This is a genomic window from Micromonospora sp. NPDC049366 (assembly GCF_044466625.1).
Taxonomy (GTDB): Bacteria; Actinomycetota; Actinomycetes; order Mycobacteriales; family Micromonosporaceae; genus Micromonospora.
Genome location: NZ_JBITMV010000009.1, coordinates 56,754 through 167,929 on the forward strand (window position 1 = coordinate 56,754; position 111,176 = coordinate 167,929).

Annotated in this window: 109 protein-coding genes, 1 tRNA gene, 2 pseudogenes and 1 riboswitch (1 of these 113 only partly in view); of the genes and pseudogenes, 48 read left to right on the plus strand and 64 right to left on the minus strand. The window is 73.3% G+C overall.

All coding sequences use genetic code 11. From position 1 onward, the window contains the following. A protein-coding gene (locus ACIBTV_RS14745) for a recombinase family protein (protein ID WP_396705003.1) crosses the window boundary here: on the minus strand, positions 1-491 show its 5' portion. The gene continues 178 nt to the left of window position 1, outside the view; only the first 491 of its 669 coding nucleotides appear in the window; the start codon lies at positions 489-491; the stop codon falls past the left edge of the window. A gap of 271 nt (positions 492-762) precedes the next feature. Between ACIBTV_RS14745 and ACIBTV_RS14750 the strand changes: the two genes are divergently transcribed. Both ACIBTV_RS14750 and ACIBTV_RS14755 read left to right on the plus strand, forming a co-directional pair. Further along, entirely contained in the window at positions 763-1,311 is a 549-nt protein-coding gene (locus ACIBTV_RS14750; RefSeq protein ID WP_396705005.1) for an RNA polymerase sigma factor, read from the plus strand. 1 nt (position 1,312) lies between these two features. Then, the gene (locus ACIBTV_RS14755) at positions 1,313-2,347 is read left to right on the plus strand and encodes a CU044_5270 family protein (protein WP_396705007.1); all 1,035 of its coding nucleotides are present in this window, start codon (positions 1,313-1,315) and stop codon (positions 2,345-2,347) included. A gap of 72 nt (positions 2,348-2,419) precedes the next feature. Here ACIBTV_RS14755 and ACIBTV_RS14760 read toward each other — a convergent pair whose 3' ends face one another. The 3 genes from ACIBTV_RS14760 to ACIBTV_RS14770 form a co-directional block, all read right to left on the minus strand. Continuing rightward, entirely contained in the window at positions 2,420-3,007 is a 588-nt protein-coding gene (locus ACIBTV_RS14760) for a hypothetical protein (protein WP_396705008.1), read from the minus strand. 316 nt (positions 3,008-3,323) lie between these two features. Next, on the minus strand, positions 3,324-6,287 hold the full coding sequence (locus ACIBTV_RS14765) for a Tn3 family transposase (protein ID WP_396705010.1): 2,964 nt from the start codon (positions 6,285-6,287) through the stop codon (positions 3,324-3,326). A 230-nt stretch (positions 6,288-6,517) separates the two neighbouring features. After that, a complete protein-coding gene (locus ACIBTV_RS14770) occupies positions 6,518-6,979 on the minus strand; it encodes an HNH endonuclease (RefSeq protein ID WP_396705012.1) in 462 nt (153 codons plus the stop codon). 101 nt (positions 6,980-7,080) lie between these two features. On the opposite strand from ACIBTV_RS14770, the gene ACIBTV_RS14775 reads away from it, so the two are divergent. Beyond that, on the plus strand, positions 7,081-8,112 hold the full coding sequence (locus ACIBTV_RS14775; RefSeq protein WP_396705014.1) for an aldo/keto reductase: 1,032 nt from the start codon (positions 7,081-7,083) through the stop codon (positions 8,110-8,112). 91 nt (positions 8,113-8,203) lie between these two features. Here the strand turns inward: ACIBTV_RS14775 and ACIBTV_RS14780 are convergent, their stop codons facing one another. Beyond that, on the minus strand, positions 8,204-8,836 hold the full coding sequence (locus ACIBTV_RS14780; RefSeq protein ID WP_396705016.1) for a TetR family transcriptional regulator C-terminal domain-containing protein: 633 nt from the start codon (positions 8,834-8,836) through the stop codon (positions 8,204-8,206). A 103-nt stretch (positions 8,837-8,939) separates the two neighbouring features. Between ACIBTV_RS14780 and ACIBTV_RS14785 the strand changes: the two genes are divergently transcribed. From ACIBTV_RS14785 to ACIBTV_RS14805, 5 genes are all read left to right on the plus strand, one after another. Next, positions 8,940-9,656: an SDR family NAD(P)-dependent oxidoreductase gene (locus ACIBTV_RS14785; RefSeq protein ID WP_396705017.1), complete on the plus strand. Its 717-nt coding sequence runs from the start codon at positions 8,940-8,942 to the stop codon at positions 9,654-9,656. Positions 9,657-9,686: 30 nt separating this feature from the next. Then, complete coding sequence (locus tag ACIBTV_RS14790; protein ID WP_396705019.1) at positions 9,687-9,923, plus strand: 4-oxalocrotonate tautomerase family protein; 237 nt, start codon at positions 9,687-9,689, stop codon at positions 9,921-9,923. A 210-nt stretch (positions 9,924-10,133) separates the two neighbouring features. Continuing rightward, positions 10,134-10,532 (plus strand): NUDIX domain-containing protein, encoded by a 399-nt coding sequence (locus ACIBTV_RS14795; RefSeq protein ID WP_396705021.1) that lies wholly within the window; start codon positions 10,134-10,136, stop codon positions 10,530-10,532. A 53-nt stretch (positions 10,533-10,585) separates the two neighbouring features. Continuing rightward, positions 10,586-11,227, plus strand: a complete 642-nt coding sequence (locus tag ACIBTV_RS14800) for a GNAT family N-acetyltransferase (protein ID WP_396705023.1) — start codon at positions 10,586-10,588, stop codon at positions 11,225-11,227. 37 nt (positions 11,228-11,264) lie between these two features. Next, positions 11,265-11,708, plus strand: a complete 444-nt coding sequence (locus ACIBTV_RS14805; RefSeq protein WP_396705025.1) for an OsmC family protein — start codon at positions 11,265-11,267, stop codon at positions 11,706-11,708. A 57-nt stretch (positions 11,709-11,765) separates the two neighbouring features. Here ACIBTV_RS14805 and ACIBTV_RS14810 read toward each other — a convergent pair whose 3' ends face one another. Then, entirely contained in the window at positions 11,766-13,202 is a 1,437-nt protein-coding gene (locus ACIBTV_RS14810) for a hypothetical protein (protein ID WP_396705027.1), read from the minus strand. Between the two features lie 200 nt (positions 13,203-13,402). Here ACIBTV_RS14810 and ACIBTV_RS14815 point away from each other — a divergent pair, with 200 nt between their 5' ends. The 3 genes from ACIBTV_RS14815 (at position 13,403) to ACIBTV_RS14825 (ending at position 18,019) form a co-directional block, all read left to right on the plus strand. Then, positions 13,403-14,050, plus strand: coding sequence for an ABC transporter ATP-binding protein (locus ACIBTV_RS14815; protein ID WP_396705029.1), 648 nt, complete (start codon positions 13,403-13,405; stop codon positions 14,048-14,050). 82 nt (positions 14,051-14,132) lie between these two features. Further along, positions 14,133-17,156, plus strand: a complete 3,024-nt coding sequence (locus ACIBTV_RS14820; protein ID WP_396705031.1) for an FtsX-like permease family protein — start codon at positions 14,133-14,135, stop codon at positions 17,154-17,156. Beyond that, on the plus strand, positions 17,153-18,019 hold the full coding sequence (locus tag ACIBTV_RS14825; RefSeq protein WP_396705033.1) for an ABC transporter ATP-binding protein: 867 nt from the start codon (positions 17,153-17,155) through the stop codon (positions 18,017-18,019). Before ACIBTV_RS14820 ends, ACIBTV_RS14825 begins: the two co-directional genes overlap by 4 nt. A 71-nt stretch (positions 18,020-18,090) precedes the next feature. On the opposite strand, the gene ACIBTV_RS14830 is transcribed toward ACIBTV_RS14825, so the two are convergent. Continuing rightward, entirely contained in the window at positions 18,091-19,554 is a 1,464-nt protein-coding gene (locus tag ACIBTV_RS14830) for a hypothetical protein (RefSeq protein WP_396705035.1), read from the minus strand. Positions 19,555-19,793: 239 nt separating this feature from the next. Here ACIBTV_RS14830 and ACIBTV_RS14835 point away from each other — a divergent pair, with 239 nt between their 5' ends. Continuing rightward, on the plus strand, positions 19,794-21,257 hold the full coding sequence (locus ACIBTV_RS14835; protein WP_396705037.1) for a von Willebrand factor type A domain-containing protein: 1,464 nt from the start codon (positions 19,794-19,796) through the stop codon (positions 21,255-21,257). A gap of 47 nt (positions 21,258-21,304) precedes the next feature. Beyond that, a complete protein-coding gene (locus tag ACIBTV_RS14840; RefSeq protein WP_396705039.1) occupies positions 21,305-21,814 on the plus strand; it encodes a DUF664 domain-containing protein in 510 nt (169 codons plus the stop codon). Positions 21,815-21,824: 10 nt separating this feature from the next. Here ACIBTV_RS14840 and ACIBTV_RS14845 read toward each other — a convergent pair whose 3' ends face one another. Continuing rightward, complete coding sequence (locus tag ACIBTV_RS14845; RefSeq protein WP_396705042.1) at positions 21,825-23,003, minus strand: low temperature requirement protein A; 1,179 nt, start codon at positions 23,001-23,003, stop codon at positions 21,825-21,827. 260 nt (positions 23,004-23,263) lie between these two features. Here ACIBTV_RS14845 and ACIBTV_RS14850 point away from each other — a divergent pair, with 260 nt between their 5' ends. After that, positions 23,264-23,641 (plus strand): nuclear transport factor 2 family protein, encoded by a 378-nt coding sequence (locus tag ACIBTV_RS14850; protein ID WP_396705044.1) that lies wholly within the window; start codon positions 23,264-23,266, stop codon positions 23,639-23,641. A 33-nt stretch (positions 23,642-23,674) separates the two neighbouring features. Here ACIBTV_RS14850 and ACIBTV_RS14855 read toward each other — a convergent pair whose 3' ends face one another. Both ACIBTV_RS14855 and ACIBTV_RS14860 read right to left on the minus strand, forming a co-directional pair. Beyond that, positions 23,675-25,225 carry an ArnT family glycosyltransferase gene (locus tag ACIBTV_RS14855; protein ID WP_396705045.1) on the minus strand — a complete coding sequence of 517 codons (1,551 nt, stop codon included), beginning with the start codon at positions 25,223-25,225 and terminating at the stop codon, positions 23,675-23,677. A 74-nt stretch (positions 25,226-25,299) separates the two neighbouring features. Continuing rightward, positions 25,300-26,538, minus strand: coding sequence for an MFS transporter (locus tag ACIBTV_RS14860; protein ID WP_396705047.1), 1,239 nt, complete (start codon positions 26,536-26,538; stop codon positions 25,300-25,302). A gap of 68 nt (positions 26,539-26,606) precedes the next feature. Between ACIBTV_RS14860 and ACIBTV_RS14865 the strand changes: the two genes are divergently transcribed. The 4 genes from ACIBTV_RS14865 to ACIBTV_RS14880 all read left to right on the plus strand — a co-directional run bounded on the left by ACIBTV_RS14865 (position 26,607) and on the right by ACIBTV_RS14880 (position 28,745). Next, positions 26,607-27,104, plus strand: a complete 498-nt coding sequence (locus ACIBTV_RS14865; RefSeq protein WP_396705049.1) for a MarR family winged helix-turn-helix transcriptional regulator — start codon at positions 26,607-26,609, stop codon at positions 27,102-27,104. 69 nt (positions 27,105-27,173) lie between these two features. Then, positions 27,174-27,689, plus strand: a complete 516-nt coding sequence (locus ACIBTV_RS14870) for a DUF2087 domain-containing protein (protein ID WP_396705051.1) — start codon at positions 27,174-27,176, stop codon at positions 27,687-27,689. A 62-nt stretch (positions 27,690-27,751) separates the two neighbouring features. Then, positions 27,752-28,246 carry a GNAT family N-acetyltransferase gene (locus ACIBTV_RS14875; protein WP_396705053.1) on the plus strand — a complete coding sequence of 165 codons (495 nt, stop codon included), beginning with the start codon at positions 27,752-27,754 and terminating at the stop codon, positions 28,244-28,246. A 73-nt stretch (positions 28,247-28,319) separates the two neighbouring features. Next, complete coding sequence (locus ACIBTV_RS14880; RefSeq protein ID WP_396705054.1) at positions 28,320-28,745, plus strand: Hsp20/alpha crystallin family protein; 426 nt, start codon at positions 28,320-28,322, stop codon at positions 28,743-28,745. A 92-nt stretch (positions 28,746-28,837) separates the two neighbouring features. Here the strand turns inward: ACIBTV_RS14880 and ACIBTV_RS14885 are convergent, their stop codons facing one another. Continuing rightward, a complete protein-coding gene (locus ACIBTV_RS14885; protein WP_396705056.1) occupies positions 28,838-29,809 on the minus strand; it encodes a LysR family transcriptional regulator in 972 nt (323 codons plus the stop codon). A gap of 71 nt (positions 29,810-29,880) precedes the next feature. On the opposite strand from ACIBTV_RS14885, the gene ACIBTV_RS14890 reads away from it, so the two are divergent. Further along, the gene (locus tag ACIBTV_RS14890; protein WP_396705058.1) at positions 29,881-30,762 is read left to right on the plus strand and encodes a dihydrodipicolinate synthase family protein; all 882 of its coding nucleotides are present in this window, start codon (positions 29,881-29,883) and stop codon (positions 30,760-30,762) included. Positions 30,763-30,774: 12 nt separating this feature from the next. Here ACIBTV_RS14890 and ACIBTV_RS14895 read toward each other — a convergent pair whose 3' ends face one another. After that, positions 30,775-31,758: a helix-turn-helix transcriptional regulator gene (locus tag ACIBTV_RS14895; RefSeq protein WP_396705060.1), complete on the minus strand. Its 984-nt coding sequence runs from the start codon at positions 31,756-31,758 to the stop codon at positions 30,775-30,777. An 87-nt stretch (positions 31,759-31,845) separates the two neighbouring features. On the opposite strand from ACIBTV_RS14895, the gene ACIBTV_RS14900 reads away from it, so the two are divergent. Beyond that, the gene (locus tag ACIBTV_RS14900) at positions 31,846-32,844 is read left to right on the plus strand and encodes a tyrosine-type recombinase/integrase (RefSeq protein ID WP_396705061.1); all 999 of its coding nucleotides are present in this window, start codon (positions 31,846-31,848) and stop codon (positions 32,842-32,844) included. A 21-nt stretch (positions 32,845-32,865) separates the two neighbouring features. Here ACIBTV_RS14900 and ACIBTV_RS14905 read toward each other — a convergent pair whose 3' ends face one another. From ACIBTV_RS14905 to ACIBTV_RS14925, 5 genes are all read right to left on the minus strand, one after another. Continuing rightward, the gene (locus ACIBTV_RS14905) at positions 32,866-34,542 is read right to left on the minus strand and encodes a hypothetical protein (protein ID WP_396705063.1); all 1,677 of its coding nucleotides are present in this window, start codon (positions 34,540-34,542) and stop codon (positions 32,866-32,868) included. Then, complete coding sequence (locus tag ACIBTV_RS14910; RefSeq protein WP_396705065.1) at positions 34,535-35,365, minus strand: hypothetical protein; 831 nt, start codon at positions 35,363-35,365, stop codon at positions 34,535-34,537. Before ACIBTV_RS14910 ends, ACIBTV_RS14905 begins: the two co-directional genes overlap by 8 nt. After that, positions 35,365-37,662, minus strand: a complete 2,298-nt coding sequence (locus ACIBTV_RS14915; protein ID WP_396705067.1) for a glycosyltransferase family 2 protein — start codon at positions 37,660-37,662, stop codon at positions 35,365-35,367. The genes ACIBTV_RS14910 and ACIBTV_RS14915 overlap by 1 nt, the downstream gene beginning before the upstream one ends. Positions 37,663-37,905: 243 nt before the next feature. Then, positions 37,906-38,271, minus strand: a complete 366-nt coding sequence (locus ACIBTV_RS14920) for a VOC family protein (RefSeq protein ID WP_396705069.1) — start codon at positions 38,269-38,271, stop codon at positions 37,906-37,908. Positions 38,272-38,334: 63 nt separating this feature from the next. Continuing rightward, positions 38,335-40,038, minus strand: a complete 1,704-nt coding sequence (locus tag ACIBTV_RS14925) for an acyl-CoA dehydrogenase family protein (RefSeq protein WP_396705071.1) — start codon at positions 40,036-40,038, stop codon at positions 38,335-38,337. 163 nt (positions 40,039-40,201) lie between these two features. Here ACIBTV_RS14925 and ACIBTV_RS14930 point away from each other — a divergent pair, with 163 nt between their 5' ends. Both ACIBTV_RS14930 and ACIBTV_RS14935 read left to right on the plus strand, forming a co-directional pair. Further along, positions 40,202-40,612 (plus strand): hypothetical protein, encoded by a 411-nt coding sequence (locus ACIBTV_RS14930; RefSeq protein WP_396705355.1) that lies wholly within the window; start codon positions 40,202-40,204, stop codon positions 40,610-40,612. Further along, a complete protein-coding gene (locus tag ACIBTV_RS14935) occupies positions 40,599-41,792 on the plus strand; it encodes a low temperature requirement protein A (RefSeq protein ID WP_396705072.1) in 1,194 nt (397 codons plus the stop codon). The genes ACIBTV_RS14930 and ACIBTV_RS14935 overlap by 14 nt, the downstream gene beginning before the upstream one ends. Before the next feature lie 45 nt (positions 41,793-41,837). On the opposite strand, the gene ACIBTV_RS14940 is transcribed toward ACIBTV_RS14935, so the two are convergent. The 3 genes from ACIBTV_RS14940 to ACIBTV_RS14950 all read right to left on the minus strand — a co-directional run bounded on the left by ACIBTV_RS14940 (position 41,838) and on the right by ACIBTV_RS14950 (position 44,811). Then, positions 41,838-42,554, minus strand: a complete 717-nt coding sequence (locus ACIBTV_RS14940) for a thymidine kinase (RefSeq protein ID WP_396705074.1) — start codon at positions 42,552-42,554, stop codon at positions 41,838-41,840. A 74-nt stretch (positions 42,555-42,628) separates the two neighbouring features. Further along, a complete protein-coding gene (locus ACIBTV_RS14945) occupies positions 42,629-44,026 on the minus strand; it encodes an MFS transporter (RefSeq protein ID WP_396705076.1) in 1,398 nt (465 codons plus the stop codon). A 17-nt stretch (positions 44,027-44,043) separates the two neighbouring features. Further along, on the minus strand, positions 44,044-44,811 hold the full coding sequence (locus ACIBTV_RS14950; protein WP_396705078.1) for a glycerophosphodiester phosphodiesterase: 768 nt from the start codon (positions 44,809-44,811) through the stop codon (positions 44,044-44,046). 99 nt (positions 44,812-44,910) lie between these two features. Between ACIBTV_RS14950 and ACIBTV_RS14955 the strand changes: the two genes are divergently transcribed. Then, positions 44,911-45,366, plus strand: a complete 456-nt coding sequence (locus ACIBTV_RS14955; RefSeq protein ID WP_396705080.1) for a helix-turn-helix domain-containing protein — start codon at positions 44,911-44,913, stop codon at positions 45,364-45,366. Then, complete coding sequence (locus ACIBTV_RS14960; RefSeq protein ID WP_396705082.1) at positions 45,359-45,724, plus strand: DUF4180 domain-containing protein; 366 nt, start codon at positions 45,359-45,361, stop codon at positions 45,722-45,724. Before ACIBTV_RS14955 ends, ACIBTV_RS14960 begins: the two co-directional genes overlap by 8 nt. Positions 45,725-45,736: 12 nt before the next feature. Here ACIBTV_RS14960 and ACIBTV_RS14965 read toward each other — a convergent pair whose 3' ends face one another. Next, positions 45,737-46,510, minus strand: a complete 774-nt coding sequence (locus ACIBTV_RS14965) for a lysophospholipid acyltransferase family protein (RefSeq protein WP_396705084.1) — start codon at positions 46,508-46,510, stop codon at positions 45,737-45,739. A 162-nt stretch (positions 46,511-46,672) separates the two neighbouring features. Between ACIBTV_RS14965 and ACIBTV_RS14970 the strand changes: the two genes are divergently transcribed. The 3 genes from ACIBTV_RS14970 (at position 46,673) to ACIBTV_RS14980 (ending at position 50,312) form a co-directional block, all read left to right on the plus strand. Continuing rightward, positions 46,673-48,088, plus strand: coding sequence for a cytochrome ubiquinol oxidase subunit I (locus tag ACIBTV_RS14970; protein ID WP_396705356.1), 1,416 nt, complete (start codon positions 46,673-46,675; stop codon positions 48,086-48,088). Positions 48,089-48,104: 16 nt separating this feature from the next. After that, positions 48,105-49,103, plus strand: a complete 999-nt coding sequence (cydB, locus tag ACIBTV_RS14975) for a cytochrome d ubiquinol oxidase subunit II (protein WP_396705086.1) — start codon at positions 48,105-48,107, stop codon at positions 49,101-49,103. 186 nt (positions 49,104-49,289) lie between these two features. Next, positions 49,290-50,312, plus strand: a complete 1,023-nt coding sequence (locus tag ACIBTV_RS14980; RefSeq protein ID WP_396705088.1) for an NAD(P)H-dependent flavin oxidoreductase — start codon at positions 49,290-49,292, stop codon at positions 50,310-50,312. Between the two features lie 44 nt (positions 50,313-50,356). Here the strand turns inward: ACIBTV_RS14980 and ACIBTV_RS14985 are convergent, their stop codons facing one another. The 3 genes from ACIBTV_RS14985 to ACIBTV_RS14995 form a co-directional block, all read right to left on the minus strand. Beyond that, entirely contained in the window at positions 50,357-51,049 is a 693-nt protein-coding gene (locus tag ACIBTV_RS14985; RefSeq protein WP_396705090.1) for a hypothetical protein, read from the minus strand. A gap of 67 nt (positions 51,050-51,116) precedes the next feature. Continuing rightward, a complete protein-coding gene (locus tag ACIBTV_RS14990) occupies positions 51,117-51,575 on the minus strand; it encodes a peroxiredoxin (protein WP_396705358.1) in 459 nt (152 codons plus the stop codon). A gap of 55 nt (positions 51,576-51,630) precedes the next feature. Further along, complete coding sequence (locus ACIBTV_RS14995) at positions 51,631-52,461, minus strand: patatin-like phospholipase family protein (RefSeq protein ID WP_396705092.1); 831 nt, start codon at positions 52,459-52,461, stop codon at positions 51,631-51,633. Between the two features lie 77 nt (positions 52,462-52,538). Between ACIBTV_RS14995 and ACIBTV_RS15000 the strand changes: the two genes are divergently transcribed. Next, positions 52,539-53,267 carry an SDR family oxidoreductase gene (locus ACIBTV_RS15000; protein ID WP_091588818.1) on the plus strand — a complete coding sequence of 243 codons (729 nt, stop codon included), beginning with the start codon at positions 52,539-52,541 and terminating at the stop codon, positions 53,265-53,267. Positions 53,268-53,304: 37 nt separating this feature from the next. Here ACIBTV_RS15000 and ACIBTV_RS15005 read toward each other — a convergent pair whose 3' ends face one another. From ACIBTV_RS15005 to ACIBTV_RS15015, 3 genes are all read right to left on the minus strand, one after another. Next, complete coding sequence (locus tag ACIBTV_RS15005) at positions 53,305-53,430, minus strand: hypothetical protein (protein WP_396705094.1); 126 nt, start codon at positions 53,428-53,430, stop codon at positions 53,305-53,307. Further along, entirely contained in the window at positions 53,427-54,845 is a 1,419-nt protein-coding gene (locus tag ACIBTV_RS15010; RefSeq protein WP_396705096.1) for an OFA family MFS transporter, read from the minus strand. Before ACIBTV_RS15010 ends, ACIBTV_RS15005 begins: the two co-directional genes overlap by 4 nt. 208 nt (positions 54,846-55,053) lie before the next feature. After that, positions 55,054-56,190 (minus strand): hypothetical protein, encoded by a 1,137-nt coding sequence (locus ACIBTV_RS15015; RefSeq protein WP_396705098.1) that lies wholly within the window; start codon positions 56,188-56,190, stop codon positions 55,054-55,056. Positions 56,191-56,373: 183 nt separating this feature from the next. On the opposite strand from ACIBTV_RS15015, the gene ACIBTV_RS15020 reads away from it, so the two are divergent. Together ACIBTV_RS15020 and ACIBTV_RS15025 are read left to right on the plus strand one after the other, a co-directional pair. After that, positions 56,374-57,009 carry a GNAT family N-acetyltransferase gene (locus ACIBTV_RS15020; protein WP_396705100.1) on the plus strand — a complete coding sequence of 212 codons (636 nt, stop codon included), beginning with the start codon at positions 56,374-56,376 and terminating at the stop codon, positions 57,007-57,009. A gap of 85 nt (positions 57,010-57,094) precedes the next feature. After that, positions 57,095-58,690: a beta-N-acetylhexosaminidase gene (locus ACIBTV_RS15025; RefSeq protein WP_396705102.1), complete on the plus strand. Its 1,596-nt coding sequence runs from the start codon at positions 57,095-57,097 to the stop codon at positions 58,688-58,690. Between the two features lie 62 nt (positions 58,691-58,752). On the opposite strand, the gene ACIBTV_RS15030 is transcribed toward ACIBTV_RS15025, so the two are convergent. Next, positions 58,753-59,622, minus strand: coding sequence for an SDR family NAD(P)-dependent oxidoreductase (locus tag ACIBTV_RS15030; RefSeq protein ID WP_396705104.1), 870 nt, complete (start codon positions 59,620-59,622; stop codon positions 58,753-58,755). Between the two features lie 59 nt (positions 59,623-59,681). Here ACIBTV_RS15030 and ACIBTV_RS15035 point away from each other — a divergent pair, with 59 nt between their 5' ends. The 6 genes from ACIBTV_RS15035 to ACIBTV_RS15060 all read left to right on the plus strand — a co-directional run bounded on the left by ACIBTV_RS15035 (position 59,682) and on the right by ACIBTV_RS15060 (position 66,258). Continuing rightward, positions 59,682-60,347 (plus strand): TetR family transcriptional regulator, encoded by a 666-nt coding sequence (locus tag ACIBTV_RS15035; RefSeq protein WP_396705106.1) that lies wholly within the window; start codon positions 59,682-59,684, stop codon positions 60,345-60,347. A gap of 64 nt (positions 60,348-60,411) precedes the next feature. Further along, the gene (locus tag ACIBTV_RS15040; protein WP_396705107.1) at positions 60,412-60,861 is read left to right on the plus strand and encodes a helix-turn-helix transcriptional regulator; all 450 of its coding nucleotides are present in this window, start codon (positions 60,412-60,414) and stop codon (positions 60,859-60,861) included. 5 nt (positions 60,862-60,866) lie between these two features. After that, on the plus strand, positions 60,867-61,277 hold the full coding sequence (locus tag ACIBTV_RS15045; protein WP_396705109.1) for a VOC family protein: 411 nt from the start codon (positions 60,867-60,869) through the stop codon (positions 61,275-61,277). Positions 61,278-61,318: 41 nt separating this feature from the next. Further along, positions 61,319-63,706, plus strand: a complete 2,388-nt coding sequence (locus tag ACIBTV_RS15050; RefSeq protein ID WP_396705111.1) for an ATP-binding cassette domain-containing protein — start codon at positions 61,319-61,321, stop codon at positions 63,704-63,706. Between the two features lie 61 nt (positions 63,707-63,767). After that, positions 63,768-64,688, plus strand: a complete 921-nt coding sequence (locus ACIBTV_RS15055; RefSeq protein ID WP_396705113.1) for a sensor histidine kinase — start codon at positions 63,768-63,770, stop codon at positions 64,686-64,688. A 568-nt stretch (positions 64,689-65,256) separates the two neighbouring features. Continuing rightward, the gene (locus ACIBTV_RS15060) at positions 65,257-66,258 is read left to right on the plus strand and encodes a tyrosine-type recombinase/integrase (protein WP_396705114.1); all 1,002 of its coding nucleotides are present in this window, start codon (positions 65,257-65,259) and stop codon (positions 66,256-66,258) included. A gap of 15 nt (positions 66,259-66,273) precedes the next feature. On the opposite strand, the gene ACIBTV_RS15065 is transcribed toward ACIBTV_RS15060, so the two are convergent. From ACIBTV_RS15065 to ACIBTV_RS15075, 3 genes are all read right to left on the minus strand, one after another. Beyond that, entirely contained in the window at positions 66,274-67,011 is a 738-nt protein-coding gene (locus ACIBTV_RS15065) for a fasciclin domain-containing protein (protein ID WP_396705116.1), read from the minus strand. A 10-nt stretch (positions 67,012-67,021) separates the two neighbouring features. After that, on the minus strand, positions 67,022-69,124 hold the full coding sequence (locus tag ACIBTV_RS15070; protein ID WP_396705118.1) for a M14 family zinc carboxypeptidase: 2,103 nt from the start codon (positions 69,122-69,124) through the stop codon (positions 67,022-67,024). Positions 69,125-69,272: 148 nt separating this feature from the next. Beyond that, positions 69,273-70,052, minus strand: a complete 780-nt coding sequence (locus ACIBTV_RS15075) for an endonuclease/exonuclease/phosphatase family protein (RefSeq protein WP_396705120.1) — start codon at positions 70,050-70,052, stop codon at positions 69,273-69,275. Between the two features lie 173 nt (positions 70,053-70,225). Here ACIBTV_RS15075 and ACIBTV_RS15080 point away from each other — a divergent pair, with 173 nt between their 5' ends. Together ACIBTV_RS15080 and ACIBTV_RS15085 are read left to right on the plus strand one after the other, a co-directional pair. After that, positions 70,226-70,999 carry a sulfite exporter TauE/SafE family protein gene (locus ACIBTV_RS15080; RefSeq protein ID WP_396705122.1) on the plus strand — a complete coding sequence of 258 codons (774 nt, stop codon included), beginning with the start codon at positions 70,226-70,228 and terminating at the stop codon, positions 70,997-70,999. Between the two features lies 1 nt (position 71,000). Next, complete coding sequence (locus ACIBTV_RS15085) at positions 71,001-71,771, plus strand: GNAT family N-acetyltransferase (protein WP_396705125.1); 771 nt, start codon at positions 71,001-71,003, stop codon at positions 71,769-71,771. Between the two features lie 37 nt (positions 71,772-71,808). Here the strand turns inward: ACIBTV_RS15085 and def are convergent, their stop codons facing one another. Together def and ACIBTV_RS15095 are read right to left on the minus strand one after the other, a co-directional pair. After that, a complete protein-coding gene (gene def, locus ACIBTV_RS15090; protein WP_396705127.1) occupies positions 71,809-72,318 on the minus strand; it encodes a peptide deformylase in 510 nt (169 codons plus the stop codon). Positions 72,319-72,328: 10 nt separating this feature from the next. Further along, positions 72,329-73,117, minus strand: coding sequence for a TetR/AcrR family transcriptional regulator (locus tag ACIBTV_RS15095; protein ID WP_396705129.1), 789 nt, complete (start codon positions 73,115-73,117; stop codon positions 72,329-72,331). Between the two features lie 87 nt (positions 73,118-73,204). Here ACIBTV_RS15095 and ACIBTV_RS15100 point away from each other — a divergent pair. Together ACIBTV_RS15100 and ACIBTV_RS15105 are read left to right on the plus strand one after the other, a co-directional pair. Next, positions 73,205-73,722 (plus strand): annotated as a pseudogene (locus tag ACIBTV_RS15100) (ATP-binding cassette domain-containing protein). Positions 73,723-73,793: 71 nt separating this feature from the next. Continuing rightward, complete coding sequence (locus ACIBTV_RS15105; protein WP_396705360.1) at positions 73,794-74,549, plus strand: ABC transporter permease; 756 nt, start codon at positions 73,794-73,796, stop codon at positions 74,547-74,549. A gap of 50 nt (positions 74,550-74,599) precedes the next feature. Here ACIBTV_RS15105 and ACIBTV_RS15110 read toward each other — a convergent pair whose 3' ends face one another. Continuing rightward, on the minus strand, positions 74,600-75,088 hold the full coding sequence (locus tag ACIBTV_RS15110) for a MarR family winged helix-turn-helix transcriptional regulator (protein WP_396705131.1): 489 nt from the start codon (positions 75,086-75,088) through the stop codon (positions 74,600-74,602). 43 nt (positions 75,089-75,131) lie between these two features. Between ACIBTV_RS15110 and pip the strand changes: the two genes are divergently transcribed. After that, positions 75,132-76,079, plus strand: a complete 948-nt coding sequence (pip, locus tag ACIBTV_RS15115; RefSeq protein ID WP_396705133.1) for a prolyl aminopeptidase — start codon at positions 75,132-75,134, stop codon at positions 76,077-76,079. 78 nt (positions 76,080-76,157) lie between these two features. On the opposite strand, the gene ACIBTV_RS15120 is transcribed toward pip, so the two are convergent. After that, on the minus strand, positions 76,158-76,940 hold the full coding sequence (locus ACIBTV_RS15120) for an SDR family NAD(P)-dependent oxidoreductase (protein WP_396705135.1): 783 nt from the start codon (positions 76,938-76,940) through the stop codon (positions 76,158-76,160). An 86-nt stretch (positions 76,941-77,026) separates the two neighbouring features. On the opposite strand from ACIBTV_RS15120, the gene ACIBTV_RS15125 reads away from it, so the two are divergent. Further along, complete coding sequence (locus ACIBTV_RS15125) at positions 77,027-77,854, plus strand: helix-turn-helix transcriptional regulator (protein WP_396705137.1); 828 nt, start codon at positions 77,027-77,029, stop codon at positions 77,852-77,854. Between the two features lie 37 nt (positions 77,855-77,891). Here the strand turns inward: ACIBTV_RS15125 and ACIBTV_RS15130 are convergent, their stop codons facing one another. Then, the gene (locus ACIBTV_RS15130) at positions 77,892-79,091 is read right to left on the minus strand and encodes a chorismate-binding protein (protein WP_396705139.1); all 1,200 of its coding nucleotides are present in this window, start codon (positions 79,089-79,091) and stop codon (positions 77,892-77,894) included. Positions 79,092-79,214: 123 nt separating this feature from the next. Between ACIBTV_RS15130 and ACIBTV_RS15135 the strand changes: the two genes are divergently transcribed. Continuing rightward, positions 79,215-79,415: a DUF5999 family protein gene (locus ACIBTV_RS15135; RefSeq protein ID WP_091588789.1), complete on the plus strand. Its 201-nt coding sequence runs from the start codon at positions 79,215-79,217 to the stop codon at positions 79,413-79,415. Positions 79,416-79,531: 116 nt separating this feature from the next. Here ACIBTV_RS15135 and gcvP read toward each other — a convergent pair whose 3' ends face one another. After that, on the minus strand, positions 79,532-82,354 hold the full coding sequence (gene gcvP / locus ACIBTV_RS15140) for an aminomethyl-transferring glycine dehydrogenase (protein ID WP_396705142.1): 2,823 nt from the start codon (positions 82,352-82,354) through the stop codon (positions 79,532-79,534). Positions 82,355-82,429: 75 nt separating this feature from the next. Beyond that, a riboswitch (glycine riboswitch) is annotated at positions 82,430-82,528 on the minus strand. A gap of 90 nt (positions 82,529-82,618) precedes the next feature. Beyond that, positions 82,619-83,515, minus strand: a complete 897-nt coding sequence (locus ACIBTV_RS15145; RefSeq protein ID WP_396705144.1) for an NAD-dependent protein deacetylase — start codon at positions 83,513-83,515, stop codon at positions 82,619-82,621. A gap of 53 nt (positions 83,516-83,568) precedes the next feature. Here ACIBTV_RS15145 and ACIBTV_RS15150 point away from each other — a divergent pair, with 53 nt between their 5' ends. Further along, positions 83,569-84,225 (plus strand): NAD(P)H-binding protein, encoded by a 657-nt coding sequence (locus ACIBTV_RS15150; RefSeq protein WP_396705146.1) that lies wholly within the window; start codon positions 83,569-83,571, stop codon positions 84,223-84,225. Positions 84,226-84,276: 51 nt separating this feature from the next. Here ACIBTV_RS15150 and ACIBTV_RS15155 read toward each other — a convergent pair whose 3' ends face one another. The 15 genes from ACIBTV_RS15155 to ACIBTV_RS15225 form a co-directional block, all read right to left on the minus strand. Continuing rightward, on the minus strand, positions 84,277-84,972 hold the full coding sequence (locus ACIBTV_RS15155; RefSeq protein WP_396705148.1) for a DivIVA domain-containing protein: 696 nt from the start codon (positions 84,970-84,972) through the stop codon (positions 84,277-84,279). 103 nt (positions 84,973-85,075) lie between these two features. Then, positions 85,076-86,254, minus strand: a complete 1,179-nt coding sequence (locus ACIBTV_RS15160; protein WP_396705150.1) for a globin domain-containing protein — start codon at positions 86,252-86,254, stop codon at positions 85,076-85,078. Between the two features lie 2 nt (positions 86,255-86,256). Beyond that, positions 86,257-86,655: a group 1 truncated hemoglobin gene (locus ACIBTV_RS15165; protein ID WP_091588784.1), complete on the minus strand. Its 399-nt coding sequence runs from the start codon at positions 86,653-86,655 to the stop codon at positions 86,257-86,259. Positions 86,656-87,356: 701 nt separating this feature from the next. Next, positions 87,357-87,950, minus strand: a complete 594-nt coding sequence (locus ACIBTV_RS15170; RefSeq protein WP_396705361.1) for a MerR family transcriptional regulator — start codon at positions 87,948-87,950, stop codon at positions 87,357-87,359. Between the two features lie 219 nt (positions 87,951-88,169). Beyond that, positions 88,170-88,634: a bifunctional nuclease family protein gene (locus tag ACIBTV_RS15175; RefSeq protein WP_120331353.1), complete on the minus strand. Its 465-nt coding sequence runs from the start codon at positions 88,632-88,634 to the stop codon at positions 88,170-88,172. Between the two features lie 196 nt (positions 88,635-88,830). Further along, entirely contained in the window at positions 88,831-89,532 is a 702-nt protein-coding gene (locus tag ACIBTV_RS15180) for a MerR family transcriptional regulator (protein WP_396705362.1), read from the minus strand. Positions 89,533-89,582: 50 nt separating this feature from the next. After that, positions 89,583-90,035: an FHA domain-containing protein gene (locus tag ACIBTV_RS15185; protein WP_007071101.1), complete on the minus strand. Its 453-nt coding sequence runs from the start codon at positions 90,033-90,035 to the stop codon at positions 89,583-89,585. 214 nt (positions 90,036-90,249) lie between these two features. Continuing rightward, positions 90,250-90,630 carry a glycine cleavage system protein GcvH gene (gcvH, locus tag ACIBTV_RS15190; RefSeq protein WP_396705153.1) on the minus strand — a complete coding sequence of 127 codons (381 nt, stop codon included), beginning with the start codon at positions 90,628-90,630 and terminating at the stop codon, positions 90,250-90,252. A 55-nt stretch (positions 90,631-90,685) separates the two neighbouring features. Continuing rightward, positions 90,686-91,651: a DUF881 domain-containing protein gene (locus tag ACIBTV_RS15195; protein ID WP_396705155.1), complete on the minus strand. Its 966-nt coding sequence runs from the start codon at positions 91,649-91,651 to the stop codon at positions 90,686-90,688. 10 nt (positions 91,652-91,661) lie between these two features. Next, positions 91,662-91,994, minus strand: coding sequence for a small basic family protein (locus ACIBTV_RS15200; RefSeq protein ID WP_091588778.1), 333 nt, complete (start codon positions 91,992-91,994; stop codon positions 91,662-91,664). Then, complete coding sequence (locus tag ACIBTV_RS15205; protein ID WP_396705157.1) at positions 91,991-92,920, minus strand: DUF881 domain-containing protein; 930 nt, start codon at positions 92,918-92,920, stop codon at positions 91,991-91,993. Before ACIBTV_RS15205 ends, ACIBTV_RS15200 begins: the two co-directional genes overlap by 4 nt. Beyond that, positions 92,917-93,549: a CDP-alcohol phosphatidyltransferase family protein gene (locus tag ACIBTV_RS15210; RefSeq protein ID WP_396705159.1), complete on the minus strand. Its 633-nt coding sequence runs from the start codon at positions 93,547-93,549 to the stop codon at positions 92,917-92,919. The genes ACIBTV_RS15205 and ACIBTV_RS15210 overlap by 4 nt, the downstream gene beginning before the upstream one ends. Before the next feature lie 302 nt (positions 93,550-93,851). Further along, positions 93,852-94,322 carry a MarR family transcriptional regulator gene (locus ACIBTV_RS15215; RefSeq protein WP_396705363.1) on the minus strand — a complete coding sequence of 157 codons (471 nt, stop codon included), beginning with the start codon at positions 94,320-94,322 and terminating at the stop codon, positions 93,852-93,854. Between the two features lie 56 nt (positions 94,323-94,378). Then, complete coding sequence (locus ACIBTV_RS15220) at positions 94,379-95,557, minus strand: PP2C family protein-serine/threonine phosphatase (protein ID WP_396705161.1); 1,179 nt, start codon at positions 95,555-95,557, stop codon at positions 94,379-94,381. A 96-nt stretch (positions 95,558-95,653) separates the two neighbouring features. Next, complete coding sequence (locus tag ACIBTV_RS15225; protein WP_396705163.1) at positions 95,654-96,400, minus strand: SAM-dependent methyltransferase; 747 nt, start codon at positions 96,398-96,400, stop codon at positions 95,654-95,656. Positions 96,401-96,518: 118 nt separating this feature from the next. Here ACIBTV_RS15225 and ACIBTV_RS15230 point away from each other — a divergent pair, with 118 nt between their 5' ends. The 3 genes from ACIBTV_RS15230 (at position 96,519) to ACIBTV_RS15240 (ending at position 98,160) form a co-directional block, all read left to right on the plus strand. Then, positions 96,519-97,400: a universal stress protein gene (locus ACIBTV_RS15230; protein ID WP_396705165.1), complete on the plus strand. Its 882-nt coding sequence runs from the start codon at positions 96,519-96,521 to the stop codon at positions 97,398-97,400. 74 nt (positions 97,401-97,474) lie between these two features. Then, a complete protein-coding gene (locus ACIBTV_RS15235; protein WP_396705167.1) occupies positions 97,475-97,687 on the plus strand; it encodes a phosphatidylethanolamine-binding protein in 213 nt (70 codons plus the stop codon). After that, the gene (locus tag ACIBTV_RS15240) at positions 97,684-98,160 is read left to right on the plus strand and encodes a hypothetical protein (RefSeq protein WP_396705169.1); all 477 of its coding nucleotides are present in this window, start codon (positions 97,684-97,686) and stop codon (positions 98,158-98,160) included. Before ACIBTV_RS15235 ends, ACIBTV_RS15240 begins: the two co-directional genes overlap by 4 nt. Here the strand turns inward: ACIBTV_RS15240 and ACIBTV_RS15245 are convergent. Continuing rightward, positions 98,157-98,363: a hypothetical protein gene (locus tag ACIBTV_RS15245; protein ID WP_091588770.1), complete on the minus strand. Its 207-nt coding sequence runs from the start codon at positions 98,361-98,363 to the stop codon at positions 98,157-98,159. The genes ACIBTV_RS15240 and ACIBTV_RS15245 overlap by 4 nt on opposite strands. Before the next feature lie 132 nt (positions 98,364-98,495). On the opposite strand from ACIBTV_RS15245, the pseudogene ACIBTV_RS15250 reads away from it, so the two are divergent. After that, positions 98,496-99,137 (plus strand): annotated as a pseudogene (locus ACIBTV_RS15250) (hypothetical protein); the annotation flags it as partial. A 22-nt stretch (positions 99,138-99,159) separates the two neighbouring features. Here ACIBTV_RS15250 and ACIBTV_RS15255 read toward each other — a convergent pair. The 10 genes from ACIBTV_RS15255 to ACIBTV_RS15300 all read right to left on the minus strand — a co-directional run bounded on the left by ACIBTV_RS15255 (position 99,160) and on the right by ACIBTV_RS15300 (position 110,598). Then, positions 99,160-99,342: a hypothetical protein gene (locus tag ACIBTV_RS15255; RefSeq protein ID WP_157741537.1), complete on the minus strand. Its 183-nt coding sequence runs from the start codon at positions 99,340-99,342 to the stop codon at positions 99,160-99,162. A gap of 75 nt (positions 99,343-99,417) precedes the next feature. Continuing rightward, positions 99,418-99,615: a hypothetical protein gene (locus ACIBTV_RS15260; RefSeq protein ID WP_396705171.1), complete on the minus strand. Its 198-nt coding sequence runs from the start codon at positions 99,613-99,615 to the stop codon at positions 99,418-99,420. 63 nt (positions 99,616-99,678) lie between these two features. After that, positions 99,679-100,392, minus strand: coding sequence for a hypothetical protein (locus ACIBTV_RS15265; RefSeq protein WP_396705173.1), 714 nt, complete (start codon positions 100,390-100,392; stop codon positions 99,679-99,681). Between the two features lie 50 nt (positions 100,393-100,442). Beyond that, positions 100,443-102,206, minus strand: coding sequence for a selenocysteine-specific translation elongation factor (selB, locus tag ACIBTV_RS15270; RefSeq protein WP_396705175.1), 1,764 nt, complete (start codon positions 102,204-102,206; stop codon positions 100,443-100,445). A 1-nt stretch (position 102,207) separates the two neighbouring features. Further along, a complete protein-coding gene (selA, locus tag ACIBTV_RS15275) occupies positions 102,208-103,512 on the minus strand; it encodes an L-seryl-tRNA(Sec) selenium transferase (protein ID WP_396705177.1) in 1,305 nt (434 codons plus the stop codon). A gap of 19 nt (positions 103,513-103,531) precedes the next feature. Continuing rightward, positions 103,532-103,627: transfer RNA gene (locus ACIBTV_RS15280), tRNA-Sec, on the minus strand. A gap of 68 nt (positions 103,628-103,695) precedes the next feature. Beyond that, complete coding sequence (gene nrfD / locus ACIBTV_RS15285) at positions 103,696-104,883, minus strand: NrfD/PsrC family molybdoenzyme membrane anchor subunit (protein WP_396705179.1); 1,188 nt, start codon at positions 104,881-104,883, stop codon at positions 103,696-103,698. Next, complete coding sequence (locus ACIBTV_RS15290; RefSeq protein ID WP_396705364.1) at positions 104,880-105,926, minus strand: 4Fe-4S dicluster domain-containing protein; 1,047 nt, start codon at positions 105,924-105,926, stop codon at positions 104,880-104,882. The genes nrfD and ACIBTV_RS15290 overlap by 4 nt, the downstream gene beginning before the upstream one ends. Further along, positions 105,919-109,188, minus strand: a complete 3,270-nt coding sequence (fdh, locus tag ACIBTV_RS15295) for a formate dehydrogenase (RefSeq protein ID WP_396705181.1) — start codon at positions 109,186-109,188, stop codon at positions 105,919-105,921. Before fdh ends, ACIBTV_RS15290 begins: the two co-directional genes overlap by 8 nt. A gap of 822 nt (positions 109,189-110,010) precedes the next feature. Continuing rightward, positions 110,011-110,598 (minus strand): hypothetical protein, encoded by a 588-nt coding sequence (locus ACIBTV_RS15300; protein ID WP_396705183.1) that lies wholly within the window; start codon positions 110,596-110,598, stop codon positions 110,011-110,013. Positions 110,599-111,176 lie beyond the last annotated feature (578 nt).

Sequence of the window (111,176 nt, forward strand, 5' to 3'; positions counted from 1 at the left end):
GTGATGACGCTGGGGCGGCCGCCGACGCGGCCGCGGGCGCGGGCGGCGGCCAGGCCCTCGCGGGTACCGGCGACGATCAGCTCGCGGATGAACTCGGCGAGGGCAGCGAAGACGTGGAACACGAGCCGGCCGCCCGGCGTGGTGGTGTCCAAGTTTTCGTGCAGCGAGGTAAATCCGACGCCGCGCCCGCGCAGATCCCCGACGGTGGCGATGAGGTCTTGAAGCGAGCGGGAGAGCCGGTCCAGGGACGGCACGACCAGGGTGTCACCGGGGTGCATGAAGTCCAGGCATGCGACGAGCTCGGGTCGGTCGGTGTCGCGGCCGGACTGCTTCTCGGCGAAGATGCGCCGGCAGCCGGCGGCGGTGAGCGCGTCGAGCTGGCGTTCGAGCTTCTGTCCGCCGGTGGAGACGCGGGCGTAGCCGATGCGGATGTTGGTGAGTACCGCCGGTTCGGCGGCGAGGAGTTCGGTGGGTTTCAGCGCACCCGTCATGACCGTGATCTTCTCAGAAAACGGTCCTTGGGCTGTTGTTGAACGCGCTGGTTTTTGAAGGAGTTTTTGAAGGCAGATCAGGGCGGTTTCGACGCCGATCGGATGATCTTCAAGAAACGATGGTTTGTTGACGATGCGAGGCGGCAGCCGCAGGTGGCGGCCGGGCGGTCAGTGGTCAATGACCGAGGCGTCTGACGCTCTGGGGGTGAGTCTCTCGTTGCTGGTTGTGATGTCGCGGGTAGTGCCGGACATAAGCACAGTAGGAGGTGCCATGGACGCCAGCGAAGATCGGTTCACCGAGTTGTACGCACGTCATCACGGTGACGTGTGGCGGTATGTGGCTCGGCGGGTCGTCGGGTCTGACGTCGGCGACGTGGTTGCCGAGGTCTTCCTCGTCGCGTGGCGCCGCCTGCGTGATGTTCCTGCGGAGTCCACCCTGCCGTGGTTGTACGGGGTGGCTCGGCTGGTGCTGGCCAACGAGGCCAGAGGCCGTCGACGGTGGCGGGAGTTGACGCTGCGCGTTGCGGCGGAGCCGGATCAGTCGGTGGTGGCGGATCACGCGGACGAGGTGATCAGCCAGCGTGATGTCGCGATGGCATTTGATCAGGTCCCGGAGGCCGATCGGGAAGTTCTTCGGCTGGTTGCCTGGGAGCGCCTGACCGCTGCCGAGGCGGCGGTCGTTCTCGGGTGCTCGCGGGCGACGTTCGCGATGCGGCTGATGCGCGCCAGGCGGCGGCTTCGGTCGAGGCTGGGTGTGGTCGGTGTCGAGGCGGGGCGGACGCCGCGGACGGCGCCGTCGATGTCGAATTGGGGTGGATGAGATGAACGCCGTCAATGAGGTGCGTCAACTGTTGAGCGGCTTGGATCCCGCACGGGATAGCCGGCCCGAGGACGAGGAGCGTCGCGCGCGCGACCTGACGCGCATTCTCGCCTCCGAGCGCGCCGAGGGCCCTACCAGACGGACGGTGCCGCGACGTCGTCTCGTGCTGGCGGCCGGCGGAGTGGTCCTGGCGGTGGCTGCTGGTGGGGTGGCGCTGGAGACGGCTCGGGAGCCGCAACCGGCGTACGCGGCCACCCCCGCGATCCTCACCTACGGTCCGCCAGCGAGCGCGGAACCGGCCCGTACTCGGCTGCGGCGCTTGGCGGAGGTGGCGGCGGGGCAGCCAGCGCCGCAGCGGCCGGCCGGCACGGTGGAGCACCTGGAGTCGGCAAACTGGTTCCTGAACTCATCGATTACCGGCGGACGGACGACGTCTGCTGTCGTACCAGAGCAGTGGCGGTCCTGGCGGACCGACGACGACGCCGGCCGGATGGTCAAGAAGGCACTACCCCCGACGTTCCGCTCCGAGGCTGACCGCCGGGAGTGGAAGAGGCGCGGCGGCCGGATCGACTCGTCGGAGAATACGCGCGACTACGCGGCTGGCGAGTTCTACAGCCGCTGGCAGGGCGCAGTACCTACGGACGCTGCCGCGCTACGCGAGTGGCTCACCGCGGGCGCGTCCGCCCACGAAGCCCCAGTGCAGTATCTGGAGGCCGTCGCCGAGCTCGCGGGCGTGCGGCTGCTGAACCCGGCGCAGCGCGCGGCGGCGCTCAGACTTCTCGCTGATCTTCCGGGTATTACGGTGACAGGCACTGTCACCGACCGTGCCGGGCGGTCCGGGGAGGCGTTCTCGATCACGTCCGACGCCCACGGCCTGCCGGCCCAGTACACAATGATCGTCGATCCTGGGTCCGGTGCGTTGCTCGGGTACGAGGCGGTGTTGACCGAGAGGGCGGGCATGTTGAACGTCACGATCCCCGCGGTGATCACCTATCGGTCATACCTGGTCGCCGAGTACGCCGCCATGCCCCGCTGAGACGAGTTCGGGTGGGTGGCGTCCCAGCCGCCACCCATCCGACGTGGAGGTATTGCTGATTCGGTCAGGGCATCAGCCGTGGATGTCCTCGGCCCGATCGTTGTAGCTGCCCAGGTTCGCTGACGCCGTGCAGTCGGTCATCGTGTAGTTGTTGCCGGCGCCGTCGCCGAGGGTGCCGCTGTCGCTGCCCGAGCACCCGAAGATTCCGCCGCCCTGGTTGTCCGTGAACGACGACGTAATGTCCACGAACCCCCAGTTGTCCAGGTCGTGCCAGTACTCGTCGTTGAAACTGAGCTTGCGCCCCCCGAAGCTTGCGTGCTCGTAGATGCACAGCCAGTCCTCGTCACACCCGTTCCAATCGAGGGTGCCAATGGGACCGCCGGCACCCCGCGACGCGCTGGTCGACGTGGCGAGAGAAGCCAGGTCGGCCTTCTCCTCTTCACGGGAGGCGTAGCAGCGCACCTCGGTGCGCGACAGGACGGCGCATGCCTGCGCGCCTTCCCAGCTCTTGGACAGGTCGATGGTGCGGCCCTGGAACGAGGCGAGCGATGTTTCGCTGGGCGCCTGACTGGATGGGCTGGCGATCGCCGGGCTCGCGAGGCCGGTCACGCCGAGAGCGACGACTACCGCGCTGGCGAGTAGCCTGGTACGTGTCCTCATGGAACCTCCTCTGAACAGGAAATGAGGGCGACAGCGGCCGCGGTGTGGCTGCACCACGGCTGCGAACTGTTCGTCTCTCCAGCGGCTGACCGCTGGAGAGACGAACAACCTTGGCCCCGAAGCTAAACCTCGACCGTTATCGACGCGACCCCGTAAGGCGGGTAGGCGAGGTTTGCCTCGAAGGTCGCAAATTGCACTTACGGTAGTCACATCGTCACCATGAAGTGATGCCGCCGGCCGACGATCTCCTTGCCGACCCAGGCTCTGGCCAGCGTTGCCGGGGCACAGCCTGCAACCTCGCCCGTTCGGTTGTTCCTCAAACCCGGAGCGCAGCCGTGCCGAGCGCGAGGCGATGGCTCATGTCGAGCTTGACCTCGCCGTATGGGGCAACGTGGGTCCAGAACAGCGGGGTGAGGCCGCGCTGGTCGGCGTCGGTTAACAGCGTCGCCCACTCGTCGTCGGCGAGCACGTCCTGGACCATCAACGTGTTGACGTAGACCAGGGCGGCTTGCAGCACGCGCAGGCACAGCACCGAAAGTTCCTGCTCGTCGCGGCGGTTGGTGGCGATGTCGCCACCCTTGCCGAAGAAGATCACGCTGTTGGCGCGGTTCCACGACTCGACGACGTTGAGCCCTTCGTTGATCTCACGTTGCAGGTCCCGGTCGCGCAGGTAGCGGGCGACGAAGATGGTGCGCTGGGCGCGGCCGACCTCGATCATCGCCTGGTAGGTGGGGTGGATGGCATTGGCGCGGGTGAACCGGCGCAGGATCGCCTCGGTGGAGGCGGTGCCGGCGCGGATCGCCGTCGCGTATTTGATCATCTGGTCGTACTGTTCGGCGATGATCTCCCACCGGATCGGCCTCGTAAGCGCCGGCGCCAACCGCGGGTAGGCGTCGGGTTCACCGGCGGCCGGCCGGTACAGGCGGACCTTGTTGATCCGTTTGATCCGCGGGAGTAGGTCGAAGCCGAGCAGCCGGGTGATGCCGAAGCCGACCTCGGACTGGCCGTGGGAGTCGACGTAGTTGCCCTCGACCTCCATCGTGGTGCCGTGCCGCATCGCCCCCTCGATCATGGCGGCGACCTCGGAGGCGGAGCAGTTGATCAGTTGGGAGTGGATGGCCATGCTCTTGCGTTCGATGTGCCAGTAGATCAGGACGCCGCGGCCGCCGTAGCGGGAGTGCCACTCGGTGAAGATGTTCTGGTCGAACGCCCCGAAGTGCGTCGAGTCCGACGCGACGGCGGTGGAGCTGGCTCCCCAGACGGTCTGCGCCCGGGCGGCGAAGGTGGCGTTGGCGATCTCAACCGCGATCGTTCGGGCCACCTCGGCGGTCAGGTACCGGCGACGCACGTAGCGGATGTCGTCCTCGCTGTGGCCGTGCTGGGCGCTACCGGCGATCGCCCGGATACCGGTGTTGGTGCCGTAGGCGTAGATGGCCAGCAGCAGCCGCTCCGCGAGGACGTCCGCCGCCAGGTCGCCGCGACCGGCGGCGGCGGTCACGCCGGCGAGGCAGCCGGTGCGCAGCACCGCCTCCTTCAGCATGTCGACCAGCGGCACGATGCCCCACCGGGCCCGGACCTCGGCCTTGAGTCGCCGCAGGTTGCGCGGCTCCGGGGCGGCATCTAGGTCGGTCAACTTGATCGGGCCCTGCTTGCCCCGCTCCGCGACCTCCAGCCAGGCCAACTTCGGCACCGCAGCGTCCAGCGCGGCCAGCTCGGTACGCATCTCTTCGCGCATCTGGCCGATGAACGCGGTCGGATCCAGCGGCTTTCGCAGCGCGGCGTAATGCGCGGCGCGGTGGGCCTCGAAGTCGGCGGGGAGGTCCTCGTCGGGGTTGCGCCACCGGTCGGCGCCGACGACCCAGATCTCCTTGCACCGCAGCCGTTCCCGCAGCGCCTGGAAGGTGCAGATCTCGTACACGTTGCGGACCACCCGACGGCCGCTCCTACCCGTGTCGGTGAACACCAGCGATGTCCAGTCCCCGAGCAGCCCCTTGTGGGTGGGTACCGTCTCGCCGGCCGGGTAGTAGGTCAGCCGCGCGTCGGCGTGCCGTTTGATCAGGTCCAGCGCGTCCAGCACCGGCCGGTGGGTGGCATTGTTGGACCGGAACTCGAGCACGTCCAGCAGCTCGATCAGGCCCCGCCGGTAGTGGTTCGAGTACGAGGCTTTCAGGGTGGTCTGCACGGTGCGCCGATACACCGGGCCCTTCGTCTTGAACTCGTGCACCAGCTCGCGCAACGTCTGCTCCCCACCCGCGACCGCCGGGTACACCACGCTCCGCACCGGGTCATCCGGGCGGTCCAGCGAGGCTTCGGCGATGGCGAACAGGATGTTCTCCTTGCCGGTGACCCGCTTGAACGCGTTGACCAGCTCCTCGGTGACCTTCTTGTCCGCCCGGGCGCCGATGCGATGCACGGTGGCGATCAGCAGCTCCACGAGAGCGTCGGTGATCTCCCGTAGCCGGGCGTGCAGCAACGCCGCGAGCAGGGTCAGCATCAGCGGCTCCGGATGATCCCGCAGGTGCGACGGCGACTCCACCGCCGCCCGCGCCCGCCAGGACGCGACCACGCGCGGGGCGACATCGGCGAACAGCCCACGGGGCAGGCCAATCGCGCGGACCGCCCGCAGCTTGCGGATCTCGGTGAGCATCGAATCGAGGCTGACGTTGCCCGGCACCGATTTGATCAGCGCCAACACCGAGTCCCCGCCGGTGTCGTCGTCGGGCACGTCGACCGCGACCAGGGCGCGCAACCGGTCGGCGACGTCGATGGGCAGCCGGGCCACTATCCGGCCCGTCAGCCTCTGCTCGGCCTGGTGCAACGCCGAGCGCACGATCCGGTCGACCCGGCCGGCCGCCGGCGGCTCGATCCGCTCCGCCCGGCAGCGCACCAGCAACTCGTCGCGCACCAACTCCGGGCGCCGCTCGGCCTCGCATACGTTCGCCGCGAGCCACTCGATCAGCTTGTCCGCATCGGCCACCGAGCACTCCCGGAAGCCCAGGTGCGCGCGGATCTGCGCCCGGTGGTAGGCGATCGTGGAGCCCGACCACTCGTAGAAGCGCAGCTCGGCCGGATCCACACCGACCTGGCGGGCTACGAACTCCACTGCCTCGTCGGGCAGTTCGCCGCGGCCGCGCGGGAACCGCCCAGCCCGCGTGTAGAACTTCAACAACAGCGCGAACCCCAGCCTCGTCGGCCCGCGCTTGCCGGCAGTTAGCTCCCGCTCGTCATCCAGCAGCGTCCAGTGCTCGACAAGCTCATCCAGATCCAGCGATCGGGCCACGGCCGAACATCATCTCGTAGCGCGGTACGCACACGCAGCCCCCGAACCGGCTTTGCGAGGGCTAATGCCCAAGATCAGCGCCGTTTGGACCTGGTGACACGTTTCTTACCGGCACCCGAACGCCCGCCGGGTCCGATCCGACGAAGACGCGTTGCCGCCGCGACTGACCCGGGAGTGACACCCCACCGTCTGACCCCGGTCGCGCTGTCCGAGCGCGGTGCAGGGCTGGGCTACGAGCGCCCGTACGCGGCGCGTGCCTGAGCCACCGCGGCGGCCTCGCGTTCACGCCACCGGCGCTGGGCTTCCCGGTTGCACGCTCGGCAGACCCGGCGGAACCGGCCGGTCTCCGGGTCGAGTTCGCGCTGGTGGCCGTTGCGGCACAGGGCCGACTGGGTGCGGTTGCGGCTGGCCTCGGCGCGGCTGACCTGGCGCAGGTGGGTCGGCTCGATGCAGTCGGCGGCACCACAGGTCTGGTCGACGTCGAGGGTGGGGTCGTAGTCGCCGACGAGGACGACGTACGCGGCGATGTGCGCCCACGCCCGGCCGGCGACCTTCTGGTGGACCCCGCGTCGCGGCCCGTAGCCGTGGATGACGAGGCAGCCGTTCTCGCCGCGGTGGGAGCGTTCGAGCAGGTGGGCGCGCAGGGACTCCGCGGTGAAATGCCGGGACAGACCCTTCACGGCCGAGAGCACGAGCTCACCGTACCCGCGGGTCGTGGCCCCGAAAACCTCGCTGTGCACGCGGCCCGTCGCGGTGCGAAGATCAGCTTGTCTACTCGGACCGGAAGGACGACATGCGTTATCGCACTCTGGGCGCCACCGGAACGGTGGTGTCGACCCTGTGTCTGGGCACGATGACCTTCGGAGCGGAGACCGACGAGGCGGGCAGCTTCGCCCAGCTGGACCGGTTCGTCGAGGCCGGTGGCACCTTCATCGACACCGCGGACGTCTACTCCGCGGGCGTGTCGGAGGAGATCGTCGGCCGCTGGCTGCGGGCGCGGCCGGGCCTGCGTGACCGCCTCGTCATCGCGACCAAGGGGCGCTTCCCGATGGGCCCCGGCGGGAACGACGCCGGCCTGTCCCGAGTGCACCTCACCCGCGCCCTGGACGCCAGCCTGCGTCGGCTCGGCGTCGAGGCCGTCGACCTCTACCAGGCGCACGCATGGGACCCGCTGACCCCGCTGCCGGAGACGCTGCGGTTCTTCGACGACGCGGTGCGCGCCGGCAAGATCCGCTACGCGGGGGTCAGCAACTTCACCGGTTGGCAGTTGCAGAAGGCGGCCCTGCTCACCCAGCACCTCAACCTCACCCCGATCGTGACGCTGCAGCCGCAGTACAACCTGCTGGCTCGGGAGATCGAGTTCGAGCTGGTCCCGGTCTGCGAGAACGAGGGCATCGGCATCCTGCCGTGGTCGCCGCTGGGCGGTGGCTGGCTGACCGGCAAGTACCAGCGGGACAGCACACCCACCGGCGCCACCCGCCTCGGCGAGAACCCGCAGCGCGGCGTCGAGGCGTACGCGGGTCGTAACGCCGACGAGCGCACCTGGCGGGTGCTCGACGCGGTCCGGCGGGTCGCCGGGGAACGCGACGCGTCCATGTCGGCGGTGGCGCTGGCGTGGCTGGCGGCCCGTCCGGCGGTCACCTCGGTGATCCTCGGCGCGCGCACCACCGAGCAGCTCGACGACAACCTGACCGCCGCCGACCTGGTGCTCGACGCCGAGCAGATGCGGTTGTTGGACGAGGCGAGCGCCCCGCCCGTGGGCGACTACCCGTACGGCGCGGCGGGCGTGGCCCAGCGTGGCCGGGACCTGCCGGACCCGTCCTGACGGTGCCTCCCGGCCCCGACGCCGTGGACCACCGGCTCTCCGCCGTCGAGCTGGCGAGGTGGACGCTCTGCTCGCCGCCGGGCGGAGCCGGTCAGTCACCGTCCTGGTCGATCGCGGCGCGCTGCTGCGGCGGCACCTGGAGCAGGTCGAGGCTGTTGTGCCACAGCAGTTCGAGCTGGCCCGGATCGTTGAGCAGCTTCGCGAGCAGCGCGCGGCCCTCGATCTGGGCGACCAGCGACCGCGCGGCCTCGCGGGCGTCGACCGACGGACCGGCCTGGCCCTGCTCCTTCGCCTCGACGACCGCCTGTTCGATGAGGTCGATCTGGGCCTCGAAGATCTCCTCGAGGCGGCTGCGGATCTCCTCCGTCTGGTTGCTGAGTTCCAGCGTGAGGTTGCCGAAGAGGCATCCGACCACCCGGCCGGCCTCCCGCTGCCCGATGCGCTGCACCTCCTCGGTGGCCTCGAACAGGTCGCGAAGGCGCCGTAGCGGGTCGTGGTCGCTGCTGAGCAACTCGACCCACTGGCGCCGCTGGTTCGCCCAGTGCTCGTCGATGACGGCGAGCGCAAGAGCCTGCTTGGACTCGAAGAAGTAGTAGAAGCTGCCCTTGGGCACTCCCGCCGTGGCGCAGATCTCCGCCACGCCCAGCGCGGAGTACCCGCGCTGCTCCAGCAGCCCGGCCGCCGCCACGAGGATCTTGTTCCGCGCGTCACTGGTCCGTCCCATGGCTTTGAGAATACACGACCGGTCGGCTAGCTTTTTGTCGACCAGTCGTCTACCAGACGCCGGAGCCTCGTCAGCGCGGGACTCCGGCCAGGGAAGGATCACCATGAGCACCAGTCAGGGACAGAAGGTCGCGCTGATCACCGGCGCGTCGCAGGGCATCGGCGCCGGCCTGGTGGCGGCGTACCGCAAGCTCGGGTACGGGGTCGTCGCCACCTCGCGCTCGATCGGTGACGCCGACGATCCGGGGATCGTCACCGTCCGCGGCGACGTCGCCGACGCCGGCACCGCGGAGCGGGTGGTCGGTGCGGCCCTGGACCGCTTCGGCCGCATCGACACCCTGGTCAACAACGCGGGGGCCTTCGTCGCCAAGCCGTTCACCGACTACACCGACGAGGACTACGACCTGGTCACCGGGATCAACCTCGCCGGGTTCTTCCACCTCACGCGGCGCGTCCTGCCGCACCTGACGGCCGCCGGCGGAGGACACATCGTCACCATCACCACCAGCTTCGTGGACCAGCCCAACTCCAACGTCCCGTCCGTGCTCGCGTCGCTGACCAAGGGCGGCCTCAGCTCCGCGACCAAGTCGCTGGCGATCGAGTACGCGAGCCGCGGCATCCGGGTCAACGCGGTCGCGCCCGGCATCATCAAGACCCCGATGCACCCGGTGGAGACCCACGAGGCACTGGCCGGGCTGCACCCGGTCGGTCGGATGGGCGAGACCAGCGACGTGGTCGACGCCGTCGTCTACCTCGAGTCGGCGCCGTTCGTCACCGGCGAGATCCTGCACGTGGACGGCGGCCAGAACGCCGGGCACTGACCCACCGACCGTTCGGAGAGGACCACTGCGATGCCGATCGTCACGATCCAGATAACCCGCGAAGGCAGCACGCCGGACGCGTCCGCGGCGACCGCGCAGGAGAAGGCCGCCCTCATCAAGGGCGTGAGCCAACTGCTGCTCGACGTCCTGAACAAGCCGTTGGACTCGACCTTCGTGGTGATCGACGAGGTCGACGTCGAGAACTGGGGACGGGGTGGGCTCCCGGTCGACGAGTTCCGACGGCGGGAGAGCCCGCGCCCGGAGTGACCGCCGTGCCGGTATGGCGGGGAGCGTGCCGGGCGCGGCTCAGGCGGTCAGGGCCGGACCGCGATCTGAGCCGCGCCCGGCACGCCGTCTCCGCGTCCGGTCCCCGGCGTCCGGACCCGCCGGCGCTGGGGACCGACGACGCCGACGGTGCCGGCCGCGAATCACCGAGGCGGGTAGTCTGCTGCGGGCTCGGCGACGAGGGAGGCCACCGTGACCGTCATCGACAAGATCGCCTGGATTCGGCTGGAGAACGGCGCGATCCTCAGTTCCCGCTCCCGCGGCAAGGACGTCTACTACCTCCCCGGCGGCAAGCGGGAACCGGGTGAGAGCGACCTCGACACCCTCGTCCGCGAGATCCGGGAGGAGCTGAGCGTCACCATCGCCACCGACAGCGCCGCGCACGTCGGCACCTTCGAGGCGCAGGCCCACGGACACCCCGACGGCACCGTGGTCCGGATGACCTGTTACACCGCCGACTACCGTGGCGCCCTGCGGCCCGCCAGCGAGATCGAGGAGATTCGCTGGCTCAGCCACGCCGACCGGGACCGGGTCTCCCCGGTCGACCAGATCATCTTCGACCATCTGCACCGGACCTCCGGCCTGCGCTGAGGTCGGCGAAAAATCGGCTCCCGTGCCGGGATCGACCATGAGATCGTCGCCCCATGCCGCAACCGATCTTGCGTACGGACCGTCTGCTGCTCGTTCCGCTCGCCGACCGGCACCTCGACCTGGAGGTCCAGCTCGACTCCGACCCGGAGGTGCTCCGCTACCTCTTCGGCCGGGCGCGATCCAGGGACGAGGTTGTCGCGTCCCACGCGAATCGGTTGGCGATGGCGCGCACGGTGGACGGCTTGGGCTACTGGATGGCCTTCGGCTCCGCCGGCGGTGCGCGCGGTTCCACGCCGCCGGCGCGGGAGGACGACGGGGAGTTCGTCGGGCTCATGATGCTCCCGCCGGCGCACGGGCCCGACCAACCGGACGACCCCACCGTGGCGGAGCTGGGCTACCGTCTCGTCCGCCGACACTGGCGCAAGGGCCTGGCCAGCGAGGCCTCCCGCACCCTGCTGCGGCACGCCTTCGACACCGTCGGACAGCGCCGGGTGATCGCCCAGACCATGGCCGTGAACGCCGGGTCCCGGGGCGTGATGGAGGCCGTCGGCATGCGCTACGTGCGTACGTTCTTCCCGCGCTGGGACGACCCGCTGCCGGGCTCCGAGTCCGGCGAGGTCGAGTACGAGATGACCCGCGACATGTGGGCGGCCCGCCGTGAAGGCCGCGAAGACGCCGGGCCGGGGGACCGGTGACGGCGGGAGCCGGATCACCACGAGGTAGCGTCCGGGCATGAGTGAGGACAGCTTCCGGTCCGTCGAGATCGAGCGCAGCAGCGTCGGGCAGTACGTCGTGCGCAACGTTCGCGGCGGATCGTTGTCGATGGGCACCGGCGGAGACGACAGCTTCACCCCGGTGGAGCTGCTGCTGGCGGCGCTCGGCGGCTGCACGGCGGCCGACGTCGACTACGTCACCAGTCGCCGCGCCGAGCCGACCGGCTTCACGGTCGAGGTCACCGGCGACAAGATCAAGGATGAGACCGGCGGCAACCGGATGCGGAACCTGCGGCTCGCCTTCACGGTGACGTTCCCCGAGGGCGAGGACGGCGACCGGGCGCGGGAGGCGCTGCCCCGGTCGCTGCGGCAGTCGCACGACCGGCTCTGCACCGTCTCCCGCACCGTTGAGCTGGGTACGCCCGTCACCGTCGTCGACACGACGGCGGCGGCGGCCGACTGAGGCGCGTCGCGACGCCGAGGGCCCGGATACGGACCGGGCCCTCGGCGTGCGCGGACGTCAGGGGGCGATTCCGACGACGCCGATCCGACTCCACGACCGTTCCTGGACGCTGGTCATCGCCGGCCACCGCAGCCCGCCCGGGCGGGGGTTGACCCGCGAGGCGTACGCGGCCGGGTGGAAGTCCGGGTCGTAGCGGCAGCCGGTGTCGTAACGGGCGTCGAACCGGGCGCAGGACGCCGCGATCGCACCCGCCGTGGGCTTACGGCCGGTCCGCACCCAGGCGTCGAGGGCGGCGATGGAGGTGGCGTACTCGGCGGTGCTCAACTCGCTGTGCTCGCTCTCGCGGGTGAAGGTCTGCACCAGATGGCGGTCGCGGTGCGCGCCGCGGAGGGTCTCCCGGTAGGCGGCCTCGTGCTCGACGAACGCCGTCGGGTCGTCGATCGCGTGCAGGGTGAGCACGGGGATGGCGACATCGCCGGTGAGGTCGCTGTCGTACGACAGGTCGCGCCGCGCGGTCGGGTCGGCGGCGAACCGCTGCACGCCGGCGTTCAACGCGACGTCGTCGTGCGACCCCGAGTACCAGACGCCTCGGTTGTCGAACGGGTTGCGGCCGCCGAGTCGGGTGTGAACGATGTCGCGGAACGTGAACGTCGCGAAGCGCAGGTGGGACTCCAGCGTGCGCTCGGGGATGCGCGTCACGGCCAGGATGTCGTCCAGGTTGCGCTGCTGCTGCGCGGTCCGCTCGGCCGGGGCCAGGTCGTAGCCGGTGCACTCCCGCAGCCGGGCGCGCAGCCCGGTGGTGGTCATCGTCGAGTCGGCGCGCAGACCCTGCCACAGCGGATACTCGGGTTCGGTCGGCCGCGGGTGGTTGCGGCAATAGAACTGGTAGACCACGCGCAGGTCGACGCGGTAGTCGTAGCCGCGGGACCCGCCGCCGAGGACACCATTGGTGAGCAGGGCACCGTCGTACGGGCCGTGCGCGCCGCCGTACGTCTCGACGACCTTCGCGGCGACGTTGCCGCCCCACGACTGGCCGTGCAGGTACGTCCGCTTCGGCGCACCGAACGTGCGGACGAACAGCCGGCGGACGTTCTCGGTGTCGACGGCGGCCATCCGGGTGCCGTAGCCGCCCCGCCGGTAGGACGATCCGGCCCAGGCGTAGCCCTCGTCCACCATCACGGCCCACCGTCCGAGGTCCTCGGTGCTGCGGCCGGGATCGGAGGCGTCGCCCAGATCGGGCCCGCCGTGGGCGTGCACGACGAGCGCCCCGTTCCACCGGTGCGGAACGGCGATCGCGTAGTACGCCCCGTTGGCGTCCTGGCCGGTGTAGCAGGTGGCCTTGCCGGCCAGACCGTCCGGGCAGTCGCTGGGCGCCGGGTGCCCGCCCGAGGCCTGCGCGGCTGGTGCGGCGCCGAGCGTCGCGGCGGCCAGTGTCGCGAGGCAGGCGGCCAGTGCCGCCGTGCGGCGGCGTCGGTGCGTGCTGGGTGGGGTCATGGTGTGGCTCCTCGTCGCGTCCCGACGGCGGGTCGCCGCCGGTGGTGGTGAGGACAGCTAAGGAGTCGGCGCGTCGAAGATGATCGTTGCGTTCATATTGGTCGGCTGGTGCCCGTGATCGGAGCGGGAGCCGGCCGGGGCGTTGTGCGATGCGCCCGCCGCGTGACACCCTGCGGACGCCGAGGCGAAGGAGGGTGTCGATGTTGGCCGTCCAGGACGTGACGCTCGGGTACGCGGACGGGCCGGCGGTCCTCGGTGCCGTCTCGGTGGCCGTACGCCCCGGGCAGGTGCTGGTCGTGACCGGCCCGTCCGGAGCGGGGAAGACCACCCTGCTCAGCGCGATGGCCGGTCTGCTACCGCCGCGGGCGGGCGCGGTGGCGGTGGACGGGCAGCGGCTGCGCGACCGCGACCACGCGGTGGAGCGCAAGGTCGTGCTCATCCCGCAGGACAACGGGCTGGCGCCGATCCTCACCGCGGCGGAGAACGTGCACGTGGCCCTCGTCGCGTCCGGTGTGGCGCCGGCGCAGGCGCGTCGGCTCACCGCCGCGACGCTGGACCGGTTGGGCCTCACGCCCCAGGCGGACCAACTCGTCGACGAGTTGTCCGGCGGCCAGCAGCAGCGCACGGCCGTCGCCCGCGGCCTGGCCCTGCGCGGCGCGGTCGTGCTCGCCGACGAGGTGACCAGCGAGCTGGACGCGGGCAACCGGCAGCGGGTGCTGGACCTGCTGCACGAGGAGGCGCGGCGGGGCGCGGCCGTCGTGTTCGCCACCCACGACCCGGAGGTGGCAGCCGCTTGCGAGGCGGAGCTTCACCTCGCCGACGGCGCGGCGGTCCTGCGCCGGGGCTGACCGCGGCCGCCGGTAACCGGACGGTATCGATTCGCAGGCGGGGGACGGTGGGTGTCGCCCCGGCTACCTAGCATCACTGTCCATGCTGGCCGTCATCGCGGGAGCACTCGTCGCACGCCGGGCGCAGGCCCTCGCGGTGCTCCTCCTCGCGGTGCTGGCCGGCACCGCCGCCGCGGCCGCGCCGCTCTACGTGAGCGCCGCCGGTCAGGCGCTGGCCCGTCAGGAGCTGGCCGCCGCCCCCTCGGACCAGCAGCGGCTGCGGATCAGCTCGATCGCCGAGCATGTCGGGCTGCCCGACGACCCGGGCGCCGCCGCGTTCCAGGGGCTGCTCACGCCATTCGCGGCGGCCGGCTTCGACGTCGTCCTGGGCGCGCAGGCCGGGGGTGTCACCACCGGCCCGGCCGGCCGGACGGTGAACAGCAGCCTCGTCTTCCGGCAGGGTGTCTGCGAGCGGGTGACGGTGGTCGGCGCCTGTCCGCGCGACACCGACGCGGGTGAGCGGCCCGAGGTCATGGTGAGCGCCAACACGGCGGCGCACCTGGGCGTGAGCGCCGGCAGTGAGGTGACCTTCGCCGGCGTGCCGCTGCGGGTCAGCGGCGTCTACCGGCCGCTCGACCCGAGCGAGCCGTACTGGTTGGGCGACGAGCTTCTCCGGCCACCCGCGCCGGGGCCCGCGCCGACGGCGGCGGTGGGCAGCGCCGAGGACGCCATCTTCACCGCCGCCGCGTCGCGGCTGGCCGACGAGGACGCCGTCCTGCAGCGACCGTTGGCCGACGTGTTCGTGACCGACGAGCTGGTGGGCACCGGGTCGGCCGAGGAGATCGAAGCCGCCATCGCGATCGCGACGAGCAGCGCCGCCCAGGTGCGGTTCGGCACCGGCAGCGGCCTGCCGCAGCTGCTCGACCGGGTCGCCGCGCAGCGTGACCAGTTGGAATCCGGTGTGGCCCTGGGCGCCGGGCTGCTGGTCCTGCTCTGTTGGCTGGTGCTCTTCGTGGCGGTCGGCTCGGCCGCCGACGAGCGCCGGCCCGAGCAGGGCCTGTTGCTGTTGCGCGGGGTGCAGCGCCGGCGGCTGTGGGCCCTCGCGCTGGGCGAGTCCGCGGTGCCGGCGCTGGTCGCGATCCCCCTGGGCGCGCTGGCCGGTCTGGCCGCCGCCGAGCTGCTCGCCGCGCGCACGTTGACCGGTGACACCCGGTTGGCGCTGGGCGGCGCCGCGTTCGCGTACGCGACGATCGCCGCCGCCGGCGCGCTCGCCGCGGTGCTGCTGGCCCAGACCCGGACGCTGTCGGCGCCGGTGGTCGACCTGCTGCGCAGGGTGCCGGCGCGGGTCCGGGGTTGGCGCACGAGCCTCGGCGACGTCGCCGCGGTCTCCGCCGCGGTGGCGGCGATGACGCAACTGCGCGCCGGCGGCTCACCCAGCGGCCTGGCCCTGCTGGCCCCGGTCGTCGCGGCGCTCGCGGTCGGCGTGCTGCTGGCACGGTTCGCCCTGCTGTGCTCGGCGGCGGTGGGCGCGGCGCTGCTGGCACGGGGACGGATCCGGGCTGGTCTGGCGCTGCTGCAGGTGGGCCGGCAACCGCGGTTCCGACCGCTGATCGCGCTGCTCACGGTGGCGGTGGCGATGCTCGCCTTCACCGCCGGCGTTCGGGAGCGAGCCACGGCGGCGTACGCGGACCGGGCCGTCGTGGACGTCGGCGCCCCACGGGTGATCGGCGTGGACGCGTTGTCCCGCGGCCATCTGCTGGCGGCTGTTCGGGCCGTCGATCCGGAGGGGCGGTACGCGATGGCGGCCGTGACGACCAGCGGCGGTGAGGCGAAGACGTCGGTGCTCGCGGTGGACTCGCCCCGGCTGGCGACCGTGGCCGCGTCGCACCCGGCGTACGGGGTGGCGCCGGCTGAGATGGCGCGCCCGCTGCGCCCCGCCCCACCGGCCGAGTCGATTCTCCTCCGGGGAAGCGAGTTCGCCGTGACCGTCGACGCCGACTTCGACGAGTCCGCGTTCGCCGGCCACGCGCCCCGGCTCCACCTGCTGGTCGCCGGCCCGACCGGCACCCGCCAGGTCGGCGTCGACCGCCCGTTGGCCTCAGGTCGGGGCGATTACCGCGTGCCGCTGCCCGAGTGCGTCCCGCAGTGCCGGTTGGTGCGGTTCGAGGTCAGCGCCCAGGTGACGCCCGGGCCGCTGAGGATCCGGTTGGAGCAGGTGCGCTCCGCCGACGGCACGGTCCAGCTGTCCGGTGCGGACCTGGCCGACATGAGCCGATGGCGGCAACCGGGCCGGACCGTCGACTACTGGTTCGACAGCGCGGTCGGCGGCGGACCGGCGCTGCTCCTCGACGTCCCGGACGGCCGTCGGACAGCACCGATCCCCATCGCGGTGGCCGACGCCCCCGACCCGCTTCCCGCGTGGCTGACCCGGTCGTGGGGGACGCAGCACGGGTCGTTCCACTACGACGGCATCGACGGTGCGCCGACCAACGCGCTGGTCGCCGGGTTCGTCGACCGGCTGCCGCGGCTCGGCGGGTCCGGTCTGCTGGTCGATCTGGAGTACGCCGACCGGCTCGCCGTCGCGGGGCAGGCCGGCGTCAAGGAGGTGTGGCTGGGCGCGGCCGCGCCGGACGACGTCCTGGACCGGCTGCGCGCCCAGGGCGTGGCCGTCCGGTACGACCGCACGATCAGCGCCGAGCGTGAGGAGCTGCTCAGCCAGGCGCCGGCGTTGGCGCTGGCGTTCAACCTCGTCGCCGCGCTGGCCGGCGTCCTGATCGGGGCGGCCGGTCTCGTCACGACGGCCGCGGCCGAGCAGCGCAGCCGCGTCGCCACGCTGGTCGCGCTGCGCTGGCAGGGGCTGCCGGTGCGCGCCGTGCGCGGCGGCTACGGGTGGCCGGTGGCGTTCGCCACCGTGGCGGGTGCCCTCGCCACGGTGGCGATCTGGCTGCTCGCCCGGGACGGTCAGCGCCTGTTCGCTGACGGCCGGTCGCCGGTGCCGGTGCCGGCCTGGCCGGAGGTGGGGCCGTTGCTGGCGGTCACGGTGCCCGCGGTGGCGGTGTTCGCGGTGACCGCGGTGCTGCTCGGCTGGGCGCTCACCGCCGCCGTCCGCAGCCGGAGCACCCGATGAGCGCCCGACTGTCCACCGTGGGCGCCCAGGTCACCTGCCACCGGCTGATCCACATCTACTCCACGGGGGCCGGTGACGTGGTCGCGCTCTCCGGCGTGGACCTGCGCATCTCCGCCGGTGAGAGGCTGGCGCTGGTCGGGCCGTCCGGCTCGGGCAAGTCGACCCTCGTCGCCATCCTCGGTGGGCTGCTGCGGCCCAGCGCCGGCCGCGTGTACGTCGGCGGGCACGAGCTGTCCAAGCTCACCCCGGGACGGCTCGCCGGCCTGCGGGGCACGACCGTCGGCACGGTGTTGCAGGGCGCGGAGCGCAACCTGCTGCCGTACGTGTCGCTGCGGCGCAACATCTGGTTGGCGCAGCGTCCCGCCGCGCGTCTGCCGGGGCGGCGGCTGGACCCGCCGGAGGCGATCCTGGAGCTGGTCGGCCTGGCCGGTGAGGGCCGGCGACGCAGCGGTGAGCTGACCCCGGGCCAGCGGCAGCGGGCCGCCCTCGCGCAGGGTTTGGCGGCCGGGCCAGGGCTGCTCCTGGTCGACGAGCCGACCAGCCAGCTCGACGCGACCGGACGCGACGAGGTGCTCGCCGCGCTGGAGGCGATCAACACCGAGCGGGGGACCACGGTGGTCGTGGTGACCCATGACGGGGAGGTCGGCGCGCGGCTGGGCCGGGCGGTGACCATCCGGGACGGTCGGGTCGGCGCCGAGGGCCGCGACGGCCGGGAGTTCGCGGTCGTGGCCGGTGACGGCACCATCCAGTTGCCACCGGAGACGCTGGCGGATTTCCCGCCGGGCACCCTCTTCGCGGTCGAGCACACCGACCGGACCGTCACGCTGCGCGTCGAGGACCGGGGCCCCACGGGCGAGGCGTGATCACGAGAGCCCGGCCGGGGTGAGCACGTGGTCACCGCCGGCCTCGCTCTCGGTGAGCCCCTGGGCGCCGGTCAGGCGCGGGCACCACCGAGACCGAGCAGGACGGCGAGACCGAGGGCACTGCGCGGGGCGTACGGCACGCGCCACAGTCCGCCGTGCGCGGCGGCGTACGCCTCGTCCTGCCACGGGTGCGCGGACGCCGGGCGGCCGGTGCGCAGGTGATGCACCAGCAGCGCGGCCATCAGCGTGTTGCTGGTGGCCGGGTCGAACACCTCGATGCCGAAGCGGTGCGCCCCGGCGTACGCGGCGGCGAGCGCGCGGTTGCGCAGCACCGACCGGGTGCGGGTGGGCGGCGCCACGGTGAATGAGACCGTCGCGCCGCACTCGCGGGCGACCGTGGCCCGCCACCGCTGCAGCCGCTTGGCCAGCGCGTAGTTCGGACCCTGCTGCGGCACGAGACTGTCGTTGACGCCCGGGTCGACGCCCGGCGGGTAGTTGCGGTGCAGCAGCCGCCCGGCGGAGAGCACCCGCAGTGCCCGGCGGCCCACGCCGCGGCACGCGTACCCCCGCTCGGCGTGGCGGACGGCCTCGCCGGGAACGGCGAAGACGTCGGTGGGGGTGGCGAGGAAGGCGAGCGCGACGTCGTCGCGGCGCTCCTGCAGGTGTCGGGTGAGCGCGTCGACCGCGACGGCGACGCGGACGTTCGTGGCGCCGTCGGCGTAGACGTAGTTGCCCAGCACCAGCCGCCCGTCGACGCCGTCCAGCCACCGCGCGACCTGCGGCAACCGGTGCAGCAGGTCGGCGCCCGCGTGCGCGGCCACCGTCTGGTCGTCGTCGGTCGCCGCGCCGGGTGCCAACGGCAGGTGCAGCCGACCACCGTGGCGGCGGGCGGTGCGCAGCAGCCGCCGCCAGATCTCCGGACGGGGCAGGTCCACCGCGACCACGTCCCCGCCCCACCGCAGCACCGACGTCAGGGGCCCCATCTCGGCACCCGCCCCGAGCACCACGATCCGCTGATCGCGCAGGTCCAGCCAGTCCGGATTGTCGAGGACCGTGCCCACGGCCTCGGCGCAGGAGGGCTCCACGACGCCGTCGGTGACCCAGGCGTCGAGTCGGCGCCGCAGGTCGTCGCCGCGCAGGCGGTCACCGCGGTAGGGGAGGGTGAACTCCCGCTCGACCGGGCCGTCGCCGCGTACGGTGGCGGTGCCCAGCGGCGGGTGCGTCTCCGGCGCGGAGAAGGCTTCCTCCAGCCCGTGCTCGTGGCCGCCGTCGTCGACGACCCGCATCCGGGTGTGCAGCGAGGCCAGGCCGTCGCGGGCGATGGTGACCGCGGCGTCGCCGGAGAGCAGGCCCGCTTCGACGAGCCGGCGGAAGTGGCCGAGGTACGCGTGCCGCCAGTCCGTCTCGTGCTCGGCGGACCGCGCGCCGACCGGATCCACGGCGCGCAGCGCGTCGGCGACGACCGCCCGGCCGAGCGCCGTCGTGCTGCGTCTGCCCTCGATCGCGGGGAACACCACCCCGGTCGGACCCTCCACGGCCACTCCTCCCGTCCCGGCTTCGCGTGCCACTCTGCCGCATCGCGCTCGCCTCGCGCAGGTCCGGATTCACCGCCCCGGCGGCGGCGCAGGTCACGGCCCGCCTACGAACCGGTCACGACGTTCACGCTTGCGCATCGGCTCGGTCACGGAGCGCCGGGATCGCCGCACGTCGCCGTCCAATGACCGTACGGATCCGGTGTGCCGCACCGGATCGCCGCCCGTCCCGAAGGAGTCCGATGGCCCACCTGCGACGGTCACCGCTGCTGCCGGCGGTCTTGGCGATCACGATGACGATGTCCGCCTGCGGTGTCGCGACGGACGGGAGCGACCAGACGGGTCCGGTCCACCGTCCGGACCGGGTGACCTTCTGGGGCGATGATGAGACGTCCGTGGCGGAGGACCCGCGCTCCACCTTCGGCATCGACGTCGACACCGCCTCCTACGGTTACGCCCGGCGGCAGATCGCCGACGGGCGGCTGCCCGATGAGGCCGGCGTACGGCCGGAGGAGTTCGTCAACGCGTTCCGGCAGGACTACGCCGAGCCCGACGGCGACGGATTCGCCGTCCACGTCGACGGCGCCCACCTGCCGAGCGCACACGACGCTCCCGACGACACCCGGCTGCTGCGGGTCGGTCTGCAGACCCGCTCCGAGGACGAGAAGAGCCGCCCGGACGCCGCGCTGACCTTCGTCGTCGACGTCTCCGGGTCGATGGCCGAGCCCGGCCGGCTCGACCTCGTCCAGGACGCCCTGCACACCCTCGTGGACCAGCTCCGACCGACCGACTCGATCGCGGTGGTCGAGTTCAGCGACGAGGCCCGGGTGGCGCGGGAGATGACCCGGGTCGCCGACGGCGAGCGGCTGCATGAGGCCATCGGATCCCTGCGCACCCGCGCGAGCACCAACCTGGAAGCCGGGCTGGTGCTCGGCTACCAGGTGGCGCGCGACGGTTTCCGGGCCGGCGCGACGAACCGGGTCATCGTCCTCTCCGACGGGCTGGCCAATGTGGGCGCGACTGACGCGGAGCCGATCCTGCGGCGGGTGCGCGACGAGGCGGAGAAGCAGATCGGGCTGCTCGGCGTGGGGGTCGGCAGCGAGTACGGCGACGAGTTGATGGAGCAGCTGGCCGACCGGGGTGACGGTTTCGTCGTGTATGTCAGCGAGCCCGGCCAGGCCCGGAAGGTGTTCGTCCGTCAGCTACCGGCGACGTTGAGCGTCCGCGCGCTCGACGCCAAGGTGCAGGTGACGTTCGAGCCCGACGCCGTGCGGTCGTACCGCCTGATCGGCTACGACAACCGGGCCATCGCCGACGAGGACTTCCGCGACGACCGCGTGGACGGCGGCGAGGTGGGGCCGGGGCACAGCGTCACCGCGCTGTACGAGGTCCGCCTCGCCGCGGGCTTCGCCCGCTCGGCGCGGCTGGCCGAGGTGCGGGTGCGCTGGGCGGACCCGTCGAACCGCGCGCCGGCCGAGACGTCCGAGTCGGTGACCGCCGCCGACGTCGAGGCCGAGTTCGTAGAGGTGTCGCCGCGACTGCAGACCTGCTACGCGGCCGCGTACTTCGCGCTGGCCCTCAAGGGCGGCAGTGGGACGCGCCTGGCGGACCTGGCGGCCGTCGCGCGGCGGGCGGCGAGCGCCACCGACGACGGGGAGGTGCGGGACCTCGCGAAGGTCATCGAGGAGGCCGAGGCGTTGCGCTGACCGCGTTCGGTTGCGCCGGGCCGGGCGGTGGGCAGCAGAATGGCGCGATGACCACGCCGTTCCCCTCGCCCACCGTCCCGGCCGCCGACCGCACCGAGGTCTTCCTCCGCTACCTCGACTACTTCCGTGAGACCACCCTGGCGAAGGTCTCCGCCCTGCCCGAGGCGGAGCTGCGCGTCACCCGTCTGCCGTCCGGGTGGACGCCACTGGAGCTGCTCAAGCACCTGCGCCACGTCGAGCTGCGGTGGATCGAGTGGGGCTTCCAGGGCCGGGAGGTCGCCGCGCCCTGGGGCGACCGCCGGGGCGAGCGCTGGTACGTCGCGCCCGACGAGACCCGGGAGGAGCTGGTGGCAGCGCTGCGGTCGCAGGGGGCGCACACCAGCGCGGTGGTGTCGGCGCACGACCTCGCCGAGGTGGGCGCGCCGGGGCCGCGGTGGGAGGGCGCCGAGCCGGCGTCGCTGGAGCGGGTCCTGTTCCACCTGCTCCAGGAGTACGCCCGCCACGTCGGACACCTCGACGTGGTGACCGAGCTCGCCGGCGGCCCGACCGGGGAGTGACGCGGGACGGTCAGCCGGGCCGCCCCCGCTGGAAGCGCCGCCCGCGGTTGCGGCCCACCATGTCACCGGCCACGATGCCGACCAGCAGCCCGACGGTCACGAGGGCCACCATGGCCGGTGGCCACCGGTGCGCCCACGGTGTCAGGGCCGCGAGCGGCACCAGCCAGGCCAGCCGGTGCCACGGCAGAGCCCCGGTGATCAGGTACGCGAACAGCGAGCGCCCGAGCAGGAACAGAACCGGCCCGCCGAGGATCAGGACGACCAAGCGTACCGGCGTCTCGCCGGTGGGTCGCTCGACGACCAGGTCGAACGCCGCGGCGGTGCAGACCACACCGACGAGCATCACCAGGTGGGTGTACGGGCTGATCCGGGCCGCCCGGCCACGGATGCGGGTGGGGGCCTGGAGGATGGCGCCGGCCCGGTACACGTAGACCTGCCAGAGCAGCAGCATGGTGAGGAAGGCGGCGACGAACGCCCCCAGCCGGGCGGCGCTGAAGTCCGCGGTGCTGATCTCCAGCGTCGGCACCAGGATGATGTCGCCCAGCGCCAGGATCATGAACTGCTGGTACCGCTCACCCAGGTGCTCGGTGGACCTCTCGTACTGGCCGACGGGCACCCGGCCGAGCCAGGGGGTGGGGTAGCGGGCGGCGCTCGATCCGTAGTCGATGGCGAGGGCGATGATCCACAGCGGCCAGTGGGGTTGGCCGGGCGGCAGGGCGCCGAGGACCCAGAAGACGGCGGACACCAGGAACCAGAAGAAGAACCGGGCGGCGCGCTGCTGCGCGTGGTGCCGGTGCAGTCGCAGGATGCCGACCAGCACCAGACCCCGTACGACGTGGGGGATGACGTAGGCCGCCGCGAAGATCATGGCGTGGCCGTCGGAGGCGAGGGGCAGCGCCGCCGCGGTGCCGACGGCGCCGAGCATGGTCACCATGAGGATGCTCTGGATCGGGCGCTGCTCCGGGTCGTAGAAGTCGGTGGTGGTGGAGGTGACCGCCCAGGTCCACCAGATCGCCGCCAGCAGGACGAGGGTCTGCCCGACGCCGGTCCAGGAGTGCCGGTCGGCGATCAGCATCGAGACGAGCGCCAGGGCGGCCACGAAGATCACGTCGAACAGCAGCTCCAGCAGCGTGGCCCGGGTCGACCCGTTCGGGCGGCGCACCAGCTCGGCGCTGCCTCCGGTGGTCATGCCCGGCCTCCCGTCGCCCGTCGCGCCCGGGTGCCGGCGCGGCGCCGCGTCGACCAGCGCCCCGCGTGGCTGTGACGCCCGCTACCTACCAGGGATTATCGGGTGCGACCGGGCGGGCCGGTCCGGCCTTCGGGGGGATTGGGTGCCGTTCGCGCGGGGCACCGCCACCAGGCCGGCGGCCCTGCCAGAATGCGGAGGGCGGGTCGCGGGTGACCGGTCGGCGAGGGCACCAGCGGACGGGTGACCGGGAGGACGGCGTCATGCCGGACAGCGAACGTGAGGCGGAGCTGCTGGACGCGGAGCGGCGGCTCCAGGCCGCGCAGCGGGCCGGGGACGTCGCCGCGCTGGACGATCTGCTCGACGAGAACCTGATCGCGGTCGGGCCGGACGGCGGCCGCTACACCAAGCAGGACGATCTGGCCGCGCACCGCAGCGGGGCGTCGGTCATCGAGGAACTCGTCGAGGACGGGTTGGAGCTGATCGTCGAGGGTTCGACCGGGGTGACGTTCTTCGTGGGGCGGGTGAGCGGCCGGTTCGACGGGTCACCCTTCGCCGCCCGGCTGCGCTACACCCGCACCTGGGTGTACGACGACGCGCGGGGTTGGCGGATCCTCGCCGCGCACATCGCCCCGGCCTGACCCGACGGGCGACGCGCCGACCCGGCCCGCCCGTCAGCCGGCGTGGCGCACCTCGGTGCGCCAGATCGCGGACCACGGCTCGCGCAGCCCGGTGCACAGCCAGATGGGGCCGCCGTTCTCCTCGTTGTCGACGTCGACCCGCTGGTCGACGCGCCCGGCGAGGGTGACGTCGGTGAACCACTCGCGCAGCTGGTCGGGGCGCTCCCAACCGACGGCGATCACCACGTCGGCGTCGTCGGGCGGTCGCCCGAAGTCGACCATGCTGTTGTGCCCCGAGTAGGCGGCCGGCAGGCCCCGCTCGGGTCCGTAGCGCGCCACCGCGCCGGCCTCGCCGTAGTTGCTGGTGAGGATGACGGCCCGCCGCCGCTGCTCGACGGGGAGCGCGCGGTGCACCGTGGCGAGCGAGTCGGCGAACGCGGGCCACCCGATCGTCTCGCCGGCGTCGTAGTTGACGTCCACCACGAAGCCGGGCAGCCGGTCGGCGGGCAGGGTGGGCAGGAGCAGCACCGCGTTCGGGGCGAGGAACGGCAGCACGGCGAGCGCCAGCAGCACCCGCCGGGCGGTGGTGGCGCGGCGGTTCACCCAGGCCAGCGTGACGATCGCGCCGGCGGCGGTGAGCACCAGCAGCAGCGGGGCGTCGTAGTAGCCCTTCCCGCCGGCGGCGAGCACGACACCGACCACGACCAGCCAGGCCCAGGCCAACGCGCGGTATGCCCGCCAGCCGGGCCGGCGCAGCAGGGCGACCAGCCCGGCGATCCAGATCGGCACCGCGTACGGGCTGACGATGACGAACTGCAGGATGAACGCGTCGAGGCGTCCGCTGTAGGAGCTGTCGCCGTCGGCGATCGACGCGGCGACGGACAGTTGCGGGAAACCGTGCGCGGCCTGCCAGACCAGGTTGGGCGCGGCGAGCAGCAGGGCGAGGCCGGCGCCGGCGAGCACCCACCGGTCGCGCAGCAGCCGGCGCGGCCCGGCGATCACGATCCCCGCGAGCAGGCCGGCGGCGAGCAGCGCCGGCAGCAGCTTGTTGAGCAGGCCGACGCCGAGCACCAGCCCGAGCAGCAGCGCCCAGCGGGTGTCGCCGGTGCGCAGCACGCGCACCGCGCACAGCGCGGCGGCGAGCCAGACCATCATGTCGACGGTGGTGGTGCTGAGCAGGTGGCCGCTGGCCAGCACGAGACCGGAGGAGCCGGCGAGCAGCGCCGCGAAGGTCTGCGCGCCCCGCCCGGCGCCGAACTGCCGGGCGATGGCGGCGACGAGCAGGGCGCAGCCGCCGGCGATCAGCGCGGACGGTGTGCGCAGCACCAGCAGGTTGCCCGGTGCGACGGTGTCGGCCAGCCGGGCCAGGGCGGGGACCAGGGGCCCCTGGTCGACGTAGCCCCAGTCGAGGTGCCGGCCGCACAGCAGGAAGTAGAGCTCGTCGCGGTGGTAGCCGTAGCGGGTGCTCAGGGCCAGCAGCACGGCGGTCACCGCGGCGGCGACCAGCCAGGGCCCGCGGGTGCGGGGGCCGGGCTCGGGTGGACCGTCGGCCGGGGTGGCCTCGGGCCGGTGCGGACGGTCGAGGTCGGTGACGGATTCGGCCACGTGCATATCATGACCGGCCGGTGCCCGTTCGCGTGGCCCCGGCGGCCCTCCGGCGGGTCACGGGTCGGCCACGGTCACCGCGCGGGGAGCGGATCGCCGGTGGGCTCGGGCGCCGTGGGCACCGGCCAGGTCAGCCGCCGTACGCCGGGCACCAGCGCGGTGCCGGCGCAGGCCGCCAGAACCAGCGCGCCCGCGGCCGCCAGCGGCGCGGTCGCACCCCAGAGCTCCGCGGTGAGGGGCGCGAGGGCGTAGCCGACCGGCATGGCGGCCAGTGACACCAGCCAGTCGTACGAGGTGACCCGGGCCAGCACGTGCGGCGGGAACTGGCTCTGCACCACGGTCTCCCAGATCGGGTTGAGGTAGCCGAGGGCGGCGAGCGCCACCCCGTACGCGGCGGTGACGATCGGGGCGGGTGCGGCCACGGCGAGCAGGACCAGCGGCGCGGCGTAGCCGGCCAGTCCGAGGTTGGCCAGCAGCACCGGGCGGCGGGGCCGGGTGCGGCCGGCGAGCAGCGATCCGACGAGCATGCCGACCGCGCCGGCCTGTAGGAACAGCAGCCAGACTCCTTCGCCGCCGAGGCGGTCGACGGCGACGGCGGGGCCGAGGGTGGTGAGCACCGCGGCGGCTCCGTTCCACACCCCGTGGGCCAGCAGGCTGCTCCAGAACCAGTCCCGGGAGGTCACCTCGCGCCAGCCGTGGCGGAGGTCCGCGCCGACGGACCGGCGCTCGGGCCGGGCCACGGGCCGCACCCGGATGACGGCGAGCAGGGCGGCGCTGACCGCGAAGGAGCCGGCGTCGAGGACGAACGCCCAACCCGGACCGGCGGCCCAGATGAGCGCGCCGGCCAGGGCGGGACCGGCCAGCCGGCTCGCGTTGGCGGTCGTCCCGAGCAGGGCGTTGGCCCGCTGTCGGCGCTCGGGCGCGACGGTGCCGGTGACCAGCGGGGAGCCGGTGGGCAGCGCGAACGCCGCCGCGGTGCCGCCGACCGCGGAGGCCACGGCGAGGGAGGCCAGCGACGGAGCGCCGCCGAGCAGTTCGAGGCCGACCACGAGTTGCGTGAGGCAGCGGGTCACGTCGGCCAGGATCGCGACCCGGCGGGCGTCGAAGCGGTCGGCGGCCACACCGCCCAAAGGCAGCAGGAGGAGCCGGGGGACCATGGCCGCGCCGAGCACCACGGCCAGGGCGGTGGTCGAGCCGGTCGCGCGCAGCACGGCGAGGGCGAGCGCGGCGGGCACCACCGCGTCACCCACGGCGGAGACCGTGCGGCCGAGGAAGAGGAGCCGGAAGGCGGGATCCCGCAGCGGGTGGGTCATCCCCGGAAAGTACTTTGACGTCGAATGTTTCGTCAACGAATATTTCGATGTTGTAGTACCGTGGTCTGATGACTCCCCGCGATCGCGTCGACCGGCACGTCGAACGGTGGCTGCCGGTCCTGCCCGACCTCGATGCCGACATCGAGGGCGCGGTCACCCGGATGGGCGCGCTGACCCGCCACCTGCGGGCCGTCAAGGAACGCGCGCTGGCCGACGTGGACCTGCCCGCCCACGAGTTCGACACGCTGCACGCCCTGGCGGGACGGCAGGGTCGGGCCGCGCCCTCGGAGATCGCCGCCGACCTCGACATGGCGCCAGCCTCGGTCACCGCCCGGGTCGACGCGCTGGCCCGACGGCAGTTCGTGGAGCGCATCCCGTCCACCGTGGACCGTCGCCGGGTGGACGTGGCGCTCACCGACGCGGGCTGGGCGGCCTGGCGGGGCGCGCTGGACGTTCTCGGCGCCGAGGAGCACCGACTGCTCGGGGCACTCGACCCGGCCGAGCGGCGGCTCCTGTCCGACCTGCTGCGCCGCGTCCTGCTCGTCGCCGAGCAGCCCGCCGACTGACCCGCCCCGCCTCGCGACGGCGGCGAAATCGCGTGGCGTGCCGCGGACCGTCGCTGGCAGGGTGCCGGTATGACGAGACAGGCACTGGCCGGCGCGCTGGCCGACGAGGGACGCCGGCGGGTCTTCGCCGCCGTGGTGCTGGGAGCCGCCGACCCGGCCGAGGTCGCCGAGCGCGCCGGACTGCCGCCGCGCGAGGTGGTCACCGCGCTGCGCCGGCTCACCGACGTGGGGCTGCTCACCGATGCCGACGGCGCGTACGCCGTGGACGAGGCCCGGCTGCGGGACCTGGCCCGCACACCCCGCCCGGCGCGACCCGCCGAGGCGCCGGCGGAGACGGTGCTGCGCACGTTCGTCCGCGACGACGTGCTCGTCGGCCTGCCCGCGCAGCGGGGCCGGCGGCGGATCGTCCTGGAGCACATCGCGCGGCGCTCGTTCGCGCCTGACACGGCGTACCCGGAGCGGGCCGTGAACGACGCCCTGCGCCCCTGGTGCGCGAGCGGCGGGTCAGACCACGTGACGCTGCGTCGCTACCTGGTGGACGAGTTGCTGCTCACCCGGGACCGGGGCGTCTACCGTCGGCCGTAGCCGGTCCGGCCGACGCAGGGCGGCGGGCGGAAATGCGTTGACCGGGTGGAGACGATCCTCGGGTGACCATCACGCACGCGCCCTGGACGACGGCTCCGGTCCCACCCGAACACCCCGACGCGGCTCGACTGCTGTACGACTACTTCGAGGAGATGGTGGTCCGCTACCACCGCCGCCCGACACACCCGGATGAGGTGGCGGCCGCGATGGCCGAGTCGCCGAGCGACGACCTGGTGGCGCCGAGCGGGATGCTGCTGCTCGCGACGTACGGCGGCCGGCCCGCCGGCTGGGCCGAGCTGACCCGCGTCTACGTCCGCCCGGCGCTGCGCGGGCACGGTGGCGGCGCCGCCCTGCTGGCCGCGGCGGAGGAGCGCGCCCGGGCTGCCGGGGCCGACCGGATCCGCCTGGACACCCGCAGTGACCTGGTCGAGGCCCGCGCCCTCTACGCCCGCCACGGCTACCGCGAGATCCCCGCGTACTCGCACGACAAGTACGCCGAGCACTGGTTCGAGCGGCTGCTGGGGTCCGGAGTTGACGAGGACGCGCGAGCGCGCTAAATACAGAGGAGGAAGTTGAGTCACCCCGACTCAACCTGACAGCTTCGGCCAGGAGAACCGAGGAGGCACGACCATGCTGATGCGCACCGACCCGTTCCGTGAGATCGACCGGATCGCCGAGCAGTTCTTCGGCACCGCCGCCCGTCCCGCGGTGATGCACCTGGACGCCTACCGCGACGGCGACTACTTCTACGCCGCGTTCGACCTGCCCGGCGTCGACCCGGACAGCATCGACTGCACCGTCGAGCGCAACGTGCTGACCGTCCGCGCCGAACGGCGTCGGCCCGCCGGCGACACGGTGGAGCTGGTCGCCGCGGAGCGTCCGATGGGGACCTTCACCCGACAGCTGTTCCTCGGCGACACCCTCGACACCGACAAGCTTGAGGCGGGCTACGAGAACGGCGTGCTCACGCTGCGGATCCCGGTCGCCGAGCGGGCGAAGCCCCGCCGCGTGACGATCACCGCCAACGGCAACGGCCGCAAGCAGATCAACGCCTGACAGGCGGTGACGGGCGGGGCGGCCGGCGGGGTCGTCCCGCCCGTCACCGTGTCGCCGGCAGGACGCCCTTCCTCGTCGCGCGGTCCGACGCGTCAGCGCGTCAGGACATCGTCGGTCGCCGCACGGACGGCGGCGACGAAGGCGGCCACGGCCGGGTGGGGCGCGGCACCCCTGCGGTACGCCACCCGGGTGCGTCGGCGACTGCCCAACGCCACGAGCCGGACCCCGGCCGGCGGGTCCACGGCGGCTAGCTGCGGCACCAGCGACACGCCCTGGTCCGCCGCGACCAGAGCGAGCACCGTCGCGAAGTCGTCGGCCTGGTGCCGCACCCGAGGCGTGAAACCGGCGCTACGGCAGAGTTGCAGTGTGACGGTGTGGCAGAGGGTGCCGGGGCTTGCCATGATCCAGGCCGCGTCCCGCGCCGCCCGCAGCGGATCGACGTCCCGGCCCGACGGCGTGCCGACACCATGACCGATCGGCGCGCCGACGTCCCGGCTGACCGGTGCGCGGGCCGGCACGGCCGGCGGCGAGCCGGTCGGCACGGCCAGGAAGACGGTCTCGTCCAGCAGCGGCACGGTGTCCAGCGCCGGGTCCGGGTCGACCGGCACCACGTCGTAGTCGTGCAGCAGCCCCACGTCGAGCCGTCGCTCACGCAGCGCGGCCGGGACCTCGACCGGGTCCAGTTCGGTGACGGTCAACTCCAGGCCCGGGTGCTGACGGCCCAGCGCGACCAGGGTCGCCGGCAGCAGCGTGCGGACCGCGGTCGGGAAGGCGCCGATGCGCAGCGGGCCGGTCAACCCGGTGGCGACGGCGGCGAGCGCGGCCGTGGTCTGCTCCAGTGCGGCGAGGACCGTCTCGGCGTGCGCGACGAGCACCCGGCCCGCCGGGGTGAAGGTCACCCGTCGGCCGCTGCGTTCCAGCAACGGCACCCCGGCCTCCCGCTCCAGCGCGGACAGCTGTTGGGACACCGCCGACGGTGTGTAGGTGTGCGCCTGCGCCACCGCGGCGATGGTGCCCAGGCGCGACAGGTCGCAGAGCAGCCGCAGCCGGCGTACGTCGAGCATCAGTTGAGCTTACGGTCCAGCGTAGAAATGTGAACTGGACCTTACCGGTCCGGCTGGCGGACGCTGAGGTCATGACGCTCTCCGGTGTGTACGTACCGCTGGTCACCCCGTTCGACGCCACCGGCGCGGTGGCTCACGCCGCGTTGACGGACCTCGCCCATCAGGTGCTGGACGACGGCGCGGTGGGCCTGGTCGCGCTCGGCACCACCGCCGAGCCGACCGCGCTGGACCCGGCCGAGCGGCGAGACGTCCTCGACACGCTCACCCGGGTCTGCCGCCAGCGCGGTGCGGCGCTGCTGGTCGGCGCGAGCACGCCGGCCGCGCTGGCGGCGCTGCGGGCACGTCCCGAGGTGAGCGCCGCGCTCAGCCTGGTGCCGCCGTTCGTCCGACCCGGCGAGGCCGGGGTGGTGGCGCACTTCGCCGCGCTCGCCGCGGCCAGCCCGGTACCGCTGGTCGTCTACCACGTGCCGTACCGCACCGGGCAGCCGCTCGGCGTCGACGCCCTGCGGCGGATCGCCGAACTGCCCGGCGTGATCGGCGTGAAGCTCACCGTCGGCGCGGTCGACCCCGACACCGTCGCGCTGCTGGCCGACCCGCCGGCCGGGTTCGCGGTGCTGGGCGGCGACGACGCGGTGATCTCGCCGCTGCTGGCGCTCGGCGCGCACGGCGGCATCCTCGCCTCCGCGCACCTCGCCACCGCCGACTTCGTCGACCTCGTCGAGGCCTGGCGGGTCGGCGACACCACCCGGGGCCGGGCTGTCGGCCACCGGCTCGCCGGGCTGTCGACCGCCCTCTTCGCCGCGCCCAACCCCACCGTGGTCAAGGCCGTGCTGCACGCCCAGGGCCGGATCCCGACCGCCACCGTACGGCTGCCCCTGCTGCCGCCGGACGAGGACGTGCTGCGCGGGGCGCTGCGGTGGCTCGCCGCCGACCGGCCGGTCGGCGCACGCTGACCCTGGCCCCTGTCACCCACCAGGGGCGGGGTAGAGCGCGGCCAGCCGGTGCGCGGTGCCCGTGAACCGCTCCCGCAGCTCGGCGGGGGCCAGCACCTCCACCTCGGCACCCAGCTTCAGCAGTTCGATGTGGCCGTGCTTGACCGACTCGATCGGCACCGTGGTCAGCAGCCAGCCGTCCGCGTCCGGCTCGCCGGCGGCCGCGCGGGCGGCGCGGGTCATCGCGGGCGGGAAGACGTGCGTCATCGACTCCAGCGCCGACACCGTCATCCGCACCCGCGCCTCGGCGCGATAGACGCCCTGCTCGTAGCGGTCGGCGTGCTCCCGCCAGCAGTGGGCCAGGTCGAACCCGTCCGGCCGGTCGACGGGTGCGTCGAGCACGGTCAACTCCAGGATCGCGCCGACCCGATAGGTGCGGGCCTGCCCGTCGACCGTGGCGACCAGATACCAGCGGCCGGCCTTGAGCACCAGGCCCAGCGGCGCCACGGTGCGTTCCACCTCGCGCGGCGTACGCCAGCGTCGGTAGCGCATCCGCACCTGGCGGCCCGACCAGACCGCGTCGGCCAGGGCGGCCAGGTGCGGGGTGGGCTCCGGCTCGCGGAACCAGGTCGGCGCGTCCAGGTGGAAGCGCTGCCGGATCCGGCCGCCCCGGTCGGCCAGCTCGGCGGGCAGCGCGGCCCGCAGCTTCAGCTCGGCGGCGGCCAGCACCGACCCGAGCCCCAGCTCACCGGCGGGGCCGGGCACGCCGGCGAGGAAGAGCGCCTCGGCCTCCTCGGCGGTCATCCCGGTCAGCCGGGTGCGGTAGCCGTCGAGCAGCCGGTAGCCGCCGGTCGGCCCGCGCTCGGCGTAGACCGGCACACCGGACGCGCTCAGCGCCTCCACGTCCCGGTAGACCGTCCGGATGGACACCTCCAGCGCCGCGGCCAGCTCCGGCGCGGTCATCCGGCCTCGGCTCTGCAGAAGCAGCAGCAGGGAGACCAGCCGACTCGCGCGCATCATCCGACGCTATCCGTCGGGTCCGACGTGATCACCCTCGGGCGCGCCTCACCGCGATGGCCATCCAGAGCTGAGAACCTTTTTCACATGGTCTCCACGGACGTCCCGGCGCTGACCCGCCCGTCGCCGCACCCCGCCCTGCCCACCGCCCCCATGGACGTCACCGAGGCCTGGCTGCGCAACCGGCGACTCTCGGCGCACACCCGCGACGCGTACCGGCGGGACGTCGCCGCGTGGCTCACCTGGTGCGCGGCCCGGGACCTGGACCCGCTGCGGGCCACGTTCCTGCACGTCAACGACTATGCCCGGGCGCTCGAATCCACCGTCGGCCCGCGCACCGGCCGTCCCCTCACCCCGGCCACCGTCGCCCGGCGCCTCTCCGCCCTGTCGAGCTGGTACGACTTCCTGGTCAAGCTCGACGCGGTGGGCGCCAATCCGGTCGCCGGCGCCGACCGCCCCCGCATCGACCGTGATCACTCGGCGACGATCGGGCTCACTCCCGACGAGGTGGACGCGCTGCTGGCCGCCGCCGAGGCCGAGACCGGGCCGACCGCGGCCCGCAACCGTGCCGCGATCGGATTGCTGGCCGACCTGGGGCTACGGGTGGGGGAGCTGGTCTCGCTCGATGTCGACGACCTCGGTAACGAGCGGGGGCACCGCAGCGTCCGCTTCGTCGGCAAGGGCGGCCGGCCCCGCCGGCGGGCGTTGACCCCCGGCACCGCGCACGTGGTGGACACCTACCTCGCGCAGCGGGCCGCCGCGCAGGGCGTGCCGGTGACCGAGTTGACCGGGCCGCTGCTGGTCACCGCCAGCGGCGCCCGCCTGGACCGGCACTCGGTGTTCCGCCTGGTCCGCCGGCTGGCCCGCGACGCCGGCATCCCGGCCTGGGCGCGGCTGTCCCCGCACTCGCTGCGGCACGCGTTCGCCACCACGGCCCGCGCGGAGGGCGTGCCCCTGGAGGACGTCCAGGACGCGATGGGGCACGCGGACCCGCGCACGACCCGCCGCTACGACCGGGACCGGCACAACCTCGACCGGGACCCGGCGTACGTGATCTGGGCGGCCCGGGCACGCCGGCGCGGCTGAGTACGCCCGGCCCGCGGCCGCTCAGCGTAGGCGTCGCTTGACCGCCCGGGCCACCCGCTTCGGGTCGCGGATCACCGCGGCCTTGCGGATCACCTCGGCGAACTGCCCGGCCTTCGAGCCCTTGAAGGCGCGCAGTTCGGCGCGCAGCGCCCGCAACCGGTTCTCCCGTACCTTCAGCTGCTGGTCACGGAAGCGGAGGGTGCGTTCGAGCCCGGCGACGTGACCGGCCAGCTCGACCGCCCGGACGCGGGCGTCCTCGGCCTCGGCGAGCGCCGTACGCACGTCGGTCCCGCCGTCCGCCGGTGCGTCCACCGCGGCGGCGAGCGCGTCGGCGAGACGGCGTCCCCGGTCCAGCAGGCCGGCGTCGGCCTCCTCCCCGCACATGGCCAGCCACACGGTGACCAGGTCGTCGCGGGTCTGCCACGGCGGCCACGGGTGGCGGTGGTGGCCGCCGACCAGCCGGTCGTGGAAGCGGTGCCAGGCGGCGGCCAACCGCTCCGCGGGCGACGCCGGCGCGGCACCGCGCCAGGCGAGCAGCCCTCGGGCGAACCCGTCGCCGTCCACCCCGGTGTCGTCGAGGACGACGAGCAGGTCGTCTCCGCCGGCGCGGGCCCACTCGCCCAGCCGCGCGGCCACCGCCCGGAAGCCCGGCACGTCCTCGGCCGCCGCGAGCCGCCGCAGCAGCCGCTCGACCGACTCACTGTCGGGCAGCTCCGCCGGCTCGTTCACCGGCCGCAGGTCCGCGCCGGCCGCAGCGTCGGCACCGACCACTGTGACCCGCCAGCGGTCCCCGGACAGGTCGGCCGCCAGCACCCGGCCGGAGCCGGCGGCGGCGTACGCGGTGTGCACGGCGCGTACGCCGCTGACGGCGAGCCAGCCGGGCGCGACCGCACCGAGCAGGCCGGCCCGGGCGGCGGCATCGGCGCCGTCGGTCACGGGCGCGAGCAGCGGCTGTGCCGACGCGGCGGCCTCCAGCCCACGGACGGCCAGCCGCGCCGCCGGATGGCCGGGTCGACCGCGCGCCGCGGCGTCCGCGTCGAGGAGGGTGTGCGTCGACCCGGCCGTGTCGAACGCGGCGTACAGGGCGGTCACGTCGAGACCCGACGCGGCCAGCGCGTCGCGGAGCTGCTGCGGCGAGCTCGGACGGGTCGGGTCGTCGTGCAGCGGCCGCCACTCGTCGTCGCCGTGCCGCTCGTGCGCCGGCCGCCCGTCGAGCAGGTCGGTGAGGGCGAACTCGTTGCTCAGGCCGACGATCACCAGGGCGCCCGGTGCCGCCAGCCCGGCCGTCGCCGCCGCCCGACGCGGCCAGTCCCACTCCGGCGAGTCGTAGCCGAGCACCCGGTCCAGACCGTCGGCGGCGAGGACGACGTCGAAGCCGCCGTCCCCCCGCTCCACGAGGCCGTCGAGCGCCCCGGCGACGACCCGCACGTTCGGCGCGTCCACCGTGGCCCGCAGCTCGGTCGCGTCGCTGACGGACCGGAGCAGAACGGTGACCCGGGCGCTGCGGGCGGCCACGGCGGCCACGAGGTCCCCGTCGTGCGGGCCGAGCACCAGCGCGTGCGACGCCGGCGGCAGCAGGTCGTCGAGGAGGGCCGCCAGCACGGGACCGCCGGCCGGGCGGCGCGGGCCGTTCGCGTCGCTCCACGGCTGCATCTCGCCGCGGACCACCGCGATCTCGGTCGAGCTGGTGTCAGTCACGGCGATTCCAATCGAACAGCGTGCGCATCTCGGCGGGCGAGAGCGTCCACGCCCGGCCGAGTTCCTGGTCGGTGATCTCCCGGGCGGTGGCGAGGTCGATGTCCTTGCCGTGCATCTCGGGCCAGAGGCGGGCGACGCGGGCGGTGCCCCCGAACAGCGGGTTCTCGCCCTCCATCGCCATCGGATCGCCGTAGACGGCGGGCTGGCAGCCGGCCGAGACGCCGTAGAAGACCGCCGTGCTGAGGCGGTTGGCGGCCACCCGCTTGTGCCGGCGGAACGCCGCCAACTGCTTGTAGAGGAAGCGCCGGTCGGTGCCCTCGTAGTTCCAGCCGCGCCGGCCGAAGCAGATCACCTCGAAGCCGGCGCGTTCGTAGACCGCGCGGACTTCCGGCCGCTCGTACTCGGTGAAGTACAGGCTCACGGTAACCGGCTCGGTCTCGGTCTCGCGGATCTCGTCGATCAGGCGGGCGTGGTCGCCGTGGATCTTGCCGCCCTCCCAACCGTGGAAGAGGAACCACAGCGTCCCGCGGCGCTCCTCCTCGGGCACCCGGCCGAGGTCGGGCTCCAGGTCCTGCAGGTAGAGCCAGGGGGCGCCCACCACGTGGTAGTTGCGCCGGCCCAGGGCGTGGCCGCGCCGACGCGGCGCGTCGCTCCACACGTACCGCCACGCGCCGTCGAAGAACTCGTGCGCCGGGTTCCAGCCGCAGCCGACGTTCCAGCCGTGCTGTAGGTAGCCGCGGATGCGCGGCGGGAACTCGTCGTCGAACCCGCAGTGGCGGGCGAGGATGTGTGCCTGGCCGTAGTAGTGGTTGTGGTGGTGCATCAGTCCGCCTCCACGTGCAGCCGGCCGGCCCGCGGCAGCAGCCGTACCCGCGCCGCGCCGATGGTGAGGTCGATCGGCAGCACAGCCATCAGGTAGGGGTCGGCCTGCACCGCGTACGGGGACGTGCCGTCGGGTGGCACGACGAACAATGTCCAGTCGATCGCCCCGACACCGGACGCGGGGAGCAGGTTGGCAGCCGGCACCTGCGCTGACCAGGACTTCTCGTCGTACGTGGCGTGGCACGGCACGTCGACGTACGCGTCGGAGCCGTCCACGAAACGCCGCCACACGACCCGGCCCGGATCACGCGGCTCCCACCACGGACCGGCGACGACCAGCCGCTGCCCGGCGTCGCCGTCGGACACCTCGGCCGCGTCCGCGTGCAGCCGCACCGGCCCCTCGAACAGGTTGACGTACCCGCCGGGGGAGCGGGTGACGGTCAGCAGCCGCCCGGCGTGCGTGACGGACACCGACTCCCGCAGCCCGGTGGCGAGCAGCAGCGCGTCGTCGCGGTCGAGGCGGGGCACCCGCGCGGTCCGCTGGCTGAACGGGTCGTCCGGGGTGGCGGCGTCGATCAGGTCGGCGACCGGAACCCGCGCCGTGAACCCGCGGCCGTCGCCGCCGGGCCCCACCAGCAGGGGGACGCGCAGCGTGCCGGACGAGCGGGCCACGGTCAGCGTCGCGTCGGCGGCGGGCGCGGCCAGCCGCCCGGCGAGGACCAGCGCGTCACCGTCCACGGTGGCCTCGGTCAGCTCCGCCGGCCGGCGCAGCGGCCGCAGCGTGAACCGCTCGCCGCCGCTGCTGGGCTGGATCCACAGGTCGTCGGTCACCCACGCCCCGTGCGGGTACTGGGCCGAGCCGTACCCGATGCCGCTGAGCCGACCGCGCCGGTGCAGCGGGCCCACCCGCATGTCGACGGCGATGTGCGGCACGGCGCCGTCCGGGACCGCGGCGGCGAGCAGCCGCCGGGGTACGCGCGTCTCGAAGCCGACGAGCGCGGTGTCGCCGTGGGTGTCGCGGGTCGGGAAGCGGCGCACCGGCAGGGACACCGCCCGCAGCCCACGGACCAGCGACATCCGCAGCCGCCACGTCTCGTCGGCCGGTCGGGGCGCGTGCCGGATGTCGGCGGTGCCCCGCAGAACCAGGTCGGTGTCGTCCCATTCGACCCGGGTCAGCGTGGTGTGCAGGCGCATGTCGCGGCGGGGCAGTCGGTAGAGCCGGCGCGGCACCGAGCGGGCGGCGCCGGTCGGCGTGGGGTACGTGCTCTGGTAGCGCCAGGGCAGGACGGCGTGGCGGCGGGCGCGGGAGTCGTCGACGCCGACATCGGTCCGGTGCTCGGCCAGTCGGCGTAGCAGGTCGGCGTCGCCGGCTTCCAACGCGCGGAACTGAAGCCGGTCCAGGGGCCGGGCCGCCGCCCGCGCGGCCGGGTCGAGCCGCCGGATGAACCGTTGCCCCAGCTCCACGAGCGCCGGCCGCTCGTGCTCCTCGACCGAGCCGAATCCCTGCACGATGGTGGGCAGGTCGATCTCGGTCAGGTGCCCGTGCACCGGCGTACGCAAATCCGGGGCGCGTTCGTCGACGAGGTCGAGGACCGTCAGCGCCGAGGTGATCCGGTCGGCGAGGTTCGCGAAGGCGTACTTCTGCTGGGTGATCGACTCGCCGGACTCCCGCTCCCGCCAGTAGTAGACGGGGGCGCTGAGACAGTCGACGGTGACCGCGTCGAGGTGGGCCCGGAGCGTGACCGGGTAGTCCTCGTACCGGATCGGCGGGAACTCGTAGCCGTTCTCGTCCCAGAACGACCGGCGGTAGACCTTGTTCCACACCATCCGGTCCAGGGCCAGCGCCGGGTACTCGAGGATGTGGGTGACCTCGCGGTCGGCGGCGAAGATGCTCCGGTGCAGGTACGCGGCGCGGACCCCGAGGGTGTTGTTGAACCGGCGGGCGTTGCCGGCGGCCAGCGACGAGCCGGTGCGGTCGAGTGAGCCGACCAGCAGCTCGTACGCGTGCGCCGGCACCAGGTCGTCGCTGTCGACGAAGGTGAGGTACTCGCCGGTGCTGTGCGCGGTCCCGGTGTTGCGGGCGGGGCCGAGGCCCTGGTTCTCCTGCCGGACGAGGCGGAACCGCGGGTCGTCGGCGCAGAACTGCGCGGCCACCTCGGCGCTGCCGTCGGACGAGCCGTCGTCCACCAACACCACTTCGAGATCGGTGAAGGTCTGCCGGGTGATGGAGCGCAGGCAGTCGCCGATGTAGGGCGCGACGTTGTAGAAGGGGACGACGACGCTCAGCCGTGGTGGCATTCAGACCCCCGGCCGGGTGCGGACGGAGGAGACGACGCGTTGTGAACCACGACACCAGGTTTTCGGGAGAGGTGGGCCTGTCATCCGCCGCGGTGGCGATCACCGGGCGGCGCCCAGCGTAGCCCGGGTGGGGTGCGCGAACGGCGACTCAGCGCCGCCCGCGCACCACAATTCACCTCCGCTTGTCCGGCAGGTCATCCGGCGAGTCCGGCGGGTTCACCGGGCGCCCACGCCGACCGCCGGTCAGCCGCGGCGGCAGATGCAGAACGGCTGCCCGACCGGGTCGATGAGCACCATCCAGCGCTCACCGCCGGGCTGGAACTCCGGCTTCGACGCTCCGGCGGCGACGAACTCCTTCTCGGCCTGCGCCAGGTCGTCGACGTAGAGGTCGAGGTGGTAGCGCTTTCCGCCGACCGGGTCGGGCCAGGACGGCGGCTGATAGCCGTCGACCAGGCCGAAGCCGATCGACACCCCACCACCGCTGATCATCGCGTACTCGGGCTGGCTGTGCGTGACCTCCCAGCCGAGCAGCCGGTGGTAGAAGGCGGCGTGGGCGGCGGGATCGGAGCTGTCCAGGTTGACCATGGCAAGGTCGGCTTTCACTGTCATGCCGGCAGTCTCGCGCCCGTACCTGCCATCTCCTGTCAGGTACCGTCGGGCGGGCCGGGACGGTCAGGCGAGCAGGTCCAGGTGGTGGTGGGCGTCCGCGGCGACGTCCTCGTGCCGCAGCCAGCGGCGTGCCCACAGCCGGGCCGCCACCTCGGCCTGCTCGTCGCCCCACGCGGCGTGCTCCACGAGCAGGGCGGCGGTGAGCGCGTGGGCCAGGCGCAGAGCCAACCCGCGGGCGCCGGCGACCACCGCGACGGACTGCGGGTCGGCGGTCACCCCGGCGAGGGCGGCACGCAGCTCGGCGGTGGCCGCGGCGAGCGTGTCGGCCAGCGTCGGCGACAGCGGCCGGGCCAGGTCGACGGCGGCGGCCAGGCGCCGCAGCAGCGGCGCGCCGGCGTCCTCGCGACTGACCGCCCGCAGCACGTCCATGGCGAGCACGTTGGTGGTGCCCTCCCAGATCGGCAGGACTTGCGCGTCGCGCAGCAGCCGGGGCACGCCGGTGTCCTCCACGTAGCCGGCGCCGCCGAAGGCCTCCACGTACTCGCTGGCGGAGCTGACCGCCAGGCGGCCGGTGGCGAGCTTCGCCAGCGGCGCCACGATGCGCAGCTCCGCCGCGGCGGCCGGATCGGCGCCGACCTCGACCCGGCCGAGCAGCGCGAAGGCGTGCCCGGCGAGCACGAACGCGCCCGCCGCGTCGACGGCGAGGGTGCCGAGGGTGGCCCGGTGCAGCGGGGACGCCGTGAGCGCCCCACCGGCGACGTGCCGGGCAGCGGCGTACGCCAGCGCGTGGGCCAGGCCGCGCCGCATCCCGCCGGCGGCCGCGGCGGCGTTGTGCACCCGGGTCACCACCACCAGGGTCATCGCCCGGACGAGGCCGGGTCGGGCGGGGTCACCCAACGGCAGGGCGTACGCGTCGCGCAGCCCGATCTCGGCGGTGGGCAGGGCCCGGGTGCCGAGCTTGTCCTTGAGGCGGTGCACGGTGACGCCCGGCGCGGGCGCGTCGGGGGCGGCGGTCCCCGCCAGAGGCGAGTCGGCGGCGTAGCGGGGAACCAGGAACGGGGCGAGCACCCGGCTGCCCCGGCCGGCGCCCTCGGGTCGGGCCAGCGCCACGGCCATCGCCGCGTCGGCGGCCGAACAGAACCACTTCTCGCCGGTGATCCGCCACGAGCCGTCGGCGGCGGGCCGGCCGATGGTGCTGGAGCGGGCCAGGTCGGAGCCGCCCTGCGACTCGGTCATCCACTGCCCACTGGTGATCGCCGTGGCCGGGTCGGTGGAGATCAGCCGTGGCAGCCAGGCGTCGCGGACGTCCCGATCGACGTCGGGGAGGCTGAGCAGCGCCGCCGCGCCGTCGGCCATCGCCACCGGGCAGGAGAAGGTGGCCGACTCGGGGCCGTACAGGTGCAGCAGGGCGTGTTGGACGACCCGCGCGGCGGCCCCCCACGTGCCGCGCGCCGAGTCCAGGTAGGGCAGGGCGACCACGGCGTGCCGGGCGGCGGCGGCGCGCTGCGCCTGCCAGCCGGCGGACGTGTCGATCCGGTCGACCCGGGCACCCCACGGGTCGTAGCGCACCAGCGTCGGCGGGTGCGCCTCGGCGTCGGCGTGCGCGGCGCGCAGCGACCCCACCACGTCGGCGGCGAGGTCGGCCAGCCGGCCCTTGGCGGCGGCGTGCCCGGCCGCGCCGAGCTGCCGCTCCAGCCAGGAGCGCAACAGCGCGTCCGTGGCGTACGGGTCGTCGAGGGCGGGTACCGGCTGCACGAAGCGGGTCATGGGTGGCTCCTGGCACGCGCTCGGGGGTGGTGCGCCCGACGGTAGACGATGCGCCGGCACCGGCGACAGAGCCGTTTGCCGCCCGCGGACCCGCGGGTTTGCCTACCGTCGGATCGTGGGGGCTGTGCAGTCGTGGAGCGGGCCGGTGCGGCCCCGCCGACCGATGCGCACCGGGATGGTGTTCGCCGGTGTCGCGGTCGCCCTGTGCTGCGTCGGGGTGGCCGGCCTGGGGGTGTGGAACCTTCAGGTCGTCACCCAGGCGGCCGGGCCGGTGCGGGAGACCACCGACGAGTTCCTGCGTTCGGTGACCGTGGGCGACACCGACGGCGCGTACGACCGGCTCTGCGAGGAGGCCCGCGGCAAGTGGAGCGAGATCGGATTCACCAGCTGGGTGAAGACCCCGCCGATGGTCCGCGACTACGAGATCACCGACGTGTCGGTGAGCACCCGCGGTGGTCGCCCGCGCGGCACGGTGACCGTGCAGATCACCCGCGACAGCGGCGCCACCGAGGAACGGAAGCTGCCGGTCGTGCAGGAGGGCCGCCACTGGCGGATCTGCGGTGACCCCTTCTGAGCCGCCGGCCATCGACCTGGCTCACCCCCGGTTGCTGCGCGAGCGTCAGGGCGTCGAACCGACCACCTCGACCGAGCTCTTCTTCGACCTGGTCTTCATCTTCACCGTCACCCAGCTGTCGCACTATCTGATCGAGCACCCGGACTGGCGGGGCGCCGGACGGACGGCGCTGTTGCTGGCGTTGGTCTGGTTCGTCTGGGTCTACACGACCTGGGTGACCAACTGGCTGCATCCGGATCAGGGGCCGGTGCGGGCGATGCTGATCGGGGTGACGCTGGGCAGCCTGCTGTTGTCGGCGGCGATCCCGCAGGCGTTCGCCGGGACGGGCTTGCTCTTCGCGGCCGTGTACGTGACCGTGCAGGTGGGTCGGACGATGTTCGGACTGTGGGCGACGCGGGGCAGCCCCTGGTTGGTCGCCGGATTTCAGCAGTCCCTGCCGTGGATCGCCGGGACGTCCGTGCTCGTGGTCCTCGGCGGTCTGGTCGGTGGGGCCGCCCGGGAGGCGCTGTGGGCGGCCGTGATCGTGCTCGAGGTGGTCGGCCTGTCGATCGGCTACCCGATTCCCGGGCGGGGGCGCTCCCGCCCCGAGCGGTGGCTGGTGGAGGGTGGGCACCTGGCCGAGCGCTGCGCGGCGTTCGTCCTCATCGCGTTGGGTGAGTCGATCCTGGTCACCGGCAGCACCCTCACCCGGCACGTGGACCTGGTGACGTCCGGGGCGTTCCTGGTGGCGTTCGCCGGTTCGGTGGCGCTGTGGTGGGTCTACTTCGCCCGCTCGGCGCCGGCCGCCACGGAGGTCATCGCCCGGGCCGGGGAGCGCACCGGCGCGTTGAGCCGGCTGGCGTTCAACTACCTGCACCCGGTGATGGTGGCCGGTATCGTCGTCACCTCGGCGGGCGACGAGCGGCTGCTACGCGAGCCCGGCGCGCCCGCCACCATGGTCAGCGCCCTGTTCACCCTGGGCGGTCCGGCGCTCTTCCTCGCCGGACACGCCGCCTACAAGGCGGTGCTGTGGCGCGGTCTGCCGGCCAGCCGGATCGCGGCGGTGGTGGTGCTGCTGGCGTTGATACCGGCCTGCGAGCGGCTGGGGGTGACCGTCGTGGGCTGCGCGGTGCTGGCGACCGTGGTGACCGTGGCGGTGATCATGACCGACCGGCTCCGGGTCCGGCGGGGCGCGCGATGACCGCTCCGAGCCGGGCGACGGGCCGGTGTCGGGGCGGCGCGGAGCTCAGTCGCGGGGGCCGAGGTCGCCGCTGCGGTAGTGCCGCCGGCACAGCACCTGGTAGCGCACGTCGGCGGTGTCGACGGTGTCGCCGATGACGACCTGGGCGCCCTCCCGGACCACCCGCCCGTCGACCACGCGGGCGTTGAGCAGGCCCTCCCGGCCGCACCAGCAGAGCACCTCGACCTGGATGCGGGCCACCTCGTCGGCAAGTTCGAACAGGCGCTGCGCGGCGGGGAAGAGGCAGGAGCGGAAGTCGGTGGCCAGCCCGAACGCGTACACGTCGACGTCGTAGCTGTCGACCAGCTCGGCCATCTGCTCGACGTGCTCGACGCTGTAGAAGCTGGCCTCGTCGCAGATCAGGTAGTCGACGCGTACGCCCTCGGCCCACCGCCCACGGACCAGCGCCCGAAGGTCCAGGTCGTCGGTGACCTCGATGGCCTCGTGGGCCAGGCCGATGCGGGTGGTGACCTGCGGTCCGAGCGACCGGTCGATGCGGGTGGTGACGAGCCCTCGACGGCCCTGTCGGGCGTGGTTGTAGTTCATCTGCAGCGCCATCGTGGACTTACCGCAGTCCATCGGTCCCCAGAAGAACTTCAGCGCGGCGGCGTGCAGCGGCCGCCCGTCGAGTCCGCGCGCGGCGGCACACCCGGCCGAGGAGTCGTCCGGGCCGGCGAGGGGCCGGGCGAGGCAGGCGGGTGCGGCAGCGGCGTCGTCGGTCACGGTCGGGCAGCCTAACCCATCGACCAGGCCGGATCCGGCCGGCGGAGCACCACCGGCCGGACGCGGGGGTGGTGTCAGAGCACGCGCGGAGGTGTGTTACCGGCCGCGACGATCGCCCGGCGGATCGGCACGGCCAGCAGCAGCAGGAAGCCGACCACGAAGAAGATCAGCAGCGAGACCAGGCCGACCCGGTAGGAGGCGGTCAGCTGGAAGACCAGGCCGAACGCGAGGGGCCCGAGCCAGCTGGTGCCCTTGTCGCTGATCTCGTAGAAGCCGTAGTACTCGCCCTCCTTGCCGGTGGGGATGAGCTGGCTGAACAGCGACCGGCTCAGTGCCTGGCTGCCGCCCAGGACCAGACCGATCGCACCGCCGAGGATCATGAACGGCACCGGCGCCTCGGCGGGCAGCCGGAACGCGGCGATGATCACAGCGGTCCACAGCACCAGGCTCAGCAGCACCGTCTTCCAGGCGCCGATGCGCCGGGCGAGCGCGCCGAGGGACAACGCGCCGCCGAAGGCGAGGAACTGCACGAGCAGGATGGTGACGATCAGGGTGCTCTGCTCCAGCTTCAGCTCCTCGGTGCCGTACTGGCTGGCCAGGGTGATCACCGTCTGGATGCCGTCGTTGTAGACGAGGAAGGCGAGCAGGAAGAACAGCGTCAGCGGGTACGCCTTGATCTCGCGCAGGGTGCGGCCGAGCTGCTTGAACCCGTCGGTGAGCACGTTGCCGCCGCCGGCGAGGGCCGCCGCGGTGGGGTGCTCGCGCAGCCAGCGCAGCGGCACCAGGGTGAACAACGCCCACCAGACGCCGGCGGAGACGATCGACCAGCGGGCCAGGTCCAGGGTGCGCTGCGGGTTGCCCTCCTCGCTGAACATGGTGACGGCGACCAGGTTGATGGCCAGCAGCAGACCACCGCCGAGGTAGCCCAGCGCCCAGCCACGGCTGGAGATGCCGTCGCGTTCGTCCGGCCCGCCGAGCTGCGGCAGGAACGAGTTGTAGACCACGATGGCGGCGCCGAAGCTGATGTTGGCGATCAGGAACAGCGCCCCGCCGAGCAGGTAGCGGTCGCCGGTGACGAAGGCCATCGCGATGGTCGCGCCGGAGCCGGTGAACGCGGCCCCGGCGAGCAGTCGCTTCTTGTGCGCCGACCGGTCCGCGACGGCGCCGACGACGGGCAGCACGAACACGGTGAGGAACACCGACAGCGAGATCAGGTACGGGTAGTACGAGCCGGCGGCGACGCGGATGCCCAGCGGGTGCACGTACCCGTCGCAGCTGTCGGCGCCCAGCTCACACCCGGCGGCGAGCTCGGCGACGGTGGTGAGGAACGGCCCCAGGAACACCGTGATGACGGTGGTCTGGAAGGCCGAGTTGGCCCAGTCGTAGACGTACCAGCCGGTGCGTTCGCGGCGGGTGCTCGCCGGGGGAGGCGGGTTGTTGCCCTGCACCGCGGGGGTCACGGTCTCGGCCATCGGGTCCTCGTGGGGGATCAGGCGGCCCAGTGGCCGCGGCTGCGGTAGACGTCGCGCAGCACGCCGACGTGATCGGTCATGATGCCATCCACACCACGATCAAGTAAGTCGTGCATGTCGGCGGGTTCGTCGATCGTCCAGACGTGCACCTGGAGGCCGAGCGCGTGGGCGTAGCGCAGGAACCGGCGGTCCGCTACGGGCACCCGCCCGTAGCGCACCGGGACCTGCGCGGCCACCACGGACGGCGGCAGCCGCACCGGTCGCCCGGTCAGGGACGCCATCCGCAGCCGGGCCACGCCGCGCATGCCCAGCGAGGTGGCCACCCGGCCTTCGGTGAGCGCGCGCATCCGGACCAGCCGGGCGTCGCTGAAGGAGGCGAGCAGCACCCGGTGTTCGGCGCCCGTCCGGGCGACCGTGGCGACCGCCGGCTCCACGCCGGAGTCGGACTTCACGTCGATGTTGAACCGCACCTCGGGCCACGCGGTGAGCACCTCGTCGAGGCGGGGCACGACGGCGGCGCCGCCGACGCGTACCGAGGCGAGGTCGGCCCAGCGCAGGTCGGCGATGCGGCCCGGCTCGCCGGTGACCCGGCGCAGCGTGGCGTCGTGGAAGACGACGCTCACCCCGTCGGCGGTGGCGTGCACGTCGGTCTCGACGTAGCGGTAGCCGAGCGCGACCGCGCGGGCGAACGCCTCGGCGGTGTTCTCGTCGCCGTCGGCGGCGCCGCCACGGTGGGCGAAGGCCAGCGGCGCGGGCGCGTCGAGGTAGGGGTGGCGGGGTTGCACGCGGGCAGTATGCCGCGCCCGGGTGGCGCCCAGGTGACCAGCCGGCATACCCGTTAAGAACTTCCCTATCGCTCCCTAACCCGCCTATTATCGGGTGCGATGAGTAATGACATGTACTCGGCGGAGCGGGTCGCCGAGCTTTTGGGCCTGCACGTACGCACCGTGCGCGGCTACATCCGCACCGGCCGGCTGCGGGCGGTGCGGATCGGCAAGCAGTACCGGATCGCGCGCGCCGACCTCGACGCCCTGACCGGCCGGTCCGCACCGGCCCCGTCCGCCGCGCCCGCGACGCTGGAGGTGTCGAGCATCGTGCAGCTCGACGGCGTCGACCGGGCCGCCGCCGACCGGCTCGCCACCGTCGTCCTCGCCGGGGTCAACACCCATCACGACCAGGCACGCCCCCTGCGCGTGCAGACCGTCCACGACGAGGAACGCCACCGAGTGAAGATCGTGATCCTGGGCGACGCCGCCGGCACCGCCGACCTGCTGCGACTGCTCGACGCCGTGCTGCACGGCGACAACGACCTGTTCTCCGGGGAGGGTGAGCATGGCTGACGTGCTGGAGGAGCGCGCCGGAGTGCCCGTGCTCGTCTGCGACCCCGCCGGCCCGCCGGTGGCCACCACCGAGCAGGCCCTGGACCTGATCGGCGGCGCGGCCTGGGGCGGGGCGCAGGTGGTGGCGATGCCCGCCGAGCGGCTCGACCCGAGCTTCTTCTCGCTGGGCACCCGGTTCGCCGGGGAGGTCATGCAGAAGTTCGTCAACTACCGGCTGCGGCTGGTGGTCGTCGGCGACATCTCCACTCACCTCGCGGCCAGTGGCGCGCTGCGCGCGCTGGTCACCGAGTCCAACCGGCACGACCACGTCTGGTTCGTGCCCGACCTGGCCGCGCTCGACGCCCGGTTGGCCGGCTGACCGTCGATCCCGTCAGGTCGGGCGGCGGCGGTGGGAGCGGCTGGTGTCGGTCGGGCGGCCCGGGTCGACGTGTCGAGGCCGGTCGGGCTCGTCGGGACGCAGCGGCACCAGCGCGTCGGTGATCGCGTCGATGATGCGGTCGGTGGCCCGGCGGGCCGAGCCCGGCGTGTCCCGGGTGAGGCCGCCGAGGTCGACGGGGTCGCCGAAGTGCACCCGGATCACCGGCCGGCGCGCCACCGAGCGGGCGAGTCCGCGCAACAGCCCCTTCGGCGACCGGTACGGCACCACCTCGTGGGAGCCCCACTGCGCCACCGGGATCACCGGCGCGTCGCAGGCGAGGGCGAGCCGGGCCGCGCCGGTCTTGCCGCGCTCGGGCCACATGCCGGGGTCCAGGCCGATGCGGCCCTCCGGATAGACCAGGACCACCGAGCCGGCGGCGACGGCCGCGGCGGCGTCGTCGAGGGCCCGGCCGACCGCGGCGGTGCCCCGGTCGACGCGGATGTGCCCGGCCCGGCGCATCGCGGCCCCGATCAGCGGGGCGCGGAACAGCCCGCCGGTGGCCATGATCCGGGGGGCGACGCCCCGGGCCCGGCACCCGGCGGTGAGCACGACCGGGTCGAACGGGCTGATGTGGTTGGCGGCGAGGACCAGCGGCCCGCGGCGCAGCTCCTCGGGCACCTGACCGGTGACCTCGAGCCGGGCGACGGCGCCGACGACGCCGCGCGCGAGCAGTTGGGCGGTACGCCAGATCGCGGGCGGCTGCCAGGTGGCGCGGGCGGTGTCCATCAGCGGTGAATGGTCGCACGGGTCCGCCCGGGGAGTTCGGACGGCCCGGGTGATCAGGGTCATTGGTCCCGGGTCGGTTCGGGCCCCCCGCCCCTGCCCATTTCTCTACGACGGGCAGTAGTATTTACTACGTCCCGTAGTATGAACAGCTGGGGGTTCCAGGTGGACGCGTTGGACGTCGCCCGCTGGCAGTTCGGTGTCACCACCGTCTACCACTTCCTCTTCGTGCCGTTGACCATCGGCCTGTCCGTGCTGGTCGCCATCCTGCAGACGATGTGGCACCGCACCGGCAACGAGCGCTACCTCAAGCTCACCAAGTTCTACGGCAAGCTCTTCCTCATCAACTTCGCCATGGGCGTGGTCACCGGCATCGTGCAGGAGTTCCAGTTCGGCATGAACTGGAGCGACTACTCCCGCTTCGTGGGCGACATCTTCGGGGCGCCCCTGGCGATCGAGGCGCTGGTCGCGTTCTTCCTCGAGTCCACCTTCATCGGGTTGTGGATCTTCGGCTGGGACCGGCTGCCCAAGCGGCTACACCTGGCCGCAATCTGGGCCGCCGCGATCGGCACCAACCTGTCCGCGTACTTCATCCTCGCCGCGAACTCCTTCATGCAGAACCCGGTCGGCTACCGCGTCAACCCCGACACCGGGCGCGCCGAGCTGACCGACTTCGTCGCGGTGCTCACCAACAAGGTCGCCCTCATCACCTTCCCGCACACCATCGCGGGCGCGTTCCTGGTGGCCGGCTCGCTGCTGGTCGCCGTCGCGATGTGGCACCTGATCCGCAACCGCGACTCGGCCGACACCCCCACCTACCGGTTCGCCGCCAAGTTCGGCTCCTGGGTCACCCTGATCGCCGCCGCCGGCGTCGTCATCACCGGCGACATCCAGGGCAAGATCATGACCCAGGTGCAGCCGATGAAGATGGCCGCCGCCGAGGGCCTCTACAACACAGAGAGCCCCGCCTCGTTCTCCGTCCTCACCGTCGGCAGCCTGGACGGCAGCCGCGAACTGTTCGCCATCAAGATCCCGTACCTGCTGTCGTACCTCGGCACCGGTGACCCGCGCGGCACCGTGCACGGCATCGACGACCTGCAGGCCCAGTACGCCAGCCAGTACGGCCCGGGCAACTACGCACCGATCATCCCGGTCACCTACTGGAGCTTCCGCTTCATGATCGCCTTCGGGCTGGCCGCCGCGGCGATCGCCCTGCTGGTGCTCTGGACCCACCGCAAGGGCCGCGCCCCGCGCAGCGAGTGGCTGCTGCGCGCCGGCCTGGTCATGCCCGTGCTGCCACTGGTCGCGAACTCCTTCGGCTGGATCTTCACCGAGATGGGCCGCCAGCCCTGGATCGTCTTCGGCGAGATGCTCACCCGCAACGGCGTCTCCCGCAGCGTGTCGCTGACCGAGGTGCTCACCTCGTTCACCGCGTTCACTCTGATCTACGCGACCCTCGCCGTGATCGAGTTCAAGCTGCTGGTCCGCTACGCCAAGGCCGGCGTACCCGACCTGACGCCACAGCCCGAGATCGACGACAGCCACGACGACGCCGAGCGCCCGCTCGCCTTCGCCTACTGACCCGGGAGCGCACACCGTGGACCTCACGACCATCTGGTTCCTGCTCGTCGCCGTGCTCTTCACCGGCTACTTCATCCTGGAGGGCTTCGACTTCGGCGTCGGCATGCTGCTGCCCGTGCTCGGCCGCGACGACCGGGAACGCCGCGTCCTGATCAACACCATCGGCCCGGTGTGGGACGGCAACGAGGTATGGCTGATCACCGCCGGCGGCGCGATGTTCGCCGCCTTCCCCGAGTGGTACGCGACCCTCTTCTCCGGCTTCTACCTGCCGCTGCTGCTGATCCTGCTCGCCCTGATCGCCCGCGGCGTCGCCTTCGAATACCGGCACAAGCGCCCCGAGCAGTCCTGGAAGCGCCGCTGGGACGCCGCGATCTTCTTCGGCTCCCTGGTGCCCGCCGTGCTGTGGGGCGTGGCGTTCGCCAACATCCTGCGCGGCGTGCCGCTCAACGCCGAACACGAGTACGTCGGCGGCCTGTTCAACCTGCTCAACCCGTACGCCCTGCTCGGCGGCGCGACCACCGCGGCGCTGTTCCTCACCCACGGCGCGGTGTTCGTCGCCCTGAAGACCGTCGGCGACATCCGCGAGCGGGCCGGCGCCCTCGCCGTGCGCGTCGGCGTGGTCACCGCCGTCCTCGCCGTCGCGTTCCTCACCTGGACGCTGGGCATCCGGTCCAGCACGGCCGCCGTCGTGCTCGCCGTCGGCGCGGCACTCGCCCTGCTCGGTGGTCTCGCCGCCGCCCGCGTACGCCGGGAGGGCTGGGCGTTCACCGGCACCGCCGTGGCGATCGGCCTGGCCGTGGCGACCCTGTTCGCCGCGCTCTTCCCCAACGTGCTGCCCTCCACCCTGGACGCGGCCGGCACGCTGACCGCCACCAACGCGGCCTCCACCCCGTACACCCTGAAGATCATGACCTGGGTGGCGGTGGTGTTCACCCCGATCGTGCTCGCCTACCAGGGCTGGACGTACTGGGTGTTCCGCAAGCGGATCGGCGTGGTCCACATCCCGCAGCACTGAGGACCCGCCCGCCGGCCCGCCCGCTCCCCTCATTCCCCGGGGCGGGCCGGCGGGCGCCTTTTCCGCGGCCGGCGCCGGCCGCTGGTCCAGCGGGCCCTCCGCGACCGCGACGCCGGCGGCGCGGCCGTGGAGGGTCGCGGCTGGTTCCGTCCGGGGCCGGTGGGTGGCGCGGCTAGGGTGGAGCCGGTGAGTGATCTGTTCGGTGCCCCGACGCCGCTGGTGGGCGCCCCGATGGCCGGTGGCGCCACGACCCCCGCCCTGGTGCGGGCCGTCACCGCCGCCGGTGGCTTCGGCTTCCTCGCCGCCGGCTACCGCACCGCCGAGGCGGTCGCCGCCGACCTGGCCGACCTCGCCGCCACCGGCACGCCGTGCGGGGTGAACCTGTTCGTGCCCGGCCCACCCGAGATCGACGAGCCGACGTTCCGCCGGTACGCGCGGGAGATCGCCGCCGAGGGCGAGCCGTACGGCCTCGACCTCACCGCCGCGGCGCCGGTGCACGACGACGACCACTGGGCCGACAAGATCGACCTGCTGGTGCGCCACCCGGTGCCGGTGGTCAGCTTCACCTTCGGCCTGCCCGACCCGGCGGCCGTCACCGCCCTGCGCCGGGCCGGCACCCGGGTGCTGGTCACGGTGACCTCGGTCGACGAGGCGCGCGCCGCGCTCGACCTCGGCGCCGACGGTCTCGTCGCGCAGGGCACCGAGGCGGGCGGGCACAGCGGCACCCACACCCCACGCCGGCCGGCGCCGCCCCGCTCCACCCGCCCGCTGGTACGCGACGTGGTCGCGGCGACGGGGCTGCCCGTGGTGGCCACCGGCGGAGTCGCCGGCCCCGACGACGTACGCGACCTGCTCGCCGTCGGCGCGACCGCGGTGGCCGTCGGCACCCTGCTGCTGCGCACCGACGAGAGTGGGGCCAGCCGGACGCACCGCGACGCGCTGGCCGACCCGGCCCGCACCGGCACCGTGCTGACCCGCGCCTTCACCGGCCGGCCCGCGCGGGGGCTGCGCAACACGTTCATCGACCGGCACGAGCCGTCGGCGCCGCTGGGCTACCCGGAGCTGCACCACCTGACCCGGGGGATGCGCGCGGCGGCCGCGGCGGCGGGACATCCGGACCGGCTGCACCTGTGGGCGGGCACCGGCTACCGGAACGCCACCACCGGCCCCGCCACCACAGTGATCGCCCGCCTGACGACACCTCTCTGACCCGCCGCCCCGCCCGACGACGACCGGGCGGGGCGCGTCACCGGTCAGGGGGTCTCGCGCAGCTCCGCCAGTCGGGCCTCGATCTCGGCCAACTCGGCGCGCAGCTTCTCGGCCTGCTGCTCCGCCTCGGCCCGCTCGGCGGCGAGGATCTGCTCCACGGCCTCCTGCACGCCGGGCACGTCGACCAGCGCCACCATGCGCAGCGCCTCCGCCGGCTTCACCACGTACGGCTTCGCGAGGGCCTTGCTGCCCTGCTGGGCCGCGACCGTCCACTCGCCCTCGGCGTAGGCCAGGGTCACCGTCAACCCGGCCGGGCTCTTCGGCTTCGCGGCCTTCACCGGCCGGCGTGCCGGCTTCGTCTCCGCCTGCTGCTCCACCTGCTGTTCCACCTTCGGCTCCTCCCGACGCGGCGCCGGCACCCGCGGCGTGTCCAACACGAACTCCGGCTCGGCCGGTGCCGGCTCCTCCTCGACCTGCGGCGCCGTCTCCGGCGCCTTGCGGCCGGCGCCGCGCGGCGCGATCGCCACGTCGGCGGGGGAGAAGGGCAGCTCGTCGCGGCCGAACCGCACCACCACGAACTCCTCGGACACCTCCGGGTCGGTCAACTCGACCACCTGCCCGAGCTGCCCCGCCATCTGACCCGCCGCCGCCGTGAACACCACCTTCGGCTTGCGGCCCGCGGCCAACGCCTCTCGGATGCCCTGCACCTCGTCAGTGGACAAACCCTGGCCCGCCATCACGCCCTCTTCCGTACACACGTTTGGATGCCAGCGTTGATACCAGGCGGCTGCGACACGCGGACGATCAACCCCCCAGGGCGCGCAGCGCCGCGTCGGCGTGCTCGTTCATGTTCGTCGCGCTCTGCACCACGGCGATGATGCTCCGGTCGGCGCCGATCACGTACGTCACCCGCCGCGTGCTCAGCGGCCCCAGCGGCAGCCGACGCCGCACCCCGAACGCCGTCGCGACCGTCCCGTCGACGTCCGACAGCAGTGGATAGTCGAACCCGTGCAGCTGGGCGAACTCCGCCTGCCGCGTCACCGGGTCGCGGCTGATGCCCACCCGCTGGGCGCCCACGGCCGCGAACTCCGCGGCCAGGTCCCGGAAGTGACAGCTCTCGGCCGTGCAGCCGCGGGTCATCGCCGCCGGGTAGAAGAACAACACGACGGGCCCCGCCGCCAGCAGCTCCGACAGCCGCCGCACCGTCCCCGTCTGGTCCGGCAGCGCGAAGTCCTCCACCACGTCCCCGACGTCCAGCACCAGGCCACCTCCGCATCGACACCGACGCGCGGAGCCTAGAGCAGTGCGGCGCGGAGGGTCAGCCCCAGACCGCCGCGATGTCGTCGGCGACGGTGGCGGCCTGGTCGCGGCCCGCCCGGGCGGCGGCCGCGCGGCGCGCCGGGTTGAGCACGTTGCGGCCGATCGCCTCACGCGCCGCCGCGTCCGGCGCCACCACCGCGACCCGCGCCCCCTCCGCCCGCAACGCGGCCACCTGCGCGGCCAGCCGTGGCATCGGGCCGAACGCGGCGGCCGTGGGCGCCAGCACCACCACGGCCCGCGCGCCGGCGGCCAGGTCCGCGTTGACCGGCGACCGCATGCCCCCGTCGACGTACCGGCGGTCGCCGATCGTCACCGGCGGCCACACGCCGGGCACCGCGCAGCTGGCCCCGACCGCGTCCACCAACGACACCCCGGAGCCCGCGTCGAAGACGACGAACTCGCCGGAGTGCGCGTCCACCGCCGTGACCAGCAGCCGCCGCGCCGGCCACTCCCGGGCCGGCAACCGTGCCTCGATCACCGCGCGCCGCGACACCTCCGAGGGCGTACGCGCGGCGATCGCCATCGCGCCGATGCGCGCTCGCGCCCGAACCGGGTCCCGGCGGGCGCCGGCCCACACCAGCTTCGCCATCTCGGCGAGCCCGAACCGGGCGGCCACCTCGCCGTGCGGCGGGGCGAGCTGTCCGGCGTACGCCTCTTCGGGGGCCCGGCCGGAGCAGAGCTGCGCGCCCACCATCGACCCGGCGGACGTGCCCACGACGAGGTCCGCCTCGGCCAGCGGCACGCCCCGCTCCGCGAGACCGGCGAGCAGCCCCCACTCCCACGCCACCCCGGTGACCCCACCGCCGCCCAGCACCAACGCCCGCGTCATGTGATCTTCACCTCCGCCTCGGTTCGTGCCGGTCACGGTAGCGTCGCGGCATCGTCTGCGGCAGAGGGAGGGACACGTTGGAACCGGTCACCGTCATCACCGGCGGCAGCCGCGGCATCGGCGCCGCCACCGCCCGCCGGCTCGCCCGGGCCGGCCACCACGTCGCCTTCGGCTACCGGCGGGACCACGACGCCGCCCAGGCGGTCCTCGCCGACATTCACGCCGCCGGTCGCCGCGGCCTCGCCGTGCCGGCCGACACCACCGACGCCGACCAGGTCACCGCGCTGTTCGACGCCGCCGCCGACCTCGGTGACCTCACCGGTTTGGTCAACAACGCCGGCGTCACCAGCCCGATCGGCCCGTTCGTCGACCTGGATGCCGGCGACCTGCGCCGCGTCGTCGACGTCAACCTCATCGGGTACGTCCTCTGCGCCCAGCAGGCGGCCCGCCGGATGAGCGCCGGTGGGGCCATCGTCAACGTGTCGTCCGCCGCCGCCACCCTCGGCAGCCCGGGCGAGTACGTCCACTACGCCGCGGTGAAGGCCGCCACCGACACCCTCACCGTCGGTCTGGCCAAGGAGCTCGCCCCTCGTGGCATCCGGGTCAACGCGGTCGCCCCCGGCATCATCCGCACGGACATCCACGCCGTCTCCGGGGTGCCCGACCGTCCCGACACCGCCGCCGGTCGCATTCCGTTGGGCCGGGCCGGGGAGGCCGACGAGGTGGCGGCCGCGATCGCCTGGCTGCTCACCCCCGACGCCTCCTACACGACCGGCACCGTCCTCCGCGTCTCCGGCGGCCTCTAACCCGACCCCCACCCGCACTCCCCGCGCGGGGAGGGGGTCAACTCGTGAAGAGTTTGGCGGCGGTGATCAGCGTCTGGATCACGCCGTAGCCCAGGAGCGCCGACACCACCAGCCAGGAGATCCACAGGCGGGCCCGCTGCCCGCGCGGTTCGACCTCGTTCATCGCGTACCACTCCTCTGCGCCGTCGTCGCCTCGACCGCGCCGCCGGGATCCGGCGCCGTCCGTTCGTGGAACCGCTCGGGCACCGGACGGACCAGCAGGTTCGCGATGAACCCCACCGCCAGCACCCCGACCATCGTGAACAGCGCCGGCCGGTACGCCGCCGCCGTCAGCGTCCCCGGCTCGCCCTGCGCGTCGAGGAACCCGTTGACGATCAGCGGCCCGGCGATCCCGGCCGCCGACCACGCCGTCAACAGCCGTCCGTGGATGGCGCCGACCTGGAACGTGCCGAACAGGTCCCGCAGGTATGCCGGCACCGTCGCGAAGCCGCCCCCGTAGAAGGAGAGGATCACGCACGCCAGCAGGACGAACAGCGCCGTCGCCGCGTGCCCCACCAGGGCCAGCAGCGCGTACAGCACCATGCCGACACCGAGGTACAGCAGATAGATCGGCTTGCGGCCGATCACGTCCGAGGTGGACGACCACACGAACCGGCCCGCCATGTTGAACAGCGACAGCAGGCCCACGAACCCGCCCGCCGCCGCCACCGACACCGCGGAGGTGCCGTTGTCGCGGAAGAAGTCCTGGATCATGGGGCTCGCCTGTTCCAGGATCCCGATGCCGGCGGTGACGTTGCAGAACAGCACCACCCACAGCAGCCAGAACGAGCGGGTCCTGACCGCGTTCGCCGCCGACACGTTCGCCGACGTCACCAACGGCTTCTCCGCCACCAGCGCCGGGTCGAAGCCCGCCGGCCGCCAGTGCGGCGCCGGCACGCGTACGTTGAACACGCCGAACATCATGATCAGGAAGTAGCCGACGCCCAGCGTCACGAACAGCCACACCAGCGCGCCGCCGGATGCCGTGGAGCCGGCGTTCGCCGGGTCGTAACCGGAGTCGTAGAGCGACAAGAGTTGGCGGGACAGGGGAGAGGCCACCATGGCGCCGCCCCCGAACCCCATGATGGCCAGCCCGGTGGCCAGACCCGGCCGGTCCGGGAACCACTTGATCAACGTGGACACGGGAGAGATGTAGCCGATGCCCAGCCCGATGCCGCCCAGCAGGCCATAGCCCAGGTAGAGCAGCCACAGCTGTCGGGTCGCGATGCCCAGCGCACCGACCAGGAACCCGGCCGCCCAGAAGGACGCGGAGACGAACATCGCCTTGCGTGGTCCGTTCGCCTCCACCCACGTGCCGGCGACGGCGGCGGAGAGCCCGAGCATCACGATCGCGATACTGAAGATCACGCCGATCGCGGTCTGACTCGTGTCGAAGTGAGCGATGAGCGAGTTCTTGTACACGCTCGTCGCGTAGACCTGCCCGATGCAGAGATGGATCGCCAACGCCGCCGGGGGAATCAGCCAACGGCTGTACCCCGGCGGCGCGACGGTGTGCCGACGATCGAGTGCGGAAAGCATGCCGGTGCTTCCTCTCCGGTGAGGATGGGAACTCCTCCTCACTTCATGCCCCCGCCACCGGGCCACGGGAAACCGTATACAAACCTGCTCGTCGCCGGACGGTCGCTGCGGTGAGCCGAACGGTCGGCCCTCGCCCGGGACCGTCCCGGTCGACCGCGCGCCCGGGATCCGTCGATCGCCGTCCGGGTCGACCCGCGTCGGGCGTCGGTCACGCCGTGCCGGTCACCTCCGCGCCGTCGTCGGACACCACGTCGCCGACGCCGCTGAGCAGTTCCAGCCGGGGGATGAGCCGCAGCGCGATGCGGGCCCGACCCGGACCGGTGACGTTGCGTGGGCCGTACTTCGCGTCGAACAACGCCAGCACCCGCATCCGTTCCTCGTCCCCGTCCACCCGCGCCAGTCGGAACGACGTGCCCGCCCATCCGTTCACGGGCAACGGCCGGGACAGCCGCACCTCCAGCGGGCCGGTGCCGTGGTCGGTCAACTGGTCCACCATCGGCGAGCCGTCGATGCACCACTCGTCGCCCTCGGCGACGAAGTGCACCTCACACGAGCGCAGCACCGTCGGCCCGCGGCTGACCGTCAACGGCAGGCACACGTACTCGTCGAGGTGCCGGGTGCTGGGGTGGCGCCACAACTCGTCGAAGCGGCTCTCCACGAAGTCACCGAGCGGACTGGCGATGAACACCTCGAGGTGTGGTGACGCCGACGCCCGCGCCCCGATGGGGAAGAACGAGATGAGGGCCTTGTCGTCCCAGCGGAACATGTGGATCGACGGCGACGCGTCGTAGATGCGTACGTGGAACCGCGCCCGCAGCGCCTTGTCGAGTGACGTGGCGAACTCGTTGAGCCGCCGCAGGTTGTCCACCAGCACCCTGCGGACGTCGATCGGCCGGATCTCCTCGGCCCGCTGGGAGGCGGCGGCCGAGTCGGGGTCGAGCAGCAGCACCCGGACGACCACCCCGTTGCCCAGCGCGGTGCGCAGCGCGTTCAGGAATCGTTCCCGGCCACCGCCCTCGAGCAGGTGACTGCCGGTGTCCATGATCGCCACCATGCTGGTCGCGCCGGCCACGTGCGCGCTGAACTCCTCGTCGTCCAGGCGTGGATGCTCCTCCACCCGGGACCGTCGCAGCTCCTCGAAGAGCGGGTCGAAGATCGCGTACGTGAGCGCGACGATGACGACGCTGGCGCCGATGTTGAGCAGCACGTCCCGGTTGTAGCCGTCCTCGGACCGACCCCAGGCGAGCAGTGCCACGGAGAGCACCACCAGGGCGGCGGAGCCGGCGGTCCGGCGCAGGCGCCAGCGCAGACGGCGACGGAGAACCCCCGCGATCCGTTTGCCCACGCGACCTCCCCCTGGCGCAGGTGAGATCGATGATCGCCCATCACGAGGACCGGCGCAACGTCGGGTGGCCCTCTCGTCACCGGCGAAACGCGGCCCGGTACCGCCGTTCTCCGGCGCCGGCCCGCACCCGCGACGACCGGGCCAGCCGCTCCGAAGCACCACGAGCCCCCGATAATCGGTCGCATGCCCAGTCTCGTCGCCCCCGCCCTCGCCCCCGGCGCTCTGGCCCGGCTGACCCAACCGGAGCTCGGCGGCGACCGCGTACGTCTGCGCCCCTGGCGGCCCGACGACGGCCCGGCGGTGGCCGCCGCCTACGCCGACCCGGCCATCCGCCGCTGGCACTGCCGCTCGATGACCGACGACGAGGCCCGCGACTGGATCGACGCCTGGCCGCGACGGTGGCACGGCGAGACCGGGGCCGGGTGGGCGGTCGTCGACGCCGACGACCCGGGTGGTGTCCTGGGCCAGATCAGCCTGCGCCGCCTCGACCTGGCCGAGGGTCTGGCCGAGGTGTCGTACTGGGTGCTGCCCGCCGCCCGGGGTCGGCGCGTCGCCCCGAGCGCGTTGGCGGCGCTGGCCGGCTGGTCCTTCACCGTCCTGGGCCTGCACCGGGTGGAGCTGGCCCACTCCACCGCCAACCCGGCCTCCTGCCGGGTGGCCGAGCGCGCCGGGTTCGCCGCCGAGGGCACCAAGCGCGCCGAGGCGCTGCACACCGACGGCTGGCACGACATGCACCTGCACGCCCGCCTCGCCACCGATGCGCCGTGTCGGCCGGTCGAGGTGGTGGCCGAGCGGGTGAGGTCGACCCCGACACGATAAGGAAGGTTTACAGTCCGGGCCCGGCGCGGGTAGCGTGCGGAAACCGATCGACCGCCACCGATCAGGTCGAGGTCTGGAGGTCCTCATGCGTCGCCGCCACATCCTGACGCGGCTGCTGGCCACAGCCGCACTCGGACTGCCGATCATCCTGCCCGCGGCCCCGGCCGCCGCCACGCCCGCCGCCCCGCAACGGCAGCTGAGCGACGTCATCCCCGCGCCCGTCGAGACCAGCCCCGACAGCCGGGGCACGTTCACCCTCCGCCCGCACACCGTCATCCGCACCGCACCCGGCTCGGCCGCCGCCTGGCGGGTCGGTCGGCAACTCGCGCAGACGCTGCGCCCCGCGACCGGCTACCCGCTGCCGGTCCTGCCGGTCCGTTCGACGCCGCTGCCCGAGATCGCCCTGCTCATCGGCGGCGCGGACGCGCGCGTCGGCGCCGAGGGCTACCAGCTCGACGTCACCCGCCAGCGGGTGACGATCCGGGCCAGGACCGAGGCCGGCCTGTTCGCCGGCGTCCAGACGCTGCGCCAACTGCTGCCCGCGACGATCGAGGCCCCGACCCGCCAGCGCACCACCTGGACGGTGCCCGGCGGTCGGATCGTCGATCATCCACGGTTCGCGTACCGGGGCGCGATGCTCGACCTCGCCCGGCACTTCCACACCGTCGACGAGATCAACGCGTACGTCGACCTGCTCAGCCAGTACAAAATCAACTACCTGCACCTGCACCTGACCGACGACCAGGGCTGGCGCATCCAGATCGACTCCTGGCCGCGGCTGACCACGGTCGGCGGCGGCCCGGGCACCGGCGTCGACGGCGTCGGCCCCGGCTTCCTCACGAAGGCCGACTACCGGGCCGTGGTCGCGTACGCCGCCGCCCGCCACATCACGATCGTCCCGGAGATCGACATGCCGGGGCACACCAACGCCGCCCAGTCGACGTACGCCGAGCTCAACTGCGACGGTGTCGCCCCCGCGCCGCGCACCGACATCGCGGTGGGCTACAGCTCCCTGTGCATCGACGACGAGCTCACCTACCGGTTCGTGGAGGACGTCATCCGCGAGCTCGCCGCGATCACCCCGGGGCCGTTCCTGCACGTCGGCGGGGACGAGGCGCACGCCACCACCGACGAGGAGTACCGCACGTTCATGCAGCGGGTGCTGCCGCTGGTCGCCAAGTACGGCAAGCGCGCCTACGGCTGGAACGAGGTCATGCAGGTCGACCCGCCCACCGATGTGGTGGCCCAGTTCTGGGGCACCGGCACCAGCAACGCCGACCTGGCCGAGGCCGCCGCGCGGGGCAACAAGGTGGTCATGTCGCCGGCGAACAAGGCGTACCTCGACATGAAGTACGACCGGGCCACGCCGCTGGGCCTGTCGTGGGCCGCCTACATCGAGGTCCGCGACGCGTACGACTGGGACCCGGCGACCCGGGTCGCCGGCGTCGGTGAGCAGTCGGTCCTGGGCGTCGAGGCGCCGCTGTGGTCGGAGACGCTGCGCTCGATCGAGGACATCGAGTTCATGGCGTTCCCGCGCCTGCCCGCGATCGCCGAGCTGGGCTGGTCGAGCCGGGCCAGCCACGACTGGGAGTCGTTCCGGGCGAGGCTGGGGGAGCAGGCACCCCGCTGGCGCCTGCGGGACGTCAACTTCTACCCGTCACCGCAGGTCGACTGGTCCTGAGCGCGGGTCGACGGCGCGTCCACGTCGCCGCGGGTCACCCCGGCCCGCGGCGACGCCCGCGTTCAGCCGGCCGTCGCGGGTCGCTCCGGCGGCAGGTCCACCGGGTACGGCTGTTCGAAGTCGGCGGAGCGGCTGACCTGCTCCCACGTGCTGGCCTCGTCGATCTGCCGGCGCGAGTAGTCCAGGGCCATCTGCGCCGCGAGCGCCCCGATGGGCAGGTGCGACGGCAGGTCACGACGGTCCATCATGCGGACCAGGATCTCGGCGGCGCGCTTCGGGTCGCCGGCGGTGAGCATCGGGTTGGGCTGCCGGCGCAGGCCGACGGTGTTCTCGTACTCCGGCGGAATGTCGTGCACCTGCATCGAGGAGCCCGCCCAGTCGGTGGCGAAGCCGCTGGGCTCCACGACGAGGGTGCGGATGCCGAACGGCGCCGTCTCGGCCGCGAGCACCCGGGTGAAGCCGTCGACGGCGAACTTCGCCGCCTGGTACGAGCCCAGGCCGGGGCTACCGCCGACCCGGCCGCCGAGGGACGAGAACTGGATGATCGTGCCGCCGCCCTGTTCCCGCAGCACCGGCACCGCCGCCCGCGAGACGTGGTAGACGCCCCAGAAGTTCGTCTCGAACTGGCGCCGGAAGTCCTCCTCGGTGCCGCTCTCGATCGGCGCGAGGTTCGCGTACCCGGCGTTGTTGACGATCACGTCGAGCCGACCGAAACGCTGCACCGCCGTGCGGATGGCGGCCTCGACGGCGGCCGCCTGGGTGACGTCGAGGGCCACCGGCAGGACGCGCTCGCCGTACTGCTCGACGAGGTCGGAGAGCTGCTCGGGCGTACGCGCGGTGGCGACGACCTGGTCGCCGGCCTCCAGCGCGGCGGTCGTGAGGGCTCGGCCGAAGCCGCGGGACGAGCCGGTGATGAACCATGTCTTGACCATGCGTCTAGCAAAACACGGTTTCGTTAATACCGCAACGGAGTTGTGTTAATGTGGGTGTGATGTCCACGACCCCGAAGCAACGCGCCCGCAGCGACGAGGCCAAGCAGCTCCGCGAACGCGCGATCCTCGACGCCGCGCGGGCCCTCGGCACCCGCCGCAGCGTCCGCGAGGTCACCCTCACCGACATCGCGGCGGCCGTCGGCATGCACAAATCCGCCATGCTGCGCTACTTCGAGACCCGTGAGCAGATCTTCCTGACCCTCACCGCCGAAGGCTGGCAGGAGTGGTCCACCGGCGTGCGCGCGTCCCTCGACACCCTCGACCCGGCCACCCCCGAGACCGTCGCGGCCGCCGTCGCCCAGTCGCTGACCGACCGGCCCTTCTTCTGCGACCTGCTCTCCCAGGCCCCGCTCAACCTCGAACGCAACGTGTCGCTCGACGCCGCCCGCCGCTTCAAGACGAGCGTCCTGGGCGTGGGCGACACGATCGTCCGCGACCTGCGCCGCCTGCTGCACCTCACCGACCGGCAGGCCGTCGACGTGGTCGCCACCGCCACCGGCATGGCCGGCGCGCTCTGGCAGATGGCCGCGCCCGGCACCCCACTGCGCACCCTCTACGAGACCCACCCCGAGCTCGCCCACGCCGCCGTCGACGTCGGCCCCCAGCTCACCCGCATCCTGACCGCCCTGCTGACCGGCCTGCGCGCCGCCGCCGACACTGCCTGACCTGCCACGCCCACGAGGCCGCGTTCGTGGGCAACTGTCGGCCCCCTGTGGCACCATCCAGCACGTGAGCAGCAGACCCGCCGATGAGCAGCGGCTACGCGACCTCGCCCGGCTGCGCCGCGTCCGCGACCGGATCGACCGGGACTACGCGAAACCCCTCGACGTCGAAGCGCTCGCCCGCGGCGCCAACATGTCCGCCGGGCACCTCAGCCGCCAGTTCCGCCAGGCCTACGGCGAGTCGCCCTACTCCTACCTCATGACCCGCCGCATCGAACGGGCCATGGCCCTGCTGCGCCGGGGCGACCTGAGCGTCACCGAGGTCTGCTTCGCGGTCGGCTGCTCCTCCCTGGGCACCTTCAGCACCCGCTTCACCGAACTGGTCGGCGTCCCGCCCAGCGCCTACCGCGCCCGCCACGCGCCCGCCACCCCGGAGATGCCCACCTGCCTGACCAAACAGGTCACCAGACCGATCAGGAATCGAGAAGCGCCCGGCCCGCAGCCGCAACTAGCGTGACCGCCATGACCATCAGCATCCACTACGCCTTCCTCCCGCACACCGACGCCGAGGCCGCCCTCGCCTTCTACCGCGACACCCTCGGTTTCGAGGTCCGCAACGACGTCGGCTACGACGGCATGCGCTGGCTGACCGTCGGCCCGCCCAACCAGCCCGGCACCTCCATCGTGTTGCACCCGCCGGCGGTCGACCCCGGCATCACCGACGACGAACGCCGCACCATCCTCGAACTCATCGCCAAGGGCAGCTACGGCGCCGTCACCCTCGCCAGCGACGACCTCGACGCCCTCTTCGAGCGCCTCGAGGCCAGCGGCGCCGACGTCGTCCAGGAGCCCACCGAGCAGCCGTACGGTGTTCGCGACTGCGCCTTCCGTGATCCGACCGGCAACCTGATCCGCATCAACGAACTGCGCTGACCCGACCCCCACCACCACCGGACGCTGGAGACACGACACGCATGGCCACGAGGACGCACACCCCGCCGCCCCCGCCGCGCGCGGCTGACGATCACGACATGATCCGCGTGCAGGGCGCCCGAGAGAACAACCTCAAGGACGTCAGCGTCGAGATCCCGAAACGCCGACTCACCGTGTTCACCGGTGTCTCCGGCTCCGGCAAGAGCTCCCTGGTCTTCGGCACCATCGCCGCCGAGTCGCAGCGGCTGATCAACGAGACCTACAGCGCCTTCGTGCAGGGCTTCATGCCGACCCTCGCCCGTCCCGAGGTCGACCTCCTCGACGGTCTGACCACCGCGATCATCGTCGACCAGGAGCGGATGGGCGCCAACCCCCGCTCCACGGTCGGCACCGCCACCGACGCCAACGCCATGCTGCGGATCCTCTTCAGCCGACTCGGCCAGCCGCACATCGGCTCGCCCAACGCCTACTCCTTCAACGTCCCCTCCGTGAAGGCCAGCGGCGCGATCACCGTCGAACGTGGCGCCGGCAAGACGAAGACCGAGAAGGCCACCTTCACCCGGCTCGGCGGCATGTGCCCCCGCTGCGAGGGCATGGGCTCGGTCAACGACATCGACCTCACCCAGCTCTACGACGACACCAAATCCCTCAGCGAGGGCGCCATCACCATCCCCGGCTACAGCATGGAGGGCTGGTACGGGCGCATCTTCCGCGGCTGCGGCTACTTCGACCCCGACAAGCCCATCCGCAAGTACACCAAGAAGGAGCTGCACGACCTCCTGCACCGCGAGGCGACCAAGATCAAGGTTGAGGGCATCAACCTCACCTACCTCGGCCTGATCCCCCAGATCCAGAAGTCCTTCCTCGCCAAGGACGTTGACGCGCTCCAGCCGCACATCCGCGCCTTCGTCGAACGGGCGGTCACCTTCACCACCTGCCCCGAATGCGACGGCACCCGCCTCAGCGCGGAAGCCCGCTCCTCCACGATCAACGGCAAGAGCATCGCCGACGTCTGCGCCATGCAGATCACCGACCTCGCCGACTGGATCCGTGACCTCGACGAGCCCTCCGTCGCCCCCCTGCTCGCCGGCCTGCAACACCTGCTCGACTCGTTCGCGCAGATCGGCCTGGGCTACCTCTCCCTCGACCGACCCGCCGGCACCCTGTCCGGGGGAGAGGCCCAACGCACCAAGATGATCCGTCACCTCGGCTCGTCGCTGACCGACGTCACCTACGTCTTCGACGAACCGACCATCGGCCTGCACCCGCACGACATCGAACGCATGAACGAGCTGCTGCTGCGCCTGCGGGACAAGGGCAACACCGTCCTCGTCGTCGAACACAAACCCGAGACCATCGCCATCGCCGACCACGTCGTCGACCTCGGCCCCGGCGCCGGCTCCGGCGGCGGCACCGTCTGCTACAAAGGCCCCGTCGACGGCCTGCGCGCCAGCGACACCATCACCGGCCGGCACCTCGACGACCGGGCGACCCTCAAGGACACCGTCCGGCAGCCCACCGGCACGCTCCAGGTCCGCGGCGCCTCGACCCACAACCTCCGCGACGTCGACGTGGACATCCCCCTCGGCGTGCTCTGCGTCGTCACCGGCGTCGCCGGCTCCGGCAAGAGCTCCCTGATCCACGGCTCCGTCGCCGGACGCGACGGCGTGGTCGTCATCGACCAGAGCGCGATCCGCGGCTCCCGGCGCAGCAACCCGGCCACCTACACCGGCCTGCTCGACCCGATCCGCAAGGCCTTCGCCAAGGCCAACGGCGTCAAACCCGCCCTGTTCAGCTCCAACTCCGAAGGAGCCTGCCCCACCTGCAACGGCGCCGGCGTCATCTACACCGACCTGGGCGTCATGGCCACCGTCGAGTCCACCTGCGAGGACTGCGAAGGCAAGCGCTTCCAGGCCGCCGTCCTGGAATACACCCTCGGCGGCCGCGACATCGCCGAGGTGCTGGCGATGTCCGTGACCGAGGCCGAGGAGTTCTTCGGCACCGGCGACGCGCGCACCCCGGCCGCACACGCCATCCTCGGCCGGCTCGCCGACGTCGGCCTCGGCTACCTCACCCTCGGCCAGCCCCTGACCACCCTGTCCGGAGGCGAGCGGCAACGCCTCAAGCTCGCCACCCAGATGGCCGAGAAGGGCGGCGTCTACGTCCTCGACGAGCCGACGACCGGCCTTCACCTCGCCGACGTCGCGCAACTGCTCGGCCTGCTCGACCGGCTCGTCGACGCCGGCAAGTCCGTCATCGTCATCGAACACCACCAGGCCGTCATGGCCCACGCCGACTGGATCATCGACCTCGGGCCCGGCGCCGGCCACGACGGCGGACGCGTCGTCTTCCAGGGCACGCCCGCCGACCTCGTCGCCGCCCGCTCCACCCTCACCGGCGAACACCTGGCGACGTACGTCGGCGCCTGACAGCGGCATCCGCACGGCCGGACCTTCTGCCGTCCGGCCGTCGGCGGCTACGCTTCGACGCATGCCCAACTGGCGATCGCAAAGCCAGACGGCGAACACCATCCTGGTGCTCGTGGTCGGCCTGGTCGCGGTCGTCGGCCTGCTGGTGCAGTCGCGCGGCATCGACACCGCCGCCGAAGGGGCCGCCCTGCTGGCCGTACTGGCCTCCACCGCCGCGCTGCACCTGCGCCGCCGACACCCGACAGCCGTCGGCCTGGTGGCACTGGCCGCGGTCAGCGCGTACGGGGCGCTCCTGCACCGACCCGGTCCGATCATGCTCGTCTTCGTCGTCGCGCTCTACACCGTCGTCGACGAGGGACACCTCGCGGTCGCCATCGGCCTCGGTGTCGCCTCCGTCGCCACGTTCGCCGCCGCGGACAGCTACCACCGCACCGCGGACACCGGCAACGGGGCCACCCTGCTGCACGCCGGCTGGCTCGTCGCCGTCATCGCCGGCGTGACCCGCAACCGCCGGGCCTACCTCGCCGAGGCGCAGGCCCGGGTGCTCGCCGCCGAGCAGGGCAAGGAAGAAGAAGCCCGACGCCGGGCCACCGAGGAGCGTCTGCGCATCGCCCGCGAACTGCACGACACCCTCGGCCACCACCTCTCACTGATCAACGTCCAGGCCAGCGCCGCGCTGCACCGCCCCGACCCCGCCCGAGCCGAGCAGGCCCTCGCCGCCATCAAACAGACGAGCAAGGAGACACTGCGGGAACTGCGCGCGACCCTGGGCATCCTCCGCCAGGACGACCAGACACCGCCGACCCCCACGCCCGGCCTGAACCACCTCGACGACCTCGTCACCACCGCCGGCCGGTCCGGGCTGACGATCCGCACAGAGCTGGCCGAGACCCGCCCGCTGCCACCGCAGGTCGACCTGGCCGCGTACCGGATCGTCCAGGAAGCACTCACCAACGTGACACCGGCGCGGGTGTCCTGCTGAGACACGCGAGATGCGTGACGGAACACAAGGGCCACTTCCGGGCTGGTCAGCGCCCTCTCGGGCAGATTCGATAATGTACATTATGTCAAGTAGATCGGATCGAGGCCTCCCCGAGAGGGGGCCAGTGCCGCCAGTCCGAGCCCGCCGCATGGCAGGAACGCGGTCCCCGATCACGGATGCCCCGGGGGCCTGAGCGCACGGACCTCGCCTTTCGCCTGCACCGGCGATCACGACTGGATGACGTGAGCAGGCAGGGTCCCGAGCGAGCGCCACGACGATCGCGGCGAGAACGATGCGGCGAGGTCGACCCGGCGGAATGCCCCATTTCTGGGGCAGCTCGACAGCGCCCAGGTCGCAGCCCGGCTCGACGCGTCGCCCGACGCCCGTCTGACCCCAACCCGGCTACTCGACGGGCGCCCCCGGTTCGGCGCAGCCCCAGGACGTCGCCCCGGCGTGGATCCCGTCACTGGGCTGACCTGTAGTCGATCAGAGGTCCGGTGCCAGCACCGCTCTCCCCCGCGCTTCATCGATCTTGGCCGGGACGTGAAAATCATGCATAATGTCCCTTATGCATGACAAAAAGGGCGAATCGGTGAGTCATCTGATCGAGGAGTTCCTGACCGCCCGGGCCACCCGCAAGCCCTCCCCCCACACCCTGGCCGCGTACCGGCGGGATCTGCGGACCATCGCGGCCCTGGCCGGCGAGTCCCTCACCCCTCCCCTCCCCCTCGACGACCTGACCGTCCCGGCGCTGTCCCCCCGCGTCATGCGGGCGGCGTTCGCCCGGTTCGCCGCGCCACGGGCGGTGGCGTCCGTCCACCGTGCCTGGTCCACCTGGAACAGCTTCTTCACGTTCCTCGTCGCCGAGGGGGTCGTACCGGGAAACCCGATGCCGGCGGTGGGGCGGCCCCGCACGCCGCTCCCCCAGCCCAAGCCGTTGCGCGGCGAGGACACCCCGGAGGAGCTGCTGGCGGCCGTCGCCCGCGAGGACGGCCGGCAGCGGGACCCGTGGCCGCAGCGCGACCTGGCGGTGCTCGCGTTGGCGCTCTGCGCGGGGCTGCGGCTGTCCGAGCTGCTGGCGCTGCGGGTCGGCTCGATCGCCGGTCGGGAGGGCGAACGGCGGGTGGATGTGGCCGGCAAGGGTGGGCGTCCACGGGCGGTGCCGATCGAGGTGGGTCTGGAGCGGGTGTTGGCCGAGTACCTGGAGAGTCGGCGGCGTCGGTTCGGGGCGCGCCACGTACGGCCGGACTCGCCGCTGCTGGTGGACCGGCAAGGTGAGCCACTGCGCCGGGGTGGGCTGCAGTACCTGGTGGAGTCCTGTTACCGGCGGGCGGGCATCGGTGACCGGGTGCCGCGTGGGGCGCGGCTGCACGCGTTGCGGCACACGTTCGCGACGCGGTTGGCCGAGGACGGGGCGAGCGCGGCGGAGATCATGCGGTTGCTGGGGCACGCGTCGTTGGCGTCGTCGCAGACGTACATCGAGGTGACGGCCGGGCAGCAGCGCGACGCGGTGCGGGCCAACCGCACCAACCGGGCGCTCGCCGCGTTGGTGCCCGGCGGCGAGCGGTGACGCCCGGCGGGTGCGTCAGTGGGCGCGGTGTCCGGTGCCGTCGGCGGTCTTGGGCAGTGGGCCGAGCACGGCGTTGACGAGGTGGATGCGGGCGCCGGCGGCTTGGTAGTCGGCGCAGACCGCGTCGGCCCTGTCGCCGAATCGGGTGGTGGGGCCGCTGCGGGTGACGGTGAGGGTGGTGCCGTCGAGGGTGGTGGCGGTGAGGGTGGTGCCGTCGAGGGTGGTGGCGGTGCCGGCGGCGGTGAGCTGGTCGAGGCTGCGGGTGCCGGCGATCAGGTGGGCCTTGAGAAGGGTGCGCAGCTTGTCGTGGTCCCGGGTCATCAGGGTGTCCCAGGTGTCGTCGTTGAACCAGGCGGCGAAGGCGTCGTCGGTGGGGGCGAGCAGGGTGAGTCCGTCCTGGTGGGGCTCGGTGAGCAGGCCGCTGGTGCGCAGGGCGGCCTCGAAGGTGGTGAGGGTGGGGATCCACTGGAGGGCCTTGTCGACGGGTTGCCCGGCGAGGTCGGTGGGGTTGCCGGGTTCGCTGCCGGTGGGCAGGGCGTCGCAGAGGGGGCCGGAGACGGCGACCGGGGTGCTGCTCGCGTCGTCGTGGTGCTCGGCGGTGGTGCAGGCGGTGGCGGTGAGCAGCAGGGTCGCGGCGGCGAGGCTGGCGAGGCGGCGGCGGGTGCGCGGGTACGACACGGCGGTCTCCACGGGTCGGGTGGGTGGTGCCGGCCGGGTGAGCTGGTGCGCTCGCCCGGCCGGCACCGTCGTCACCGGGTGGGTGTCACAGGGTGGCGCACTGGCCGGCGCGGGGGCCGGTTCCGGTGTTGCCGATGGTGAGGTTGCTCGGTGCGGGGGTGTTGCCGGTGCAGGAGATCGGGCCGGTGACCGTGTTGCCGACGAGCAGTGGCTCGGTGGCGGTGTGGTTTCCGGCGAGGTCGACGGGGCCGGTGACCTTGACGTCGATCAGGGAGATGGCGTCGGTGGTGCCGGTCAGGCGGACCGGGCCGGTGACGGTGCCGTTGGCGAGCAGGACGCCGGCGGCGCCGGTGGCGTTGATCGGGCCGGTGACGGTGGTGCCGGTGGCGACGAGTGCGGCGCCGGTCCGGACGGTGACGGGGCCGGTGATGGTGGCGTCGGCGGCGCAGGTGAAGCCGGTGACGGTGAGCGGGCCGGTGCGCCGGCCGGTGAGGGTCGGGTAGATCCGTTCGCCGTCGACGAGCTTCTCCACGCCCAGCCCGTCGAGCAGCAGCGGGATGAGGCCGCGCTCGGGCTGGTTGAGGGGGACGTAGTAGCTGTCGCCGACCTTGACGACCTGCCAGCCGTGGGCGGCGATGCGCTCGGCGACGGTGGCGCCGTTGCCGCCGGGGCCGTCGGTGCGGGCGCCGTGGTACTGCTCCTCGGTGAGCCGGTAGGCGCAGGGGGCGTTGTCGAGGATGAGGTTGGCCGGCGGTGCGTCGATCGGCGGCGGGCTGTCGCCGGGGTGCGGCGCCGGGTGGGCGGGGATGGGTCGGGAGCCGCGGAAGACGAGGCGTCCGGTGTTGGCGGCCTGCCACTTGATGGCTTCGGTGCGGGCCTTGGTGATGGCGGGCAGGTTGGCCCGGTGGTAGTCGAGGAAGTGCTGGAAGGTCCAGAGGGCGGAGAAGGTCTTGCGGCGGCGGTTGTTGGCCGTGTTGCCTTCGTCGGGTCGGGTCTGCCCGCCGGAGCTGCGCAGCTCGAGCAGGGAGTTGACGACGTTCTTCAGGCCGAGGGTGTTGCGGAGGATGGTCTCCTCGCTGAGGCCGACGCTGCCGCCGCCTTCGCAGCCGTAGGGGCAGGCCCACCAGCCGTCCTTGGCGCCCTCGCTGTACATGTGGCCTTCGATCATGTCCATGGACTCGTCGAAGATGGGCTGCGGGACGTTCTGGTGTCGCGGCGGGAGCATGGGCAGGTCGCCGGCGCGGGAGTTGCCGTACTCGTGGCCGTCGTAGCCGGCGATGGGCCGGTACTGGCGGAGCATGTTGACGTACGCGGCGGTCTCCGGCTGGCGGATGAGCGAGTAGTCGCGGTTGAGGTCCTGGCCGGTGGAGTTGCCGCGGGTGTTGGCGGCGCGGCCGTCACCGTTGATCGTGGGGACGATCAGGACGGTGGTGTGGCTCAGCAGGTCGATGGTGCGGGCGTCGGTGGCGAAGGCGAGTTGCCGGGCCATGATGAGGCAGGCTTCGCGGTCGCCGGGTTCGTTGCCGTGGACGTTGCAGTTGACGGCGATCGGTGAGGTGGCGGCTACGGCGGCCGGGGTGGCCGGCGGGGTGGGGTAGCCGATGACGAACATGTTGATCGGTCGGTTCAGCACCGTCCGGCCGATCTCCACGACGCGTACGCGGTCGCTGAGTGCGTCGATCGCGGCGGTGTACGCGTATTCCTCGGTGTCGCTGGTGTATTGGGCGGCGCGGGTGGTCTCCCACTGGGTGCGCAGCTGCTGGCCGGGGATGGTGGGGTCGCCCCAGGGGGCGGTGGTGGTGCCGGTGACGGGCTCGGAGTAGGGCTGTTCGGTGGTGCCGGTGCGGGCGCGTACCCGCCAGCTGAACCGGTCGCCGGGGTTGAAGCCTGCGTCGGCGAAGGTGGGTGCTTCCTGGCTGATCTGTCGGTTGGGTCGCCAGATGCCGACGACGGTGGGGGTGCCGGTGGGGGCGCCGTTGGCGTCGACGGGGGTGCGTTCGATCTGGTAGTCGGTGGCGCCGTCGACGGGTTGCCAGGCGAGGGTGGCGTAGCCGTCGCCCTGGCGCACGGTGAGGTCGGTGACCTGGTTGGGTGCGGTCGGGTCGGCGTTGGCCGGCCCGGCGAGGGTGGTGAGGGCGAGGGTGAACAGTGTGGACAGTGCGACGAGGGTGGTGCGGGGGCGTCTCATGTGGCCTCCGTGAGGGCTGTTGACCTTGACGCGATGGGGACCAGCATGATCGTCGTGATTGCCCGACGCAACGATCTTGAGGGAATCTTGCGCTGACTCTCCGTAAGGGGTGTTCTCCCCCGCTGCCGCTGACCGGCGCGTGTGCTGCTCAGCCGAGGTCGACGAGCAGGGGGCGGTGGTCGGAGATGGTGGACAGCGGGGTGGCGACGGCGGTGACCGGGGGCAGTTGGGCGACGGCGGCGCGGTCGGCGAGGATGTGGTCGAGCTGCACGCGAGGTTCCCCGGCCGGGTAGGTGTGGCGGCGGCCCAGCGGCCGCCAGCCGGAGACCAGGCGGGCGACGCCGGCGGGCAGGTTGAGGTCGCCGAGCAGGACGCGGGGGGCCGGCAGGGCGCGCAGGGCGCGGACGACCTGGCGCAGCTGGCGGATGTTCCACCCGGGCACGAACGACAGGTGGGTGGCGGCGACGGTGAGCGGTCCGTGCGGGGTGTCGAGGACGGCGGCGAGCACGACGCGCGGTTCGTCGCGGAGCAGGATCAGTCCGCCGCGGGGGCCGGGGACGACGACCGGTGAGCGGACGGGTGCGCCCTTGAGGCGGGTGACCCGCCAGGTGCGTACGGGGTGGCGGCTGATCAGGCCGACGCCGTAGCAGGGTTCGCCGTGGCCGTCGTCGTCGTGGGTGAGGGGGCGGAAGCCCTCGCCGGGGGTGCCGACGACGGCGGCGGCGAAGCGGTGGTGTGGTGCGCCGAGGGCTCGGGCGGCGATGGCGGTGAGGTCGAGTTTGCCGCTGCGGCTCTGGTCCCGGTCGACCTCCTGCAGGGCGAGCACGTCGGCGTCGAGTGCGCTGACGGCGGCGGCGAGGCGGTCGGCGTCGACGAGCCCGTCGGTCAGGGACCGTCCGTGCAGCAGGTTGAAGGTGGCCAGGCGCACTCCTGCACCCTACGACGCCGTGGCAGTCTTGCCGGGTGCTCAGGGCGTTGCTGTGTTCGATGCTGGTGTTCGTGGCGGTGGGTGCGGTGGGGGTGTGGCTGCGCCGGCGTCGCGGGTGAGGCTGGCCACAGGGGTCGGCGTCGGCCCTGGTCGGGTGGGCAGAATTGCCGGCCGTGGACCCCGTATCGCTGACCACCCTCCTCGCCGCGGCCGCCATGGCCGGCTGGGTCGACGCCGTGGTGGGCGGCGGCGGGCTGCTGTTGCTGCCGGCGTTGCTCGTCGCCGCGCCGGGGATGCCGGTGCCCAGCGCGCTGGGCACGAACAAGCTGGCCGCGATCGCGGGCACCGCGACGGCGGCGGTCACGTTCGCGCGCCGCACCAAGATTGACTGGGGTGTGGCGGGGCCGGCGGCCGGGTTCGCGGTGGTGTCCGCGGGGGTGGGTGCGGTGCTGGCCGGGGCGGTGCCGGGGGCGGCGTACCGGCCGGTGGTGCTGGTGGTGCTGCTGGCGGTGGCGTTGTTCGTGCTGCTGCGTCCCCGGTTGGGTGTGGTGGCGCTGCCGCAGCGGCGTACGCCGGCGCGGGTGGCCGCCGCGGTCGCGGTGGCCGGGGTCGGTATCGCCCTGTACGACGGGTTGATCGGTCCGGGCACGGGCACGTTCCTGGTGTTGGCGTTCACGGCGCTGGTGGGCGCGGACTTCGTGCACGGGTCGGCGATGGCGAAGGTGGTCAACGCGGGCACGAACCTGGGTGCCCTGGTGGTGTTCGGGGTGACCGGGCACGTGTGGTGGCTGCTCGGGGCGGCGATGGCGGTGTGCAACATCGCCGGGGCGGTGCTGGGCGCGCGGATGGCGTTGCGCCGGGGTGCCGGGTTCGTGCGGGTGGTGCTGCTGGTGGTGGTGGTGGCGCTGATCGCGAAGCTGGGCTACGACCAGTGGCTGGCCGGCTGAGGTGCCGGTACGCGCCGAACACGACCGGGCGGTGCTGGCCGGGCTGCTGTCGCGGGACCCGGTGCGGCACGTCTACCAGTTGGGCGACCTGGACGACTTCTTCTGGCCGTACACGTCGTGGTTCCGGCGAGACGACCAGGTGGCGTTGCTCTACCACGGGGTGGATCCGCCGACGTTGCTGGCGTTCGCCGCGCCGCCGCGGGTGACGGAGCTGGCGGCGCTGCTGACGGAGCTGGCGCCGGTGTTGCCGCCGCGCCTGTATGCGCACCTGTCCCCCGGCCTGGAGGCGGCGTTGTCGCCGCGGTTCCGGCTCGACGGCGCGGGCGCGCACCTGAAGATGGCGTTGACCGATGCGGACGCGTTGGCCCGCGTGGCGCCGCTCGGGCAGCCGCTGGGCGCGGTGGACCTGCCGCAGTTGCGGGAGCTGTACGCGCGGGCGTATCCGGGTAACTGGTTCGATCCGCGGATGCTGGAGACCGGCCACTATCTGGGGGTCCGCGAGGGTGGGGTGCTGGTGGCGGTGGCCGGGGTGCACGTGTGGTCGCCGGTCTACCGGGTGGCCGCCCTGGGCAATGTCACGACGGATCCGGTGGCGCGGGGTCGGGGGTTGGCGGCGGGTGTGGTGGCGGCGTTGTGCCGGCGGCTGCGCGCCAGCGTCGACCATGTGACGTTGAACGTGCGCGCGGACAACGGGCCGGCGGTGCGGTTGTACACGCGGCTGGGTTTCACGCCGGTGGCCGAGTACGGCGAGTTCCGCCTGACCGCCCGCTAGGCGGTCGGGCGGACCCGGTCGGGCGGCCCGCCGCGCGTCAGGCGCGGCGGGTGGGTGAGTCGAACCGGCCGGCGCGGATCTCCCGCAGTGCCCGTCGGCGGGTCTCGCCGCGCAGGGTGTCGACGTAGAGGCGGCCGGCCAGGTGGTCGGTCTCGTGCTGCAACGCCCGGGCGAGGAACCCGCTGCCGGAGATGGTCAGCGGCTCGCCGTGCTGGTCGAAGCCGTGCGCGGTGGCGTGCAGCGCGCGGGGCGTCGGGAAGTACAGGCCGGGGATGGACAGGCAGCCCTCGTCGTCGTCCTGGAGCTCCTCGGACAGCTCCAGGGTCGGGTTGATCAGGTGGCCGCGGTGCCCGTCGGCGTCGTAGACGAACACCTGGGCGTCGACGCCGATCTGCGGGGCGGCGACGCCGGCGCGGCCGGGCGCGCCGTGCAGGGTGTCCATCAGGTCGGTGACCAGGGCGCGTAGGTCGGCGTCGAAGCTGGTCACCGGCGCGCACGAGGTGCGCAGCACGGGGTCCCCGATGATCCGGATGGGGCGCATCGTCATGTCGGTCAGGTTATCGGTCGCTGCCGGTGGTGTTCGCGCCCGGTCGGTGGCGGACGAGGACCTCGATGCCGTCGAGGATGCGGGCGAGGCCGAACTCGAAGGCGCGGGCCGGGTCGGCGGCGGCCTGGTACTCCTCGCCGGCGGTGGCGCCGACGCGGGTGGCGAGGGGGAACCGGCGTGGGTCCATCGCCTTCTCCAGGTAGGGGGCGTGCGCTCGCCACCACTGCTCCTCGGTCATCCCGGTGCGTTCGGCGGCCTGCGCCGTCTCCACCGCGCCGCGTACGGTGCCGTGGACGAACCCGCCGACGAGGGTGATCACGGCGTCCATCTCCAGGTCGGTCAGGCCGATGCCGTCGACGGCGCGCAGGTCGCGTTCGTAGCGGGCGATGAGGTTGGGGCCCAGCGGCGGGCGGGTCGTGGCGACCTGCAGCAGCCAGGGGTGGCGTAGGTAGAGCGCCCAGTTGTCGCGGGCGACGGCTTCGAGCCGGGCGCGCCAGCCGTCGGCGGGCGGCGCGGGGTCGGTGGTCTCGCCGTAGACGGTGTCGAGCATCAGGTCGAGCAGTTCGCCTTTGCCGGGGACGTGCGTGTACAGCGACATGGTGCCCACGCCGAGGCGTTCGGCGACGCGGCGCATGGACAGGGCGGCGAGGCCGTCGGTGTCGGCGACCTCGATGGCGGCGCGGACGATCCGGTCCACGGTGAGGTCGGTGCGGCCGCGGCGGGTGGCGGGTTCGCGGGTGCGCCAGAGCAGGGCGAGGCTGCGTGCGGGGTCGCCGGTGCCGCTGTACTCGGTGGTCACCTCCGGGACTCTACCGACGCCTTTACCGTACGGTGTACGGTGCGCCGTGCGGTGGACGGACCGCGCGGCGAGAGACGATGAGGCGCGATGACGACCGGAACAGCGACGACCGAGGCCGAAGGGCTGCGCAAGCGCTACGGCGACACGACCGCCCTGGCGGGGCTGGACCTCACGGTGGCGGCGGGCACGGTGTGCGGGCTGCTCGGCCCGAACGGGGCGGGCAAGACCACCGCCGTGCGGATCCTCACCACCCTGCCGCGGCCCGACGGGGCGTCGTCGACACCGGCCGGGTCGTCGCCGCCGGCACCCCCGCCCAACTCAAGGACGACCTCGGCGGCGACCGCCTCGACGTGCTGCTGCACCACGCCGACGACCTGGCCGGGGCCGCCGCCGTGATCCACGCGGCGACCGGCGTCGACTGCGCGGTCGATCCGGCCGCGCTACGGGTCAGCGCGCCGGTCGTCGAGCGGGTCACCACCCTGACCGCCGTGCTGCGTGCGCTGCAGGAGGCCCGGCTCGACGTCGCCGACGTGGCCGTGCGCCGGCCCACCCTCGACGAGGTGTTCCTGCGCCTGACCGCGACGCGTGAGGAGGTGGCGGCGTGAGTGTCGCGGCCGTGGGCGCGCGCCGGCTGCGGTGGGCGGTCACCGACGCCCTCGTGCTGACCGGCCGGGCGATGACCCACTGGACCCGCCGGCCGGCCGAGCTGCTCATCGGGCTGCTCTTCCCGGTGCTGCTGGTGCTGATGTTCGGCTACCTGTTCGGCGGTGCGATGGCGGTGCCGGGTGGCGGCGACTACCGGGAGTTCCTGCTGCCCGGCATGTTCGGTCTCACGATGGCGTTCGGCCTGGAGGCCACCTACACGGCCGTGGCCACCGACACCGCGCGCGGTGTCACCGACCGGTTCCGGTCCCTGCCGATGGCCCGCTCGGCGGTGGTCGCCGGTCGGGCCGGCGCCGACCTGCTCTACTCCACCGCAGGGCTGGCCGTCATCCTGGCCTGCGGGCGGCTGGTCGGTTGGCAGTGGGCGCAACGGGCCGGCGGCGGCCGCCGCGGCGGTCGGGCTGCTCCTGCTGCTGCGGTTCGCGTTGATCTGGGTGGGCATCCACCTGGCCCTGGTGCTGCGCCGCCCCGAGTCGGTGCTGGTGCTGCAGATCCTCGTCTGGCCGGTCGGATTCACCTCCAACGCGTTCGTGGCCCCGGAGACGATGCCGGGCTGGCTCGCCGCCGTCGCCCAGCGGAACCCGCTGTCGGCCACCGTGGCCGCCTGCCGGGAGCTGTTCGGCAACCCGGGTTGGGGCGGCGACTCCTTCGCCGCGCAGCACGCCCTCGCGCTCGCGGTGGCGTGGCCGGCGCTGCTGATCGCGGTCTTCCTGCCCCTGTCGGTGCGCCGCTACCGGCGGCTCAGCCGCTGACCCGGCTCAGCCGCTGACCCGCGGCCGGTGACGTGGCGTGCGAGCGCGTCACCGGCCGCCGCGCGGGTCACGCCGGCGGTGCGGGTAGCCCGGCGTCGGCGATGCGCCGGCGCAGGGGCCGTCGGCGTACGGCGGCGAGCACGGCGTGCAGCACGTCGGCCAGGGGCGCCGGCAGCTCGTCGTCGAGCTGGCGCATGGCGGCGCTGGTGGCCGCCCACTCCGCCTCCACCAGGGGCAGCAGCTCACGGGCGCGGGCGCTCAGGTGCACCAGGCGCTGCCGGGCGTCGGCGCCCGGGGTGAGCTCCACCAGCCCGGCCCGGGCCATCTGCGCCACCGTCTGGCTGGCCGCCGAGTGGGTGACCCCGACGCGGCGGGCCAGGTCGCGGATCGGCAGCGGCCCGTCGGCGAGCAGCACCCGCAGCGGCGGCGAGAACCGAGGCCGGTAGTCGGCGACGCCCTGCTCGGTGTAGACGGCGGCCACGTCGCCGTCGAGCACGTCGAGGACGTGCCGCAGCAGCGTCCCCAGGGCCTCCCCGTCGGGCACGGCGTCCGTCACTTCGCTAATGTAACAGCGCTGTTGTATCTGAGGGAGGACGGCCATGTACCCACCCGGCGAGCCGTACGCGCACGGCCTGCTCGACGTCGGCGACGGTCAGCGCGTGTACTGGGAGACCTGCGGCAACCCCGACGGCAAGCCGGCGGTGGTGCTGCACGGCGGCCCCGGCTCGGGCGCCACACCCGGTTGGCGGCGCTACTTCGACCCGGCCCGTTACCGGATCGTCCTGGTCGACCAGCGCGGCTGCGGCCGCAGCCTCCCCCACGCCGCCGACCCGGGCGTCGACCTGGCCACCAACACCACCGCCCACCTGGTCGGCGACCTCGAACGGTTGCGCGCGCACCTCGACGTCGACCGGTGGCTGGTGCTCGGCGCGTCCTGGGGCTCCACCCTCGGTCTCGCGTACGCGCAGGCCCACCCGGAGCGGGTCAGCGAGCTGGTGCTGTTCAGCGTGGTCACCACCAGCCGCCGGGAGGTCGAGTGGATCACCCGCGAGATGGGGCGGATCTTCCCCGCCGAGTGGGCGCGGTTCCTCGACGCCGTGCCACCTGCCGACCGGGACGGGAACCTGGCCGCCGCGTACGCCCGGCTGCTCGCCGACCCCGACCCGGCCGTGCGGGAACGCGCGGCCCGCGAGTGGTGCCTCTGGGACGACACCCACGTCCGCACCGTCCCCGGCTGGCGGCCCGACCCCCGCTTCGCCGACCCGGACTTCCGGATGCTCTCGGCCCGGCTGGTCACCCACTACTGGAGCAACGCCGCCTTCCTGCCCGACGGGCAGCTGCTGCGCGACGCACCCCGGCTCGCCGGCGTCCCGGGCGTCCTGCTGCACGGCCGGCTCGACGTCAGCAGCCCGCTGGACGTGGCGTGGCAGCTGGCGCAGGCCTGGCCCGACGCCCGCCTGGAGGTGGTCGAGGCCGCCGGGCACGGCGCCGGACACGGGATCGGCGAGCGGGTCGTCGCCGCGCTGGACGACTTCGCCGCCCGCTGACCCGCCGACGCCCGATCGACGTCCCCGCCGCCGGCCCCACGGCCGTGGGGCCCTCCCGGCCGGGGCCGGGGCTCCCGCTCAGGCGCCGGCGCCGCCGTCGACCGGCACGATCGCGCCGGTCACCATCGACGCCCGATCGCTGAGCAGCCACGCGGCGACCTCGGCGACCTCGCGGGGCGAGGCCATCCGGCCGAGCGGGATGCTCGCGGTGATGCGCTCGACCACCCCCGGCGACGCCGCCTCCCACTTGTCGATCATCTCCGTCGCGGTGCCGCCGGGCGTGATGCCGTTGACCCGGATCCCCTGCCGTCCCCAGGTGACCGCGGCGGTCTCGGTGATGCTGTTGAGCGCCCGCTTCATCGCCCCGTACGCGGGCAGCTCCGGGTTCGCGCGGCGGCTGCCGATGCTCGACGTGTTGACGATCGCCCCGCCGCCGGTGCGGCGCATGAGCGCCGCTTCGCACCTCATCGCGGTCCAGTGCCCGCGGAAGTTCACCGCGAACTGCTCATCGACGTCCTCGTCGCTGGTCGTGTCGAGCGGGCCGGGCTGCTGGATCGCCGCGCCGTTGTTGAACGCGCCGTCGAGCCGGCCGTGCAACGCCTCCACGTGGTCGACCGCCGCGCGGATGCTCGCCCGGTCGGCGAGGTCCACCGCCACGGCGTCCGCGACGCCGCCGAGCGCGCGGATCTCGGCGACGATCCCCTGCAGGGCGTCGGCGCCGCGTGCGGCGAGCACGACCGCCGCGCCCTCGCGTGCGAACAGCCGGGCGGCGGCCGCCCCGATGCCGCGGCTGGCGCCGGTGATGAACACGACCTTGCCGGCGAGCAGGCCGACGGGTGTGATGTCGCTGTCGTTGGTCATGACACCACCTTCGGCCGACCTCGCGACCGGAGGCAGGCATCATCCGTACCAGGATCCGCCGCCGGGCGGGGTGCAGACTTGGAGGCATGGACAGGCAGGAGCTCGGGGCGTTCCTTCGGAGCCGCCGAGAGCGGCTGCGGCCGCGGGACGTGGGCCTGCCCGTGGGTCCGCGGCGGCGGACACCGGGGCTTCGCCGTGAGGAAGTGGCCGTGCTCGCGCACATCTCCACGGAGTACTACGTGCGGCTCGAGCAGGGCCGGGCGCCACGACCGTCGGGTGAGGTCCTCGCCGGCATCGCGGACGCCCTGCGGCTCACCGAGGCCGAGTCCGATCACCTGCACGTCCTCGCGGGCACCATGCCGAGCCGCACGGGCCTGCACCGGCGCGACGTGCGGCCGAGCATCCTCGCGCTGCTCGACCGGCTGCCGCAGACGGCCGCCTTCGTGACGTCCGCCGCGTTCGAGGTGCTCGCGTGGAACGATCTCGCGGCCGCGCTGATGGAGGACTTCGCCGCGCTGACGCCGCGGGAGCGCAACCTCGCCCGCCGGGCGTTCCTGGGGCCGCCGGCGCTGTACGGGGTCTCCGACGTCACGGAGTTCCGGCACCACGTCGTCGTCAGGCTGCGATCCGCGCTCGCCCGCTACCCGGCCGACCCCCTGGTGGGTGCCCTGGTCGCCGAGCTGCGCGACGACAGCGGCGAGTTCGCCCGGCTCTGGGATCTGCGCGACGTGCAGACCGCGCCGATGCTCACCAAGACGTTCCGGCACCCGGTCGTCGGCGAGATCACCGTCGACTGCGACGCGCTCACCCTCGCGGACCGCGACCAGCACCTCGTGCTCTACAGCGCGCCGCCCGGTTCCCGTGACGCCGAGGCGCTGGCCTTCCTGGGGGCCGTCGGGGCCGCCTACCGCTGACTGTGGGGCCGCCCCGGACACCGCGGCCTCGGACGGCTCAGCGGCTGGCGAGGGCGGCGCGCACCGGGGTGGTCTTCGCGGCGGCCTCGGCCACCTCGTCCCACGGGTCGCTGTCCCAGGTGATGCCGCCGCCGGCCCACACGTGCATCCGCTGCCCGTCGGCGGCGGCGGTGCGGATGGTCAGGCCCAGGTCGACGCGGCCGGGGGCGACCCAGCCCAGCGCCCCCATGCTGGCGCCCCGGCCGACCGGTTCCAGGTCGGCGATGTGGCGCAGGGCGGCGAGCTTCGGCGCGCCGGTGACCGACCCGCCGGGGCAGACCGCGCGCAGCAGGTCCGCCAGGCCGAGACCGTCCGCGACGGCGGCGGTGACGGTGGACTCGGCCTGCCACAGGTCGCACCAGCGGCGGACGGCGAACAGTTCGTCGACGCGGACGGTCCCGGTGCGGGCGACGCGGGCCAGGTCGTTGCGTTCCAGGTCGACGATCATGATGTGTTCGGCGCGTTCCTTCGCGCTGGTCAGCAGCTCCCGGCGGCCCGCGGCGGTGGCCGGGCGGGTGCCCTTGATGGGGCGGGTCACCAGCCGGCCGTCGGTGACCGCGACGAGGGTCTCCGGGGAGGCGCAGCCGACGGCCCAGCCGGCCCCGGTCAGGGTGCCGCCGTAGCGGGCGCCGGGCAGCGCGCCGAGGCGGGCCAGGGCGGGCAGCGGGTCGCCGCTGTAGGGGGCGGCGGCGTGTCCGACGACGTTGGCCTGGTAGACGTCGCCGCGGCCGATCGCGGCGCGGACCGCGTCGACCGCCGCGGCGTGCTCGGCGGGCGTCCAGCTCTCCGCCCAGTCGCCGAGCCACCAGCCGGCCCCGGTCTGCGGGCGCACGGGTTCGGGCCGGGGGTCGCCGTGGCCGTAGACCACGACGACGACCTCGGGCAGGGCGGGCGCCGGGTTCGCCGCGCCGGACGGCGCGCCGGCGAGGAGGGCGCCGGCGGCGGCGGAGACGTAGAGGGCCGCGCCGCAGGCATCGGCGGGGTCGTGGCCGCCGGCCGGGCGGGCCAGGTCGTCCAGGGCCAGGCCGTGCGTGGCCAGGAACTCCTGCGCGGTGGCGGCGGGGTCGCCGCCGTCGCCGGGCCGCCACTGCCACCGGTCGCGTTCGACGAGGGTACGGCGGCAGCCCGACGGCGCGGCCGGCACATCGACCACCCCCCGTGGGAGCGTTTCCACGACGTCCGGTCCTATCTTCCTCATCCGTTCAGTGGATTTCCGCGCTCGTACGCGTGGGCCTGCTCGATGCTGACCACTTTCGCTTGGTACTGTGCGTCACTGGTCATGTGAACCATGACACAGTGCCCCCACAGTCCGGAGAACCCGATGTGCCAGCATCAACCGACCTGCCCCTCCGCCGACGCGACTGATCGGGAAGCCGCCCGGGTCATCGCCTGCTTCCCTGAGCAGGGCTGGAGCCTGCTCTGCAACGGAGTCATCGTCTTCGAGGACACCGGCGAGCTGCTGCCCGACGGCCGCTGCATCGCCCCCCACCGCGGGCCCGCCCGCCACGCCCTCGTCGCCTGAACGACCACGCTGCGTCACCCACCCGACGTCGACCAGGCTAGTCCCCCGGATCGGGACATTCACGCCAGGTCGACCCGCCGGGGCGGTGGAGACACCCCGCCCCGGCGTCGCCGACCTCAGCTCTCGAACGCCTCCGGCGACGGGCACGAGCAGACCAGGTTCCGGTCGCCGTACGCGCCGTCGATCCGCCGCACCGGCGGCCAGTACTTCCCCGCCCGGTCCACCCCGGCCGGGTAGGCGCCCACCGACCGCGGGTACGCGTGCGGCCACTCGTCACCGCTGACCATCGCCGCCGTGTGCGGGGCGTTGGCGAGGGGGTTGTCCCCCGCCGGCCACTCACCCGCCGCCACCTTGTCGATCTCCGCCCGGATCGCGATCATCGCCGCGCAGAACCGGTCCAGCTCGGCCAGGTCCTCGCTCTCCGTCGGCTCCACCATCAGCGTCCCCGCCACCGGGAACGACATCGTCGGCGCGTGGAAGCCGTAGTCGATCAGCCGCTTCGCCACGTCGTCCACGCTCACCCCGGTGGACTTCGTCAGCGGCCGCAGGTCCAGGATGCACTCGTGCGCCACCAGGCCCTTGTTGCCGGCGTACAGCACCGGGAAGTGGTCACGCAGCCGCGCCGCCACATAGTTCGCCGCCAGCACCGCCACCCCGGTCGCCCGGGTCAGACCCGCCCCACCCATCATCCGCAGGTACGCCCACGGGATCGGCAGGATCCCCGCCGACCCGTACCGGGCGGCGGAGATCGCCGGCCGCGAACTGTCGTGCCCGGCGCCCGGGTCACCGGGCAGGAACGGCTGAAGGTGCGCCCGCACCGCCACCGGCCCGACCCCCGGCCCGCCACCACCATGCGGGATGCAGAACGTCTTGTGCAGGTTCAGGTGCGACACGTCCGCGCCGAACTTCCCCGGCTTCGCGAATCCGACCAGCGCGTTCAGGTTCGCCCCGTCGACGTACACCTGGCCGCCCGCGTCGTGGACCTTCGCGCACAGCTGCGCGATGCCCGTCTCGTACACGCCGTGCGTCGACGGGTACGTCACCATGATCGCCGCGAGCGCGTCCCGGTGCTTGTCGATCTTCGCGTCGAGGTCGTCGAGGTCGACGTTGCCGTCGTCGTCGCAGGCCACCACGACCACGCGCATCCCGGCCATCACCGCCGACGCCGCGTTCGTGCCGTGCGCCGACGACGGGATCAGGCACACGTCCCGGTGTCCCTCGCCGCGCTCCCGGTGATACCCCCGGATCGCCAGCAGACCGGCCAGCTCACCCTGCGACCCGGCGTTGGGCTGCACGCTGACCGCGTCGTAGCCGGTCAGCTCGGCCAGCCACCCCTCCAGCTGACCGATCAGCTCCCGGTAGCCCGCCGTCTGCTCGGCCGGCGCGAACGGGTGCACGTGCGCGAACTCCGCCCACGTCACCGGCTCCATCTCGGTGGTCGCGTTCAGCTTCATCGTGCACGACCCGAGCGGGATCATGCCCCGGTCCAGGGCGTAGTCGAAGTCCGCCAGCCGCCGCAGGTAGCGCAGCATCGCCGTCTCCGAGTGGTGGCTGGAGAACACCGGGTGGGTGAGGAACTCCGAGGTGCGCGCCAGCGCCGGCGGCAGCGCCACGTCCACGGCGCCGTCGAACGCCGGCACCCCGAACGCCGCCCACACCGCCTCCAGGTGCGCCCGCGTGGTCGTCTCGTCGCAGGACACCCCCACCCGGTCGGCGTCGACCAGCCGCAGGTTCACGCCCCGCTCGGCGGCCGCCGCGACCACCGCCGCGGCCCGGCCCGGCACGCTCGCGGTCACGGTGTCGAAGAACGCGACGTCCGCGACGGACACCCCGCCGGCGCGCAGCCCGGCCGCGAGCCGCGCCGCCATCTCATGCGTACGCGCCGCGATGGCCCGCAGCCCGTCCGGCCCGTGGTAGACGGCGTACATGCCGGCCATCACGGCGAGGAGCACCTGCGCGGTGCAGATGTTGCTGGTCGCCTTCTCTCGGCGGATGTGCTGCTCGCGGGTCTGCAACGCGAGCCGGTAGGCCGGGTTGCCGTCGGCGTCGCGGGACACCCCGACGAGCCGGCCGGGCAGCATCCGCTCCAGGCCGGAGCGCACCGCCAGGTAACCGGCGTGCGGGCCACCGAAGCCCATCGGCACACCGAACCGCTGGGTGGTGCCGGCGGCGATGTCCGCGCCGATCTCCCCCGGCGCGCGCAGCAGCGTCAACGCGAGCAGGTCCGCGGCGACGGTGACCAGCGCGCCGGCGGCGTGCGCCGCCTCGACCAGCGCCGCGTGGTCCCGGACCGCCCCGGACGCCCCCGGGTACTGCAGGTGCAGGCCGAAGAAGTCGGCCGGCAGCTCCTCGACGTCCAGGTCGAGGACCCGCACCTCGATGCCGAGCGGCTCCGCCCGGCTGGCGATCACCGCGACGGTCTGCGGCAACGCGTCCGCGTCGACGACGTACACCGGGCTCTTGCTCTTGGACGCGCGGCGGGCGAGGGTCATCGCCTCCGCCGCCGCGGTGCCCTCGTCGAGCATCGACGCGTTCGCGGTGGCCAGACCGGTCAGGTCCGTGACCATCGTCTGGAAGTTGAGCAGCGCCTCCAGCCGGCCCTGGCTGATCTCCGGCTGGTACGGCGTGTACGCCGTGTACCAGGCCGGGTTCTCCAGCACGTTGCGGCGGATCACCGCGGGCGTGTGCGTGCCGTGGTACCCCAGACCGATCATGGACACGGCCACCGTGTTGCGGGCGGCCAGGGCCCGCAGCTCGGCGATGGCCTCGGCCTCGGTCGCCGGGTCCGGCAGGTCCAGGGTGCCGTGCCAGCGGATCACCTCGGGGATCGCCGCGTCCATCAGCTCGTCGATCGAGCTGTAGCCGACGGCCTCCAGCATGCGGCGTTCGTCGTCCGGCCCGGGGCCGATGTGACGGGTGGCGAACTGCTCTGTGGTCATGGGCGGCGCTCCCGGGGGGCGAGGTCGACAGGTCGGCCTCCCCCTCTGTCGCGCCCGCACAGCGCTCCACAGTGCCTGCCCCGCGAGGTCCTTTTGCCTGAGAGGTTCCGGGGAGGATTTGCCCCTTCGGCGCCGCCCTGATGCTGCCTGGGCGGTCTCTCCCACGCGGGTGTGACCGGCACCGTCAACGCTACCAGCGCACAGGTTTCCCCCAGATGACGTACCCCGCCGAGGTGATCATCGGCACCCGCCGCCGGCCCGTCGTCAGGCCGGCGCGGCGACCCCCGCGGGCACCGGACCCGCACCGCTGCCGGGTCGCGACCCGGGCGGCGGCGCGCCGAGCGTACGGTCGGCCAACGCGGGCAGCACCCGCCCCAACGGCGCGTCGACGGTCAACGCCGCGTACCCGTCACCACGCGTCACCCCCTGGTTGACGATTACCACCGGGATGCCGCGCTTCGCCGCCCGCAGCACGAACCGGCGACCCGACATCACCGTCAACGACGACCCCAGCACCAACAGCAGCCGCGCCCGCTCCACCAGGTCGAAACAGTGCGCCACCCGCGGCGCGGGCACCGTCTCACCGAAGAACACCACGTCCGGCTTCAGCATCCCGCCGCCGCAGAACGTGCAGTCCACCACCCGGAACCCGGCCACGTCCGCGTCGTCGAGGTCCACGTCACCGTCCGGGTTCACCGCGGCGACCCGCGCGTCGAACCCCGGGTTCGCCTCCCGCAACCGACGGTCCAACTCCTCCCGCGACGTCCGGTTGCCGCAGCCCAGGCAGGCCACCTCGTCCAGCCGCCCGTGCAGCTCCACCACCGACGGGCTGCCCGCCGCCGTGTGCAGACCGTCGACGTTCTGCGTGATCACCGCGTCGACCAGGCCGCCGCGCTGCAACCGGGCCACCGCGCGGTGCCCGTCGTTCGGCTCCGCCCGGGCCATCAACCGCCACCCCAGGTGGCTGCGCGCCCAGTACCGCCGCCGCGCCAGCGGGTCACGGGTGAACGTCTGGTACGTCATCGGCGTGTGCCGCCGCGCCACCCCGCTGGGCCCCCGGTAGTCCGGAATCCCCGATTCGGTGGACAACCCGGCCCCGCTGAGCACCACGACCCCACCGCCGGCCACCCGCTGCGCCAGCACGTCGAACGTCTCCGTCACGACGTCCATGCTGCCTCAGCGCCCGACCGCCCGCCCACCGGTACGTTGACGGTATGCGCGTCGTCATCGCCGGAGGCCACGGCAAGATCGCCCGACTGCTGGAGGCCGAACTCGCCGGCCGCGGCGACACCGCCGTCGGCCTGATCCGCAACCCCGACCACGCCGCCGCGCTGAGCGCGGCCGGCGCCGAACCGGTCGTCTGCGACCTGGAACACGTCGCCGCCACCGACCTGACCCCGCACCTCACCGGCGCCGACGCGGTCGTCTTCGCCGCCGGCGCCGGCCCCGGCAGCGGCGCCGCCCGCAAGGACACCGTCGACCGGGCCGCCGCCGCGCTACTCGCCGACGCCGCCCGGCACGCCGGGCTCCGCCGCTACCTGCTGGTCTCCTCCATGGGCGTGGAACGGCCCCCGGCGCCCGACACCGACCCGGTGTTCGCCGCCTACCTGCGCGCCAAGAAGGCCGCCGAGGACGACCTCACCGCCCGCGACCTGGACTGGACGGTGCTACGGCCCGGGCAGCTCACCGACGACCCGCCCACCGGGCGGATCGCCCTCGCCCGCCACGTCGAGCGCGGGGCGGTCACCCGCGCCGACGTGGCCCGGGTGCTCGTCGCCCTGCTCGACCGGCCGGCCAGCGCCGGCCGGATCCTGGAACTCGTCGGCGGGGACACCCCCCTCGACGACGCGGTCACCGCCGCCCTCAACTGACACCGCCGGCCCGGTCGGCCCACGCGCACCCGCGGACCGACCGGGACGGGCTCAGCGCTGCTGGTGCCGCGGCAACGCCGCCGGCTGCGCACCACCGGCCACGAACGGCGCCCCCGCCGTCTCCTTCGCGATCCGGTCCATCGTCCGCGCCAGGTGTTCACTGCCGTCGTCGAGGTGCCGCGCCGCCGCCTGCATGTGCGAGATCATCATCTCGCCGAAGATCCGCAACGCCTCCCGGGTGGCGACCGTGTCGTCGAAGCTCGACCCCGCCGCACTGCGGTAATCCTTCACCGCCCGCTCGGCCTCCTGCTTCGCCTCCTCCGCCGCCGCCTGCATGTAGCTCTCGTACTGCACCCGCGCGTACTCGGCGACCCGCCGCGCGTAGTCGTGCGCCTGCGCGATGATCTGCTCCGCCTCCCGCTGCGCCGCCGAGAGCAGATTCACCTCCTTGGCCGCCGGCACGTTCGCCGCCGCGTTCTTGCTCGGGATCACCCCGTGCCGGTGCAGCTCCACCCGGTCGTTGAGCCGCTCGTTCTCCGCACGCAGGTTCGCGATCTGCGCCGCCAACACGTCCAGCTCGTCGGCCACCTGCATCCGGAACCGGTCCACGTCCGCGTTGTCGTAACCACGCCGCGTGAACGACGCCGCCGCGAACTCCCACCGACGCACCCGGTCGGCGGTCATCCGCACCTGGACACCGCCGGACACCTGCATCCCGTCGTACCTGCTGATCGGGGTCGCGCTCACCGGCCCGCCCTTCCGTTCGTCACCGCGGGGCTCACGAGCGCACCGCGCCCGCTCACCCGCCTTCCCTTCGCGACCGCGCGGCCCGCAAGCTCACCCCGCGCGCTCACCGCACACCCCCGGGAGCGTCCGGGGAGGACGCCTGCTCCACCGCCGTCCGCCACGCCGGGCCGTACCAGTGCTTCCCGAACCCCTCGTGATGCACCTGACCGGCGTGGTAGCCGGCCCGACCCAACGCCTGCACCGAGTACGACACCATCTCGTCGGAGCCGCACACGTAGACGTGCCGGGAACGCCAGTCACCCTCGGCCAACGCCCGGTCCACCACCTGCACGAGCTCCCCCGGCCGCTGCGGATCCACACCGACCACGTACGTCACCGTCAGCCACGGGTACGACGACGCGAACTTGTCGATCGCCTCGGCGTCATAGAGCTCGGAACGCGAACGCGCCCCCACGTACAGGTCGACCCGGCGGCGGGAACCCTCGGCCGCGACCTGCTCCACCAGCGCCTTCACCGGCGCCCACCCGGTGCCGCCGGCCAGCAGCAGCAGGTCGCTGGAGCCGGCCGACCACAACGTCAACCGGTCCCCCACCGGCGCCGCCAGGTGCACCTGGTCACCCACCGCCGACCCGTACACCAGACGCGACGACACCGCGCCGCCCGGCGCCGCCCGCACGTGCAGCTCCAGCGTGCCGTCCGCGCGCGGGGCGTTCGCCGGCGAGTAGTACCGCCACGACCGCACCGACGGGTGCGACACCCCGATCGACTGCCCCGGGGTGAACGGCAGCAGATACTGCGGGCGCAACGTCAACACCGCCACGTCGAACGCCCGCCGCTCGTGCGCCACGATCTCCGCGACCCACCACGGCGGGTTCACCGCCTCCGCCGCCTGCGCGGCCTCGGTCATCACCTGCGCGACCAGGCCGTACGCGGCCGTCCAGTCCCGCGCCAACTCCTCGGTCCACTGATCGCCGAGGAAGTGCTGCAGGGTGGCGACCAGCGCCTCACCCACCGCCGGGTAGTGCTCGGCGCGCACCGCGAACTTGCGGTGATCGGCGCCCAGGTCCTGCAGGAACCCGACCAGCCGATCCACCTGGTCCACGTTGGTGACGATGTGCGCCAGCGCGGTGACCAGCCGGTCCCGCTGCCCCGCCATGTTCGTCGGGAACATCTGCCGGGTCTCGGGGTGGGCCAGGAACAACGTCGAATAGAAGTAGAGCGGCACCTGGTCGCCGTGCGCGGCGACCAGGGACCAACTCTGCTTGAGCCGTGCCACGTCCACGGTCAGACGCCCGGACGGGTCCCGCTGGCCACCACCTGGTCCTGCACCTGACCCAGAACGGTCTGCACGTCCGCCAGGATGTCGGCCGGCACACCCAGCTCGGTCAGCGTCACCGTCAGGTGTTCACCGACCTTCGCGTAGTGCGCCACCGGGATGTTCAGCGGCTGGTGCGCCTCGGCCAGCCCACGACCGGTGTACTCGTTGGGTCCACCGAGCACCACGGTCAACATCAGCGCCAGGTGCCGACGCTGACCCACCATGTCCACGTCGGCGAAGTAACCGGCGAGGTCCGGGTCGGCCAGCACCTTGTCGTAGAACAGCTCGACGGCCGCCTTCACCGAACTGGCGCCACCGATGCGCTCGTAGTGCGAAACGGGGGCGGTCTCTTCCGTAACCGTCACGGTTGTTCCTTCCAGGGTGGAGGGTCGCGCGGGGGTCGGCGCGGAGGGGCATCAGGCCGCGCGGTACGCGATGCCATCTTCTCGGGCAGCATCGGCACCAAACGGCCGTGTCGGACCATAGCGCGTAGACGACCCCCGGTCACGGCCCCCCTATCGGATTCCTGACAGCAGCCACACACGCACCGTCACCGCACCCGACACGGACCGGCATCACGCAGCCACAACCGGTGATCTCATCGGGACGACGCCGTCACCAGCCGTCCACGATGGAGCCCACGGCATCCCACCGGACCGACCCGCCGGCACCCCCGATGACCACCGACGACAACGACCACCACACACCGGGCACAACCGTCACCCCGAGCGGCACCACCGCTGCGACCACGGTCGCCACCGCACACGCCGCCGCCACCACCAACCGGCACACAGCGTCACCACAACACGGAAAAGACGTCCCAAACACCACCCGGACGCGACACGCCCGTCAACCCGGCACCGCCCGCATTTGGTACGCCCCACGGCAACACCACCGCCACGCGGAGGCGGACGACCACGCCGGGCCGCGACATCCGGACGTCACGTCACCCGACGCGGACATCCCGCGGACACACCCGCCCGCCGCAACGCCGCAGCGACGCCCGGGGCGGGTCGGGTCGGCTACTCCGGCCCCGACTCCCCCGCCACGGGCGAGGGACCGCTCGTCAGCCGGCGCGGCGACGCGCCCGCCGGGCCGCCAACTCGTCACCCGCCTGATCCGGCGCCGCCTCCGGCTCCACCGAACCCGCCCCGGCCGCCGGCTCCGCCGGCAGATGCGACAGCGAACCCTGGATCTCCTTGAACGCCCCACCGATCGCGATGCCGAACACCCCCTGGCCGCCCTGCAACAGGTCGACCACCTCCTCCGGGGAACGGCACTCGTACACCGTCGTCCCGTCCGAGATCAGCGTGATGCCCGCCAGATCCTCCACCCCGCGCGACCGCAACGCGTCGATCGCCTTCCGGATGTTCTGCAACGACACCCCGGCGTCCAGCAGACGCTTCACGACCTTCAACACCACCAAGTCGCGGAACGAGTACAACCGCTGAGTGCCCGAGCCCGACGCGTCGCGCACGCTCGGCACCACCAACGACGTCCGCGCCCAGTAATCCAGCTGGCGGTAACTGATGCCCACCGCGTGACACGCCGTCACACCCCGGTAGCCCACCGAACCGTCACTGTCCGTGGCCCACCCCGGCGGCGCCACACCCGGCTCGTCCAGTTCCGTACCCGCATCGGAATTCCGCGGCTCGTGCATCCGGACAACCTCCCCGCCAGTGCGGTGACGCGTCGTTTCCGGGACGCGCACCCCTCGACACGGCAACCCTATAGCGAGGCTCAAGGGTTACCACGAAGAAACCGCCGCGACACGCCGCGCAGCCACCAGGAAGATCACCACACACGTCCGGCGTCACCCACAGTGACGCCGGACGGGAAACCCACGGCCAACCCCCAGCGGAGGCCGGACCGGCACTCCTCAGCCCGCGAAATCCTCCGGCCGCACCTGCTCCAGGAACTCGCGGAACTTCTCCACCTCGTCCTCCTGCTCGTCCGGGATGACGATCCCCGCCTCACTGAGGACCTGCTCGGCACAACGAATGGGAGCCCCCACCCGCAACGCCAACGCGATGGAATCGCTCGGCCGCGCCGACACCCGCACCCCATCACCGATCAACAGGTCAGCGTAGAAGACATTCTCCTTGAGCTCGGTGATCTCCACCGCCCGCAACGGCGCCTCCAGCGCCGCCAGCACATCCCGCAACAGGTCATGCGTCAACGGGCGGGCCGGCTTGACCCCCTGCTGCTCGTAAGCGATCGCCGTGGCCTCCACCGCGCCGATCCAGATCGGCAGATAACGGTCACCCTCGACCTCCCTGAGCAGGACGATCGGCTGGTTACTGGGCAGCTCAACCCGAACCCCGACCACGCTCAGCTCGCGCACCGCCGCCTCCGTGTCGTTGTCACCTACGCCGCACCGCGCCCTTCCCTGCACGGTACACGGACCGCGACACGGCCGTCCCACGCGCTACCCGCACCACGCCCGCGCCAGAAAGGGGTTACCCCGGCAAGCCTACGACACGCTTCCCGGAACAGATCTTTCCGCTCGGCCTCCCACCGGCACCCCGAAAGACGCCGGCTCACCGACCCAACGTCGACCGCAGACCCACCCGCACCAACGCCGCGTGCAACTGCTGCGACAACGCCACCAACTCCCGCGCCGTCTCCGCCGCCCGCGCCCGCGCCGCCGGATCGCTCTGCCGCGCCAACGGCGCCACCAACTGCGCGAACAGACCGACCTCCCGATCCGCCGCCGTCCGGTAACCCCGCAGATGCCGAGGCTCCAACCCGTACGCCGCCAGACCCGCCACCGCCCGCGCAATGATCAACGCATCACCGTCGTACCAACCCGGCGGATCCGACACCACCACACCGAGCCGCTCCAGCTCCGTCAGCGTCGACTCGTCGATCCCGCTGCGCGCCACCAGATCCGTCCGGCCCAGCCGAACCTCCGCCGACGACTCCGCAGGCTCCTCGGCACGACCCGGCACCTCACCACCCGGGCCCACCGCCACCAGAGCCGGACGCGACCGACCCGGCGCCGAACCGGTCGCGTCCCACTCCGCCAACTGCTCCCGGATCACCCGCAACGGCAGGTACTGGTCCCGCTGCGCGGTCAGCACGAACCGCAACCGCGCGACGTCGTCCCAGCTGTACTTCCGGTAACCCGCCGCCGTTCGCTGCGGCTCCACCAGCCCCTCGGCCTCAAGAAACCGCAACTTCGAGATCGTCACGTCCGGGAAATCCGCCCGCAACTGCCCCAGCACCTCGCCGATACTCATCAGCGGCTGGGACCGGGCCACCCCCGACGGCGTGGAGGCCGCAGGCTCGTTCACCCGCGGCCGGCCTCCTCCTCCGGACGCGGACCGGCGATGAACACCACCCGGAACTTGCCGATCTGCACCTCGTCACCATTGCTCAACGTGGCCGCCTCGACCCGCTCCCGGTTCACGTACGTGCCGTTGAGGCTCCCCACGTCCCGCACCGTGAACGTCCCACCGTCACGGTGGAACTCCGCGTGCCGCCGCGACACCGTCACGTCGTCCAGGAAGATGTCACTGTCCGGGTGCCGCCCACTCGTCGTCACATCGTGGTCCAACAGGAACCGGGCGCCCGCGTTCGGACCCCGACGAACCACCAGCAGCGCCATCCCCGGCGGCAACGAACCGGACATCCGGCTCGGCACCACATCGGTGTCCGGCCCCTCCAGCACTTCGTCGAGCGAACCGAGATTGAGCGTCGAAGTGACGTCGAGCGGGGGGAACTCGTCGTCTGGCCGCGTCATGGGACCACCTCACGGATCTGATCGGTCGGCGTCGGGTAATGGCGGGTCTGGCCGCCGGGCAGTCGCACACCCGGCGGCTGGCTCCCCGTGCCCGGGAAGGCAATTCCGCAACGCTCAACTATTGGGTTCTCGGTCGACTGGGCGAGCCTAGCCAGCGCCGAAATGCAGGGCAACCGGACGCGCGGACTCAACAAGCGCACCGGATCAAGCAAACTCAGCTCTCGGTCAGCTCGCGGTACGCGCCCGCAGTCAGCAGCGAGTCCACCGCCGTCGGATCATCAGGAGTGATCTCCACCAACCAACCCGCACCGTACGGGTCCGTGTTGATCACCTCGGGGGTGTCACCGAGCGCCTCGTTGCGCGCGGCCACCGTGCCACTGACCGGGGCGTAGATCTCCGACACGCTCTTGGTCGACTCGATCTCACCCAGCGAATCACCCGCGGCCACCGTCGCCCCGGGCTCGGGCAACTGCACGTACACGATGTCACCCAGCGCGTCCTGCGCGAAGTGCGTGATGCCGACCCGAACCGAACCCGTGCCGTCACCCGCCACCCACTCGTGCTCGGCGGTGTATCGCAGATCCTCAGGAATCACCAGACGCGTCCTTCATCCATCGGTGCACCGGGCCACCCGGCGCGAGCCGCGCCGGTCAGGAGACCGGACGGGCGTGTTCCAGCTTGATCGGCGCGTGCAGTGCCGAAACCTCGGCAACCTCACGATCCTCAACGATCACGTTACCGCCGTCATTCTGGACCGACGCCACCACCCCACCGGGAATGTTCAACGCCGTACGCATCGTCGACGGATCACCGATCACCGTGATCGTGTACGGACCCATCAACCGCCGCCCGTCCACCACCAGCGAATCGTTCTCCCCGTCCAGGAAGTACGTCGACGCGATGATCCGCACCGTCGCCCGATCACCGGCGGAGATCTGCATCGCCTCCGCGCCGGCACCCCGCAACTCCTGCACCGCGTCCAGCACCCGCATCGCCGAGATCGGCTTGGTGCCCGCCGTGAACCGCACCGACAACCCGGGCCCCTTCGCCGGCAACGTGCCCGCCAGGATGCCCAACTCGTCCGCCCGCCGCGTCGCCTCCTCCAGCGCCGCCTGGCGGCCCTGCTCACCCGAGCGCAACTGCCGCTGACTCTCCTCCAACGCGGCGATGTCCTGCCGCAGCCGGTTCTCCCGCGCATCCAGATCCGACAGGATCCGGACCAGGTCCTCCTGCCGCGTCGCCCCCAACGTCGGATCAGCCGACGTCGTCTTCAACTGCACCACCAGGGTGAACCCCAACAACGCCAACAGGGCAGCGATCATCACACCCGCCGCCGACACCCGCGACCGCGCGGAAGCCACCGGACCCGCCTCCTCCGCCGCACCCGGCTCCCCAGCCGGCCGCGACAGATCCACCGTCGCGTCCTCGACCGGCTCCACACCGGGACGCTCCGCCCCGCCCGGCTCATCCACCGGCCCGTCCGGCACCAACGGGCTCAACTCGTCCGGATCCGGCGCGTCCGGCCGCGGGTCCGGCTCACCAGCCGGCCCCGAAGGCCGTCCCGGACCCGCCGGCTGCGGCCACCCCGTCCCCGTCTCGGTCTGCTCCTCGCTCATCGCCACAAACCTACGCCCGGAACAGGTGCCGGCGAATGGCCGCCACGTTTCCGAAAATCCGCACCCCGAGCACGACCACCACACCCGTGGACAGCTGACCACCCACGCCCAACTGGTCACCCAGGTACACGATCAGAGCCGCCACCAGCACGTTCGAGATGAACGACACCACGAACTGCTTGTCATCGAAGATCCGGTCGAGCTTCGCCCGCACCCCACCGAACACCGCGTCCAACGCGGCCACCACGGCGATCGGCAGATAGGGCTGCAACGCCGCGGGCACCGTGGGATCGAGCCACACCCCGAGAACCACACCGGCGAGCAGCGCCAGCACCGCGATCATCGACCACCTCCGGAGGGGCTGGGGGACGTCCCGGAACCGGACGCCCCGGGACTCGCCGACCGGCCACCCGACGGTGCGGCGCTCGGACTGACCGGCGGCTCCGCGTAGCGTAGCTGCGGCTCGGGAGCGGACGGCAGGGTGAGGTCGTCGGCCTCCCGCACACCGAACGACAAGCCGGTCTTGTCGGCCACATCCCGCATCAGCGTCGCGTTGCGACTCTGTTCGAACCGGCGCTTCATCGACCCCGGCCCGATCGCCGAGACTTCGTACGGCCCGGTCACCGGCCGAAAGTCCACCAGGATCGCCTCACCCGCGAACCGGATCGTCGACGTGGCCGTCAACCGCTGACCGTTGATCGCCACCGCCTCCGCCCCGGCGCTCCACAGCGCGTTGGCCACCCCCTGCAGGTCGCTGTAGAGCACCCGCGACGGCCCCACGCCCGCACCGGTCACCGCGTCCGCCTGGCCGGGGGCGTCCGCCAACCGCACCACGACACCGTCACCGCGCACCCGGCCCATCCCGGTGCCCGCCTCCAGGTCCCGCAGCCGCGCCGCGGCGGAGTCACTCAACGCCGCGTCCCGCTGCCGGCTCACCTCCGCCCGCAGCCGGTCCGCCCGCGCCGACAACTCGTCGGTCGCCGCCTCCCGCTCCTTGATCTGAGCGACCAGCCCCGACCGGGCCTGGCTGCGCCCCGGCTCGTCCTCCAACGTCTGCCGGTACGCCACCGCCAGCAGGAAACCCAGCACCAGCAGCACCACCACGGTGACCGTGCGCGCCGACCGGGTCCGCCACGCCGGCGGAGGATTCTCCCGCCGCCGGGCCGCCGCGTCGGCGTAGCCCTGGTCGAGCGGATTGCGGAACAGCTCCGTGAGGAAGTCCGGCGCGTACACCCGCGCGGGGCGCTCGCGCTCGTCGCGTTCGGTCATGCCGAGGCCCCGGCGTTGCGCGCCGCGCGCACGAGCCGCGCCGCCTGGACCACGTACATCGCGCCGGCCACCCAGTAGAGCACCAGCCCCCACCACGCCAGCGCCCACCCGATCGCGCCGGCGACGTCGGCCGCACCCGGCGCGGCGGCCGCCAGCAGCAGCGTCGGGAACGCGGCAAGCAGCAGGAACGTGGCGGTCTTGCCCACGTAGTGCACCGGCGGCGGACCGTACCCGAAGCGGCGCAGCACCCCCAGTGAGCCGAGCAGCAGCAGCTCCCGCGCCAGCAGGGCCGCGGTGAACTGCCACGGCACCACGTCCCGGGCGGTGAACGCGACCAGCGTGGCGAGGATGTAGAGCCGGTCGGCGAGCGGGTCGAGGAGTTCACCCAGCCGGCTCACCTGGCCCAGACGGCGGGCGACCCAGCCGTCCACCCAGTCGGTCGTGCCGCCCACGGCGAGCACCACCACCGCGGCGACGTCCGCGTGGGCGACCAGGAGGAGATAGAGGAACAGCGGGACACCGAGCAGGCGCAGGAAGCTGATCAGGTTGGGCACGGTCAGCACCCGGTCCCCCGTCGCGACCCCGCCGGTGGCCTCCGGACGATCTGCCCCAGCCGGCCGACGCGACACCGAACCTCCTCCGCGGCACGACCGGACGCCCAGCCGTTGTCGGGCGGCGCGGAGGGACGTGCGCGCTGTCGGGCCGGCCATCGCCGGCGCCCCCTGCGGCCCCGTCGAACGGGACCTTCGCCTGAAGTCGGCCCACGATCGACGATCGCGGGCCGGACGAGTTGCGCTGCCACTATATCGGGCCGCCGCCGACCTGCTCGCCTGCCGAGGCCTGGGCCCCGGTGCGCCGCACCGGTTGTGGCGAGGGTCACCACCCGCAGGGCATCCTAGGACACTAGTCGAAGTGGGTGGCGCGGCCACGATCAGGCCGTGCGGGCCGCCGGGTCTTTCTGCGGCTCCCCGACCGGCGCGGCGGCCGCCTGCCCGAACGCCAGCAGGGCCAGCAGCAGCTCGTGCTGGGTGCGGGCCGGCATGCGGTCGAGCACCGACTGCACCGCCCGGTGCCGCCGCTCGGCGAGGTCGTGCAGCAGCTGCTCCGCCGCGGCGGTGAGCCGCAGCCGCACCTCACGCCGGTCGCGCGGATCCGCCATCCGCCGCAGCAGCCCGGTGGCCTCCAGCCGGTCACACAGCCGGCTCGCCGACGAGGGCACCACGTCCAGCAGCTCGGCCAGCCGGTTGACGTTCGTCTCCGGCCGGCTCCGGATCAGCGCCAGCACCCGCAGCTGCGTCGGAGAGACCGAGACGTGATGCCGGGATGCGGCCGCGTCGAGCACACCGATCAGCGCCTCGGCGGCCGCGCCGATCGCCGCGGCGAGATCCGGATGTCGCTCCACCCGCTGTCCCCTGCCGTCGTCCCGCTCGTGCCCGGCCCTGGTGGCGGCGTCACCTCTCATCCGCCGACCGGGCCACGGAAACCGTGCCAGTCCAGGCAGACCACGACCGCGTCGTCGCGGAGATCGCTGTCCACGTGGTAGGCGTGCAGTTCGCGCATCACCGTACCAACCGCCTCGGCCGCCGGCTGCAACCGCGTGGACCGCATCGCGCGCGCCATCGCCCGCTCCCCGTACGGCTCCTGGCCCTCCGGCTCGGCCGCCCACACCCCGTCGCTGACCACGAAGAGCCGGTCACCCGGCGCCAGCGTGAACTCCTGCAGGTCGTAGCGGGCCTCCGCGAACATGCCCAACGGCAGCTGCTGGTCGAGGGTGATCGGCTCGACGGTCCCGCCGCGCACGCGCAGGACGTGCGGGGAGCCGGCGTCCACCGCCCGGACCCGCCCGGTGCGGGTGTCCAGCTCCAGCAGCAGCGTCGCCACGTACCGCTCGCCGCGGTGCTGGTAGTAGATCGTGTCCGAGGCCAGCTCGGCCTGCTCGACCAGGCCGCCGCCGGAGCGGCGGGCGTTGCGCATCGCGTTGACCGCCACGGCGGTCAACAGCGAGGCGGCCAGACCGTTGCCGTCCCCGTTGAGCACCGTCACCGTCAACCGGTCGCCGTCGACGGACCAGTCGAAGTGGTCACCGCCCACCGTGTACGCCGGTTCGAGCTGGCCGGCGAGGTGGAACGTCTCGTGCGTGACGCTGCGACCGGGCAGCAGCTCCCACTGCATCTCGGCGGCCATGGTGAGCCGTTCCCGGCGCCGGGCCCGCCGGTAGCGGTCGGTCTCCCGGTCAGCCGCGCGTAACGCCACCGCCAGGTCACCGGCGATGTCGGCGGCCCGCTCCTCGGTGACCCGGTCCGGCACCCCGGGCAGCTCGATCATGAGGACGCCGAGCCGCTCGCCCCACACCGACAGCGGCAGGAACAGCCGGCACCGGCCGTCGTCGGCGGCGTCCCGCACCGGCTGCTGGCTGCTGAAGCAGCGCTGGAGGCCGCCGAGGCCGCTGAGGGAGCCGGCCACCGGCGGCTCCGGGTCGAGCACCGGCCACAACCCACTGATCCGGTAGTCGGCGATGAACACGTCGGTCCGGGTGGCGCCCAGCGTCGACCGGATCGCCCGGTCGGCGGCCTCCGCGAGCTGGTCGGGCGGGGCGGCGCGAAGAGTGCGTGACACCGGATCGGGCCGGTCCACCATGGTTGTGCCTCCGAGAAACTTGCTGTAGGGCAAGCATCATACGGAGGGCGTACGACGGCCGGACGGTGCGGTGCCCGCCCGTGCCGACGGGCGGCCCTAGTCGGCCCCGCGCACCGCCACGCCGCCGTGGAACGCGTCCGGCAGATCCGGCGTCGGACCCTCGGCACGCCAGCGGGTGACCGGGACGACGCCCTCATCGGTCGGCTCCCACCGGCCCAACAGCGGGCGGAACGCCGACGGCGGACGCATCCGGAACGCCGGACCCATCATCGCCAGCGCCTCCGGGTAACCAGCCAGCTCCTCGGTGTCGAAGTCGATCGCGAGGCAGCTGCCCGGCGCGGCCGCCGCGTACAACTCGTCGAGGGTACGGGCCAACGTGTCGTCGTCGAGGAACGCGGCCAGGCCGAGGAACACCACCCCCACCGGCCTCCTCCCCCACCCCGGCACGAACCGGTGCAGCTGCGCCGGGTCCACCGTGCCCACGTCGGTCGCGTCGCCGAAGCCGTAACCGGCCCGGTCGCTGCCCGCCAGGATGCGCTGCCCGAGCCGGATCGTCACCGGATCGACGTCGGTGTAGAGCACGGTCGCCTCGCTCGCCACCTCGTGCACGTTGCCCATCGTGGGCACCCCGGCGCCGAACACCAGGAAACCGTCCACACCCCGCTCCGCGATCGACCGCACGGCGCGGCCGAGGAACCCGCGCAGCGCCCGGAAGATCGGGGCGCACGGCCCGTACGCCTGCTCGAAGGCCCGCGCGGCGGCCACGTCGACGGGAAAGTGGTGCTCCCCGCCGAGCCAGAAGTCGATCATCCGTGCGGTGCTCGGCTGGTCGGGCTCAACCATCGACGACGCTCCCTCCCCGGCGGTCGTGGCCAGCGTACCGACCGGACGTCCTGGACGGTATCGCCCCGACGACGCCGACCCGGCCGCGATACTGGCAACAGCGGGCGGGAGGTGGGCGGTGAACTCGGCGAACGGCGCGGCGGTCGTGGTCGGCGTGGACGGGTCCGAGCCGTCCCTGCGCGCGGTGCGCCTCGCCGCCGCCGAGGCGCACCGCCGGCACCGGCCACTGCGGGTGGTGCACGGGTTCATCTGGCCGCTGCTACGCGTACCGGTCACCCCACCGCCGGACGGACCGCCCGGCGGTGGGCTGCGCAACCAGGCCGAACAGGTCGTGGAGGCGGCCGTCGACGAGGCCCGAGCGGCGGCCCCCGGCGTACGCGTCTCCGGCGAGATCATCGACGGGGAGGCCGCCGCCGTGCTGCTCGGCGAGTCGCCCACCGCCGCGATGATCGTGCTCGGCGATCGGGGGCTGGGCGGGTTCTCGGCGCTGGTCGTCGGCTCGGTGGCGATCCAGGTCGCGTCGTACGCCGACTGCCCGGTGCTGGTCGCCCGCGGCACCGTGCGCGACGACGGGCCGGTGGTCGTGGGCGTCGACGGCTCGGAGCTGTCCACGCTGGCGATCGAGTTCGCCGCCGAGACCGCCGCCCTCCACGACGCGCCGCTGCTCGCGCTGCACGCCTACCGCCACCCGGCCTCCACCGGCCCCGGCGACATGCAGCCCCTGGTCTACGACGAGGCGCAGCTGCGCACGGGCGAGGAGCAGACCCTCGCCGAGTCGCTCGCCGGGCTGGGCGAGCGCTACCCCGACCTGCCCCTGACCCGCGAGGCGGTGCACGGCCGGCCCGGACGCGTCCTCGCCGAAGCCTCGAAGCGGGCCCGGCTGGTGGTGGTCGGCGGTCAGGGGCGGGGCGAGTTCACCGGGTTGCTGCTGGGGTCGGTGAGCCAGTCGGTGCTGCACCACGCCGACTGTCCGGTGGCGGTGGTGCGGGCGCCGCGCTGAGCATGGTTGACCCGCGCGGCAGCGGGTAGACGCCCCGGGTACGCCATCGGCGACAGCGACCGGAGGAGGCAGAGATGCCAGGACCACGGCCGGGCAGCAACGCGTACGACAAGCAACGGGCGCGACTGCGCAACACGATCGACGACTCCGGACGGCGGGTGCCCGACGGGCGGGCGAACCAGGTGGCGAACCGGATCCTCCAGGAGGACCGGGGCCAGCGTGGGGTGGTCCGGGGAGAACGGACGTACGGCCCCAAGGGCGAGCGCGAACCGGGCGACCCGAAGTGAGGGCCAGCGACGTGACCGACGGCGCCATCGCGGGCGCCGTCGGCACCACCGCGTTGAACGCCGTCACCTACCTGGACATGGCGCTGCGCGCCCGCCCGTCCAGCGGCACCCCGGACGAGGCCGCCGGGCGGCTCGCCGGCGCCGCGCACCTGGACCTGGGCCCGGCGCCGAAGGCGACGAACCGCCGCACCGGGCTGGGTGCCCTGCTCGGCTACGCCACCGGCGTCGGCGTCGGCGTCGGTTTCGCCCTGCTGGCGCGGGGCCGCCGGCAACCGCTCGCCGCCGCCGGGGGCCTGATCGGCGCCAGCGCGATGACGATGACCGACGTTTCGCTGACCGTGCTGCGGGTCACCGACCCGCGCACCTGGCGGCGCTCCGACTGGCTGGCCGACATCGTGCCGCACCTCGTGTACGGCGTGGTGGCCGCAGCCACCTGGAACCGGCTGCGGCCACCCGCGAAGCGTCGGGGCTAGCCCCGGGCGTCGCTCTCGTCGTCGGCCAGCGGCTCACCCGCCGGGCCGTACGGCGAAACCTGTCCCTTCGGCACCGGCCGACCCTGGTCACCGCGCGACGAGCCACGGTTGAGCGGGTGGCCGGTCGGCGTCGGGCCCTTGCTGTCCTGGCTCGTCGCGCCCTTGTTGTTGCGGCGGAACTCCTCCTGCTGCGGATTCACCATCGGTGTCTCCCTCCGGGTGGACGGCTCACGGCAATCGACCGCCTCCCGGGCCGGTTACCCGCCGCCATCGCGGCCAATCCGTCACCGCCCGCCGGCAGGGCTAGTCGGCCCGCGGGCGGGTACATCCCCGGCGTGGGCGACCAACGGGCGGTGACGCGGGTCCTGCTGGACCGTCAGGGACGGACGTACGCCGAGGAGGCCGGGATCCGGCTCGCCGACCGGCCGGGGCCGCTGTACCAGCTGCTCGTCCTGACCACCCTGCTCAGCACCCGGATCCGGGCGTCGGTGGCGGTGGCGGCCGCGCGGGAACTGTTCGCGGCCGGCTACCGGACGCCGCAGGCGATGGAGGCGGCGACCTGGCAGCAGCGGGTCGACGCGCTGGGCCGCGGCCACTACCGCCGCTACGACGAGCGCACCGCAACGATGCTCGGCACCGGGGCCCGACTCTGCCTGGACCGCTGGCACGGGGACCTGCGCCGGCTGCACCGCGACGCGGGCGGCGAAGCGGGCGGGCTGCGCCGGCGGCTCACCGAGTTTCCGGGGATCGGCCCGACCGGGGCGGACATCTTCCTTCGTGAGGCGCAGACCGTGTGGACGGACCTGCGGCCGTTCGCCGACCGGCGGGCCCTCGCCGGCGCGGAGCGTCTCGGCCTGCCCCGGTCACCGGACCGGCTGGCCCAGCTCGTGCGCGGCGCGGACTTCGGCCGGCTCGCGTCGGCGCTGGTGCGGGTGGCGCTCGGCGAGGAGTCCGCCGGCGACGTCACCCGGGTCGCCGCCGCCCGCAGAGCGGCGCTGGCTACTTCGCCGGCTGACCCGGCTTGGTCAGGTGCCACACCAGCAGCGAAGCGAGCACCGCCAGCAGCACCAGGCCGCCGGTGAGCCCGCGGCCCTCGTCGGGGTCCCGTCCGGTCGTGCCGAAGTAGATCACCGCGAGACCGGCGAGCACCGTCAGGAACGTCCGTACACCTCGGTCCTTCACGTATCGCACGCTACGAGCGTGCGCGGTCGTGGCGGGCCGTTTGCGCCCTCTTGTCCCCCGTCCGGGGTAACGGCCTCAGTCGACCTCCAGGTCGTCCAGGGAGATGGCGTGGGTCATCAGCCAGCGGGCCAGCGCCGCCATTCCGAACAGCCACAGCGGCGCCGACTCGGTGGTGCCGTTGGTGGCGAAGATGGCGAACCGCAGGTCCGGCGCCCGGTACGCCTCGATCCGCCACCTGTGCTGCTTGTCCCGCCAGACCGCGGAAGGGTCCATGCCGTCACCGTAGGTGACGGTGCCGGCTGTCAGGCGGGGTTCGCCCACCCGGCGACGTCGGCCCTAACCGGGCACGACCGTGCCGCCGAGCAGCGCCCGCAGCCCGGCGACCAGCACGGACAGCCCGATGCCGCCGAGAATCAGCACGCCGAACCCCCACCAGCCGGAGTGCCGGGCCGCCCGTTCCGCGGCCGGTCGCCGGCGTTCCCGGTGGACCCAGGCCAACACACCGACCCCGAAGGGCAGCAGCCCGACCCAGAACCAGTACCAGCGGGTGCCGACGCACGGTGGTCGCCCGTTGACGAGCACGAACAGCCAGATCAGCCCGATCGCCACCGCCGTCAGGGCTGCCGCGTCGCTCACCCGGTGCGCCGGCGCCCCATCGGCCCGCCACGCCTGGGCGGTCGCGGTCAGTCGGGCGTCCCGGGCGGACGGCCCCGGTTCGGGCCAGCTGTGCGGTCCGCCGTCGTACGTGTACCGGATCTGCCCGTTCGGCAGCGTCCACGCGACGATCCCGCCCTGGTCGGCGGGGTAGCGGGGCTCGGGCACGTGGCCCCACAGGGCGGAATCGTCATCCCAACCGTCGGTCCGTTGGAACGTGACGACCCGCCCGGCGGCGAGGTCCCGGTCCAGTTCGTCCACCGACACCTCGCGGGGCGCCGACCACCACGCCAGGGCGGCCCACAGCAGCCACAGCAGCAGCAACGCCCACGGCAGGCCCGCGGCGGTCAGGGCCGGCAGGCGGCGTCCCAGGCTCCGCACCCGTTGGCTGGTCATGCCGGCACGATCGCAGGTCGCCGCAACCGGCGCTGCCCCCGATGGCGGGCTCAGGGCCGGGCGGTGACCACGACCCGGGCGTCGTCGGGCAGCCGGCGGGTGGCGCCCCGCCGGTCCAGCAGCTCCAGCAGCGGCACCGCGACCCGCCGGGTGGTGTCCAGGGCCTGCCGGGCCGCAGACAGGGTGAACGGCTGCGGGAGCCCGGCCAGCACCCGTACGGCGTCGTCGAGGGCGTCGGGCAGCAGCACCACGTTGTCGGCGAGCTTGAGCAGCGCGCCGGCGCGGACCGCCGCGCCGATCTCCCGTGGACCCAGGCCCAGGTCGGCGAGGCGGTCGGCCTCCGGCGCCCGGAACGGGCGGTCGCCGTACTCCTCGCGGATCCGCCGCACCGCGCGGGTCACCGGCTCGGGGAGGGTGTCGTGGGCGGCGGCGGTGACCCGACCGGCGTGGACCCGCAGGGGCGCCCGGACCAGCGCCTCGACCAGCGCCCGGTCGGGCAGGCCGAGCCGCTGCCGCAGCGCCTCCACGGGTGTGCCGTGCTCCAGGGGGTGTTCCCGGGCGTGCCGGGCCACCTCGTCGACCAGGCGGGTGCCGAGCCGCGCCCAGTGGTCCGGGTCGGCCAGCCAGTCCCCCGCCACCGGCGTCCCCGCCACCGGCACCCCCATCCGGCTCAGGTCGGCGGCGCGGACCAGGTGCCGGCGGCGCAGCTCCCCGGCCAGGTCGGGCCGGCCGTCCAGCCCGTCGAGCACCGCCGCGCGGGCGGCCGCCGCGCCCCGCCGGCCCAGCGGGGGCGGTGCCACGTCGAGCACGGTGACCCCACCGGAGACGTGCCGGCGGCCCGGGTCGCGCAGCAGCGCCCGGTCGCCGACGAGCAGCGGCAGCGGCCGGGCCAGCCGCAGCCGCACGGTGTCCGGACCGAGCGGCCGTACGTGGGCGGGCACCGCCGCCGACCCGACGTGCAGGGTGAGCGTGGCGGGCAGGTCCGCCGCCGGGTCACCGGCGAGCCGGACGTCCACCAGGTCGGTGCGGTGGAACCGGCCGGGGGCGAGCAGGGCGTCACCGCGCGCCAACCGGTCACGCGGGGTGCCACGCAGGTTCACCGCGACCCGGGCCACCGCCGCCACCTCGGGCCGGGCGACACCCAGCGACTGCAGACCGCGGACCCGCACCGTCTCCCCGGTGGCCGCGAGCTCCAACTCGTCGCCGACGCGCAGCCGCCCGGCGCCGAGGGTGCCGGTGACGACGGTGCCGCTGCCCCGGATGGTGAAGCTGCGGTCCACCCACAGCCGGACCGGGCCGTCCGGGTCGGGCGCCGGCAGTCGGGCGGCGAGCCGGTCCAGGGCGGCGCGCAGCCGCGGCAGGCCGGCGCCGGTGACCGCGCTGACCGCGACGGTCTCGACGTCGCCGAGCGCGGTGGCGGCGATCTCCGCCCGGGCCCGGGCCGCCGCCGGTTCCGGGTCGGCCAGGTCGGCGCGGGTCACCACGAGCAGGCCGTACGCCACACCGAGCGCGTCGAGCGCGGCCAGGTGCTCGGCGGACTGCGGCATCCAGCTTTCGTCGGCGGCGACGACGATCAGCGCGGCCGGCACCGGGCCGACGCCGGCGAGCATGTTCGGCACGAACCGTTCGTGGCCGGGTACGTCGACGAACGCGACGGTGCCGCCGGACGGCAGCGTCGTCCAGGCGAAGCCGAGGTCGATGGTCATGCCGCGGTGGCGCTCCTCGGCCCACCGGTCCGGTTCCATGCCGGTCAGGGTCCGCACCAGGGTCGACTTGCCGTGGTCGACGTGCCCGGCGGTCGCGACGACCCACACGTCAGTCGTCCCCCGGCACGGCCAGCACCGCGACGCGGACCGCCTCGTCCGCCTCCGGCGGCACGCAGCGCAGGTCGAGCAGCAGCCGCCCCTGCACCACCCGGCCCAGCACCGGTGTCCGCCCGGTACGCAGCGGCGCCGCGTACCGCTCGGGCAGGCTCAACGCCCACGAGTCCAGCTCGACGCCGGGCGCGCCGCCCCCGCCGACCACCGCCACCGACGGCACCACCTCGGCCTTGCGGCCGTCGGCGCCGAGCCGTTCCCGCAGCCGTTCCGCCCGGGCGTGCAACGCCGACGGGTCGGCGTGCAGCGCGTCCCGGGTCGGCGTGTCCGGACGGTGCAGGGTGGCCGCGAGCGCGGCGAGGGTGAGCTTGTCGACCCGCAGCGCCCGGGCGAGGGGGTGCCGGCGCAGCCGCTCGACCAGGGCGGCGGCGCCGAGCAGCAGCCCGGCCTGCGGCCCGCCGAGCAGCTTGTCACCGCTGGCGGTGACCAGGTGGGCGCCGGCGCGCAGGGTGGAGGCGGCGTCGGGCTCGTCGGGCAGCAGCGGATCCGGGGTCAGCAGCCCGGAGCCGATGTCGGCGACCACCGGGACGCCGAGGGTGGCGAGGTCGCGCACGTCGACGGCGGAGGTGAAGCCGGTGACCCGGAAGTTCGACGGGTGCACCTTCAGGACGAAGCCGGTGTGCGGGCCGACGGCGGCGGCGTAGTCGGCGACGCTGGTCCGGTTGGTGGTGCCCACCTCGCGCAGTCGGGCGCCGGTGCTCTCCAGCAGGTCGGGCAGGCGGAAGCCGTCGCCGATCTCGACCAGCTCGCCGCGGCTGACGACGATCTCCCGGCCGGCGGCGAGCGCGGTGGCCGCGAGCACCAGCGCCGCCGCGCCGTTGTTCACCACGTGCACCGCCGCCGCGTCCGGGACGGCGGCGGCGAGGGCGTCCAGGGCGTCGCGGCCGCGGCGGGCCCGCCGGCCGGTGGTCAGGTCCAGTTCGACGTCGGTGTGCCCGGCGGCGGCGACCAGCGCGGCGACCGCCGGCCGGGACAGGGCGGCCCGACCCAGGTTGGTGTGCAGGACGACGCCGGTGGCGTTGAGCACGGTGCGGGGTGTCGGGGCGGGCAGCGCCTCGACGGCGGCGTCACCGACCGCCTCGGGGCTGATCTCGCCGCGCCGGGCCCGGTCCTGCGCGGCGGTCACGGCGGCCTTCACCCGGTCGCGTCCCAGGGCGGTGATCGCGGCGGCCAGCCTCGGGTCGGCCAGCAGCACGTCGGTGCGGGGCACGCGCCGACGCGGGTCGGTCCGGCCGTCACGCATTGCGTCATCTCCCCGCGGTTGGCGGAGACGGACGGGAATCGAACCCGCCTGGCCCGGGTCCCGGACCACACCGGTTTTGAAGACCGGGAGGGGCACCAGCCGCCTGAACGCCTCCACCGGCAATTTGACCACAGGGTCAGGACGCCCGCGCAGCAAGGTCGAAAACCGCTCGGACCTCCGGTGTCAGAGCGGGGCCGGGCCGGCGGCCGCGTCCCGACGGTTCGCCCGCTCGCGCTGCGGCACCACCGTGTACTTCGGATCCCGCGCCGAGGCCACCCCGGCGTAGAAGACACCGAACCGGGTCGCCACCGAGGCGGCCAACAGCGCCGCGCCGGAGACCACCGAGACCACGCGGCTGCGCCGGCCGAGCAGCGCCCCGGCCACCCCGGCGACGGTGAGGACGCGCCCGGCGTTCAGCAGCCGACCCGGCCGGCCCGTGCGGTACGGCTCACCGAGCAGACCGAACCGGGTCTCCACCCGGTGCGACCCGGAGAGCTCCAGCGCGGCGCCGGCGACCGCCATCCGGCGGGCGGGACCGGCCTGCGCGACGGGCGCGCCGATCAGGCCGACCGCGGCGCCGCTGGCCAGCGCGCTGCCCGCGAAGATGACGGGCAGCTCCGGGTACGCCTCGTGCCACGACGGCACCGCCGTGTCGGCCAGCAGCACCCCCGTGTACGTCGCCAGGGCCGGGGCGGTGACGGCGGCGGCCAGCCCCGCGACCTGCCCGGCCGGGGGCAGCAGCCGACGGACCAACCCGAGCGGGCCGCGTTCGGGCAGCAGCGGCGCCGCCTCGGCGACCGCCGCCACCCCGGCGGCCGGCCCGAACGCCGTCAGGATCCAGGTGCCCACCGACATCGGCGAGGTCAGCTTCGCCACCCGCAGCATGTGGTGGAACCGGTCCGGCCGGCCGAGGTCGTGGATGAGGAAACCGGCGCTGGCGGTCACCGCGGCGAGCGCCGCGACCCGGCCCGACCGGCGCAGCGCCGGGCGCCCGGTGAGCTGACCGCCCGCCGCGAGCAGCGACGAGCCCGCCGCCAGGCCACCGGTGAACAGGTAGGCGGCGATGTCCCACTTCCACACCGGCGCCTTCAGGATCGGCCGGCCGTAGTAGGAGACGAACTCGGCCTCCGGGACCCGCAGTTCCTCCCCGCCCCGGCGCCGCCGGCCCCCACTGCCCCGCTCACCCGGCCCGGCGTCGCGGCCGGGCACCGGCGCGAGACCCGCGGCGCCCGCGTCGGTGAGCGGCGCGTCCGGCCGGACGCTGCTCGCGTGGGTGCCGTCCTCGGCCCGCTCGCGGCCGGCCCGACCACCGTCGAGGCGGTCACGGAAGCGGCGGAACCGGTCACCCACCGGCGGACGGTCCTGGTTCACGACGATCTCCCGACGAACGCGGCCACGGTGGCCGCCGCCATGGCCAGGGCGGCCAAGCCGGCACGCTTCCACATCTTCGGCAGGTCCCGGGTGGTGACCACCGGGTCCGGCGGCAGCCCGTACACCTCCGGCTCGTCCAGCAGCAGGAAGAAGGCCCCGTCCCCGCCGACCCCGTCGGTCGGGTCGTGGCCGTAGAGCCGGGCCTCCGGCACACCCCGCTCGTGCAGCTTCGCGACCCGGGCGGCGGCCCGCTCCCGCAGCTCGTCGAGGGGCCCGAACTGGATCGACTCGGTGGGGCAGGCCTGCGCGCACGCCGGCGTCTTCCCGGCGTCCAACCGGTCGTAGCACAGGGTGCACTTCCACGCCCGGCCGTCGCCCTTACGCTGGTCGATCACCCCGTAGGGGCAGGCGGAGATGCAGTAGCCGCAGCCGTTGCAGATGTCCTCCTGCACCACCACGGTGCCGAACTCGGTGCGGAACAGCGAACCGGTCGGGCACACGTCCAGGCAGGCGGCGTGGGTGCAGTGTTTGCACACGTCGGACATCATCAGCCAGCGGAAGTCGGTGCGGGTCTCCGGGCCGCTGGCCCGCCCCGGCGGCTGTGAGCCCGGCATGCCGAGGAACTCCGGCCCCGCCGCCATCGCGGCCGCCGCCTGCGGGGAACCCGGCGGCACACCCGGGTCGGTGCCGGTGGGGTTGCCGGTGGTCGCGCCGACCGCCGCCGACGCCGCGCTGACCGGGCCGTCGGTGGGGTTGCCGGCGAACGTGGGGGTGCGGTGCTGCCCCAGCGGGCGGGGCTGCTCGATGAACGCGACGTGCCGCCACGAGTTCGCCGTCAACGCGCCGGTGTTGTCGTACGACATGCCCAGCAGGTCCAGCCCCGACGTGGGCACGTCGTTCCACTCCTTGCAGGCGACCTCGCAGGCCTTGCAGCCGATGCAGACGCTGGTGTCGGTGAAGAAGCCCATCCGCGGTGGGGCGTCGGACCAGCCCGCCTCCGGCGCCGGGTCGAGCGGGCCGTAGAGGCTGTTCGGGTCAGGAATCATCGCGTCCCTCCCCGTCGGCGGGCGTCATCGTCGGCGAGTGCCGACCCGGTGCGATGCCGGCCCGCCGCCGGTAGTCGTCGACCAGCTCCCGCAGCGCCGGGCCGGTCGGTCGACGCCCCGGTCGTACGTCGCACGTGCCGACCTTGCTCTCCTGGATCAACACGTTCGGGTCGAGGGTGATCCCGATCAGGTCGTTGGCCGAGTCGCCGGTCACCAGGCCCTCGAAGCCGAAATGGTACGGCAACCAGACCTGGTGGATCACCCGACCGTCCACCCACAGTGGCGTCATCCGGTCGGTGACCAGCACCTTCGCCTCGATGACCGCCCGACCGCTGACCAGGTGCGCCCACCCGAGGTGGTGCAGCCCCACCAGCCCGGCCAGCTCCGGCGACACCTCGACGAACATCTCCGGCTGCAGCTCGGCCAGCGGCCGCACGTTGCGGCTCATCGCGCCGGCCGTGTGGTGCTCGGTGAGCCGGCTGACCGTGAACACGTACGGGAAGACGGTGCTGTGCGCCTGCGGCGGGCTCGGGTTCACCGAGTTGATCGGGTGCGGGTAGACCTTGCGCGTCGGGTTGGCCTGCTGCCGGTAGAGCGGGTTGCGCAGCGGTGACTCGGCCGGCTCGTAGTGCGTGGGCAGCGGACCGTCCACCACACCCGTCGGCGCGTACAGCCAGCCCTTGCCGTCGCCCTGCATCACGAACGCGTCGTCACCGGCGATGCCCGCCGGCCCGGACGTGCCCGGCTCCGGCCGGTACGACGGCGGCTTCGTCTTCTCGAAGTCCGGCACGTCGTAGCCGGTCCACTCGCCCTTCTCCTCGTCCCACCAGACGTACTTCTTCCGCTCGCTCCACGGCCGGCCCTGCGGGTCGGCGGACGCGCGGTTGTAGAGCGTGCGCCGGTTCGCCGGCCAGGCCCAGCCCCACTCGCCGGCCACCCAGTTCTGCTCGTGCCGGGACTTGCGGCGCGCGGCCTGGTTCACGCCGTCGGCGTACACCCCGCTGTAGATCCAGCAACCCATCGCGGTCGAGCCGTCGTCCTTGGCCTCGACGAACCCGCCCAACGGGCGGCCGGTGGTTACGTCGTACCCGTTGATCTCGCGCAGCACCGCCTCGGCGCTCGGCTCGGCGAACGGACCGTGCGTGGGGTAGTCCCACGCGAGGTCGAGCAGCGCCCGGTCGCGGGGCTTGTCCGACGCCGCCAGCTTCTCCCGCAGCTTGCGGCCCAGGTGGTAGAAGAACCACAGCTCGGAGCGGCAGTCGCCCGGCGGATCGAGGGCCTTCTCCCGCCACTGCAGCAGGCGCTGCGTCTGCGTGAACGTGCCCTCCTTCTCCGCGTGCGACGCGGCGGGCAGGAAGAACACCTCCGTGCGGCACCGCTCCGGAGCGATCTCGCCGCTGGCGACCTCCGGCCCGTTCTTCCAGAACGTCGCGCTCTCGATCATGAACAGGTCGCGGACCACCAACCAGTCCAGGTTCGCCATGCCGAGCCGCTGCGCCCGGCCGTGCGCCGAACCGACCGCCGGGTTCTGCCCCAGCAGGAAGTAACCCTTCACCTTGCCGTCGATCATGTTGAGCACCTGCTGGTAGGTGCCGTGATCACCGGTCATCCGGGGCACGTACCCGTAACAGAAGTCGTTCTCCGGCGTCGCCGCGTCCCCCCAGTACGCCTTCAGCAGGCTCGCCGCGTAGGAGCGCGCGTTACCCCAGAAACCCTTCTGGCCGGGGTGCCGGATGCTGTCCACCCACGCGTCGAACGTCGGGTGGTTGGCGTGGTGCGGCATCGGCAGGTAGCCGGGGAGCAGGTTGAACAACGTCGGAATGTCGGTGGACCCCTGGATGCTGGCGTGCCCGCGCAGCGCCAACACGCCACCGCCGGGCCGGCCGACGTTGCCCAGCAGCAGCTGAATGATCGCCCCGGTGCGGATGTACTGCACGCCGACGCTGTGCTGCGTCCAACCCACCGAGTAGACCAGCACGCCGGTGCGCTCCCGGCCCGAGTTCTCCGTCCAGGCGCGCGCCAACTCCAGGAACTTCTCCTGCGGGATGCCGCAGACCCGCTCCACCATCTCCGGCGTGTAGCGGGCGTAGTGCCGCTTGAGGATCTGGTAGACGCAGTGCGGATCCTGCAACGTCTCGTCGCGGCGCACCTGACCCTCTATCGGCCGACCGTGCGACTCGTGCCGCAGCCCGGCCGCGGTCTCCCGCTCCTGGCTGGTGTCCGTCGTGCCGGACTCGCCCTCCTGCCCCGCGTACTGCCAGCTGGTCTGGTCGTACGAGCCGTTCTCCGGGTTGAAGCCGGAGAAGACACCGTCGGCGTCCTCCGCGTCGACGAACCGGTCGCTGACGATCGTGGCCGCGTTCGTGTACGCCAGCACGTACTCCCGGAAGTCGAGCTCGTTCTCCAGGATGTAGCGCACCACGCCACCGAGCAGGGCGATGTCCGTACCGGCCCGGATCGGCAGGTACGTGTCGGCCAGCGCGCTGGTCCGGGTGAACCGCGGGTCGACGTGGAAGACCTTCGCGCCCCGCGCCTTCGCCTCCATCACCCACTGGAAGCCCACCGGGTGGGCCTCGGCCATGTTCGAGCCCTGGATGACGATGACGTCAGCGTTGGCGAGGTCCTGCTGGAAGTCCGTCGCACCACCGCGACCGAAGCTGGTCCCCAGACCGGGGACGGTGGCGGAGTGTCAAATGCGGGCCTGGTTCTCGATCTGGAGCGCCCCCATCGCCGTGAACAGCTTCTTGATGAGGTAGTTCTCCTCGTTGTCCAGCGTCGCCCCGCCCAGGCTGGAGATGCCCAGCGTGCGGTTGAGCGGCCGGCCCTCGCTGTCGACGTCCTCCCAGGTCTGGTCGCGCGCCGCGAGCACCCGGTCGGCGATCATGTCGAGCGCGACGTCGAGGTCCAGGTCCTCCCACTCCGTCGCGTACGGCCGCCGGTAGCGCACCTTCGTCTGCCGCAGCGGGCTGGTGACCAGACTCTTACTGGCCGCGCCCTTCGGGCAGAGCCGCCCGCGGGAGATCGGGCTGTCCGGGTCGCCCTCGATCTGGGTGACCTGCCCGTCCTTGACGTAGATCCGCTGGCCGCAGCCGACGGCGCAGTACGGACACACCGACCGGGCCATGCTGTCGGCCGTCTCGGTACGCGCGGTCAGCTCCGCCGAGTGAGGCGACTGGGCGGCCGCCCCGCGCCCCAACGGGTCGGTGCCGGTGAGCTGGCGGTATACCGGCCAGCCCTCGATGAAGGTCCGCAAGCCCATCCGCGACACCTCCCACCCGACCCTCGACGCCGACCCCCTGAACATAGGCCAGCGGACGCCTCACCGCGACCCAAGCCCGGGATCTTCCGCCGTCCCACCGCGCCCCGGCGCAGCATGCCCTCCCAGCGTTGCCGGCGCAGCGTGCCCCATCCCAGCGTGCCGGCGCAGCATGCCGGCGCAGCGTGCCGGCGTGCCAGCGCAGCGTGCCGTTCCACCGCGCTTCTGCGACGGCGGGTGCCCGTCTGGCGGGCAGCCGCCCGGCCCGGCTGGCCTGGCGGGCTGGCGGGCTGGCGGCTCGGCCGCTTGGCGGCTGCCGACTCGGCCCGCCGGACGGCCGCGTCGAGCGCGGCCTGGCGGCTGGCGGCTGGCGGCTGGCGGCTGGCGGCTGGCGGCTGGCGGCTGGCGGCGATCTTGAAGGCCGTGGTCGCCTGGGCGAGCACCAGCCTTCCGGGATCCGGGGTGGGGTGCCGGGTAGACAGCGCCGCCCCCGACCGGGTGGTCGGGGGCGGCGCTGGGGTGTCGGTGTGCAGGTCGCCTCGCGGCGAGTGGCACGAACGCGGCTCCAGCCGAACGGTAGTCCGCGACGGCATTTATTAGGTGAGGCCCGGGGACACTGGGCACACCGACACTGCACACAACCTACCCGCGCCCGCCCTTGTTCCCACCCGCCGATCCTCGGCTTTCCTCCGGCCGCACCGCCCCGGATCGCCGGTGCAGGCACCCGCCACCGGCCGGGCCGCAGGAGCAACGATGCGGGGTGCGGATAGGCCGCTGGCCGGCACCCCCGTGTTGCGGGGTGCCGGCCAACGGTTCTTGCTGTGGTCAGCTGTTCCAGTAGTGGGCGACGAGGTCGGCGGCCTGCTGCTCCCACTGGGCGTAGGCGTCCGGGTAGGCCGACACCTGCACCGTCTGCGCAGCCACGGTCAGCGGCATGTCCTTCCAACCGTCGACCTGCTTGAGGCCCTTGAGGAACGCCTGGGTCGAGTAGATCGGGTCAGTGATCTGCTCCGGGCTACCCCAACCGGAGGAGGGGCGCTGCTGGAACAGGCCCAGCGAGTCATGGTCGTTACGGTCGCCGAGGTGGCCCAGGTTCTCCAGCTTCGACTCCTGCAGGCTCGTCGCGACCGAGATGACCGCGGCCCGCTCGTCCATGCCCGACTTCTTCGTGGCGGCGATGATCGCCTTCACGTTGCCGACCTGCTCATCATTGAGGTCGATGTGCGACTGCGCACCCTGCACACCATGCGGGATCAACTTCGCCGCATCAACCTTGTCGGTCTGCACCACCGCGACGGGCTTCGCGTCCACCGCCGGGGTGGCGGCGTGCGCGGCGATCGGACCACCGGCGATCCCACCGGCGAAAGCCAGACCAGCGATACCAAGAACGCTCTTACGCATGATCGTGTTCATGTCAGAAGCTCCAATGTTCGGGGGTGTGACCCGCACACGGCCCTTGGGGGATGGGCCGATACCGGGCGGCACCGTGGAACCGGCGCCCTGAAAACAAGGGGGAAAGTCTTCGAGGGTGGTCGAGGGTTCGCCCCGAGGGGGACGATCCGCACCTGACCGGGTTGGCCGGGAGCCAGCGCTCACCGTGACCAAGGATTCCGGCGACCGGGTCGAGCCGGGGGGCTCACCACGCCGGGTCCCTATCCAACGACCCGCCAGCCCATCGTCATTCCCGGGGGCCCGCCAATCGCGTGGTCCACGTCCAGCGACCCGCTCATTCCGGGGGCCCGCCGATCGCCGGGTCCATGTCCAACGACCCGCGCCCCACCGTCATTCCCGGGGGCCCGCCGATCGCCGGGTCCATGTCCAACGACCGAGGCGGGGCCATCATTCCGGGCCGCTCACCCGCACCCACCAACCCGCCGGGCCAGCGGAACCGGGGCTGCTACCTCGGCCGTCAGAGACTGTTCAACGCCCCCGACCCAGCCACCATTCCAACCCCACCGTGGCCCCGACCACAGGACCCCACGCCACAAACC

Bases quoted from the DNA above. Each gene is read 5' to 3' on its own strand.
- ACIBTV_RS15135 (WP_091588789.1), top strand. From the start codon at position 79,215: ATGTGCCAGCATCAACCGACCTGCCCCTCCGCCGACGCGACTGATCGG.
- ACIBTV_RS15300 (WP_396705183.1), bottom strand. From the start codon at position 110,598: ATGAACACGATCATGCGTAAGAGCGTTCTTGGTATCGCTGGTCTGGCT.
- gcvP (WP_396705142.1), bottom strand. From the start codon at position 82,354: ATGACCACAGAGCAGTTCGCCACCCGTCACATCGGCCCCGGGCCGGAC.
- ACIBTV_RS14885 (WP_396705056.1), bottom strand. From the start codon at position 29,809: ATGCTCGACGTACGCCGGCTGCGGCTGCTCTGCGACCTGTCGCGCCTG.
- ACIBTV_RS15010 (WP_396705096.1), bottom strand. From the start codon at position 54,845: ATGCTTTCCGCACTCGATCGTCGGCACACCGTCGCGCCGCCGGGGTAC.
- ACIBTV_RS14865 (WP_396705049.1), top strand. From the start codon at position 26,607: ATGACTCCCCGCGATCGCGTCGACCGGCACGTCGAACGGTGGCTGCCG.
- ACIBTV_RS15170 (WP_396705361.1), bottom strand. From the start codon at position 87,950: ATGCACGAGCCGCGGAATTCCGATGCGGGTACGGAACTGGACGAGCCG.
- ACIBTV_RS14835 (WP_396705037.1), top strand. From the start codon at position 19,794: ATGGCCCACCTGCGACGGTCACCGCTGCTGCCGGCGGTCTTGGCGATC.
- ACIBTV_RS15060 (WP_396705114.1), top strand. From the start codon at position 65,257: ATGCATGACAAAAAGGGCGAATCGGTGAGTCATCTGATCGAGGAGTTC.
- ACIBTV_RS14860 (WP_396705047.1), bottom strand. From the start codon at position 26,538: ATGACCCACCCGCTGCGGGATCCCGCCTTCCGGCTCCTCTTCCTCGGC.
- ACIBTV_RS15220 (WP_396705161.1), bottom strand. From the start codon at position 95,557: ATGGTGGACCGGCCCGATCCGGTGTCACGCACTCTTCGCGCCGCCCCG.
- ACIBTV_RS14920 (WP_396705069.1), bottom strand. From the start codon at position 38,271: ATGACAGTGAAAGCCGACCTTGCCATGGTCAACCTGGACAGCTCCGAT.
- pip (WP_396705133.1), top strand. From the start codon at position 75,132: ATGTACCCACCCGGCGAGCCGTACGCGCACGGCCTGCTCGACGTCGGC.
- ACIBTV_RS14945 (WP_396705076.1), bottom strand. From the start codon at position 44,026: ATGGCCGAGACCGTGACCCCCGCGGTGCAGGGCAACAACCCGCCTCCC.
- ACIBTV_RS14925 (WP_396705071.1), bottom strand. From the start codon at position 40,038: ATGACCCGCTTCGTGCAGCCGGTACCCGCCCTCGACGACCCGTACGCC.
- ACIBTV_RS14955 (WP_396705080.1), top strand. From the start codon at position 44,911: ATGAGTAATGACATGTACTCGGCGGAGCGGGTCGCCGAGCTTTTGGGC.
- ACIBTV_RS15045 (WP_396705109.1), top strand. From the start codon at position 60,867: ATGACCATCAGCATCCACTACGCCTTCCTCCCGCACACCGACGCCGAG.
- ACIBTV_RS14915 (WP_396705067.1), bottom strand. From the start codon at position 37,662: ATGCCACCACGGCTGAGCGTCGTCGTCCCCTTCTACAACGTCGCGCCC.
- ACIBTV_RS14850 (WP_396705044.1), top strand. From the start codon at position 23,264: ATGCCGGACAGCGAACGTGAGGCGGAGCTGCTGGACGCGGAGCGGCGG.
- ACIBTV_RS14880 (WP_396705054.1), top strand. From the start codon at position 28,320: ATGCTGATGCGCACCGACCCGTTCCGTGAGATCGACCGGATCGCCGAG.
- ACIBTV_RS15125 (WP_396705137.1), top strand. From the start codon at position 77,027: ATGGACAGGCAGGAGCTCGGGGCGTTCCTTCGGAGCCGCCGAGAGCGG.
- ACIBTV_RS14825 (WP_396705033.1), top strand. From the start codon at position 17,153: ATGAGCGCCCGACTGTCCACCGTGGGCGCCCAGGTCACCTGCCACCGG.
- ACIBTV_RS15195 (WP_396705155.1), bottom strand. From the start codon at position 91,651: ATGAGCGAGGAGCAGACCGAGACGGGGACGGGGTGGCCGCAGCCGGCG.
- ACIBTV_RS14965 (WP_396705084.1), bottom strand. From the start codon at position 46,510: ATGGACACCGCCCGCGCCACCTGGCAGCCGCCCGCGATCTGGCGTACC.
- ACIBTV_RS15070 (WP_396705118.1), bottom strand. From the start codon at position 69,124: ATGAGACGCCCCCGCACCACCCTCGTCGCACTGTCCACACTGTTCACC.
- ACIBTV_RS15130 (WP_396705139.1), bottom strand. From the start codon at position 79,091: ATGAGGAAGATAGGACCGGACGTCGTGGAAACGCTCCCACGGGGGGTG.
- ACIBTV_RS15020 (WP_396705100.1), top strand. From the start codon at position 56,374: ATGCCCAGTCTCGTCGCCCCCGCCCTCGCCCCCGGCGCTCTGGCCCGG.
- ACIBTV_RS14900 (WP_396705061.1), top strand. From the start codon at position 31,846: ATGGTCTCCACGGACGTCCCGGCGCTGACCCGCCCGTCGCCGCACCCC.
- ACIBTV_RS14845 (WP_396705042.1), bottom strand. From the start codon at position 23,003: ATGACCACCGGAGGCAGCGCCGAGCTGGTGCGCCGCCCGAACGGGTCG.
- ACIBTV_RS15030 (WP_396705104.1), bottom strand. From the start codon at position 59,622: ATGGTCAAGACATGGTTCATCACCGGCTCGTCCCGCGGCTTCGGCCGA.
- ACIBTV_RS15025 (WP_396705102.1), top strand. From the start codon at position 57,095: ATGCGTCGCCGCCACATCCTGACGCGGCTGCTGGCCACAGCCGCACTC.
- ACIBTV_RS14870 (WP_396705051.1), top strand. From the start codon at position 27,174: ATGACGAGACAGGCACTGGCCGGCGCGCTGGCCGACGAGGGACGCCGG.
- ACIBTV_RS14895 (WP_396705060.1), bottom strand. From the start codon at position 31,758: ATGCGCGCGAGTCGGCTGGTCTCCCTGCTGCTGCTTCTGCAGAGCCGA.
- ACIBTV_RS15050 (WP_396705111.1), top strand. From the start codon at position 61,319: ATGGCCACGAGGACGCACACCCCGCCGCCCCCGCCGCGCGCGGCTGAC.
- ACIBTV_RS15235 (WP_396705167.1), top strand. From the start codon at position 97,475: ATGCCAGGACCACGGCCGGGCAGCAACGCGTACGACAAGCAACGGGCG.
- ACIBTV_RS15185 (WP_007071101.1), bottom strand. From the start codon at position 90,035: ATGACGCGGCCAGACGACGAGTTCCCCCCGCTCGACGTCACTTCGACG.
- ACIBTV_RS14985 (WP_396705090.1), bottom strand. From the start codon at position 51,049: ATGGCGGGCCAGGGTTTGTCCACTGACGAGGTGCAGGGCATCCGAGAG.
- ACIBTV_RS15225 (WP_396705163.1), bottom strand. From the start codon at position 96,400: ATGGTTGAGCCCGACCAGCCGAGCACCGCACGGATGATCGACTTCTGG.
- ACIBTV_RS14840 (WP_396705039.1), top strand. From the start codon at position 21,305: ATGACCACGCCGTTCCCCTCGCCCACCGTCCCGGCCGCCGACCGCACC.
- ACIBTV_RS14775 (WP_396705014.1), top strand. From the start codon at position 7,081: ATGCGTTATCGCACTCTGGGCGCCACCGGAACGGTGGTGTCGACCCTG.
- ACIBTV_RS15150 (WP_396705146.1), top strand. From the start codon at position 83,569: ATGCGCGTCGTCATCGCCGGAGGCCACGGCAAGATCGCCCGACTGCTG.
- ACIBTV_RS14785 (WP_396705017.1), top strand. From the start codon at position 8,940: ATGAGCACCAGTCAGGGACAGAAGGTCGCGCTGATCACCGGCGCGTCG.
- ACIBTV_RS15180 (WP_396705362.1), bottom strand. From the start codon at position 89,532: ATGAGTATCGGCGAGGTGCTGGGGCAGTTGCGGGCGGATTTCCCGGAC.
- ACIBTV_RS14810 (WP_396705027.1), bottom strand. From the start codon at position 13,202: ATGACCCCACCCAGCACGCACCGACGCCGCCGCACGGCGGCACTGGCC.
- selA (WP_396705177.1), bottom strand. From the start codon at position 103,512: ATGCGTGACGGCCGGACCGACCCGCGTCGGCGCGTGCCCCGCACCGAC.
- def (WP_396705127.1), bottom strand. From the start codon at position 72,318: ATGACGATGCGCCCCATCCGGATCATCGGGGACCCCGTGCTGCGCACC.
- ACIBTV_RS15265 (WP_396705173.1), bottom strand. From the start codon at position 100,392: ATGACCAGCCAACGGGTGCGGAGCCTGGGACGCCGCCTGCCGGCCCTG.
- ACIBTV_RS15260 (WP_396705171.1), bottom strand. From the start codon at position 99,615: ATGGACCCTTCCGCGGTCTGGCGGGACAAGCAGCACAGGTGGCGGATC.
- ACIBTV_RS14755 (WP_396705007.1), top strand. From the start codon at position 1,313: ATGAACGCCGTCAATGAGGTGCGTCAACTGTTGAGCGGCTTGGATCCC.
- ACIBTV_RS14910 (WP_396705065.1), bottom strand. From the start codon at position 35,365: ATGCACCACCACAACCACTACTACGGCCAGGCACACATCCTCGCCCGC.
- ACIBTV_RS15105 (WP_396705360.1), top strand. From the start codon at position 73,794: ATGACCCACTGGACCCGCCGGCCGGCCGAGCTGCTCATCGGGCTGCTC.
- ACIBTV_RS14790 (WP_396705019.1), top strand. From the start codon at position 9,687: ATGCCGATCGTCACGATCCAGATAACCCGCGAAGGCAGCACGCCGGAC.
- ACIBTV_RS15055 (WP_396705113.1), top strand. From the start codon at position 63,768: ATGCCCAACTGGCGATCGCAAAGCCAGACGGCGAACACCATCCTGGTG.
- ACIBTV_RS14780 (WP_396705016.1), bottom strand. From the start codon at position 8,836: ATGGGACGGACCAGTGACGCGCGGAACAAGATCCTCGTGGCGGCGGCC.
- ACIBTV_RS14805 (WP_396705025.1), top strand. From the start codon at position 11,265: ATGAGTGAGGACAGCTTCCGGTCCGTCGAGATCGAGCGCAGCAGCGTC.
- ACIBTV_RS14750 (WP_396705005.1), top strand. From the start codon at position 763: ATGGACGCCAGCGAAGATCGGTTCACCGAGTTGTACGCACGTCATCAC.
- ACIBTV_RS15005 (WP_396705094.1), bottom strand. From the start codon at position 53,430: ATGAACGAGGTCGAACCGCGCGGGCAGCGGGCCCGCCTGTGGATCTCC.
- ACIBTV_RS14815 (WP_396705029.1), top strand. From the start codon at position 13,403: ATGTTGGCCGTCCAGGACGTGACGCTCGGGTACGCGGACGGGCCGGCG.
- ACIBTV_RS15035 (WP_396705106.1), top strand. From the start codon at position 59,682: ATGTCCACGACCCCGAAGCAACGCGCCCGCAGCGACGAGGCCAAGCAG.
- ACIBTV_RS15245 (WP_091588770.1), bottom strand. From the start codon at position 98,363: ATGGTGAATCCGCAGCAGGAGGAGTTCCGCCGCAACAACAAGGGCGCG.
- ACIBTV_RS15205 (WP_396705157.1), bottom strand. From the start codon at position 92,920: ATGACCGAACGCGACGAGCGCGAGCGCCCCGCGCGGGTGTACGCGCCG.
- ACIBTV_RS15200 (WP_091588778.1), bottom strand. From the start codon at position 91,994: ATGATCGCGGTGCTGGCGCTGCTCGCCGGTGTGGTTCTCGGGGTGTGG.
- ACIBTV_RS14960 (WP_396705082.1), top strand. From the start codon at position 45,359: ATGGCTGACGTGCTGGAGGAGCGCGCCGGAGTGCCCGTGCTCGTCTGC.
- ACIBTV_RS14820 (WP_396705031.1), top strand. From the start codon at position 14,133: ATGCTGGCCGTCATCGCGGGAGCACTCGTCGCACGCCGGGCGCAGGCC.
- ACIBTV_RS15120 (WP_396705135.1), bottom strand. From the start codon at position 76,940: ATGACCAACGACAGCGACATCACACCCGTCGGCCTGCTCGCCGGCAAG.
- ACIBTV_RS14760 (WP_396705008.1), bottom strand. From the start codon at position 3,007: ATGAGGACACGTACCAGGCTACTCGCCAGCGCGGTAGTCGTCGCTCTC.
- ACIBTV_RS14930 (WP_396705355.1), top strand. From the start codon at position 40,202: ATGCGCACCGGGATGGTGTTCGCCGGTGTCGCGGTCGCCCTGTGCTGC.
- ACIBTV_RS14995 (WP_396705092.1), bottom strand. From the start codon at position 52,461: ATGACGCGGGCGTTGGTGCTGGGCGGCGGTGGGGTCACCGGGGTGGCG.
- ACIBTV_RS14800 (WP_396705023.1), top strand. From the start codon at position 10,586: ATGCCGCAACCGATCTTGCGTACGGACCGTCTGCTGCTCGTTCCGCTC.
- ACIBTV_RS14890 (WP_396705058.1), top strand. From the start codon at position 29,881: ATGACGCTCTCCGGTGTGTACGTACCGCTGGTCACCCCGTTCGACGCC.